The organism is Paenibacillus violae, assembly GCF_032461945.1.
GTDB lineage: Bacteria > Bacillota > Bacilli > Paenibacillales > NBRC-103111 > Paenibacillus_E > Paenibacillus_E violae.
Map to the genome: position 1 here is coordinate 57,672 of NZ_JAWCUD010000007.1, position 107,544 is coordinate 165,215.

98 protein-coding genes and 1 riboswitch (1 of these 99 cut by a window edge) are annotated in these 107,544 nt (G+C 48.1%); of the genes, 22 read left to right on the plus strand and 76 right to left on the minus strand.

The genetic code is table 11. The features are described 5' to 3' along the window. The 17 genes from RQP52_RS19935 to RQP52_RS20015 all read right to left on the minus strand — a co-directional run. Positions 1-966: the 5' portion of a Gfo/Idh/MocA family protein gene (locus RQP52_RS19935; protein WP_315953497.1), read on the minus strand. 51 nt of this gene lie to the left of the window's left edge; only the first 966 of its 1,017 coding nucleotides appear in the window; it begins with the start codon at positions 964-966; its stop codon lies beyond the left edge, outside the window. Between the two features lie 32 nt (positions 967-998). Then, complete coding sequence (locus RQP52_RS19940) at positions 999-1,829, minus strand: carbohydrate ABC transporter permease (RefSeq protein WP_315953498.1); 831 nt, start codon at positions 1,827-1,829, stop codon at positions 999-1,001. Positions 1,830-1,846: 17 nt separating this feature from the next. After that, a complete protein-coding gene (locus RQP52_RS19945) occupies positions 1,847-2,734 on the minus strand; it encodes a carbohydrate ABC transporter permease (protein WP_315953499.1) in 888 nt (295 codons plus the stop codon). 83 nt (positions 2,735-2,817) lie between these two features. Then, complete coding sequence (locus RQP52_RS19950) at positions 2,818-4,257, minus strand: extracellular solute-binding protein (protein ID WP_315953500.1); 1,440 nt, start codon at positions 4,255-4,257, stop codon at positions 2,818-2,820. A gap of 57 nt (positions 4,258-4,314) precedes the next feature. Next, entirely contained in the window at positions 4,315-5,157 is an 843-nt protein-coding gene (locus tag RQP52_RS19955; RefSeq protein ID WP_315953501.1) for a PIG-L deacetylase family protein, read from the minus strand. A gap of 222 nt (positions 5,158-5,379) precedes the next feature. Beyond that, on the minus strand, positions 5,380-7,623 hold the full coding sequence (locus RQP52_RS19960) for a helix-turn-helix domain-containing protein (RefSeq protein WP_315953502.1): 2,244 nt from the start codon (positions 7,621-7,623) through the stop codon (positions 5,380-5,382). 102 nt (positions 7,624-7,725) lie between these two features. Then, positions 7,726-8,514 (minus strand): SDR family NAD(P)-dependent oxidoreductase, encoded by a 789-nt coding sequence (locus RQP52_RS19965; protein ID WP_315953503.1) that lies wholly within the window; start codon positions 8,512-8,514, stop codon positions 7,726-7,728. Positions 8,515-8,577: 63 nt separating this feature from the next. Continuing rightward, complete coding sequence (locus RQP52_RS19970) at positions 8,578-9,369, minus strand: SDR family oxidoreductase (RefSeq protein ID WP_315953504.1); 792 nt, start codon at positions 9,367-9,369, stop codon at positions 8,578-8,580. A gap of 12 nt (positions 9,370-9,381) precedes the next feature. Next, positions 9,382-10,212 (minus strand): HpcH/HpaI aldolase family protein, encoded by an 831-nt coding sequence (locus tag RQP52_RS19975; RefSeq protein ID WP_315953505.1) that lies wholly within the window; start codon positions 10,210-10,212, stop codon positions 9,382-9,384. Between the two features lie 37 nt (positions 10,213-10,249). After that, complete coding sequence (locus RQP52_RS19980; protein WP_315953506.1) at positions 10,250-11,191, minus strand: Gfo/Idh/MocA family oxidoreductase; 942 nt, start codon at positions 11,189-11,191, stop codon at positions 10,250-10,252. 14 nt (positions 11,192-11,205) lie between these two features. After that, complete coding sequence (locus RQP52_RS19985; RefSeq protein ID WP_315953507.1) at positions 11,206-12,015, minus strand: IclR family transcriptional regulator; 810 nt, start codon at positions 12,013-12,015, stop codon at positions 11,206-11,208. A 21-nt stretch (positions 12,016-12,036) separates the two neighbouring features. Further along, positions 12,037-12,795, minus strand: a complete 759-nt coding sequence (locus RQP52_RS19990) for an SDR family NAD(P)-dependent oxidoreductase (protein ID WP_315953508.1) — start codon at positions 12,793-12,795, stop codon at positions 12,037-12,039. A gap of 13 nt (positions 12,796-12,808) precedes the next feature. Beyond that, positions 12,809-14,125 (minus strand): aspartate aminotransferase family protein, encoded by a 1,317-nt coding sequence (locus RQP52_RS19995; protein ID WP_315953509.1) that lies wholly within the window; start codon positions 14,123-14,125, stop codon positions 12,809-12,811. 23 nt (positions 14,126-14,148) lie between these two features. After that, on the minus strand, positions 14,149-15,645 hold the full coding sequence (locus RQP52_RS20000) for a M81 family metallopeptidase (RefSeq protein ID WP_315953510.1): 1,497 nt from the start codon (positions 15,643-15,645) through the stop codon (positions 14,149-14,151). Further along, positions 15,638-16,042: a RidA family protein gene (locus tag RQP52_RS20005; protein ID WP_315953511.1), complete on the minus strand. Its 405-nt coding sequence runs from the start codon at positions 16,040-16,042 to the stop codon at positions 15,638-15,640. Before RQP52_RS20005 ends, RQP52_RS20000 begins: the two co-directional genes overlap by 8 nt. A gap of 44 nt (positions 16,043-16,086) precedes the next feature. Further along, on the minus strand, positions 16,087-17,187 hold the full coding sequence (locus tag RQP52_RS20010) for an alanine racemase (protein WP_315953512.1): 1,101 nt from the start codon (positions 17,185-17,187) through the stop codon (positions 16,087-16,089). A 19-nt stretch (positions 17,188-17,206) separates the two neighbouring features. Continuing rightward, on the minus strand, positions 17,207-18,361 hold the full coding sequence (locus RQP52_RS20015) for an N-acetylglucosamine-6-phosphate deacetylase (RefSeq protein ID WP_315953513.1): 1,155 nt from the start codon (positions 18,359-18,361) through the stop codon (positions 17,207-17,209). A 663-nt stretch (positions 18,362-19,024) separates the two neighbouring features. Here RQP52_RS20015 and RQP52_RS20020 point away from each other — a divergent pair. Together RQP52_RS20020 and RQP52_RS20025 are read left to right on the plus strand one after the other, a co-directional pair. After that, positions 19,025-19,624 carry a GMC family oxidoreductase N-terminal domain-containing protein gene (locus RQP52_RS20020; RefSeq protein WP_315953514.1) on the plus strand — a complete coding sequence of 200 codons (600 nt, stop codon included), beginning with the start codon at positions 19,025-19,027 and terminating at the stop codon, positions 19,622-19,624. A 243-nt stretch (positions 19,625-19,867) separates the two neighbouring features. Beyond that, on the plus strand, positions 19,868-20,047 hold the full coding sequence (locus RQP52_RS20025) for a GMC oxidoreductase (RefSeq protein ID WP_315953515.1): 180 nt from the start codon (positions 19,868-19,870) through the stop codon (positions 20,045-20,047). 32 nt (positions 20,048-20,079) lie between these two features. Here RQP52_RS20025 and RQP52_RS20030 read toward each other — a convergent pair whose 3' ends face one another. The 9 genes from RQP52_RS20030 to RQP52_RS20070 all read right to left on the minus strand — a co-directional run bounded on the left by RQP52_RS20030 (position 20,080) and on the right by RQP52_RS20070 (position 30,104). After that, a complete protein-coding gene (locus RQP52_RS20030) occupies positions 20,080-21,069 on the minus strand; it encodes a LacI family DNA-binding transcriptional regulator (RefSeq protein WP_315953516.1) in 990 nt (329 codons plus the stop codon). 24 nt (positions 21,070-21,093) lie between these two features. Beyond that, complete coding sequence (locus RQP52_RS20035) at positions 21,094-21,852, minus strand: SDR family oxidoreductase (RefSeq protein WP_315953517.1); 759 nt, start codon at positions 21,850-21,852, stop codon at positions 21,094-21,096. Between the two features lie 24 nt (positions 21,853-21,876). Continuing rightward, positions 21,877-22,704 (minus strand): phytanoyl-CoA dioxygenase family protein, encoded by an 828-nt coding sequence (locus RQP52_RS20040; protein ID WP_315953518.1) that lies wholly within the window; start codon positions 22,702-22,704, stop codon positions 21,877-21,879. Positions 22,705-22,830: 126 nt separating this feature from the next. Further along, positions 22,831-24,369, minus strand: a complete 1,539-nt coding sequence (locus RQP52_RS20045; protein WP_315953519.1) for an extracellular solute-binding protein — start codon at positions 24,367-24,369, stop codon at positions 22,831-22,833. Positions 24,370-24,460: 91 nt separating this feature from the next. Further along, on the minus strand, positions 24,461-25,321 hold the full coding sequence (locus RQP52_RS20050; RefSeq protein ID WP_315953520.1) for a carbohydrate ABC transporter permease: 861 nt from the start codon (positions 25,319-25,321) through the stop codon (positions 24,461-24,463). Further along, positions 25,315-26,175 (minus strand): ABC transporter permease, encoded by an 861-nt coding sequence (locus RQP52_RS20055; protein ID WP_379170942.1) that lies wholly within the window; start codon positions 26,173-26,175, stop codon positions 25,315-25,317. Before RQP52_RS20055 ends, RQP52_RS20050 begins: the two co-directional genes overlap by 7 nt. Positions 26,176-26,406: 231 nt before the next feature. Beyond that, positions 26,407-28,200, minus strand: a complete 1,794-nt coding sequence (locus RQP52_RS20060) for a cache domain-containing sensor histidine kinase (RefSeq protein WP_315953522.1) — start codon at positions 28,198-28,200, stop codon at positions 26,407-26,409. 7 nt (positions 28,201-28,207) lie between these two features. Next, positions 28,208-28,996, minus strand: a complete 789-nt coding sequence (locus RQP52_RS20065; protein ID WP_315953523.1) for a response regulator — start codon at positions 28,994-28,996, stop codon at positions 28,208-28,210. 370 nt (positions 28,997-29,366) lie between these two features. After that, positions 29,367-30,104, minus strand: a complete 738-nt coding sequence (locus RQP52_RS20070; protein WP_315953524.1) for an MBL fold metallo-hydrolase — start codon at positions 30,102-30,104, stop codon at positions 29,367-29,369. Positions 30,105-30,333: 229 nt separating this feature from the next. After that, positions 30,334-30,432: riboswitch (purine riboswitch) on the plus strand. Between the two features lie 58 nt (positions 30,433-30,490). On the opposite strand from RQP52_RS20070, the gene RQP52_RS20075 reads away from it, so the two are divergent. Next, the gene (locus RQP52_RS20075) at positions 30,491-31,924 is read left to right on the plus strand and encodes an NAD(P)/FAD-dependent oxidoreductase (protein ID WP_315953525.1); all 1,434 of its coding nucleotides are present in this window, start codon (positions 30,491-30,493) and stop codon (positions 31,922-31,924) included. 169 nt (positions 31,925-32,093) lie between these two features. Then, complete coding sequence (locus tag RQP52_RS20080) at positions 32,094-32,444, plus strand: LytTR family transcriptional regulator DNA-binding domain-containing protein (RefSeq protein ID WP_315953526.1); 351 nt, start codon at positions 32,094-32,096, stop codon at positions 32,442-32,444. Positions 32,445-32,888: 444 nt separating this feature from the next. Here the strand turns inward: RQP52_RS20080 and RQP52_RS20085 are convergent, their stop codons facing one another. The 7 genes from RQP52_RS20085 to RQP52_RS20115 form a co-directional block, all read right to left on the minus strand. After that, entirely contained in the window at positions 32,889-33,257 is a 369-nt protein-coding gene (locus RQP52_RS20085; RefSeq protein WP_157319138.1) for a hypothetical protein, read from the minus strand. Between the two features lie 130 nt (positions 33,258-33,387). Further along, positions 33,388-34,644, minus strand: a complete 1,257-nt coding sequence (locus RQP52_RS20090; RefSeq protein WP_315953527.1) for an MFS transporter — start codon at positions 34,642-34,644, stop codon at positions 33,388-33,390. Between the two features lie 6 nt (positions 34,645-34,650). Continuing rightward, the gene (locus tag RQP52_RS20095; RefSeq protein ID WP_315953528.1) at positions 34,651-35,091 is read right to left on the minus strand and encodes a MarR family winged helix-turn-helix transcriptional regulator; all 441 of its coding nucleotides are present in this window, start codon (positions 35,089-35,091) and stop codon (positions 34,651-34,653) included. Positions 35,092-35,249: 158 nt separating this feature from the next. Next, complete coding sequence (locus RQP52_RS20100; RefSeq protein WP_315953529.1) at positions 35,250-36,608, minus strand: MATE family efflux transporter; 1,359 nt, start codon at positions 36,606-36,608, stop codon at positions 35,250-35,252. A 379-nt stretch (positions 36,609-36,987) separates the two neighbouring features. Continuing rightward, a complete protein-coding gene (locus RQP52_RS20105) occupies positions 36,988-38,073 on the minus strand; it encodes a lactonase family protein (protein ID WP_315953530.1) in 1,086 nt (361 codons plus the stop codon). Between the two features lie 93 nt (positions 38,074-38,166). Then, the gene (locus RQP52_RS20110) at positions 38,167-38,823 is read right to left on the minus strand and encodes a DUF2238 domain-containing protein (protein WP_315953531.1); all 657 of its coding nucleotides are present in this window, start codon (positions 38,821-38,823) and stop codon (positions 38,167-38,169) included. A 97-nt stretch (positions 38,824-38,920) separates the two neighbouring features. Further along, positions 38,921-41,362 (minus strand): HAD family hydrolase, encoded by a 2,442-nt coding sequence (locus RQP52_RS20115; protein WP_315953532.1) that lies wholly within the window; start codon positions 41,360-41,362, stop codon positions 38,921-38,923. A gap of 85 nt (positions 41,363-41,447) precedes the next feature. Here RQP52_RS20115 and RQP52_RS20120 point away from each other — a divergent pair, with 85 nt between their 5' ends. Beyond that, entirely contained in the window at positions 41,448-42,287 is an 840-nt protein-coding gene (locus tag RQP52_RS20120) for a glycosyltransferase family 2 protein (protein WP_315953533.1), read from the plus strand. Here RQP52_RS20120 and RQP52_RS20125 read toward each other — a convergent pair. Beyond that, the gene (locus RQP52_RS20125; protein WP_127452429.1) at positions 42,276-43,121 is read right to left on the minus strand and encodes a helix-turn-helix transcriptional regulator; all 846 of its coding nucleotides are present in this window, start codon (positions 43,119-43,121) and stop codon (positions 42,276-42,278) included. The two genes, RQP52_RS20120 and RQP52_RS20125, sit on opposite strands and share 12 nt — an antisense overlap. 135 nt (positions 43,122-43,256) lie before the next feature. Between RQP52_RS20125 and RQP52_RS20130 the strand changes: the two genes are divergently transcribed. From RQP52_RS20130 to RQP52_RS20140, 3 genes are all read left to right on the plus strand, one after another. Next, positions 43,257-44,252, plus strand: coding sequence for a Gfo/Idh/MocA family protein (locus RQP52_RS20130; protein WP_315953534.1), 996 nt, complete (start codon positions 43,257-43,259; stop codon positions 44,250-44,252). 44 nt (positions 44,253-44,296) lie between these two features. Beyond that, the gene (locus tag RQP52_RS20135) at positions 44,297-45,235 is read left to right on the plus strand and encodes an aldo/keto reductase (RefSeq protein WP_315953535.1); all 939 of its coding nucleotides are present in this window, start codon (positions 44,297-44,299) and stop codon (positions 45,233-45,235) included. Positions 45,236-45,411: 176 nt separating this feature from the next. After that, the gene (locus RQP52_RS20140; protein WP_315953536.1) at positions 45,412-46,167 is read left to right on the plus strand and encodes a DeoR/GlpR family DNA-binding transcription regulator; all 756 of its coding nucleotides are present in this window, start codon (positions 45,412-45,414) and stop codon (positions 46,165-46,167) included. Positions 46,168-46,219: 52 nt separating this feature from the next. On the opposite strand, the gene RQP52_RS20145 is transcribed toward RQP52_RS20140, so the two are convergent. The 15 genes from RQP52_RS20145 to RQP52_RS20215 form a co-directional block, all read right to left on the minus strand. After that, the gene (locus RQP52_RS20145; protein ID WP_315953537.1) at positions 46,220-46,414 is read right to left on the minus strand and encodes a YbdD/YjiX family protein; all 195 of its coding nucleotides are present in this window, start codon (positions 46,412-46,414) and stop codon (positions 46,220-46,222) included. 4 nt (positions 46,415-46,418) lie between these two features. After that, a complete protein-coding gene (locus RQP52_RS20150; RefSeq protein WP_315953538.1) occupies positions 46,419-48,488 on the minus strand; it encodes a carbon starvation CstA family protein in 2,070 nt (689 codons plus the stop codon). Between the two features lie 114 nt (positions 48,489-48,602). Further along, positions 48,603-49,358 (minus strand): LytR/AlgR family response regulator transcription factor, encoded by a 756-nt coding sequence (locus RQP52_RS20155; RefSeq protein WP_315953539.1) that lies wholly within the window; start codon positions 49,356-49,358, stop codon positions 48,603-48,605. 6 nt (positions 49,359-49,364) lie between these two features. Continuing rightward, positions 49,365-50,978, minus strand: a complete 1,614-nt coding sequence (locus tag RQP52_RS20160) for a LytS/YhcK type 5TM receptor domain-containing protein (protein ID WP_315953540.1) — start codon at positions 50,976-50,978, stop codon at positions 49,365-49,367. A 389-nt stretch (positions 50,979-51,367) separates the two neighbouring features. Further along, entirely contained in the window at positions 51,368-52,606 is a 1,239-nt protein-coding gene (locus RQP52_RS20165; RefSeq protein ID WP_315953734.1) for an MFS transporter, read from the minus strand. 195 nt (positions 52,607-52,801) lie between these two features. After that, positions 52,802-53,908, minus strand: a complete 1,107-nt coding sequence (locus RQP52_RS20170; RefSeq protein WP_315953541.1) for an ROK family protein — start codon at positions 53,906-53,908, stop codon at positions 52,802-52,804. Between the two features lie 17 nt (positions 53,909-53,925). Beyond that, the gene (nagZ, locus tag RQP52_RS20175; protein ID WP_315953542.1) at positions 53,926-55,563 is read right to left on the minus strand and encodes a beta-N-acetylhexosaminidase; all 1,638 of its coding nucleotides are present in this window, start codon (positions 55,561-55,563) and stop codon (positions 53,926-53,928) included. A gap of 23 nt (positions 55,564-55,586) precedes the next feature. Further along, positions 55,587-56,414 carry a carbohydrate ABC transporter permease gene (locus RQP52_RS20180; protein ID WP_315953543.1) on the minus strand — a complete coding sequence of 276 codons (828 nt, stop codon included), beginning with the start codon at positions 56,412-56,414 and terminating at the stop codon, positions 55,587-55,589. Continuing rightward, positions 56,411-57,295 (minus strand): carbohydrate ABC transporter permease, encoded by an 885-nt coding sequence (locus RQP52_RS20185; protein ID WP_315953544.1) that lies wholly within the window; start codon positions 57,293-57,295, stop codon positions 56,411-56,413. The genes RQP52_RS20180 and RQP52_RS20185 overlap by 4 nt, the downstream gene beginning before the upstream one ends. An 11-nt stretch (positions 57,296-57,306) precedes the next feature. After that, on the minus strand, positions 57,307-58,647 hold the full coding sequence (locus RQP52_RS20190; protein WP_315953545.1) for an extracellular solute-binding protein: 1,341 nt from the start codon (positions 58,645-58,647) through the stop codon (positions 57,307-57,309). Positions 58,648-58,741: 94 nt separating this feature from the next. After that, positions 58,742-60,367 (minus strand): response regulator transcription factor, encoded by a 1,626-nt coding sequence (locus tag RQP52_RS20195; protein WP_315953546.1) that lies wholly within the window; start codon positions 60,365-60,367, stop codon positions 58,742-58,744. Further along, positions 60,364-62,184: a sensor histidine kinase gene (locus tag RQP52_RS20200; protein WP_315953547.1), complete on the minus strand. Its 1,821-nt coding sequence runs from the start codon at positions 62,182-62,184 to the stop codon at positions 60,364-60,366. The genes RQP52_RS20195 and RQP52_RS20200 overlap by 4 nt, the downstream gene beginning before the upstream one ends. A 140-nt stretch (positions 62,185-62,324) precedes the next feature. Next, positions 62,325-62,768, minus strand: coding sequence for an OsmC family protein (locus tag RQP52_RS20205; protein WP_315953548.1), 444 nt, complete (start codon positions 62,766-62,768; stop codon positions 62,325-62,327). Positions 62,769-62,773: 5 nt separating this feature from the next. Then, positions 62,774-63,178, minus strand: coding sequence for a DMT family transporter (locus tag RQP52_RS20210; protein ID WP_315953549.1), 405 nt, complete (start codon positions 63,176-63,178; stop codon positions 62,774-62,776). A gap of 171 nt (positions 63,179-63,349) precedes the next feature. Next, on the minus strand, positions 63,350-64,144 hold the full coding sequence (locus RQP52_RS20215; protein WP_315953550.1) for a sugar phosphate isomerase/epimerase family protein: 795 nt from the start codon (positions 64,142-64,144) through the stop codon (positions 63,350-63,352). A gap of 708 nt (positions 64,145-64,852) precedes the next feature. On the opposite strand from RQP52_RS20215, the gene RQP52_RS20220 reads away from it, so the two are divergent. Continuing rightward, positions 64,853-65,542, plus strand: coding sequence for an endonuclease domain-containing protein (locus tag RQP52_RS20220; protein WP_315953551.1), 690 nt, complete (start codon positions 64,853-64,855; stop codon positions 65,540-65,542). Here the strand turns inward: RQP52_RS20220 and RQP52_RS20225 are convergent. After that, a complete protein-coding gene (locus RQP52_RS20225) occupies positions 65,539-65,814 on the minus strand; it encodes a hypothetical protein (protein ID WP_315953552.1) in 276 nt (91 codons plus the stop codon). The two genes, RQP52_RS20220 and RQP52_RS20225, sit on opposite strands and share 4 nt — an antisense overlap. Beyond that, positions 65,815-67,587, minus strand: a complete 1,773-nt coding sequence (locus RQP52_RS20230; protein ID WP_315953553.1) for a methyl-accepting chemotaxis protein — start codon at positions 67,585-67,587, stop codon at positions 65,815-65,817. It lies immediately after the preceding gene. Between the two features lie 217 nt (positions 67,588-67,804). On the opposite strand from RQP52_RS20230, the gene RQP52_RS36510 reads away from it, so the two are divergent. Continuing rightward, a complete protein-coding gene (locus tag RQP52_RS36510) occupies positions 67,805-68,092 on the plus strand; it encodes a diacylglycerol kinase family protein (protein ID WP_379170956.1) in 288 nt (95 codons plus the stop codon). Here the strand turns inward: RQP52_RS36510 and lplT are convergent. The 4 genes from lplT to RQP52_RS20250 form a co-directional block, all read right to left on the minus strand. Then, a complete protein-coding gene (gene lplT, locus RQP52_RS20235) occupies positions 68,013-69,182 on the minus strand; it encodes a lysophospholipid transporter LplT (protein WP_315953554.1) in 1,170 nt (389 codons plus the stop codon). The genes RQP52_RS36510 and lplT overlap by 80 nt on opposite strands. Positions 69,183-69,196: 14 nt before the next feature. Further along, positions 69,197-71,356: an AMP-binding protein gene (locus RQP52_RS20240; RefSeq protein WP_315953555.1), complete on the minus strand. Its 2,160-nt coding sequence runs from the start codon at positions 71,354-71,356 to the stop codon at positions 69,197-69,199. A gap of 266 nt (positions 71,357-71,622) precedes the next feature. After that, positions 71,623-72,000 (minus strand): VOC family protein, encoded by a 378-nt coding sequence (locus RQP52_RS20245; protein ID WP_315953556.1) that lies wholly within the window; start codon positions 71,998-72,000, stop codon positions 71,623-71,625. A gap of 110 nt (positions 72,001-72,110) precedes the next feature. Continuing rightward, on the minus strand, positions 72,111-72,842 hold the full coding sequence (locus tag RQP52_RS20250; RefSeq protein WP_315953557.1) for a glycerophosphodiester phosphodiesterase: 732 nt from the start codon (positions 72,840-72,842) through the stop codon (positions 72,111-72,113). A 291-nt stretch (positions 72,843-73,133) separates the two neighbouring features. On the opposite strand from RQP52_RS20250, the gene RQP52_RS20255 reads away from it, so the two are divergent. The 4 genes from RQP52_RS20255 (at position 73,134) to serC (ending at position 77,680) form a co-directional block, all read left to right on the plus strand. Then, positions 73,134-74,015 (plus strand): carbohydrate ABC transporter permease, encoded by an 882-nt coding sequence (locus RQP52_RS20255; protein WP_379170959.1) that lies wholly within the window; start codon positions 73,134-73,136, stop codon positions 74,013-74,015. Further along, positions 74,012-74,833: a carbohydrate ABC transporter permease gene (locus RQP52_RS20260; protein WP_315953559.1), complete on the plus strand. Its 822-nt coding sequence runs from the start codon at positions 74,012-74,014 to the stop codon at positions 74,831-74,833. Before RQP52_RS20255 ends, RQP52_RS20260 begins: the two co-directional genes overlap by 4 nt. Positions 74,834-74,918: 85 nt before the next feature. Then, on the plus strand, positions 74,919-76,304 hold the full coding sequence (locus tag RQP52_RS20265; protein ID WP_315953560.1) for an ABC transporter substrate-binding protein: 1,386 nt from the start codon (positions 74,919-74,921) through the stop codon (positions 76,302-76,304). Between the two features lie 281 nt (positions 76,305-76,585). Next, positions 76,586-77,680 (plus strand): 3-phosphoserine/phosphohydroxythreonine transaminase, encoded by a 1,095-nt coding sequence (serC, locus tag RQP52_RS20270; protein ID WP_315953561.1) that lies wholly within the window; start codon positions 76,586-76,588, stop codon positions 77,678-77,680. Between the two features lie 89 nt (positions 77,681-77,769). Here the strand turns inward: serC and lpdA are convergent, their stop codons facing one another. From lpdA to pdhA, 4 genes are read right to left on the minus strand one after another with little or no spacing between them, the layout of a single operon-like run. Then, the gene (gene lpdA, locus RQP52_RS20275) at positions 77,770-79,185 is read right to left on the minus strand and encodes a dihydrolipoyl dehydrogenase (protein WP_127455367.1); all 1,416 of its coding nucleotides are present in this window, start codon (positions 79,183-79,185) and stop codon (positions 77,770-77,772) included. A 4-nt stretch (positions 79,186-79,189) separates the two neighbouring features. Further along, positions 79,190-80,521, minus strand: a complete 1,332-nt coding sequence (locus RQP52_RS20280) for a dihydrolipoamide acetyltransferase family protein (RefSeq protein WP_315953562.1) — start codon at positions 80,519-80,521, stop codon at positions 79,190-79,192. 32 nt (positions 80,522-80,553) lie between these two features. Further along, complete coding sequence (locus RQP52_RS20285; RefSeq protein WP_167067864.1) at positions 80,554-81,534, minus strand: alpha-ketoacid dehydrogenase subunit beta; 981 nt, start codon at positions 81,532-81,534, stop codon at positions 80,554-80,556. Positions 81,535-81,570: 36 nt separating this feature from the next. Next, positions 81,571-82,653 (minus strand): pyruvate dehydrogenase (acetyl-transferring) E1 component subunit alpha, encoded by a 1,083-nt coding sequence (pdhA, locus tag RQP52_RS20290; RefSeq protein WP_127455364.1) that lies wholly within the window; start codon positions 82,651-82,653, stop codon positions 81,571-81,573. A gap of 263 nt (positions 82,654-82,916) precedes the next feature. Here pdhA and RQP52_RS20295 point away from each other — a divergent pair, with 263 nt between their 5' ends. Further along, positions 82,917-83,648: an alpha/beta hydrolase gene (locus RQP52_RS20295; protein ID WP_315953563.1), complete on the plus strand. Its 732-nt coding sequence runs from the start codon at positions 82,917-82,919 to the stop codon at positions 83,646-83,648. A 61-nt stretch (positions 83,649-83,709) separates the two neighbouring features. Here RQP52_RS20295 and RQP52_RS20300 read toward each other — a convergent pair whose 3' ends face one another. After that, positions 83,710-84,534, minus strand: a complete 825-nt coding sequence (locus RQP52_RS20300; RefSeq protein WP_315953564.1) for a lipoate--protein ligase family protein — start codon at positions 84,532-84,534, stop codon at positions 83,710-83,712. Positions 84,535-84,725: 191 nt separating this feature from the next. On the opposite strand from RQP52_RS20300, the gene RQP52_RS20305 reads away from it, so the two are divergent. Then, positions 84,726-85,997, plus strand: a complete 1,272-nt coding sequence (locus RQP52_RS20305; protein ID WP_315953565.1) for an ATP-binding protein — start codon at positions 84,726-84,728, stop codon at positions 85,995-85,997. Here the strand turns inward: RQP52_RS20305 and RQP52_RS20310 are convergent. From RQP52_RS20310 to alaS, 10 genes are all read right to left on the minus strand, one after another. Beyond that, the gene (locus RQP52_RS20310) at positions 85,980-87,797 is read right to left on the minus strand and encodes a peptidoglycan D,D-transpeptidase FtsI family protein (protein ID WP_315953566.1); all 1,818 of its coding nucleotides are present in this window, start codon (positions 87,795-87,797) and stop codon (positions 85,980-85,982) included. The genes RQP52_RS20305 and RQP52_RS20310 overlap by 18 nt on opposite strands. A 150-nt stretch (positions 87,798-87,947) precedes the next feature. Continuing rightward, positions 87,948-90,125 (minus strand): methyl-accepting chemotaxis protein, encoded by a 2,178-nt coding sequence (locus tag RQP52_RS20315; protein WP_315953567.1) that lies wholly within the window; start codon positions 90,123-90,125, stop codon positions 87,948-87,950. Between the two features lie 187 nt (positions 90,126-90,312). Beyond that, positions 90,313-91,596: a peptidase U32 family protein gene (locus RQP52_RS20320; RefSeq protein ID WP_315953568.1), complete on the minus strand. Its 1,284-nt coding sequence runs from the start codon at positions 91,594-91,596 to the stop codon at positions 90,313-90,315. 26 nt (positions 91,597-91,622) lie between these two features. After that, positions 91,623-92,552: a peptidase U32 family protein gene (locus RQP52_RS20325; protein WP_315953569.1), complete on the minus strand. Its 930-nt coding sequence runs from the start codon at positions 92,550-92,552 to the stop codon at positions 91,623-91,625. A 38-nt stretch (positions 92,553-92,590) separates the two neighbouring features. Continuing rightward, complete coding sequence (gene mltG / locus RQP52_RS20330; protein ID WP_315953735.1) at positions 92,591-93,691, minus strand: endolytic transglycosylase MltG; 1,101 nt, start codon at positions 93,689-93,691, stop codon at positions 92,591-92,593. Positions 93,692-93,806: 115 nt separating this feature from the next. Then, positions 93,807-94,103 (minus strand): DUF1292 domain-containing protein, encoded by a 297-nt coding sequence (locus RQP52_RS20335; protein ID WP_127455358.1) that lies wholly within the window; start codon positions 94,101-94,103, stop codon positions 93,807-93,809. Then, positions 94,100-94,408, minus strand: a complete 309-nt coding sequence (locus RQP52_RS20340; RefSeq protein WP_056610485.1) for a DUF1292 domain-containing protein — start codon at positions 94,406-94,408, stop codon at positions 94,100-94,102. Before RQP52_RS20340 ends, RQP52_RS20335 begins: the two co-directional genes overlap by 4 nt. 6 nt (positions 94,409-94,414) lie before the next feature. Next, on the minus strand, positions 94,415-94,831 hold the full coding sequence (ruvX, locus tag RQP52_RS20345) for a Holliday junction resolvase RuvX (RefSeq protein WP_127455357.1): 417 nt from the start codon (positions 94,829-94,831) through the stop codon (positions 94,415-94,417). Between the two features lie 17 nt (positions 94,832-94,848). After that, positions 94,849-95,109, minus strand: a complete 261-nt coding sequence (locus RQP52_RS20350) for an IreB family regulatory phosphoprotein (RefSeq protein WP_028555746.1) — start codon at positions 95,107-95,109, stop codon at positions 94,849-94,851. Positions 95,110-95,221: 112 nt separating this feature from the next. Next, a complete protein-coding gene (gene alaS, locus RQP52_RS20355) occupies positions 95,222-97,849 on the minus strand; it encodes an alanine--tRNA ligase (RefSeq protein ID WP_315953570.1) in 2,628 nt (875 codons plus the stop codon). A gap of 461 nt (positions 97,850-98,310) precedes the next feature. Here alaS and RQP52_RS20360 point away from each other — a divergent pair, with 461 nt between their 5' ends. Next, positions 98,311-98,535, plus strand: coding sequence for a DUF3951 domain-containing protein (locus RQP52_RS20360; RefSeq protein ID WP_157319322.1), 225 nt, complete (start codon positions 98,311-98,313; stop codon positions 98,533-98,535). Positions 98,536-98,787: 252 nt separating this feature from the next. On the opposite strand, the gene RQP52_RS20365 is transcribed toward RQP52_RS20360, so the two are convergent. The 5 genes from RQP52_RS20365 to cymR form a co-directional block, all read right to left on the minus strand. After that, positions 98,788-99,858 carry an AI-2E family transporter gene (locus RQP52_RS20365; RefSeq protein ID WP_315953571.1) on the minus strand — a complete coding sequence of 357 codons (1,071 nt, stop codon included), beginning with the start codon at positions 99,856-99,858 and terminating at the stop codon, positions 98,788-98,790. Positions 99,859-100,006: 148 nt separating this feature from the next. Further along, the gene (locus RQP52_RS20370) at positions 100,007-100,207 is read right to left on the minus strand and encodes a hypothetical protein (RefSeq protein ID WP_079419326.1); all 201 of its coding nucleotides are present in this window, start codon (positions 100,205-100,207) and stop codon (positions 100,007-100,009) included. A gap of 10 nt (positions 100,208-100,217) precedes the next feature. Further along, positions 100,218-100,739: a PRC-barrel domain-containing protein gene (locus RQP52_RS20375; protein WP_157319179.1), complete on the minus strand. Its 522-nt coding sequence runs from the start codon at positions 100,737-100,739 to the stop codon at positions 100,218-100,220. Positions 100,740-100,767: 28 nt separating this feature from the next. Then, positions 100,768-101,916 carry a cysteine desulfurase family protein gene (locus tag RQP52_RS20380; protein WP_315953572.1) on the minus strand — a complete coding sequence of 383 codons (1,149 nt, stop codon included), beginning with the start codon at positions 101,914-101,916 and terminating at the stop codon, positions 100,768-100,770. Positions 101,917-101,925: 9 nt separating this feature from the next. Beyond that, positions 101,926-102,345, minus strand: a complete 420-nt coding sequence (cymR, locus tag RQP52_RS20385; RefSeq protein ID WP_127455352.1) for a cysteine metabolism transcriptional regulator CymR — start codon at positions 102,343-102,345, stop codon at positions 101,926-101,928. A gap of 321 nt (positions 102,346-102,666) precedes the next feature. Here cymR and mnmA point away from each other — a divergent pair, with 321 nt between their 5' ends. The 3 genes from mnmA to RQP52_RS20400 all read left to right on the plus strand — a co-directional run bounded on the left by mnmA (position 102,667) and on the right by RQP52_RS20400 (position 105,008). Beyond that, entirely contained in the window at positions 102,667-103,755 is a 1,089-nt protein-coding gene (gene mnmA, locus RQP52_RS20390) for a tRNA 2-thiouridine(34) synthase MnmA (protein WP_315953573.1), read from the plus strand. A gap of 51 nt (positions 103,756-103,806) precedes the next feature. Further along, positions 103,807-104,490, plus strand: coding sequence for an AlkZ-related protein (locus RQP52_RS20395; RefSeq protein ID WP_315953736.1), 684 nt, complete (start codon positions 103,807-103,809; stop codon positions 104,488-104,490). Positions 104,491-104,633: 143 nt separating this feature from the next. Next, positions 104,634-105,008 carry a DUF3889 domain-containing protein gene (locus tag RQP52_RS20400; RefSeq protein WP_315953574.1) on the plus strand — a complete coding sequence of 125 codons (375 nt, stop codon included), beginning with the start codon at positions 104,634-104,636 and terminating at the stop codon, positions 105,006-105,008. Here RQP52_RS20400 and RQP52_RS20405 read toward each other — a convergent pair. Further along, positions 105,003-106,322, minus strand: a complete 1,320-nt coding sequence (locus RQP52_RS20405; protein WP_315953575.1) for a replication-associated recombination protein A — start codon at positions 106,320-106,322, stop codon at positions 105,003-105,005. The genes RQP52_RS20400 and RQP52_RS20405 overlap by 6 nt on opposite strands. Before the next feature lie 68 nt (positions 106,323-106,390). Between RQP52_RS20405 and RQP52_RS20410 the strand changes: the two genes are divergently transcribed. Both RQP52_RS20410 and RQP52_RS20415 read left to right on the plus strand, forming a co-directional pair. Next, positions 106,391-106,660, plus strand: coding sequence for a hypothetical protein (locus RQP52_RS20410; RefSeq protein WP_315953576.1), 270 nt, complete (start codon positions 106,391-106,393; stop codon positions 106,658-106,660). 670 nt (positions 106,661-107,330) lie between these two features. Then, positions 107,331-107,544, plus strand: a 214-nt coding sequence (locus RQP52_RS20415) for a hypothetical protein (RefSeq protein ID WP_315953577.1), incomplete at its 3' end; no start/stop codon positions are given.

Genomic DNA, 107,544 nt, shown 5'->3' on the forward strand with positions numbered 1-107,544 from the left:
CGCCTCTGCTACATAAAGCGGATCCATGCCATCTGCCAGTGAGCATATCGGCTCTACTCCTGTTTGTAATATATGAACAAGGTGGTCAACCGCATTTTGCATATTGCTAGATTTGCTGAGCATGCCCGTCTCCGTACGTTCATACACCAACTGCTTGATTCCCGGTTGCACGGGATGCGGTTCAGTCGCAGAGTAGCGGATTTCATCTCCGCCTTTGACCATCTCGATCACCCCTTTTTCCAAATACAGCACAATGTCAAAAAGGTTATAAAGCCGGTCATCGAACGCCTCTGCATACCCTGTAATCGAGCCTCCATCTGCCGTAAAAAAGAAGGAATAGGTCCAATCCTCCACAGCATCCAAATTGGTCGCAACCCGCTCAACCACTTGCACATGCTCAATCGCCCCGGCCAAATACCGAACCATATCGAACAAATGCGAACCTGTATTAGTAATGCCACGGCTGTATCGCAAATGGATCTTTTTCACCTTCCCGTATGTCCCTTTGCCGACTGCTTCTCGGACCTGCTTCGCTCCTTCGCTCCATCTTCTGGATAAGTTGACAACGACCGTCCGATCGCTATGCCGCTTGCACAAGGATATAATCCGCTCCGCTTCCTCCCTAGTATTCGCAACGGGCTTTTCAAGAAAGATGAGCCTGCTGCTGGATTGTTCCAGAACGGTTTGCAGCAGTTCATATCGAACGGAAGGCGGTGTGCAAATGCTGATGAGATCCAAATGTTGCTGACTCAGCATGGCAGACAATTCCGAATCCAAATAAAACTTCGTCTCCGGAGCAACCTTAGCCAGTTGTTCTGCCTGTGACTGCCTTCTACCGACAGCAGCTGCCAGCTCAATCTCCGGATGCAAAAGATACGCCATAGAATGGCTGTGCGCTCTTCCTTGAAAAGGGATGTCAAAGGTTAATCCAATCTTGCCAAGTCCGATTACTGCTGCCTGAAACACCGGGAATCCCCTCTTTCTGTCTCATCCCACCATCAACCCTTTAAAGCGCCTAAGGTAATGCCTTCCGTAAAGTACTTTTGGAAATAGAGAAAAATGATCAGCACAGGAAGCGTAGCGAACATCGCCCCGGCCATTGCAATGCCATAATTCGTCTCGAGCTCCGATATTTTCTGGGCAACTTTAATCCCTACCGGCAAGGTAAACATTTTCTCCCCGTTCAGCACGATGACTTGCCACACATAGTCGTTCCACGTATTCACGAACGTAAAGATAGCAAGCACGCCAATGCCAGGTTTGGCAAGCGGCAGGATGATATGCCAGAACGTCTGCCATTCGCCGGAGCCGTCGATTTTTGCTGCTTCTGTCAATTCCGTCGGCAGTGAAGCCATGAACTGCTTCAACAGGAACACGCCGTACGGCCAGCCAACAACCGGCAATAAAACTCCCCACCGGGTATTAATGAGACTAAAATCATTTAACAGCTGAAATAGCGGGATGAATAACACCGTGTGCGGAATCGTCATGGCAGCGATCATCACCGTGAACAACCATTTCGAGCCTGTAAATGGAATTTTGGCTAACGCGAAAGCAGATAAGGAGCTAACCGCAATCACAAGCAAAGTGGCGATTAGCGAGATGAACATGCTGTTATAGAACCAGGTGAACACCGGGCTGTTCTTGAATAACGACGCATAATTTTGAAAAGTAGGATGAACCGGTAGCCATTCCGGCGGGATTTGCAGGGCAACCTTCAGATTCTTGAAGGAGCCGCTGACCATCCAATAAAAGGGCCAGAGGAAGAACAAAGTGAGTGCCCAGAGGAAAATATGGCCTCCCCATAGCGGTGATTTTTTATTCGGCATCTTCGTCTCCCTCTTCCTTAGTATTCAATATCCGATTTAAGAAATTTGAACTGTACATAGGCAATCAGGCTGATAAGGACGCACAGAACAATCCCCATCGCATTTGCAATACCAAAGTTCATGTTCACGAACGCCTGTTGATAAATTAGCATCATAATCGTCGTTGTCCGGTACGCCGGCCCTCCGCCTGTCATGATCAAAATAATCGCAAATACCTGGAAAGCACCGATTGTTCCCGTTACCACGACATATAGCAAGGTCGGCTTTAGCATTGGAAGTGTAATCTGAAGAAACATTTTCCCCGGCTTTGCACCATCCAGTGCAGCAGATTCATAATAATCCTTGGGAATTCCGCCGAGCGCAGCAGAAAAGACAACCACCGCTGACCCCACAGAGATCGTAAGCACAATTAAAGATAACGCCAGCGTCGCCGAATGGACTCCCAGCCAATTCACCGGCTGCAGGCCGACTTGGCCGAGGATATAATTGCCAAGGCCAAACTGTCCATTGTAGATGTACTGCCAGACCAAAGTCAGGGAGACAATCGAGGTAACACCTGGAATATAGAAGGCGGCCTTAAAAAACGATTGCATTTTCTTCGGATAGGCATGCAAAGTAACCGCTATCATTAGGGCAATCACGGTGATAGATGGAACCAGATACAAGACAAATTCCAACGTATTAAGAATGGACTTCCAGAAGAGAGGATCTGTGAAAATCGTGCGGTAATTATCAAGCCCCGTCCAATAGTACTTGGTATAATCAAAGCCGTAAAAGCTGCTTTTGATAGCTTTGAGAATGGGATACACAACAAACAGCAGAAAAAACAACAACATAGGCAGGACGAATAGCCAACCGCTGATTTCTCTGCGCAAACGGATGCTGCTGAATGTACTCGGTTTCATTGGCTGCTCCTTCCTTTTACCGCTAAGAGGATAAGGAAATGACGGCAGGTGACTACATGATTACAGCCAACCTGCCGCATCTTTTACTTATTGTATTTGGCGATGGTATCGTTAAATTTCTTCGAAATGGTATCAATCGTTTGCTTAGGCGTAGACATGCCGATAAACAGCTTTTGAATTTCAGGGAACATCGCGGCTCTCATCTCCGGATAACCTTTGATTCCCCAACCTGGATCAATCACCGGCCATTCCTTTGTTTTCGTTGCCAGCTTGGCAAGAAATTGAAGCTCAGGGTCGCTTTCGGTCCATGCAGGCGCTTTGCCGAGCGGGTTGAAGGATTTCATGGCCGTTTGGAAGATGGTATTATCCTTCATCGTCCAATAGAGGAATTTTTTTGCCCATTCTTCTTTGACGGCATCCGCATTTTTGAACACGACTCCGAATCCTACTTCCGACTTTAACGCCGCTTGCCCTGGGGTTGTCGAAGGGAAATTCACGTACATGTACTCATGCGGTCCGCTGACGCTTCCGTCTTTCAAACCGTTTTTGATAATATCCGAGTGGGCTGCCGATGCAACGACCATCCCGTTTTTCCGCTGCTTCCAATAGTCCAATGCGTTCGTAGAGGTCAACGTTTCCGGATGCGGTGTGACAAGGCCTTCATCAACCAACGATTTGAAGAACGTTAATGCTTTTTCCGATTCCGGGCTTTCCCCTGCCGTATATTTCGTGTAATCCGCATTAAACAATTTGACCCCGTAGCCGGAGATAATGTTGTTATAAATCTGATCACCTTGTTCGTTCAGAGCGAACAGCGTCAGTCCGTATACGCCCTTCTCTTTGTTCGCCACGGCTTTCAATGCCGCTTTGAATTGGTCCGGCGTCCACGTCCTGAACTCGTCTTGCGGAAGCAGATTCTCAGCGCCTGCCTCTTTCCACAAGGATTTATCAAGGATCAATCCGAGCTGAGTCGAGTAGTAGGGCATCGTCACGACGGTGCCGCCTACCGAAACCATTTTCATCATATCCGCACTCTTCTTCACTTGAGCCAGATCATCTGCAGGAATAATATTCTCCAGGGAAGCTAACGCCCCCATCTGCCCATAGGCCAAAGTACGTCCCGGATAGTCCAGGAAGACGTTGGGCGCCGACTTGGAAGCAATCGCTGTCGTGACCTTCTCATTAATGCCGTCGAAAGGGATCAGCTCGATGTTGACCTTGACGTTCGGGTGGACTTTGTTCCATTCCGGGAGCAAATCCTCCTTGAACCAGTCGCCGGCCTTCTGCCCCGGCTTGTAGGTACCGTTCGGCGCTGCCCAGACCGTCAGTTCAATCTTCGGATCTTCCTTCGGGGCTTGCGACGCTGCTGCTGCAGGACTCGCGCTGCCTGCGGGAGCCGTTGTCGGCGACGGTTTGCTGGAACCCCCATCTGTACTGCACCCTACGGTTGTCGCCATGAGAAGCGATACACCTGCTGCTACAAACCATGATTTAAATGAATAACTATTCATTTTACGGATCATTCCGTCGGCCCCCTTCTCCTATGTAAAGCGAATTGAATTGATATGCGGATAACGAAGTCAAGTCAGGGGAAACATCTCACGAATACTCATGGTTGAATAAGAGAGATGCCTCATTAACAAATCACTTTTTTGCGCAGCTTCCGTTAATGGCAAATGCGAATGCGTTTCGTTATAGACGCGGTAAAAGCCTTCTGCGAAATTGACGCCGGCCGCCCGTCCATACTCGCCGTTGTAAGATTCGAGCAGCTTGCGGGCGAATAAACCGCTGTAGCCTTGGCTTTTGAATTCATCCATCGCTTTGATCTTCTCGCCTACAACAGAACTGATATCGATAAACACATCATTGCGAATTCCGTACAAACTAAGACCATCAATAGGGCTAACTGGCAGCGAGGTTAAGAAGATTTGTTTCACTTGATATTCCGCCTGACCGTCCAGGTTTTTCAAGAAAAGCGAAACCTTGCTTAGGCCGGCAAACGCCATCTGGGTCGCAATCGTATGCGGATTATGGAAGGCCGTATTCATCGGAAAATCGCAAATGACGATATCCGGCCTTTCCTTGGACACCTCTTCGGCAATCCGATCCACGATTTCTTCATTCACAACCGAGTAGTTGTCATCGTAATCAAGTAAAATGAGCTTGGAGATTCCGATTGTTTGGGCAGCCCGCTCAAATTCACGCCTTTTATTCAGCGCAATTTCTTCCAGGCCCGCATGCAGAAGGCTCTCGTCGGGATTATCTTTACGCCATTCCTCGGCATATTTGTTAGGATGCAGCCGTCCTCCATGTGTCAAAATCAGAGCAACGACTTCATCCCCACGCTTCGCATGAAGCGCCAGCGTACCTCCGCAATTCGTGATCGTATCGGCGGGGTGCGCATAAATGGTCATCACTTTCATAGAGCCCTCCTTGTGTGATCAGATTGTTGAACCCCTCTGTGAATCCATCTGCACAGCGCTGTCAACATCGATAGTGTGATCTACCAACAAGGTAGCATAGGCCCCCTAACATTGCGTAGGTGAAATTCATTAGATAACCTTAGATTTCGTTAGTCTCACAAGCGAATATAAGGAATTCGACCTGTTTCTTAAAATAACAAAGGTGTGTAGCCGGTCGTATGATCACCCGATTTGCCCTAAAAGCTGCTTGCGATACTGCGAAGGCGACAACCCGGTGTTGTCTTTGAACCAAATGCTGAAATAGTGCGGATTCATAAATCCGACCTGCAGCGCGATATCCTTGATTTTATTAGCCGGTTCTTCCAAAAGACGTTTGGCGTGTTCCATGCGCACTTGACCAACATAGTCCGTAAACCCGACACCAACTTCCTTTTTAAATAATTGGCTGAAGTAGTTGGCGTTTAGGCCGACCTGCTCGACGACCGAATCAATGCCCAGTCCCACATCGCTGTATTGCTCATTAATGATTTGCAAAGATTTGAGAATACTTCTGCTAGGCTTTTTCTCTTCCTGAACACTCGGGCTTAAATGTTCTCTGACCAGCGCGATGAACTGCCTGCCGTTTTTCTCCAGCGGCTGTGACAACAGCTTTTCCTGCACGTCGCCGAACCAGCTTTTACTCAGCACTGCCGATTGGCCTGACTTAATAAGCAGTTTATACAAGTGGTTGTAGAGCGAGGCCATTAACGCATACAGTACGTGCGGCACGAGATGGCTGGCTCTGGCATAGACGATCAGCTCTTCCATCACAGCGGCACAGTTATCGATATCACGCTGCTCCATGTAATAAAGGAGCTTGTTTTCGTACGCTTCAGGGTACTGCAGCTTCCAGGAATCTCCGACGAAGAAAACATTGGTCTGTTCATCCATTCTTTCGCCAACCAGATAATTCAGCAGTGTTTTGGCTTCCTCGAACGAGGTTTTGATCAAATTAACATGCTCATATTGGTTGCCGACAAATGCATACATGTGCAGGCCAAGCCTTTCTTTCAACACGGCAATCAGCACATTGATTTTATTAAACACTTCTTCATTGGTGCCGTTAAAAATCAAGCAGTACTGCTCGCTCGACAAATAAATGCTGATCATCTCATGCCAATTCTCGAATTCATGGATGATCGATTCCGCCCGGTCCAGCATTTCTTTCTCATTGCCGCCATGTACGTGCAAGAGAACAACGCGAAACGAAGTGCTGCTAAGGCGGAAACCGAGCCGTTCTTCGAACATCTGCGCCTCTGTCTCCGTCATGCTTCCTTCTATGAGCGAACGGACCAGCTTCTCCCGCATGAGCGGCTCGCCCTCGCGAACTTTATCAATCATATGATTGAACGCTCGGCCAAGGTCGCCAAGTTCATCTTTATATAAAGGTTGGAATTTCAAATTCAAATTGCCCTGCTCAACATGCCGGAGCATGCGAATCATTTTGCGCATCGGCATGGAAATCGTCCTGGAAATGAACACGGAAACAATCACCATAAGCGCAAGGGACAGACCTAGGAAGGCGATCCATAAATTGTTTATTTGCTTCAAATCCTTAAGCAGCAAGCTTTCTGGAATCGTATGAACAAACGTCCAGTTTGTCAACGGATGTTTGGAATAAGCAACAACATAGTGATTGCTCTCTTCGGTATAGTGCCCTTTCGCACCCGTCATTCGGGCGATATCAATGGGAGGATTCTCTGCACCACTTCCGGCGGAGAAGATAAAACCGTTAGAGTCGACGATACTGTTCGTACCTTCGTCCAGATTCGATGAGGCCAAATAATTGTTAAGAATCGTTGGAGAAATCGAAATGATGAGGTAACCGAGGATTTGTAAATTATTTTTATCGTAAATTGTTTTGAACATAACAATAGATGTTTGCTTATTGCGCCATTTAATGAACGACCATAACGAATTGCTGCTGTTATTGTTGGCCATTTTGTCGTACCAGCCTTGTTTGACGAACTCATCGCTAACCAAATAACTCGGCGTGAAGTTCATCCCGACACCGCTGTCGTAAACATTCTGGTATTTATCCACCAAATAAATCGCTTCAATCCCATAAAACCTGTCAGATAACTGCCTTAATTGATCATAGATGTAATTGTAAGCCTGTATGCGATTCATCCCATTCAAGTTCGCCGCATTGGCGCTTAACGGCTCTTGAATATTTTCATTGTAGACGAGGAGCTGGGAAGACTTTTCAATACTTTGTATGTAGCTATCCATGCTGCCGGTGAAATACTCTATTTTTTGCAGCATCGCATTGCCTTCCCTGTCCGTCATGAATCGTTTGATAAATGTCGAAGACAACACAGCAAAGATGATGAGCGCGATGAGCGTAACTAGAGAGAACGATAACCACAGCTTTTTTACCAATTTCAGATCGTGAAAAACCCGGAACCCATGAACAGAGCTTCTCATAACCTTCACCCCCAATAATATCTATTTTTCTAGGCTAAAATTGACATAACCGCGGGTACGCGAAAACGGCACCATGCGTCGATGCCGTTTGTGTATGGATGTTTACTTCGCTGTGTAACCCCCGTCTACCGGGAGGTTCGTGCCGGTTACGTACTGGGAAGCATCGGAGGCTAAGAAAACGATCGGGCCCCAGATGTCATCCGACTTCGCCATGCGACCTAACATGGTTCTGTCGTTGTAGCGATGAACGAATTCAGGGAGATTCTTCTCGGTCTGGAAACCTCCAGGCGAGATGCAGTTGCACCTGATCTGACGCGCGCCATAATAGCTGGCGATGAATCGGGTAAAGTTGACCATGCCGCCTTTGTGAAAGAAATAGTCCGGGACCAAACCATTCAAAGGAAGCCCCTCATAAAGGGTGGGATCCGGTCCAACCATCCCTTGAATCGAGCCGATGTTAATGATTGAACCGGCCCCCTTCTCGGCCATCCAATCTCCGATCACCCGTGTGATCTCAAACAACCCGGTCGCGTTAACCGCCATGCTGCGGGCGAAGCTTTCGAGCGAATCGTTGTAGTGCGACATCGTGCGGGCAACCGCATTGTTGATGAGGACATCGCACTTTCCTTCCCGCTCTTCCAGCTTATCACGGATCGCAGCAATCGAGGACAGATTTTCTTGGTCGAATTGGATGGCATGCACCGTACAACCCTCTTGTCTGAACTTCTCCTCAATCGCTTCCAGACGTGATTCATCCCGTGACGTTACGTACACGCTGCCTCCGGCCTGCGCACAAGCGATTGCAATTTGTGTGCCGTACAGCCCGGCTCCTCCTGTCAGTAACACCGTCTTGCCGGTTAGCGAGAAACTTTGCATCACATGCGAATTCAAATCGAATTCCTCCTGTCCCTTGTGGCACTTGCGGCCCCTTGTGAAAGCATCGCCTTCCTATCGTTACCAAGCCGTCCATCCGCCGTCCACCATCAGGTTCGAGCCCGTCATATAACTGGAGGCATCGGAAGCCAGCATGATGACGACACCCGTCATTTCTTCAGGCTTCCCTACCCTGCCTAGCATGGTTTTAGCTTGCAGCTTCTCAATGAAATCTTCATTCTGACCGATGACGGTGTTTGGAAAAGGTCCCGGAGATACGCTGTTGCAGCGTATCCCGTATTTCGCCAAATGAGCAGCGCAATAACGGGTCAGTTGGACGACGCCCGCTTTGCCAACGCCATAATTCGGCGGGTTGTTCGCACCGCTGTCGCCATATATGGAAGGATCAGGCGAAACAACGCCATACATCGAGGCAAAGTTGATGATTGAACCGCCGCCGCTTTCTCTGAAGTGCGGAATGGCTTCCCGAATACAGCGGAACGCTGTTCCTGCCGCTCCGTCCACGCCTTTTTGCCACACTTCATCTGTCATAAATTCCAGCTCTGCTCCTTTGCCATAACCGGCTCCATAGGTCGCACAGTTGACCAGAACGTTCAACCTGCCGCTGGCTGCGAAATGCATCTGCATCATATTGCGGATTGAAGCCGTATCCGAAACATCGCAGACGATATTGCGCAGACGGCCTTCCTGAATCGCAGCTTCCAGCGCAGCATTTGTACGGAACGTCAGATCCGCCACCGTAACATCAGCGCCAAAGGCTAACATCGCTTCCGTGAGCGCCGATCCAAGATAACCGGACCCTCCCGTGATCACAATGCTTTTTTGCTGTAAAGAGAATAGCTCTGTATACATAACCCGGCCTCCTTAACTGCTCTTCGTCGAGCCGTAGACAGAATCCGTGCCAGTTCCGGACACGCGGTTAATACTGGAGGCAATCCCGCTCAAATATTGACCGAACCCAACGACATCCGCTCCCACACTGACAAATCGGTAGCCCATTGCCGTCAACTCCGACAGATTGCTCGGACTGCCTACCGTTCCTGCAAACTTGCCGTGTTTCTGAGCGAGGCGCGCCACCGATTGGCGTGTTTCCAGCAGCAGCGGGTGGTCCCACTTGCCAGGGGCGCCAATGCCTTGGCTGAAATCCCCGGGACCGAAGAAGATCATGTCCAGTCCAGGCAGTGCAATCATCTCTTCGAGCTCGGCTAGCGGCTCCGGATCTTCAATCTGCAGCACATTGAAGCGCTGCTCATTCGCCTGAGAAATGTAATCGCCCAAGTCTAAATTACAGAAAGCGCCGTCGGCATTTCCGCCATCGAGAGGACGGCGGCCGAGCGGATGAAACTTCGTTTGATGGATAATTTGCTTGGCATCCGCCAGACTCATCACGTGAGGTATCATGATCCCCGCTGCATCCATTTCCAATGGGCGAATCAGATCGCTGTAGCTGCCCCTCGCCACGCGCACAAGGACATCCACGTCATAAGCTTTCGCCGCCCATATTTGCCGCTCGATCACAGCCCAATCATTGGGGACATGCTCCATGTCCGTCCAGAGGCAATCCACACCGGAAATCCTCGCAGCCATCTCCGTAATTCGCGGGTCAGCGAGATTTAACTTCAGCGCAATCGCCGTTTCCCCCGATCTAAGCTTGCGTAAAACGCGACTCGGACGCATATGAAATTGTGTTGTCATCCTTTCGACCTCCTTCAGGTGTATGCGAAAAGCGGACTTAATCCGCAGCGATTTCTTCCAGAGGGACTATTCTTCCGCCCTCTTCCCGGCTTCGAATACCGGCAATAACCATACGCATTAATTCTTCTGTTTCACTGAATGGAAAAGGACGTTCTCCTGTATGTAAATAACCGATAAAGGCTTCAAGCTGAGTTTTAAAGGAATAAAACGTATCTTGGGAACTGACGGTAGCGCTCGCACTCGTGCCGCACAACTGCAAAAGGCCATGCGAACCATATAGATCTTCAATCGCAATCACAGCAACATCGCCATGTGTACGATGCTTGAATAACACGATATTTCGTTCCTTGGTTCCTACGTTTTGTGCAGAAAGAAAACCGGGGCCTAGAATGGGGTAAATGGACTCCAAAGCGTGGATGCCGTAGCGTTCCCAGCTTTTGCAAGTCGTGATGCTTGTATAACGAAGCTGTCCTAAAGAATGTATCGAAGTGCGATAAGGCATGAATTCTTTGCAGTAGCGCATGCAGCTGGATGACATGATTCTGGCGCCATCCCGTACCCAGCGCTGGAATTGCCTAAGATCAGGCTCATTATCCACCAGCGGTTTGTCGACAAAAATGGGAAGGCCCGCTTCGACGAACGGCCGGCAGCGTTCCACATGCTCGTAGCCCTTGTCCGTCGTGATCATCACAGCATCCACATGCCCGATCACATCCTCCGGCCTGCTAACGATATGAGGAATGAGGGAGGCTTTTGCCACGTGTTCCGCGTCTTTGGGATCATCGGTCCAGATGTGCGTCACCGACGCGCCTGGAATTTGCAGCTTTTCTTTCGGTTCTTTTGCAAGATAAGCCGGAATAGCGGGATAAGGACAATCTGCCATCACGACTTGATCATAGTTATTGAACATGGCACTCCAGGAGTAAGGATGACCATTCCCATCCACCATCCCGAGGACCGCAATGCGTAAGGGTTGCATGAGGAGCTCTCCTCTCATTTATCGTCCATAACGGTTGGTGCATAGGGGTAACCCAGCTTTCGGGAGATCTGATGCGCAGCCGTCTTGATGCTTTCCGCCATTTCGGGCACAACGTCCGGAGCAAATCGGTGCATCGCCCCGGATAGGCTAACTGCACCCTCGATGGTCCCATACATATTAAAAATGGGAGCAGCCAAACAACGCGCACCCTCTACAATTTCTTGATCATCCAATGAAAATCCTTGCTGCCTGACCTGATTTAATTCAGCAAATATCGATTCAGGTGAAACAAGGGTATGTTTGGTCTTCGCCGGCAATCCATGACGTGCAATCATCTCCCTGACTTGGTCCTCCGGCAAGTAAGCGCTCATCGCTTTTCCCATTGCTGTGGCATGAAAGGGGGATTTGGAACCAACGGTATCCGTCATGCGGAGTGGCTGTGTGCTCTCAATGATGTCCACATACAGCACCTCACCGTCCACTAGAACGCCTAAGTTAATCGTGTCTCCATAGCGCTCTGAGAGCTTCTTCATTTCTTGCATCGCTGAAGCTCTTAGTGTGTTGCGTTCCAACAATCCTCGCGTCAGCATCAATTGCTTGTAGCCGAGGCAATACTTGCCGTTGTCATCGCTTCTACTGATGAAAGCCCGCTGCTCCAGCGTCAAGACGATTCGGTACGTGGATGATTTGGGTTGATCGAGCAGATCCGTCAGCTCCAGCAAATTCAGGGAACCGTGTTCAGCCAGCAGCTCCAACAAATCCAACGCTTTATCAATCGTTTGGATGGTGTAGCGTTCCTGTTTCTGACTTACATCCATGCTCATAGGTAGGTTCGCTCTCCTTCGTTAAGATAGCTTAATGAGCTGCCCGCCATCCACCACGAGGCAATGGCCTGTCATATAACGCGAATCGTTCGTCGCCATAAACAACGCAGCGTCTGCAATCTCTTCTGGTACCCCGGCGCGTCCCATCGGAATCGTCTGCAAGTACGGCCCGAAAGCGGCCGGATTGTCAATCAGCGGCTTCGTGAGCCTTGTCTCGATAAAGCCCGGGCACAGCGCGTTGACGCGAATACCAAGCGGTGCAAGCTCAATGGCCATGGACATGGTGAGCAAGTTGATGCCGCCCTTGGTTGCATTATAGTGCGCTTGATCCTTCTCTGCTGCGAGACCGTTCACGCTGGACATATTAATAATTGAGCCGCCTTTGGCCTGCTTGGCGAGCACTGTCGCAACGGCTTGCCCGGCGAGAAACGTGCCTTTCAAATTGATCGCCATGTGCCGGTCCCACTCCGCTTCCTCGATCTCCAGGAAGGAGGCCGGGCTGCAAATCCCGGCATTGTTGACCAATACGTCAATCGTGCCCCAATGCCCTAGCACCGTATCTACCATCCGGTCAACATCCGCTTTAAATTGTACATCGCCATCAATCCAAATAACCTGCCCGCCTTGTTCCGCAATTTCCGCAGCGGCTGCTTGAAGCGCCCCCTTCTCTCTGCCGGTGATAGCCACCTTGGCTCCTTCAGCGGCGAAACGGACAGCCGTCGCCTTCCCGATGCCGGTTGAGCCGCCGGTGATAAGCGCGATCTGATCTGTCATTCTCATCTGGTTATCCCCCTTATAAGCGAGCCAGCGCTCGATCGACAGCCGCTAAAGTCTCTTCCACTTCCTGTACCCCATGTGCAGCAGAAAGGTACCACAGTCCGTTCGATCGAACCAGCACACCCTCCTCCAGCATATAACCCGAAAACTCGGTATACTTCGTCGCATCCCGCTTCGTGAAAGAAGCGAAATCGTCTACTTTCGGCTCCTGCGTAAACATCATATGGAAGACTGGCCCAATGTGGTTGATGACGCCTGGCATCGCACGTTTCGCGAGTAAGCTGCGAATTCCTTCGACCAGCTTGCTTGCGTTTGCTTCCATTTTCGCAAAAACCGCTCCCTCCTCCTGCGACAGTTCCGCAATGGTCGCCAAAGCGGCAGCTGTTGCAACACCATTCCCGTTCAACGTCCCCAGATGGCTGACCGTCCCGTTCTCAATGAGCGCCATGATTTCCTTCCTGCCGGCCACGGCACTAATGGCAATCCCTCCGCCCAACGCTTTGCCGATCGTGACCAAATCCGGTTTCAGCCCGAACCGCCCATGCGCCCCGCTAAGGCCAAGCCGGAAACCGGTAATCACTTCGTCCAGGATCATCACGATGCCGAGCTCTTTGGTCAGCTCCTGCATGCGCTCCAGATAACCCGGCTTCGGCAGCACGCAGCCCGAATTGCACATCACGGGCTCGGAAATGACCGCCGCAATGTCATCCTTATGCTCGCGGAGCGCAGCTTCCAGCAGAGCAGCATCGTTCCATGGCAGCAGAATAATTTCCTCCAGCGCCAACTCGCTCTGCCCGCCGGTGCCTGCGACAATCGGCTTATCCTCCGCCAGGCCGGCTGCTGTATCGGACTTGCGCATATCCGAGCTTGGGAACGAGGTGAAAATCGTATCTGACCACCCGTGATAATGGCCGTGAAAGCGGACGATTTTGCGTTTGCCTGTGTGCGCCCTAGCTAAACGGAGCGCCAGCATGACCGCTTCTGTGCCTGACCCGCTTAACGCCACCTTGTCCGCGCAAGGTAAAATCTCCGTCAATCGGCGGGCTAACGCGATCTCTCCCTCATGCTGAAGTCCGAAGGTAATCCCGCGCTGCATGGCTTCATAGACACGTAAAGCAGTTGCTTCGTGTGCATGGCCTAGAATCAAGGGTCCATAGCCGAGCAAGTAATCAATAAACTCGTTGCCGTCCACATCTTGAATTCTCGGACCTGATCCTGCAACTGCGAACAAAGGTGTAGGTTTCATCGCGCTTCTTAAGGAGCTTGCCACTCCGCCAGCCAAGTAAGCCTGTGATTCCGTATATTTTTGCCTCGAATTCTCAACCTGCTTCATCGTGAATCCTCCCTATTCATGGCTTACTCATACGTTCCGAACCTAGGGGTCGGCGTCTCATCAAACGGATAAACAGGGCGCAGGACCCGATGATAGTCAAAATGCGCCAGATTCGCGTTGCAGCACCCCGGTGAATCCACGTTAATGACATGCTTGGCGAACGATCCGAAAGCCGTCTGCCAAGCGAGCGCCGACTTGGCTACAATAATGTGATAATCAGCCGGCCATAAACCGACGGAGCGTACATGACCAACGTCCCACGGGGCTACCCGCTTTTCCGTCAATATAACCGTCAGCTGTCCGCATTCGACGACAGCCGTTAAGCCCATTTCTGCGCGCTGCCCTGTCATATAAGGCCCGACATGCCGATAATGCCCGTCAAACAGCAGCCGGACTTTCCCCTTAATCCGGACCGGCTTGCCGTGCAGCGTATCGCTTTTCCCGCCGACCCAGCCTTCGAACGTGCCTCCGATGCCGGCCTGCTCAGCAGCTTCCACCGCTTCTTGGTCGCGGATCACAATCAAAGCTTTTTGCGGCGAGTCTACCAGCTCCGCTAATACATGGGTCGCATCAGCTGGAGCGCCTCCCCCAACATTATCGGAACCTTCCGCGATAATGACGGGTCCTTCCGGCTGGGCGAGAGCTTCAGCTACTGCTTCACGCGGTGTCAGACAGGAAACATTAAACGACGCTTTATGGTCGATAGCCATTTGCGCAAGTTCCGAAGCGCATCGATTCGCCAGGTCTGGATCACCGTCTGTCGTCACAACAAACGACATGCCTGCATCCGGCACATCGCTGTAGGGGAAGCCTCCCGCCACCGTTACGTTTAGCACGCCAGGGATGCGCTCCATGCTGAACGCAAGCTCCATGAGCTGCTTCATGCTGCCCTTATCGGTCAACATGCCCTGCGGCACAACCAGCATTCCCGTATGCGCCAACGCCCTTACTGGACGAATATCCCCTCGGATTTTACGAATCAGCAAATCAACTGCCTCGACAGCTCGTTCGTACATATCCACATGCGGGTAGGTATCGTACCCGACGATCAGATCAGCATGGCGTACCATGTCCTGACTTATATTGCCGTGCAAATCAAGCGTCATGGCGATCGGAAACTCCGGCCCCAGTTTCGCTCGAAGACGCTTAAGGCATTCGCCTTCATAATCCGGATATGGCTCAGCTACCATGGCACCGTGCAGGATGACAACAAGTCCTGCCGCTCTGCTGTCGATACTGTCCACAAGTTCATTGATGAGCGCATCTCCTGCGGCTGCCTCCACCATTCCGCTTGGCGTTGCCGCTGCATACAGGCCTGGAATTAATTCGACGCCATGGCTCGCTGCCGCTGCGATGACCCCGCCCATGGAGGTCCTTGTTCCCGCATACCGTGCGGTAAATGCCTCCAAGCCAACTGTCCACTGATCGCGAAAATGGGACAGATCCGTTATGCCCGGCGCGAACGTATTCGTCTCATGCAAAATACCGGCTACCGCAATCCGCAGTTGACGATTACTCATTTTCACGGCTTTCTCCGCGACGAGAAGCTGCGTAAGCGATGGCGTCAATCTCCACTAAATAGCTGCCGATGGAGCATCCGATCGAGGTTCTGGTAGGGAAAGGCTTCTTCATGACGTTCTCATAAGCCCTGTTGTAACCTGGAAAATCTTCCTGTCTGGAAAGGAAGGCATTGATTTTCACAATATGATCAAGCGAAAGACCAGCCGCCTCCAGAATGGTCTCAATATTGCGCAGGCATTGAACGGTTTGTTCCTCAATTGTTTCGCCTACGACTTCACAGGTAGCGGGATCCACGCCGACTTGACCCGACACATAGACAAAATCGCCGGCTCGGAGCGCTTGGGAAAATGGAAGTGGAAATTCAGGCGCAAGGTTCGTATGAATAGGCTGTGACATACGTATCATTCTCCTTCATATGGCTATTTCAATGTGCGTTCATGCTATTTCACTTTGCCTCTTGCATCTACCGTGATGATTCGCTCCAGCTGACCATTCCGCACGCCCAACAGCTGATTATGCAAATTGGTAACAGCGCAGCAATGATTCGGGATGATGGCTACCACGTCACCAATTTGTAAATGAGCCCCCTCCGGAACGGACAAAATACCATGCTCCTCGCTGAGCCTCTCCACGAAAATATCAGGGAATTCCGTGATCATCCCGAAGCCTTTGCGATGTGCGCTGCTGTCATTCGACAGCGTCTTTGAGCCGGCATCGATGATCACGGTGCCGGGTCTCGGTGTGCTGACAACCATCGCATAGATGCGCATGGCGCATTCCTCTTCGCCGATCAGCCCCGTGTACAGCTGGGAGCCGTCGCCGAATACGTAAGCGCCGGGACGAATCTCGGTGACACCGCTGCCTGCGAGTGCGCCAATGAACTTTGACGTCGGGGTTGAACCGACACTAATGTCGGGCACATCAACGCCAAGCCTCCTCAGTGCACGCTGCGATTCCAGCAGCGCTTCCGCCTCGGCCAAGGCGACTTCCAGACAATCGTCGGCACGGCTCTTACTGTACGCTTGACCAGCATGCGTCATTAAGGCGGCGAGCCGGATGCCAGGCAGCTTCGCTATTTCTGCCGCCAGCTCGGCCGTCTCTTGCCCAGGCTCTTTCCCACAGCGGTTCAAGCCGCTGTTGACATCCAAATAAAGCGGAACCCGCAGCTTCAGCTGTTCCCCTAGCTCCGACAAACCTCTGGCTACTTCATAGCTGTCTACACTGACTGATACCTTGACTTGCTGCAGCAGTCGCCCGAGTCGTTCGAGCTTGAGGCGCCCAACAATGGGATAGGCGATCAGGATATCGTCTACCCCACCGCTCGCCATAACCTCGGCTTCGCCTAGCTTGGCTACGGTTATGCCTGAAGCCCCGTGCCGCAGCTGCTCCTGCGCGATCCAAATGCTCTTATGCGTCTTTGTATGCGGCCTCAAGCGTACGGCTGCATGGGAAGCTAATGCCGCAGTACGTCTCAGATTGGCATCCAGCCGATCCAAATCAATCACAATTGCCGGTGTATCCATGTTCTCCTCGAATTGCATTCCTTCACCGCCTTTTTCCCTAGAGATTTACGGTTTGGCCATGGAAAATAACCTGTTGAATACGGATTTCCTCATCTACTAGAAGAAGATTAGCCCGCTTGCCTGCTGCGATGCTCCCCATCTGATCCTCCATGTGAATGACCTTTGCCGGATTGAGGGAAGCCATCCGAAAAGCATCCACCATGCCGATTCCCGCATGCACCATCATATTGCGCACGGCTTTGTCCATCGTCAGCCGGCTTCCGGCCAAATGACCGAGATGATTCCAATTCACATCGGACGAATCTCCCGTGTCAACGCCGGCATCCGGCATCGCATCCGTAATAATGATGACACGATCCGTTCCTTTTGTTTTGTGAATCAGCTTCAGCATCAAAGGGCGAACGTGAATACCCTCGCTGTCAGGAATCACTTCGGCGTAAATATCGTCATGAACAAGAACAGCCTCATCGACACCAACTTCACGCGTCCCCCCATAACGGGATGGTGAAGGGGTTACGCCCGAAGCATTTGTGCAGTGACAACCGATTCTCAGACCCTGAGGGACAAAACGGAATATTTGCTCCGCAGTCGCCTCGGAGTGACCGACAGACAAGGAAATATTGTATTTGGCCGCTTCGGTTACAAAAGCATCCTGACCATCGAGTTCAGGCGCCAGCGTCCAAATCTTGATCCGATCACCGGCTACCCTCAGTATCTCACCATATTCCTGCGGATCAACCGGACGGATCGGGGATGTGATGGCTCCGTATTTTTTATTAATATACGGCCCCTCCATATGTATGCCCACGATTGCTTCCACAAAAGGCTGACTCGACTCCATCGTCGCCAGAATAGTTTGCAGTCCATCCCGCACTTGCTCCCGACTCTCGTTGTATGTAAAAGTAGGAAGAATCGCTGTCGTCCCATGCTTCAGGTGGCTAAGAGCAAATTCATAGGGCTGTTCCCACGACCACACCCCGCCTCCGCCATGGCAATGGATATCGACAAAGCCGGGAGCGATATACGCTCCTTTCGCATCCAGCACCTCACTCCCCAACGGCACTTCCATGCTGCCCTCTTCTCCTACACCGACGATCCACCCGTTCTCAATAAGAACAAGTCCATTCGGGATCAACCTGTCTGCTGTCACAATGGTGCCGTTTTGAATCACGCTACTGCCTTTTGCCGACATCCAGCCACCCCTCATCTTAAATTGAAACCACAGTTTCACTGATGAGTATAGCAACTCACCAATGGGCCTAAAAGATTAAAAAACTCAGATTGCACCCACCTAAGAAAAGTAACCATTACATCGTTGGAAGCGCATACAAATATAGCGGAACCAATAAAATTCTACTATGATCAGAGGAATTTAACCTTTTCTGCGCAGCCCCACACATGCTATAAATAACGCCGATTACTACATCTAATTCCCTTAACTTTCCCCCTTTTCGTCCAACCAGCTGGATTTTCTACCGTTAATATTCACAAAACTAGGGGATTTCGCCCGGCTTCTAATAATTTAGCTGGAGCTTCTCCTGCTATCCCGCTCCCAGCCACTGAGCCGCATAGATTAGCAGTATATTTTCCATTTACCCCATCCTCATAAATAGAACTCCTACTCATAAGCTATATACATCTCTGCAGATTGGATGTGACCTGTTATGGATTCCTATACGGCACAAACAAAAAGAATGATCCACCTTCCCATCGCTGCCCCTCAGCCTCCCGAAACCGATCTCAAACAGTGGATTCCATTAACTTCATTAGAACAAATGTCAGAAACCGTATACGACGTGCTTATTGTTGGTGCCGGGGCGGCAGGTCCTGCCGTTCTTTGGAGGTTATGCCAGCAATGGGTGGCAAATCCCAACCCGAATACCCGGGGGCCTCTCAAGTTTTCGCACTAGGAGGCAAAACCTTATTCTGGTCAACGGCTTCGCCCCGTATGGATCCCAGCGACATGCAGGAATGGCCGATTTCCTACGAAGAATTGACCCCTTACTATAATATTGCTGAGCGGATCATGAATGTCTCCAAAGGATATACGCAAGATTCCACGCTTACAACGATCATGCTCGACATCCTTAGAGGAAGCGGTTTTCCTGAAGTTACAGAGCTCCCCACAGCCGTTGATCTTTCGGCAACGAAGTTTGGTCAGGTCCACTCCAACGCTTTATTCAGTTCCATTGCCTTTCTGGGTTCAGCTTTAAATCTAAGACCTTTTGATTTAGCTGTTAATGCTAGAGCTGTTCAAATCTTATCAGAAAATGGAAGCGCAACAGGTCTGCGGGTAATGACTCCCGATAAGAAATCTTATCACATCCGGGCAAAAACCATTGTCGTGTCCGCAAGTACTTGGGAAACCCCGCGCCTTCTCTTGCATTCCGGCATTCAAGGAAAGGCGATCGGTCATTATTTAAATGAACCACTCCAAAAACGTTGCCACCGTTAAAATTGATCGCAGCTACTTCCCCGAAGTATTGGGAACGCTTCTTATTTGGAAGCCTCGAACTGCTGTTCAGCCCTATCAAATGATCATTTATGGTCCGGATCTAGAGAGATATCTGTGGTACCCGGTTTTTGAAAATAAAGAAATCCTGCCGGAATTTGATATCGGAATTGAAACTTTGGGGGTTGTAGAGCCGCAGTTTGAAAATTATATCTCTCTAAACCACTCGAAATGGGGAGCTGCCGCATGGGCAATGATCCCTCTACTTCGGCTACCAATTTCTATGGCCGTGTACATGGCATGTCGAACCTCTATGTGGCCGACAATAGTGTTATCCCCTACAGCGGTGCCGCCAATCCTACATTGACGACGGTTGCCTTAGCGATTCGCACGGCAGATCATATCATCCATCAATTAGCAAAATAAGCTCTACCGGATAATCCCGGTAGAGCGTCAGTTTATGATACTTCCGTAGAACGCCGAACCATCAGTTCCCCTGAAAAGAAAGGCGTTTCCGCTGTATTTCCTTCTATCGTATCCAGCAGCAAACGCATAGCAGCTTCGCCGATTTGCGGACGGGGATAATGGATGGCCGTAAGCGGCGGGTCCGTTTGCGAGGACATCAAGATATCCTCGCAACCAGCCACAGCCAGCTGCTCCGGCACTCGGACACCGGCCTTTCGGCAAGCGGCGAGACAGCCGGCGGCCATCAAATCATTGGCGCAGACCAGCGCAGTAAAGAGGGCGGACTGATGAGTCAACGCAGCATACAGCACCCGTTCGGCCGTTTCGAACCTGCCTTCCCCATCCAATAGATCCTCCGAATGCCACGTGCAGCCTGTATCCCGCAGTGCATGAATGAACGCCTGCAACCTGACTCGATAATGTTGCGACGTATCACCACCACCCATAAATCCAATCCGGGTATGGCCCTGCTGCTGCAAATGCCGGACTAACTTCACCATCTCAGTTAACCAGTCAACATCTACATAAGGGATTCTCAACTCCGTCCCCTCCGGCTTCAAAACAGAGACAATCGGTATATCAAGTCTCTGAAAATGCGCCACCACCTGCGGTTTCAGCGACTGCCCGAGCAGTAAAATCCCATCCACTCTGCCCATGAACAAGCCCTTGAGCTCATCTTCTTCCTCTTGTTTATAGGTTTGGAAAAATACAAAGTACCCTCTGTCTTTCGCATGCTGCTCGATATTAATCAACAGACCCGCCTCGAAAGGGTTTCCGAGGTAGTTGATCAGCACGGCAATCTGCCGCGATTTTTTCGTTTTCAGGCTTTGCGCTAATAAATTCGGTCGATAGCCAAGCTCGCGAATAGCTTCCAGCACTTTCTGCTTCGTCTCTTCCTTCACAATCTCCCGATTATTCAACACATAAGAAACGACCGCAGAGGATACTCCTGCGCGGTCGGCTACATCCTTCCTAGTTACCATTCGCTTTCACCCTAACAACCGTTATTAAATCCCAAACGTATTGCCCCCGTTAACCGAGAGACATTGCCCGGTAACAAAGCCTGCCTCCGGCGATGCCAAGAAAACCACAGCATTTGCAATATCTGCAGGCTCGCCGACTCGCCCTAGCGGTACACCGGCTTGATAACCTTCCGTGCTGACTCCCTCATGCCGCTCCACAGGTATCCAACCTGGTGCGATCAAATTGACCCGGATACCGTGAGGTCCCAGCTCGCTAGCCCATGATCGCGTCATCCCCACCATGGATGACTTGGCTGTTACATAGCTGGAGAAGTTGGCATTGCCAATTTGCACGACTTCGCTGCCGATATGAATAATGCTTCCTTCTCTCTTCAATTTCATCCCCGGAAGCACCGCTTTCGCAAGCAGCAAGGGGGCTTTCACGAAAAACTCCAGCTGGTCCAAGTAAGTCTGCCAGGTACTCTCTTCAATCGAAAGCATCGGTTGAGGGCCTGTCGCGTTGTTGACCAGAATATCAATATTCCTGCCAAAATGCTGCTCCACTCGCGCAACAAGCTCGTTAACTTCCTCTTCGCTTGTGATATCAGCGCGAAAAGCCGTGGCACTGCCTCCAGTGGCAGTAATCAGCCGAACCGTCTCCTCCGCATCCTGAGTGCTATACGCATAGTTGACTGCGACATTCGCTCCCGCTGCCGCAAGCGCAGCTGCGATATGACGCCCTAGTCCGCGTGATGCTCCGGTAACAAGCGCGATTTTTCCCTCTAACCTTGTTGATGAACCCAAGATATCCACCTCTTCCAAGTGAGCTTATTTGTAGACGCTTTTGCCAGCATCCTGATTGTACAGCTCCTTTAATGGTACCATAGATTCGGAAGGAACATAATATTTAAACGGATTCTCATCAATGACTCCCAGAAGCTGTTTCCGGTAAGGCGACGCATTCTCCAGCAACCGATCGGATGCCGTACGGTAGTCAATCGGTCTCATCCAAATTGGGCTGTAACCAAGAAACAACTGCCGGCGTGTAAATTCCGAGCGATTAGGTGCACCGGCATGCCACAGGTTCTGCGGGAAAATGAATACGTCGCCCGGTTTACCGCAGACTTGCACTTCTCCGTCCACTAGACCATCCACATCCTGGCTCTCCGGATGAAACGGTTTGTTATGCGAACCAGGGACGATTTTGGTATTCCCGCGGTCCGGTTGGGACATATCGCTCAAGATATAACATGTTTTAATGTAATAAGTAGAGGTAATGCCAGTTTGCTTCGGAAACTGTGGATGCGGACCGTCTTGATGCCAGTTAATGAAGCTGTGCGACTCGGTTTTCACATCGTTGGGATTCGGTTTACGTACAGTTAAATGTGAAATGTGCAGCTGAATGTTAAAACCAAGCAGATTAACCATGAGAGGAAGCAGTGTCGGTTCATCGATTAATGAGGCTATTTCATCGTCTCTCTCGATGCTGTTATAAACGTTATAAGCTAATGATTCCGGTTCTTCGGCAATAATTCGATCGATCGCGGCGTTCAAACGGTTCACTTTCTCTTCTGACAAAATCCCCGGCAGGATTAAGTAACCTTTTTCGTTAAATTGCTCAATAAGTGCAGGAATATCAAGTTTTGTTTGTGTCATGCGAATACACTCCTCATTTTTAAATTAATTTTATGGTAAGTATAACCATTAGATTTACACGTGTAAATAGTACTTTTAAAAGAAAAGGAAGCCCATTTCTCCTTCCTTTTCCACACACTTCTACGGTTACTTCACGTAGCCAAGCTCTTTGATCCTTTTATCCGCAGCATCCAGATACGCTTTATAATTCATGGAGCTTTCCAATGTCTTAAGGAAGCTGTCATATTCACTCAGCGGACGCTTGCCATATATAAATTTGGAAAACTCTTCTTCAATGTAGCGAGTCGCATCTGCAGCGTTATAGCCATTCGGCATATCCACGAATCCAGCCAAACCGTCAATGTGCGGCTGTTTGCTCGCATATTCCATATACTTAGCCTGCGGACCGAATTTCACCGTCAAATATTCCATTTCCGGGCGACCTGCGAATTGGTACAGCCAGAAATAACCGCCCTCTTTGCCCATCAGATCGGTTGGGACCACTTTGCTGCCATCGAGGTTGAAGTGTTTGCCTTTCACCCCGTACTGCACCAACAAAGACCCATCCTTCGAAGAAACATAATTCAGCAAGTCGATGACTTTTTGCAGTTTCTCCGGATTTTTCTCAAGCGACTTCGGAACGGCATACATGGCTGCTGCCTTCCCAATGTCGTAGGCGCTTGCAAATTTGCCGCCAGGTCCTTTTAAAGCATCCACTTGTACCCAATTGGCATTCGGATTCACAGCCTTTATTTGCTCAACAAATTGTTCCTTCGTCACATTCGGCCAATCCAGATAGACGATACCCGCTTGCCCTTTTATCGCTTTTTGCTGATGTTGAAGGCCGGAGTTCGCCAAAAGCTCGGGATCTACGGAACCGGAAGCAATCATTTTCTGGATAAAAGCAAGAGCATCCTTCATCCCAGGATCATACAGCGAGTTCACCACTTTATTATCCTTCACGTAAACGGTCGGTGTGCCGCCATCCATACCAACGCCATAAGCTCCAAAAATGGTATCAAAAGCTCCCAATTTACCGCCGGTGAGGCCATACGTATCCTTTTTCCCATTACCGTCCGGGTCTTTCTCGGTAAACGCTTTAGCTACCTCAAGCATTTCCTCCGGTGTAGTCGGGACTTTCAGATTCAGTTTGTCGAGCCAATCCTGACGAATCCAGTATGTGTTGTAGGGAACTTGCGGTGACTTCGCGATGGCATACGTCTTGCCGTTCAGCATCCCTTTCTTCAAACTGTCAGCTCCAATGAAGTCTTGTACGGGCTTAAGCTTATCCAAATAAGGCGTGAGATCAAGCAGAAGTCCTTGGTCTGTAAATTGCTTTAACTGCTGGCGGTCGACAGCGAATAAATCCGGGAAGTTCGCCGATGACATGCGCACGTTTAACTGATTTTTGTAATCGTCGCCGGAGGCATACACGGTCAGATTGAGATCCGTGCCCAGCGCTTTATCCAGCTCCTGCTTAATTGTGTCCTGATCAGGAGAAGGAAGGCCGCTGCCCGTTTCGATAATATCAAGCTTCACTGGCTTGGCACTGGCAGCCGGTTTGCCGCTTTCCGCAGCTTTATCAGCAGGTTTATTCGCAGCAGGCGCTCCACCGCAACCGGCAATCAGCGTTCCACCGGCGAAAGCCATGGCGAGAAGAATTGGTACAAGCAATTTCTTTTTCATAGATACCCCTTCTTTCTTTTAAAATAAAAGTTGCTTCTATTGTCGCCGTTACAGAACGAATCAGGCTGCAGTCCTGATGCATTCAACGGGGTCAACCTTTGACAGAGCCCATCAACATTCCTTTGGTGAAATGCTTTTGAATGAACGGATACACGATAATGATCGGTAAGCTTGCAGCAACAACAGATGCCATTTGCATCGTTTCGGTAGGAAGCATATTTTCGGCATTTTCCAGCGGTTGCTGGGTCAGCATGAGAATTTCGCGAATAACGACCTGCAAGGGAAACAGGTTCCGATCCGTTACATACATAATCGCCTGGAAAAATTCATTCCAATGGCCGACCATGTAGAACAACCCAATCGTGAGCATAGACGGTATGGAAAGCGGCAATACGATTTGCCAGAGAATCCGGAATTCCTTCGCACCATCCATTCGAGCCGATTCGAACAACTCTTCCGGAAGGCTTTCGAAAAAGCTTTTCATAATCAAAATGTTAAAACTCCAAATCGCATTCGGCAAAATCATCGACCAGACGGAATCCAAGAGCCCTAGAGATTTCACAACCAAATAAGTCGGAATGAGTCCTCCGCTGAACAACATCGTAAACACAACCATGAGAAGGAAGAAGCTTCTTCCCGGGAGATTGCGACGGCTAAGCGGATAGGCCATAAGCGAAGTCAAAATCAGGTTCACAATCGTGCCGACGACCGTAATGAAGATCGTCACCCAGAAAGCTTTGGGAATATTCGTTTCAGTGAACAACTTGTGATAAGCGCTAAATGTAACGGACTTCGGAATGAGGATGAAACCTCCATTCTTCAGTACCTCGGAGAATGGTGTGATGGACACGGCAATCACATACATCAGCGGTACGATCGCCGCCAAAGCAGCAAGCCCGAGGATGACAACGACAATCGTATTTACGATCCGGTCTTCCCAGCCTCTTACCATATGCCATCACCCCATTTCTTGGATAACTGATTCGAACCTAGTACCAAGATAAGCCCTATGACGGATTTGAATAGTCCTACGGCGGCCCCCAGTGAGAAGTTCATCTGCTGCAGCCCTGTCCGGAATACCCAAGTATCCAGGATATCGGCAACTTGATACACTTGAATGTTATACAAAATATAAATTTGATCGAATCCGGCATCCATAATATGGCCCAGCTTTAAGATGAGCAGAAGGATAATGACATTTCGAATGCCTGGCAGCGTAATGTGCCAGATCATCCGCAATCGGCTTGCTCCGTCCACACGCGCTGCTTCGTATAACGTCGGATCAATCGCCGTCATCGCAGCCAAGTAAATAATTGCGCCCCAGCCGAGATCCTTCCAAACTTCCGAGCTTACCAGAATCGTTCGGAAGTAATCAATTGAGGTCATGAAGCCAATCGACTGTCCGCCCGCATCTTCGATAAAACGGTTGACGATCCCGGAATTCTGAGAAAGCAGGGCGATCAGAATCCCGTAAATGATGACCCAAGATAAGAAATGCGGCATATACGTGAGCGTTTGCACAACCGTTTTGAACCACCGCAGTCTGCACTCGTTGAGCAGTAAGGCCATAATAATAGGCGGTGCCATCCCAAATACGAGCTTGTAGATGCTAATGACGAACGTGTTGACCATCAGCTGCCCGAAATAAGGGGAATTAAAAAACGTCTGAAAGTGCTTGTACCAAGGATCCGCCCAACCACTGCCGAGAATGCCATCCAGTATTTGAAAATCCTTAAACGCAATAATCACACCATACATGGGAATATAGCGGAAAATTACGAAATAGATAACACCAGGCAAAAGCATGAGATAAAAAGCCCGAAAGGCCCAAACCTGCTTCGCAGATAATTTAAGCCTCGCATCTTTTGTTTGTCTACCCGCCTTTACTTCCTGCTTGGCTACGATTTGCTGTTCCATGAGGCCACCTCTTTTCCATCTGATCACTCGCTTCCTAACGGGTTGAGTTAAGTATAGCAAGCGCTTTCTTTGGAAAATATACAGTGATCCTGCGAAAATGTCCGAATTCTTGCAAACGCTTTATTTGTTTTTTTCTGCATGTTCATGTTCCATCGCTGGAAGTTCGATTCGGATCAACGTTCCAATTTCGGGCAAAGAGAAAATGGACAGACCGTACGCCGTTCCAAAATGGAGCCCGATTCGCTCATGGACATTCATGATCCCGATTCCCGTGAATCTATGTTTGCTCGGCGCTTTATGCCGCTCTTCGAACACACTATTCAGAACCTCCGAGTTCATCCCGAGCCCGTTGTCCCTGATGGTAATAATCAATTTATCCTTGGCATACTTGGCCCGTATACGAATTATTCCCTCACGTTTGAGCGGAACAATCCCATGAAAAATGGCATTTTCCACAAGCGGTTGCAGGGTAAGCTTGAGAATGGTTTTGGAAAGCGTGGCAGGCGCTGCGTCGATCTCCATCGTGAATTTATCGCCATAGCGCACCTTCTGGATGTAAGCATACATGCGCAGTCCTTCCAGCTCGTCCGCTAACGTAACGAATTCCGTGCTTTTATCAAAGCTGAAAGATAACAGACCCACCAGGGTCTTGATCGTTTCCCGAACCTCGTAGATTTTGTGCTGCTTAGCCAGAGAACTAATGCAAGCAAGGGTATTGTACAGAAAATGCGGAGCGATTTGACTCTGCAGCATTTTCAGCTCAAAATGCTTCTTGCGGCGTTCCGCTTCCTTCGTTTCCTGCATCAGATGATGAATCCGCTCCATCATAGCATTGTAGCTTCGCGCCAATCGGCCGATTTCATCATTGCCTGTTGCGTGTATGGTGTGAAGCACTTCCATATCTCGCACCCGATCCATTTTGGCAACCAATGTGCGTACCGGCAGCGTAATATACCGGCTAATCATGTAGGTGCTGGCCAGAACAAGAAATATCCAGAAAACGCCTGCCGTGCTGAAATTCCGGTATAAGCTGGCAATATTTTGATAGAAGAAACTATTTTCATAGAAGGCGATAAAATACCAGCCCAGATTGTTCATGCCGGACTTGACCGCAACCAAATCGCCCTCCGGGCCATCAATTTCCGATGCGCCGACAGGAAGATCCGACACCCGCTCGACAAACCCGCCATCCAGCTCCGGCGGATAGACAGACGTATGATAAGGCAGCAGCCTGTAGGAGCTAAGCGGAAGCCCCACATCAAACGAATGGACGACATTCTTTTTGTTCGTGATGATAGCAAATGTCTGATTCTTCGTATTCATGAACTGCGCGATCATATTCGTTAATTGAACGAGATCGATTTCCACGACGGCGATCCCTTTCAGCGTCTTTGTCGAAGACGATTGAATCGGCAGCACGAAGGCGACTGTTTTACCCGACATTGGGGATTGATAGGGCTCGGTGATAAAAATGCCGTAGGTTTGCTTGGCTTGCTCAAGCAGCTTCGGGATTTCCGGATTTCCAATAATATCGAAAGTGGTTTGCGAGTTGGATATAACATGTCCATCTACGCCCACCAAATAAAGCGACTTATATAGCGATCTGTTCATATTCGCATACGAGCGAAGAACGTCCGAAGCCTCCTTTTCCATACCCACATTTAACAAATCTTCCCGGGTTGAAATCAGCAAAAGGATATTTTGTACATTGTCCAAATAAGCATTCATATAGAGATTGGTTCGGTCAATAATGACTTGGGCGTCCGACACGACCTGCCTGCGAAACAGTCCCTCCGCTTCGCGCAAGTTGATGTAGCCCAGCCCCCCTAACAGCACAAGTGTTCCCAGGGACAAAAACAAAAAATGCTTGGCTAACATGCTCCAGCTGCCAAACCACGAGATAAGCGCTTTCATTTTAGCATCATCCCTTTTTATAGTCTGTAGGCGCTACGCCGGTCCAATTACGGAATAGCTGCGAGAAGTAACGGTAACTTGGAATCCCTACCTGCTCAGCAACCTCATACACTTTGAGCTGCGTGTTCTGAAGCAGGTTCACGGCTTTCTCCATGCGCAGCCGGGTCACATAATCGTTAAAGGATTCCCCTGTTTCTTCCCGAAACAGGCGGCTAAGGTAGTACGAGCTCAACCCAACTTCTTCCGAAACGGAAGTTAACGTAATGGGCTCGCCGAGCTTGACCTCAATGATTCGCTGGGCAAGCTGGACTTCTTTGCGAATCTTCCGTTCGTCGCTCACCGCTGGCTTCGGTGCATTGGCCGACTCTCGACGCATCCGTTCTTGTTCGTATTGTTTGAGATCAACTTCACGCCTAATCGCTGTTCTCGCTTTTTCAATCGCAGTCTTCATATCCTCTTCATCAAAAGACAGCTTCGTAAAATAGTCCAAGGCTCCTAATTTCAGCGCTTCTTGGGCATAATGAAAATCGCTATGACAAGTTAACAGGACGAATTGGATGTGCGGAAATCTTTTTTTGACGTTGCGAAACAATGTTAAGCCATCCATGATGGGCATCGTAATATCGGAGATCACAAGGTCGGGTTCCAGAGCTATACAGAGCTCCAAAGCCTCTTCCCCATTCTCGGCCTCTCCGACAAGTTCTGCACCAAATGTAGGCCAAGGCATGGATCGAAGTTCTTGTCTTAACGGCAATTCATCATCAATGATCAACACGCGTACGGGTGCGACAGACACATTGCCCACCACCTTTCTTTTGAACCTTGAAATCGCTATCATTCTTTAACACAATGATATCAATTATATCAGTTTTTGTTTATACAGAAATAATGTAAAAATGTATGAAAAACCAAACTCAACAGCTTGGAAACAGCGCGCGTTGAGGGAACTACGATCCGCTATTTTCCAAAGATCAGGCACTTGCGCTGGGTGAGCGGAACTGTGGTCCTTTATTATTCCATTTTCATTCGGGAAAAGGGTATTTGTGGTAAAAGGAAACGAATAAAAACCCAGCGGAAAATTATCCACTAGGTCTTTTCTGACAAAGCATCTATTTTTGCTGAAATAGAAGTCTTCGGGGCTCTTTTTCAAGTACTCGTCCCGCGTCCTACCACTCATATACAAGCAATGGCTCAGCCAAACGAAGTTTATGCTTACCATGAACCTGCTCACGCGCATCCGCTAGCACATAATCATCTACATAATGCATGAGCAGCATCTTTTCTTGAATGGACATTGGGAGCGTTAAAAGCTCCTCAAGTGACGTATGCGAAGGCAATTGATCCTCCTGCATGTGGCATTCGTGAAAGATCGTTTGCACCTCGCCGGCAACCTCTCCGAGAAACGTTTCGTCTAACTTCGTGTCCCCGCTAAAATAGAAATACGGCTTACAAAGCAAGCCATAGCTAAGCATGTCCGGCACATGCTGCGTCCGAATAAGCTCGAATCGCTCACCCGCGATCTCAAAAACATTTTCCACGCATTCCACGTCAAAATAGTCTTCTAAAACCCGTTTCCCTCTCGTGGTTAGCTCCAACCCATGGCGCAAAACTTGCCATAGATCAGCTAGCAACCCTGCAGGCACATAAAGTTTTGGCTTGATTCTTCCGGGATACACCCGATGAAACAATGCCAGCTTCGACAAGCCATTAATATGATCCTCATGCAAATGCGTTACGAAGACATGCTCCACCTCATTGAGCTTTTTCCCCATCTGATGCAAAGCAGTATGATTCGACTCGGGAAAGTCGATGCACAGGTTGGTATCTCCGAACGTGAGTAAAGCGCTGTTATGGCCTTGCTCGACACTAAATCCGTCTCCACAGCCCAAAAATGTTAATTTCATCCTATATGCCTCGCTCTTTATCCTCATGATTTCGTTACTCATTGTACTACTAACCGACAGTGTATTCTATACAAACTCGAAACAAAAATATGGCGAAACCATTCGGGTAAGCTCAACAAAAAACGATATAACCTTCCGAATCCTAGTCGAGGTTTAACAAAATTCGCGAACATTATATGATTGACAACCTAAATTGTTCGTATTATGATGATTAAGGCAATAAGAAACTGCCACATACGTCATAATCGTTCGTATATCCTTGAGAATTGGCTTAAGGGTCTCTAGAGGAAGCCATAACTTCCTAGCTACGACGGGTTCTTGCTTTTGCATACCCGTGTGGCTAGGTTTTTTTGCGTCCAAAAATGAATGTTCCAGAGGAGATCGCAATGAACGCTTATGATTTGATCGTAGTCGGTGCAGGACCTGCCGGTATTTTCGCCTGTTATGAAATGACACTGCTTCGCCCTGACGCTAAAGTATTGCTCGTCGACAAAGGCCATGATATTTACCATCGCAGTTGTCCGATTCTGGAAAGCAAAATCAAGCTGTGCCCTCCACCTGCCGGTAAAAAGGAGTTCTCAGGCTGTCTGCCTGCATGTTCCATTACGGCCGGCTTCGGAGGTGCTGGCGCTTATAGTGACGGCAAGTTCAACATCACCACGGAATTCGGCGGTTGGATGACCGATATATTGGCTCCTAGCCAAGTCATTGATTTGATTCGATATGTAGATCGGATTAATCTAGAGCATGGTGCAACCGAGAACATCACAGACCCGACGACCGAAGCTGTGAAAAACATTGAGCAGCGCTCATACGCGGCTGGACTTAAGCTGCTTCGCGCACAGGTCAGGCATCTAGGCACCGAACAGAACTTAATGATTCTAAAATCCATTTACGAATATTTGAAAACACGAATCGACATGCAGTTCAAAGCTGAAGTCGACGACATCATCACGATGAAACGCGAGGACAAACATATCATTCAGGGCATACGGCTGAAAGATGGCACCGAGATCCACAGCGATCATGTGATGCTAGCTCCCGGACGCGACGGTTCCGCATGGTTAACGCAAGTTTTAAAGAAGCGCCGTTTGAAAATGTACAACAACCAAGTCGATGTTGGCGTCCGCGTGGAAACATCGGATGTCGTGATGCGCGAAATTAACGAGCATTTGTATGAAGGGAAATTCATCTACAATACCTCTGTGGGCACGCGGGTTCGCACCTTCTGCAGCAATCCTTCCGGCCATGTTGTTGTCGAGAATCATAGCGGCGTTATGGCCGCGAACGGGCACTCCTACAAGGATCCGGCCCTCGGCTCCAATAATACGAACTTCGCCCTGCTCGTTTCCCACAAATTTACCGAGCCGTTCGATAAGCCGAACGAATATGCGCGGGAAATTTGCAAACATGCGAACGATCTTTCCAGCGGCGGCGTTATCGTTCAGAAATTCGGAGACATCATGCGAGGACGACGCTCTACAGCAGATCGTATTCGCGAGGGCTTTCTTGAACCAACGTTGGCTGAAGCTGTTCCTGGTGATCTAGGTCTCGTGCTGCCTTACAATACTATGAAAAGCTTAATTGAAATGATCCACGCTCTTGAAAAAGTAACCCCGGGGATTGCGGCTGAACATACGCTCTTCTACGGTGTTGAAGCGAAATTTTATTCCGCTCGTCCTAAGCTCAGCGAAAGCTTCGAAACCGAGATCAAAGGCCTGTTCTGCGGCGGTGACGGTGCAGGAATTACAAGAGGTTTAGCCCAGGCTGGAGCTGCTGGCGTATGGGTGGCTCGCAACGTGCTTGAGCGAATGAAATAAGTATTAATGTTGTTAAATATTTCCTAGGAAATACATGGTCACGGATCTCCTTTTTTTTAATAAAGGAGGTCCGTTTTTACATGAAAAACACTTTTAAAATCTAAATAAATGCGGTATAATGAGAACGTTCTCAATTGTAAGCGTTATCATTTTAAAGGGGGAATCTAAAATGACTGTAGCGCTCGAAACAAGAAACAGCTATGAAAATTTCGTACTGGAGAAAGATATTATGTATTTCCGGGTCGGAGAGCATGGGCTGGTCTCTTTTCATGGGAAAAATTTTCACATTAAAAAACGGATGTCCACAGAGCAGATCATAGAGATTACAACGGGCAGCGCTTTTTTCAAGGTGAATACAGATTGTTATGTGAACACGCATAAAATTGTTCAAATTCAAGATGGCAAAGTATTTTTTGAGGTCAAAGGTGCTGACTCCAAATTCACCTCGGTCACCAAACTTCGCCAATACCGCTTGAAAGAGATCGTGCAGCAGCACAAAACGGAAGCAGCGAAGAAGTAATCACCGCTTGTCACCGCAAAAAGGCTTAGTTAGATCCATGTTGGGGATCTGGCTAAGCTTTTTTTGTTTATCGGGATGTCCAGGCGTTGCCGACACCAACACACATCACCAAACTGCGATTGCAACAGCGTTCTATGTTGTAATTTGTGCAACCATTTCGCTGTAATTGCACCTTAGCACGCCTCTATATTGTACTTTATGCAATCATTTAAGCACGAAACAGCCTACATCTCACCTTTTCGCAACAAATGGTTGTACTTTGTGCAACGTAGGACCGTTTTCGGGGTCAGACCCTGCCATTATGTTGTATAAAATGCAACGTAGGCCTTCGATTTCGACTTGGTCGCTCAGTTGCACCTTCGTCGTCCACTTAAGTCGAGCACGCTTGTCCAGGTAGTGCAAAAAAGCCAGCGATGAAATCGCTGACTTCTTTATGTGGTCCTGCTATGAGGTTTGGGCGAGTGTCTCTTGTTGATGTTCACGAATCAAAAATCGTATGTATTCTACGGTCGTATCTTTTACCTTCTTGGCTTCTTCCAAAGTAGCAAAGCTGTACTCCGCGTAATCTGTACTTCCGTATTTCTTCAGCTCTTCATAATTCATCCCTAGTGTGGAAAAGTTATGAACCAGTTCATATGGTGTCTTAGCATCCACATTTTGCACGAAAATGTCCTTGGAGAAAAAAGAGCCTTGTTTCTCTACTTTGAAGATGACACGAAAAGGCCTGTCCTTATCCGACACGAAGCACTTGATAACCACGTCAATCTCCATCGTTTTATAATCCACAGCGTTTGCAGGATCTTGCTTTGGCATATGTTTAGGTGAATACATCCATTTTTTCAAAAACCCTAGCACAAGATTACCTCCCCAATAACGACATGAATATAACTCATATTGTAATGGAAACGCTTCTAATTGACAATCCAAAATTTGGATAAAACGATTAAATGGCCTCAAGTGATTTTTTTTCGCCTGTTTTTCGAAATTTCCAGATAATAATTAAGCATAAAATACCCGTTAGTAACCCGCATACGACAAAAGCCCCATTCGCCCCAAAACGATCTGCGACATATCCGGCAAATAAGCTGCCAAACGGTGTAGAACCGGCAAATACGAGCGCATAAACACTCATAACCCGCGCGCGATACTCCTCTTTGGCATTCATTTGAAGATTGGAATTGCTATTCGTAGCGAACATAATATTGAAAAATCCCGTTAAAGCCAGCACTCCCCCACACAACCAAACAGACGTACTAAGCCCATTTAGAATCAGGCAGCTGGCAACCACTAGGCTTGCGATCATGCTTATTTTAAGTCTTGGACCCTTTTTACTGCGAAATGACATCGTCAGCGCCCCTGCAAAAGAACCGATTCCAAGGCAAGACATCAAGGTACCGTATGTGGTCTCTCCTAATTGCAATACATTTCTCGTAAAAACTGGAATGAGGATATTAAAGTTAAAAGCTAAAGTCCCAATCACCGTCACGAGCAGGACCGTCTGAGCTAACACTGGATCTCTTGCAATATAGACGATACCGTCCTTAATCTCCTTAAAAACACCCTCTCGCGAGGTTTTCTTTCGAACATAAGGCGCTGTTTGAATCTGGAGTATGCCATACAAGACAGCTATAAAGCTGACTCCGTTAAGCAAGAAGCACCAGCCTGCCCCAAGCCAAGCCATCATTACTGCACCAATGGAAGGTCCAACAATCCTGGCCATATTGAACGTAGTGGAATTGAGCGCAATGGCATTCATCAGATCTTCTTTTCCAACAATTTCAATATTAAAAGCCTGCCTGGTCGGCATATCGAGCGTGTTATTAAGCCCCAGCAAAAGCGCGAGTACAATAATAAACTCGTACCTCACTGTATGCGTCAACACAAGCGTTGCCAACGTAAAAGCAAGAATCATGGAAACCGTCTGCGTGACCAAAAGGATGTTCTTCTTTGGAAATTTATCTACGATAATGCCCGCAAATAGCGAAAATAAAAGGATCGGTAAAAATTGACAAGCCGTGACCATGCCAAGCTTTAGCGGCGAACCTGTCAGTGTAAGAACGAGCCATGATTGCCCGATATTTTGCATCCATGTCCCGATGAGCGATACACATTGCCCTGTCCAAAGATAGCGATAATTCCGATGAGTTAAAGCATGGAAATGTCGATCAATAAAAACCGAACCTGCTGCCCTCACATTCATGCTAATCTACCCCTCCTCTGCAAATCTAGCTGCATTATTGCCCATTTTCTCCAAAATGGTTAAAGCCAATTGCTTCTCTTCTTCCGACAGACCATCGGTCAAACGCTCCCGCCAATTCGTTAACACTTTACGCACATCTTCCTTGATCAGAAGCGCCTTTTCAGTCAGATGAACCTCGTTGCATCTCTTATCCTTTTCGCTGACCGTGCGCGTTATGTAGCCTTGCTCTTCGAGTTTTTTCAGTGCTTTTGCCGTCGTACCTTTATCGATCTTCAAGTAATCCGCCAGTTCTTCTTGCGTGAGGCCATCTTCCTTATAGAGCGCGTTGAGAAAAATATGCTGCCCCTTGCCGATATCGTACGCTTTCAGATGCTCACCAATATACATTTGTCCATACCGGTATAACAGTGAGATCCACCTTGGGATGGTGTTTCGGGCATCAATCATAATTCTTTCTCCTTCCTTCCTGCAAAATGGTGGGACTGACCGAATCGTTGCACTTGCCACTAGTTTATCATACGCGCGATTAGTTGCATGCGCAACCAATTTTCCGGATAAAACAGCCCCTTTTTAGGGGGGCTTGTCTTGTCAGGTCAGGTTTTTGCTCAAAAATGAGAAGTCATTGCGCTTGTAGAAACAGCTGCTTTCGGCAGCTTTTTGCGAGCCATCCAGCGCCGCTGGACAAGAAATCCGCGAATCGCTTCATCACAAATCATAGCCACATAAACGCCGTGGAGCAGCCAACCGAATTTTAGACCAAATACGTACGTGCCTCCAACCGCAAAAATCCACATGACACCAATACTCACATACATGACAAATTTGGTGTCACCGACGGCGTTAAGCGCATTATTGAGCGGCATATTCCACATTTTGAGCGGCTGCAGAATCAAATTCATGGCCATGACGCCAACGACAATGGAGATAATTTGGTTATTTTCAGTAAATGCCCCTACGATATGTTTGCCTAATAAAAATAACAAGAGCGTATTGGCAACCACGACCACTTCGCCCCAGAATAACGCTTTATAGAGGCTGCGATACGCTTTCTCCATCTGTCCCGCACCGAATAAATGCGCCACCTGAATTTGGACCGCCATCGCAAAGGACCAGCCTGCCAGGAAAGAGAACGACTCCATCGTATTTAGATAGGTTCTAGCCGTAAGCTGCTCTGCACCCATCGTAGCAACCATCGAAAAAAGGACGACCTGGGACAAGGTCCATGAAGCCGAGCTAATGGCCATTGGCAGGCCAACTTTCGCCACCTCTTTCAGTAGTCCCTTGTGGAATACTCGCAGGTCACTCCAAGTGATAAGTGTGGTGAAGGTTTTGCGGAAAATATAAAAAAGCACGACCAACGCGATGACACGACTACCCACCGTTGAAAGGGAAACACCAAAAAGCCCCCATTTCGGCAAGCCCAACGCGCCAAAAATAAACACATAATTGCCGATAATATGGATGATGTTCATACCAATAGCAACTAGCATGGTGCCTTTCGTATTGCCTGTGCTGCGAATAATTGTGCTTAAAGTTAAAACAGCTGCCATGACGATCGTTCCGCTGCCTACAATTTGAATATACTGCCGCGTCATCTCATAAAGGGAGGCCGGGACATGCAGGAAATAAACGAACAAATCCACACCAAAATAAAGCAGCAGAGAAACAACAACGCCCAAACCCAGCGTTAATGTAAAAGCCATTGAAGCTACTTTCCGCGCTTCTTCCTCTTTGCTTGCTCCGAGTTTCTGGGAGATGACAATGCCCGCTCCGCTGGATATAAGGACGAATAACATAATGACCGCTTGGAAAAATTGATTGCTGATCCCAACGACAGCTACTGCATCGTCCGAAATCCGGCTCACCATCAGCGTGTCCGCCGTGCCGATCATAAATTGCAGAAATAATTCAATCATTATCGGCCATACAAGCCCGAATAACGTCATTTTCTTTGCGGTTTCCATGTTGGTTTCCTGTTCTTAATCTTATTGTGTACACGCGTTCACCATGTACATACAATGATCTATTTTAACAACACTTCTTCAGAAGTCAATGCTTTTTCCTGCACAACTGCCGCGATGTCTAGGGCCGAGCTGAGGAAGCAGCCTGCATACGCGCTAACGGACTCACGTGCCTCTATTCGGTAAAATAGAGCCCTTTTAAAAATCTAACGGACACAGCAGCCGCTATTCACCTTTGTGGCAGGGTTTTCCGCTGCTTTAAGGTGCAATAACGCTTCTGGTGTCCGTTAGCTCAACAATCAGACTATTTTATTGGAAATAGCGCCTGTGGGGTCCGTTACAACTTGGGGGTGGCTCGTTTCTTTGCCTAGAAGCTCAACCCTTAAAGGAACTTCACGCAAACCGGCCGCGATACCACCGCGGTGTGCCCGGTTTCCTGCAGCATCCCCGACTCCGCGTCCACGCGGAAAACCGTGATGCTGTCCGAGCCCTGATTCGCCGCAAGCAGGAAGTCTCCCTGCGGCGTCAGGGCAAAGTTCCGCGGCGTCCGCCCCAGCGTCGCCTGCCAACCCACGACGGACAGCGTGCCGCTTGGTCCGTCCACCGCATAAACCGCGATACTGTCGTGTCCGCGGTTTGAGGCATACACATGCCGGCCATCTCTGGAGAGATGGATGTCCGCGCATGTGTTTTCGCCGCTGAAGCCTTCCGGCAGCGTCGAAATGCTTTGCAGCGCGGTCAGCGTTGCCGCGCTCGCATCATAAGCCAGCACAGTGACTGTGCTGTCCAGCTCATTAATCGCGTACACGAACCGGCTGTCCGCGCTGTACACCAAATGCCGCGGGCCTGCGCCCGGCTTCACCGCTGTTTCACCATGCGGGTGAAGGAGGCCGCCCTCAGCGTCAACGCGGCTCACGATCAGCCGATCAAGGCCCAGATCAGCGGAAATCGCATACCGATTGTCTGGCGCCAGCACAATCGAGTGCGCATGCGGACGCTCCTGGCGATCCGTTCGCGGCCCTAAAGTACCTTCATGCTTGACCAACTGCGTAGGCTCGCTCAGCCTTCCCCCCTTCTCAATCTGATAAGAAGTCACACTTCCGCTTGAATAATTGGCCACAAACACGGCGCTGTTCGTCTGATCCACGCTAATATAACAAGGAGCAGTGCCGCCTGTAGGCTGCTGGTTCAATTTCGTCAGCTTCCATGTTCCAGCTTCGATCGCATATGCCGCGGCTGATCCTCCAAATCCGCCCAGATAAGTATCTGTCTCACTGACCGCGTATAAGACAGACCGATCCTCATTCAGCGCAAGGAACGACGCGTTAGGCAGATCGTCATACTCATCTAAAAGTGTGATTTCTCCGTTTTGCAGGTCCAGCCTAAATAACGTAATCCCCGTCTTATATTCTTCGTTCGTATAGGAACCTACATAACCAAACAATTCTTTCCGTCCTTCACCTGACATCAGCAATCAGCCTCCACAATTGCAAAATAAAAAACGCGGTATCCAACAACTACCGTCCTGCTCTTTCATCTTTCATCTTTCATCTTTCATCTTTCATCTTTCATCATTCATCTTCACTACTCTACGCCTCAGCGCAGCCGTCACCACCATCGCAATGACAGCCCCATAGAGCGCTAACTCCATGTCGTGATGCGTATCCCACGGATCACCTTGCGTTCCAAGAAATAACGTACCAATTTCCGGGGCAACAAGCAAAGCTACCCACATTTCTATAAGCTCATAAAAGGCTCCTAGCGCCAATATCGTAACGCAGGTCATCACATAAAGCCATTTACGGCTTAGCTGCGTCCATGTACTCAAAGCTTCCCTTAACGGGTAAGCCAGCAGCAGCCCAAAACTGAAGTGCACCAAGCGATCATAATTATCGCGTTCCGAATGCAAGATCAGCTTCAACCACACATCCACGATATTTTCGTTATATGAATAATGAGCCCCTACGGTATGCAGCGCCAAGAACAAACCAATTAACGCATAAGACAAATTGGAAAATGTAATTAGCTTATAAATGCTGATGAGGACAATAAGCGCTGCCCAAATCAAAAGATTTTCCAATACCCAATCAAATCTGCTGTAAGGAGCAATCGCCATCCAGATCCACAATCCTGCATAAATGACAATCATCGCGTGTAATGGCCAATTCGAAATAAAGTTTCTTGTAGATTTCCGCGCAATATTTCCCTTCTCTTTCATGGCAGAGCCCCCTAATTTAGCTTTTACTAAGTTTAGGTTATCTCGCCACAGTCTTTTCAAAAAGTACTAAGTTTATGTAGTACTGCGCAGATCCTAGCTATGGACGAAGCTGGTAAAGTTTGGGTGTTAGATCGGAGCCTTCAAAGGCTTCTAAAATCCGACTCGGATACGTTTCAAGTTCGGAAAGCGTCGCGATGAGGAAAGCAGGGGCAGTCCTTCCGGACGCTTCTGACAATGCCCTTGCCTGCTCTAATGTCTTAAAGGCAAATCGCCCCCAAGGTGCGGTATTCGCCTCTACTGCCGGATCGATCCAATAAGGAATATGTAGGCCATGAAACCAAGCGGCTTTAAGTACCTGCTCTGCAAATGCACCCGTTCCATACAGCATTAAAGAGGCAATGCCGTCTTTTTTAACCCTCTGAAGGGTATCGAAAATCATCGACTGACTGCCGAACCCATCTGCCAGCTGCAAATAATAATGATACAAATAATACGGAAACCTTCTCGTCGCCATACCCTGCGGCCAATTCACATTCATAACGGAAGGCGCGTAATTACAGCTGTTCAAAAACGCTTCCGGTCCCGCCAGATACCACTCCTCCGCCACAGCTTCACAAATCAAGGCAATATACTCCGTGCAGAAATTGTCCTGGTGCGTCAAGTCCCCCAAAACTCTCGCCTCTTCTGGCTTCGGCATTGCTAGAACGCGGTGCAGCGGCTTGCTCCACTCTTCCGGATGCTTAGACGCTCTTGATAACCGTCCGTCTTTTTGCTCCAGCAGATACGCATAGTATCTTTGGAAGGCAAGCGCTCCTTTCTGACACGTTAGTTTTCCTGCGTATTCTTCCTCTGATCTGTGAAGCTGCGCTTGTATTGGATTTATGCGGCCGGAATGGTCTTCGCTATAACGCAGCGTTGAGCCGAAACCGCCCATCATGAGCTCCTCCAAAAAAGCCGGCGTCCTCGCGATCCGCTTCCCCGACTCGCTTCCGCCGCTGCCTGAGCGAAGCATGCTCCGAATATCCATGCCTTGAAGCCTGCGCTCATCCAGCCGATTCGTACCTACAGCGAGTAAATGCATCATTTCCGGCTGCAGTCCTGCGAGTCGTACGATTTTTTCCAAAGCTCCTTGAATAGTTCCTTGAAACCCGATATCTATCGTCACTAAACGTTCCGGGGACCCAAATTCTTGTGCCAAGTAGCCTACCAAAAGCTGCCTATGACGTTCAATCGACGCGGAGAGCTTATTCTGCCCGGATTCACTTTGTAGATAATTGTATAAGAGATGATAGATGGTTTCTCCATTATCTCCAGTTATGTACTTGCATGCTTCAATCGGTTCTTCCAAATAAGCTGCGAAATCTCTCTCATCCCTACCAACACCCAACACGTCGAAAAGCTCTCTCACTTTCAAACCTTGAATGTCTAACAAATAAGCAAGCTCATCTTCTCCAAAATGCTCCAGTCCCGCCATAAAAGTAGCTTGTCTGGACACGTAAATCGGCTTCACTTGAAGCTCCACACCTCTCAATTGTGCAGCTTGCTCAAGCATCGGAGCTAATAAATACGCTTCCCTCATCAACGGGTTCACACATGTGATGCCCTCTTCGACACAAATATCCAGCACCCACTCACACAAGGTGTGCAGGAAGGGCCCGATCACATCCGTACCAAATTGGTACAAGACGCGCTCCTTTTCCCCGCTTCCGGCCGATAAGTCCGAAGCTGCAGCCAGCTTTCGCAGCGACTTCCATTCCGGCAACACATCCCCGTGCCTGACAAATTCCCAATGATGGATGCTCTCAAAATGCTCCGGAATAACAGGATAGTGTAATCCCCTGATTCCGGCTTTGGACGCTCCCTCCACATCAGCGGCTATATTGTCACCAATGTGTACGATAGATTGACTGTCGATTTGCGGATAAATGTCTTTGAGTCTGGCAAACAGATGCCCTGACGACTTGCCCTCACGTTCCTCCGACGAGACCAGCAGCGTATCCACCTGGGACAGGTCAAGCCCGGCTGACACAAGAATTCGCCGAAGCTGCTCGGAAGACAGATACATATCCGATAACAGCGCCACCGGAATCCGCTCTTTTTTACAGGCGTATAGCAAAGAGGTTATGTGAGGATTTACATAGCAAAATTCCGCTTCAACTTCCACTTCCAACCGGGCAAGCTCATCTCTGTGGCAAATCGCTTCCGGTATTTCCTCATAAATCAGCTCCAGCGTCACTTCACCGAAACCGGTTTGAGCGACTTGCTTGGCACGTGCTTTGTGTTCGGCACGAATGCGCATTTCTTGGAATGCTTCCGAGGATATATAAGTTTTCAAAAAGCCGTTACGATGTGCCTGCTCGGCGATTTTCGCAAATACGTCAGACGGATTCGCACATGTACGAAAGAGCAGCGTGTCGAAAATATCCAGACTTAACAGCCGAATGCCCTGTATTTTTCCAGCCAAGACACTCAAATAACGATCCTTTTCCCACAAAAGCAGATCAGTCGGGCTTATCGGAGCATGCAGTTCCTTTGGCATCAAAAGCCTCCTTCATGTTTGTCGCAAGCAGCAACTTGCACAAATGTATTTGAGAAATATGGCGAATTTGAGGTAAGCTTAATCTATGATAAATCGGAGGTGTTCCCAGTTGTCTGACCAACCCTTGGTGTCTATAATTATCCCAACGTATAATCGCCGAATTGAGCTTGCTGAGCTCGCAGAATCATTATACCGCCAAACGTACAAAAGCCTGCAAATCATTATTGTCAATGATGCCGGTCCTTCGGTAGATTTCATTCAGGAGCTTTATCCAGAGCTCGCCATTCAAATCGTGAATATGCCGCAAAACCTCAAGCACGTTCACGCTCGAAACCGCGGCCTGCAAGAAGCGAAAGGCGATTACATCATGCTCTGCGATGATGACGATTTGCTGCTTCCCATCCATATTGAACGCATGCTGCAAGAAATTCAAGGGTATGATCTTGTTTATCCTGATGTCGAAATTTTCGATTATGTTTATGAAAACAATGCCCGCTCCATCACGAACCGATTCGTTTTCGCGTATGAATTTGATGTGCCGGCGATGCGCAGATTTTCGACCTTTTTCTCATCCGGCTGCATTTTCCGTCCTGAATTGATTGAAGCTTTGGGACCATTTGACACGGAAGTGTTCCACTACTGGGACTGGGATTTCTTCTTAAGAGCGGCTGAGAAATTCCGCGTGAAACGCGCGCCCATTGCCAGCGTCCTCTATGCTTTTGCGCAGCAGGGCACCAGCAACATGTCAGGCCAGCTTGACAATATGCGCCCCTTCTTGGACATGCTCTCGGCCAAACATGGGCTAGGCGATTTGCCTACCAAAAATTTCTTCCTCCTGCTTGAGGAACCGGAAGTCAAGGAACGTCAAGCCGAAACCGAACTCATTTGGGACGGCGAACCGATTCGCTCACGTTTATTCGAATAAACCTTTGCCATACAAGCTCCGAAATTCGCTTGGTGTCATCCCTTCTTGCTCCTGAAAACGCTGGTTAAAATAACTGGCGCTGGCATAACCGGCTTGAATCGCGATTTCCTTGATCGCCAGGCTTTCCTTCTCAATCAAACGCTGCTTCGCAAATTGAATGCGGCATAGCGTAATGAAGGAGAGCGGCGTCATCGAGGTCGCTTTGCGAAACAATTTGCAGAAATAGTATGTGCTTACGCCTGTGAGCTCCGCCCATTCTTCCAGAATGAACGGTTCGCAGGCTTTTTGCTGCATAGTAGGAAGTATAGCCAGGATTCGATCCACGGACTCTATCCCTCGATTGCTCGTTAATGGGGCAGCATAACTCATGAATTCACTTAAGATCTTATAGGATAAAGTCGAAAGATTCGTCGGCTTCAGAATGCTATTCGACTCCGCTTCTAGCAGCAGCTCGTGAAAAGCTTCCTCCAGCTCACTCCATCTTTTAAGTGTCCATAACGTGCGCAAAAAGCCTTTTTCCAACATAAACTCCTTCAGATGACTACCGTAGAAATGAACCCATCGAACATCCCAAGGATCCTCTTTGGAGGAATAATAACGCTGTTCTTGAAACGGATAATATAGAAAAGCATCCCCTTTTTGCAGCACATGCTGCTCCCCTTCAATCTCCACATACCCTTTGCCTGAAAGGATAAAATGAATGCTGTATGAATCATAATAACCTTCTTGCCTATAAATGGAGTGTTCAGGGGAATCCTGATACCAGCCAACCGATTCCGGAAAAATAAAATAAGGGCATTGCTGCAGCTTCGGCAGCATGACTTGTCTTTTCATCCCTCGCGCCCTCCTTCCTCAATGACAATATTCCGATATCTGATGCAATATATTATCATATTCATTTTAAATAACTGGATTTATAATAACAATATAACGCTATTAAATATTTTTTTCAAAGGAGATCATAACGTCATGACAAAGCTTCGTTGGGGAATTTTAGGCTGTGCGGGTATTGCAATTAGGGCTTGCATCCCCGGAATTGTGCAGTCCCAAACTGGTATTGTAAGCGCTATAGCCAGTCGCGATTTGCAGAAGTCACAAGAAGTTGCGGAGAGGCTTAACATTCCAAAAGCTTACGGCAGTTATGAGGAATTAATTGCCGATCCGGATATTGATGCTTTGTACATACCTCTGCCGAACCATCTGCACAAAGAATGGACAATTCGCGCTGCCGAAGCTGGCAAGCATGTGCTTTGCGAAAAACCTGCTTCACTAACGGCTGCTGATGCGGAAGAAATGGTTGCGGCCTGTGAAAAAGCCGGCGTACAGTTCGCCGAAGCATTCATGTATCGCCATCATCCCCGCTATACACGCATTAAAGAAATAATTGATTCCGGAGAAATCGGAGAAATTCGCGGTATTCATGGCGCTTTCACCTTCAGCAACCCGGGTGACAGCAAAAACGTCCGCTTCAAACGTGAGTGGGGCGGCGGTTCGCTATATGACGTTGGCTGCTATCCGATCAGCGCGGCGAGAATGATTTTGGGCCGAGAGCCTGAAGCGGTTACGACGCACGCCTTTTTCTCCCCAGAACATGATGATGTCGATATGATGATGTCCGGACTTGTGGAATTCAGCGGCAATGTCGCTCTTACCTTTGATTGCGGCATGTGGGCCGGTTTCCGTAATACGCTAGAAATCGTCGGAGCGACGGGGCGGATTGAAGTTCCTTCTGCTTATGTCACACCTACGGAGGAATCCGGTCAATTCATCGTCCATTTCCGCAATGAGAGCAGGGTAGAAACCGTTCCATTCCTGAACCAGTATGCGTTAGAAGTTGACGATTTGGCTTATGCCGCTTGGGGCGAGAAACACCCGAACTTCGCGGCTAGTGATGCTACCCTGAACATGAAAGTGCTTGACGCTTGTTTGGAATCAGCAAGAAAGCGTTCACGCGTTGTATTGTAAACTAACAAAAATTCCTTATCATACGAAAGGTTGGGATGACTGCGATGAAACACATTCAAATTAAAGGCTTAGAGAAACCTGTATCCAAACTGATTATGGGCTCCGACTTTTTCCGTTTGGACAACCGTCAGGAAGTCAGCGACGTTCTTGGCCATTATTTAGCGATTGGCGGCAATACCATTGACTCTGCTTTCATTTACTGCGGCGGGCAAAGCGAGCAAGCGCTCGGCATTTGGATGGATGAACTGGGCAACCGCGATGATATCAACATCTTCACCAAGGGAGCGCACCATGATCAGAATGGCCCCCGTGTGAACGCAGAGGCGATCCGCAGCGACCTGTTCACATCGCTTGAGCGACTGCGCACAGACTACATTGACCTCTACGCGCTGCATCGCGACGATCCGTCCATTCCGGTCGGCGTGATTCTGGAAGCGCTGAACGAGCATGTAGAAGCCGGACGCATTCGCGCATTCGGCGGCTCCAACTGGACGCACGCGCGTCTGCAGGAAGCGAATGACTACGCTGCGAAAAACGGCCTTGTCGGCTTCAGCTTCAGCTCCCCGAACCTCAGCCTCGCGAAAGCGAAAGAACCGTTCTGGAGCGGCTGCGTCTCCGTCGATGAAGAAGCTCTGCGCTGGCACGAATCCACGCAGCTGCCGCTGCTGTCCTGGTCCTCGCAGGCGCGCGGATTTTTCACGGGCCGGTATACGCCGGACGTGCTCGACAACGCCGACCTCGTTCGCGTATTCTACAGCGACGAGAACTGGACGCGGCTGCACCGCGCGGAACAACTGGCTAAGCAAAAAGGCGTAACCGCGATTCAGATCGCGCTCGCCTACGTGCTGAGCCAGCCGTTCCCGGCTTGCGCGCTCATCGGACCGCGCAACGAGGCCGAAATGCTCTCATGCCGCGACGGCGCGGAGCTTGTGCTCACTCCGCAGGAGTTGGCATGGCTTGATTTGACAGCAGCTACGGTGTAGCTGCATGATGGAAGCCCCGGCGGGTAGTGCCGGGGCTTTTTAATTTCCAGCGCATAAGCTTTGTCCCCCATCCTCAGCCCCAATGGACGGCTTATCCATCCACATGATAAGATAGAAGCTAGCACTACTTACATCGTTAGCTAGCTTTCCTTGAGGAAAGCTTTTTAGGAGGTTCCATGGGAAAGACAGATATTCGCCGAGATGCCATTATGCAAGCCATCAAAGATAAAGGCTCCATCGCCTTGATCGATATCGTTCAGCAATTTGGCGTATCGGAAGCAACAGCCAGGCGGGATCTTGAGATACTGGAGCAAGAGAAACGCTGCATCCGCACCTTCGGAGGCGCCGTGCTGGAAAGCTTAAAGGTGGAAGTCCCCTTTTTCAACAAAATGGACCTTTATACAGAAGAGAAAAAAGAAATCGCCGACAAAGCGCTTAACTTCATCGAAGACGGCGATATTATCGGCTTGACCGGCGGCACGACCACGACGTTCATCGCCAAGAAGCTGAACCAATTCAAGAACCTCACCGTCATCACCAATGCGGTGAATATCGCCTACGAGCTGATTGGCACGCAAGGGTTGCAGCTCATTCTGACAGGCGGCGTGATTCGCACGCAAACGTTCGAACTTTCGGGTCCGCTCGCCAATGCGACACTCGATAATCTCAGCATCCGCAAAACCTTCATGGGTGTAGACGGCATTTCCTTAACACGCGGCATGATGATCTACAATGAGCTGGAAGCCGAAACGAACCGCCGAATGATGAAACAATCCATGGAAACGTACCTCGTGGCGGACCATTCCAAATTCAGTCGCAGCTCCCTATTCGTCATTGGGGAAGTGCAGGAAACGACCGGTATTATTAGCGATTCCAAAATAACGCCGGAAATGAAGGAAGCCTTCAAAGACGCCGGCGCACCCTTCATCTAAAAAGAAAAACTCGACCTCTCGGTTTACCACCGGGAATCGAGTTTTTTTCATCTTAACAGCACCTATTGATTTTACCGCTTTCATAACGCTCGTGAAGTGACTGCATATAGAACTCTTTTTCCGTCAAAATGGGATTGCCCGGATGATGTTCCTGCTGATGCCTCACATATTTGTCATAGTCCGGGATATTGAAAATGATCTTGACCGTCGTATTCAACTTGTTCGAAAATCTCGTGATCGCTTTCACGCTATCACCCTCCAAATGTGGATTGGACGAACGGCGATTCTTGTAATTGGGGCTTTTGTTTTTGAATGATAATGTTGAACCACAAACGTATAGAAATGATGATCATCAGAAGGACAACGATACCAAAGAAAATGGTTAACCCTGCATCAATATAGTTATTCGTTACGATTTGGTGCATAACGTCCATATTTTTAGCTGGCGCTATCACTTGTCCTTTATCGATTCCCTCTTGATACTTTTTGGCAGCCGATAGAAAACCGATCGTTGGATTCGGGGAAAATGCTTTTTGGTAACCCGCAGTCAACGTCGTCACGGCCAGGAACACGAAGGGAATCATGCCTACCCAAGCATAACGGGCTTTGCCCATTTTAATCATAATCGTAACCGCTACGGCTAAAGCAATGGCCGCCAGCATTTGATTGGCAATCCCGAAGAGCGCCCATAGGGAGTTAATGCCGCCGAATGGATCGACTGCTCCTTGATAAAGGAAGTATCCCCATGCCAAGCAAACGATCAGGGAAGCAATGAAATTGTATCTTAAATCTTTGGTTTGGCCAAAAGGTTTGTAGAAATTGCCGACTAAATCCTGCAGCATAAATCGGCCGACACGTGTCCCCGCATCTACGGCAGTCAGAATAAAGACCGCTTCGAACAAAATCGCGAAATGATACCAGAACGCTTTGGCTCCATTTAAAAAGGAAGAGAAGATCTCAGCCATACCTACGGCAAGCGTTGGTGCTCCACCTGTTCGGGAGAGGATGGTTTTCTCGCCGATTGCTTTGGCTGTGTCCGTAATTTGATCAGGCGTCAAAGTGAAGCCCCAGGATGAAATTTTGGCTGCTACAGCAACAGGATCAGTTCCAATAACAGCCGGTGAGGAATTCATCGCGAAATACAGGCCAGGCTCCAAGGAGCATGCCGCAATCAAGGCCATCACCGCAACGAAAGATTCAGCGGCCATTCCGGCAAAGCCGATAAATGGCGCATGGCTTTCTCTATCTATCATTTTCGGCGTTGTACCGGAGGAAATCAATGCGTGAAACCCGGAAACCGCGCCACACGCAATCGTAATGAACAAGAACGGGAATAAATTGCCGGAGAACACTGGGCCTGTACCGTCAATAAACTTGGTTACAGCAGGCATTTTTAGTTCAGGCAAAATTACCATAATACCGCCGGCAAGGAGCAGGATAACTCCTATTTTCAAAAATGAGCTTAAATAATCCCGCGGAGCAAGCAGTACCCAAACAGGTAAAATGGAAGCTATAAGCCCATAGATCACCATCAAAACGGCAATTTGCGGGGCGGTGAACGTAAACATGTTAGCTAAAACAGGGCTTTCCGCGACAAACTGACCTGACCACAAAACGATCATTAACAAAACGAAACCAATGATAGAGCCCTCAATGACTTTGCCTGGACGAATAAAGCGCATATAAAAGCCCATAAATATCGCAATCGGCATCGTCATCGCAATAGTAAACATCCCCCACGGCGACTCTGCTAGCGCTTTCACAACAACAAGTCCAAGAACAGCGACAATAATAATTAGAATGGCCAGCGTTGCAATAGAGGCTAACGTACCGCTGAATGGGCCAACCTCATCCTTAGCCATTTGTCCGAGAGATTTACCGCCACGGCGCATGGAACCTACCAGGGTTACAAAGTCCTGCACACAGCCCGCAAGAACGGCCCCGATAATGATCCAGAGAATACTTGGCAAATACCCCATCTGAGCGGCCAAAATCGGACCAACGAGTGGCCCCGCCCCTGCAATCGCAGCAAAATGGTGACCAAAGAGGACGTACTTATTCGTAGGTACATAGTCTTTGCCATCATTTTGAACATGAGCCGGCGTTGCCCGCTTGTCGTTAAGCTCATAAATCTTGCGAGCAATAAAGCGACTGTAGAATCGGTAACCGAAAGAGTACGTACAAATGGCAGCAATAATTAACCATATTGCGGAGATGCTTTCGCCTCTCGAAAGTGCGAGCATCGCGAAGCCCGACGCGCCAAGCAGGGCAATGACCGCCCAGATCACATAGGAAGCAAATCTGTTTTTTAATAGTGACATATCTATGAACACCCTCCTGATAACATAATTGTTAGCGCTTACAGGAAGTATAACTTGTTTGAGGAACAAGCGAAATACCTGAAACGCAACATGCCATATTCGAGCTTCATGATGTTAAATTTCGAGTTTCAAACGCAGTTGCTTCACATAATTACGGCTGACGGGTATGGTGCTTCGCCCTGCATCTTCCATTAGCAAATTGTAGGCGCCATTCACCCAGGTCTTCATTTCTGAGATGGCGGCGAGATTAACCAGATAGCTTTTGTGGCAGCGAAAAAAACCGTACGGCTCCAACTTTTGCTCCAGCTCGGATAGGGTATAGGAAACAATATAAGCCTTATCGTGAAGGTGAACCTGCACGTTCTTAACTTCCTTGCTAATGTACATGATATCCTTCGGTGAGACATATCGAATTCCTTCTTCCAATTCCAAAGCGAGTTTTACGCTCGTCTTCACCGATGCCGTCTGGCCTAAGCTCGCCGCCGCTGCGTTGTTCTGAGGCTGCATTTTGCTTTTGCGCAGCTCCCTGAACACAATGGCAATATCCTCCTCATCGTACGGCTTCAGCATGTAATGAAAAGCACGCAGCTTAAAAGCATGGACGGCGTATTGATCGTAAGCTGTGGAAAATACAATTTTCACCTGCGGATTGATTTCTCCTACAATTTCGGCAACCTGCAGACCGCTAAGATCCGGCATGTCCATATCGAGAAATAACACATCCGGCGCTAATTCTTTGACCTTCTTAATCGCATCCATTCCGCCGGTTGCCGCGGTAACCTTGTCCACCTCTTCACAGCTTTCCAACAGATAAATCAATTCTTCTCTAGCCGGCTCTTCATCATCCGCAATGACAATATTCCAACCCACCCGCCGTCACCTCACCCAAAATTTAATGATCGTGCCTTCCCCTGGCTTGCTTGCAATTTCCAAAGGATGTTCTTTGCCGTAGTGATAATTCAGACGCTGCTCGATATTCCGCAAAGCCAGCCCTGCATGCTCCGACTGACTATCGAGTTCGGCTGGTTCAAGACCTACTCCGTTGTCCTGTACAGTAATACGCGCATGGAGCTTACCCTCGTCGAGCTCCTCCTTCACCGAAAGTCGAATGACGCCGATGCCCGGCTTGTTTTTGATACCATGCATAATGGCATTTTCGATCAGCGGCTGAATCGTAAAAGGAGGAATCGCATGATCCAGCAGCCTTTCGTCGATATCGGCGTAAAATTCCATCTGATCGCCAAGACGGGATTTGATCAAGCTCAGATAAGACATAACCAGCTCATATTCATCACGTATGGTGATAAGGCGCTGGTTGCCGTGACTCATATTTTTGCGCAAAAACTTGGATAGATGCATCACCATTTGGCGGGCTTCTTCCGGTTTCGTACGGATAAAGGATTTGACTGTATTCAGCACATTAAACAGGAAATGAGGATTCATCTGCGCCTGCAGCGAGCGAATCTCCGCATCAGCCAAAAGCTGTGTTTGCCGATCTGATTCGACGAAGGCATATTGCTGAGAAAGCAGCTCTGCGAGAGAGGACAGCATGCGTCTGCGCGACGGATTGTCATCCTGCTCACGCTCGAAATACAGGCGGAACTGACCGACCTGCGGCCGATTGGGAACACGGATGATGAGATCGTTGGCGTGCTGCGTTTTTCTCCCCTCTGCAATCCAGGTCACGCCATCCTTACTGAAGAATGCGCCCACTGACTTCATTTCCTCATTCAACACCTTGGAAATTTCCGCTACCGCTTTATCGAAATCCAGCCGCCAAAGCGGCATCGTCATATCGGCAATTTGCAGGGCTTGATGTGCATGCTCTGCACCAATTCTAGCCTCTTCACGCTCCATTGTGTTATATAACACAAAATAGAGAGCGACACCAACACTATTCGCAAGCGTTTGGGGCAACCCAATGAGCGACACCAGGTTGAACGCATCCTCCCAAGGCTTGGCCAAGGCAAGAATAAGAATCATCTGTAGGGCTTCAGCCATGAATCCAACAAGAAATGCGAGCTGTACGGACGCTATTTTCCGAAAGCGTTTCTTGAAGGCATTGCGGCACAGCCCTGCCAATATGCCCTGCAGAATAGGAGCAATCATACAGGCAACCGCTACAAATCCACCTAAGCTGTAACGATGCACGCCGGCTATGATGCCGACGATAAATCCGCTTTTGACGCCACCAAGCAGCCCCGCAATGACAACCCCAACGGTACGTGCATTCGCAATTGCCGCTGTTGGTGAAACCTCACCAATCCAAGGTGCCGGCCTGTATGTGTAATCGGAAACTGTTACACCCGAATAAGTCGCAAGTATTGCATACGCGGAGAAAAAGAACAGAAAACGCCATTGATACGTCCTGTCCCCTTGATAGCTCATATAGCTGCGCATCCAGCGACTTCGGGAAAACGCAAAAGCCAGCGCGATCAGAAAACCAACCCGTTCCATCATATCCACGAACAATTGAATCAGTTGAAGCATGCTTCACTCACCTTTTGCAATCTCATATCGTTATCCTAACAGAAATCGTGTGGGCTTGCTTGCCGTATAGTCACCAATCGCAACCTTTCTTATGGCCTGCCACTAACAAATGTCAAAAACCTAGCAATAGTTCCGCTATGGCTTGCTTATGGGAACTGGCGTCCTCTATTTGTAGGAAAACGAGCGTTTTCCTTTCAGAACGGAACTACAAGGTCTTATTGCGCCGCCCTGGCGCGTTTTCCGCAAGAAATTGGTGAAATAGTGGCCCGTAGTTCCTCACCATTTCATCACATACTCATCCATCGCCAACTTCTACCTCACAACAAAAAAGGAGACTGCCCTAAGAAGTCAATCATGACCTTCTCAGAGAATCCCCTTTTTCAAAAAACTTACCCGGCTTTAACTTCATCGCTATTCGGTTGTGGTGCAGCATTTGCTTTGTACTTCAAGGTAGGCAGCATAATAAATACGCCAATCAAGAAGAGTACTGCGGATGTGACATAAATGGACTCCAACGAGAAGGACGCTTTAATGCTGCCGGCCAAACTCATTGTGAGAACCATAGCCCCCATGAACAACGGGTTCAAAATCCCATTCACACGGCCAACGAAAGATTCCTCTGTGTTTCCGAGAATCATTGTTGAGATCCCGATTTGGATCGCAGGCAATACTAGACCGGAGAAAAATTGCATCAAAAGCGCCAACCACACCAGATGAGTTAATCCCATAACAGCAAAAGTCACGACGCTTACCGCCATCCCGATAATGAGCAGTGCTTGCGGGGACACTTTTTTGGAGAAGCCCATCGTCGCCCCGCCCCCAAGTATCATCGCAACGCCATTGGCTGCCATAAACCATTGCAAATCTTCCTTCGGCAATCCAAGATTTTCAGTTACTAGAAAGATGCCCAGCGGTGATATCAAACCAATCGCCAGACCTGCAACTGCAAAGCAACCACCTAAGGTGACAAGCATTTTATTATTCAAAACATACTTAAACCCTTGACCCATTTCAGCAAAAATATGCGTGGATGGCTTCTCGGACCCTTCCTCATTTTTACGATCCGCAGGAAGAAACGTGAGCACAAGCGCTGAAAGCAGAAAGCATACGCCCATGATCGCAATAGCTACTTCAATGCCAAAATGATAGTAAACAAATGTCCCCATAATAGGACCTAAGATCATAAAGATCGCCATCATCGATTGAAACAATGACATCCCCATTTGCATTTGGGATTCAGGCACGTGAACCTTGAACAACTTCATCCCGGACGGTTGCGAGAATTGAGACAAGATGGACGAAACCAACGTGGCGAAAAAAATCGCCTTCCAAGAGCCGTAATACAGTGTCACCATAATGGCAAACACAGACACTGCGCTGAGAATATCACACCACACCATCGTCAATTTCGGTCTCCACCGGTCCGCAAAAGCACCACCGATAAAAGAGAAAATAAAAATTGGCGCAAACTCGGCCACCGAAATTAAAGAAACCGAGTAAGGATCATTATTCGTCATGTCTGTGACATAGAGAAGAATCGCAAAGTTACGAACCCAGATTCCGATTTGTAAAAAAAGACCGGACAGCATAATGGCTTGCACGAAACGACTGGCAAAAAACGAACGCATCGTTGGAGTATCCGAAGCTATTGCTTGAGACAAAAGAAAAACACCCCTTCATTAATCAGATAGTCTTATAAAACAAGACCTCCTTCTTACGTAAGAAGAAGAAAAAATGTTTCATAAACCTTTTCTACTTTAACGAAAAAAGGCTCCTATCGTCTAGTGACATACGTCATATGACCAGTCACAAACCTAGATGTCTCAGCGTGACTGAGACATGAGCAGCGCGGCTCCAACGGCGCCTGCGGAGGACCCGAGCGCAGATGCTGCGAACCGGACCGGTCCGCGAATCGATGGCAAACAGCGCTCCTCGACGATCTCGCGCATCGGCCCTAACAAAGGCTCGCCGATATGCGAAGCGCCGCCGCCAAGAATGACCACCTGCGGATTCAGCAGGTGGAGAATGCTCACGAGCCCGATGCCGAGGGCTCGGCCCGCTTCGCGCAGGATGCCGCTGGCAGCGGCATCCCCTTCCGCGGCAGCGGCCGCGACCAACCGCGCATCCACGCGGTTCGGATCGCCTCCCGCGAGCCGCACGAGGGCGCCCGCTGCGCCCTCGCCAGCCCGGCGCACGTAGTCGGCGCCGCGGCGGCCAATCGCAGTGCCTGACGCGTACAGCTCCAGGCACCCCACATTTCCGCAGGGGCAGAGCGGCCCATTTCCATCAATGGAAATGTGGCCGAGCTCTCCTGCGTTATGATTCGTTCCGGCGATCAAGCGCCCGCCGGAAATGATTCCCCCGCCGATCCCCGTGGAGATCGTCACAAATACACAGTCCGGCGCGCCCTCACCCGCGCCGGCCAGCCATTCGCCGACCGCCGCTGCAGAGGCGTCGTTCTCCAGCCTGACCGCGCAGCCGAAGCGGTCAGTGAGCACGGCGGCGACGGCCACGTCACGCCAGCCAAGGTTGGTGGCGAACGTGACGACACCGTTCGCCGTATCCAGCGTGCCCGCGGTGGCGACGCCAATGCCGCGGAGAACGCCGCGACCGCCGGGCGCGGTCGCGAGCAGACCCTCGATCAGGCTCCCGAGCCGATCGAGCACAGCCGCCTCCCCCTGCTGCGCCAGGGTGGGGATCTCTTCCTTGGCGATGATGCTGCCATCGCCGCTAATGAGCGCGGCCAACATCTTCGTGCCGCCCAAGTCAACCCCAACGTAGTAATCCCGCAGGAACACGTCTTGTGTTTTCTCATCTTGCGTTTTTACGTCTTGTGTTTTTACGTCTTGTGTTTGTGCGTCTTGCGTTTGTACGTCTTGTGTTTTTACCTCTTCCGTCCATTCCTTCGCGCTCATATCCTGTTCCCCCATCCGGTTCTCCCCCCCGCTCATACCTCCTGCCTCCATCCAATCGCATATTGTTCCGACAACGTAACAGGCAGCCGCCCAACCGGCTTCTCGTGCCCCAGCAGGACATTTGCCAGAGACACCATCGCCAGGGGACGATTCTCATAACAGGCCAAATACGTCTTCACCTCAGGAAACTCAAGCAAATCATAAGGGTTTCTTCCTGCAGCCACGATGAGATGCAGATCTTCAATCGCCGCAAGAGCCTTTACCAACTGAGTCTGTCCTGGCGAAAAAGTGGCATTATAAGTGACCATAACCACCTGCTTTTTGCCTTCGGCAGCTTGCACGGTCGCAGCAATTTCCGACTCGGAAGGGGATAATCCCAAGTACACCTCTTGGACATCTTTCCCTGTGAGTTCAGCCAGTGTAGCTCCCAGCGTTCCCTGCCGCTCCACGACCTCATCAATCTCCGTTCCCGTCTGCACTTCCGTCCAAATCACAAGCGGTGACTCGGTCATATCCAGCAGCTTACCGACTTCGTCTTTCACTAGCGTAATGCTTTTGCGGCTTAGCTCCTTAGCCAAAAGCTGATGCTCCGGCGTTGAAATAGGACCTTCGGGGATCGGCGCCAGCTTTTCAAATTGGATATCTCGTTTAAATTTGTGGGTCATTACTCGCAGGACTGACGCATCGATCCTAGACTCCGGGATACGCCCGCTTTCAACGGCTGTAATGACGGCTTCTATGGCGGAAACTTGGCGTTCCAACGTGTGACTGACCAGAATGAGATCCGATCCGGCCTCAATGGCCCGAACCGCGCCTTCAGCTACGCCGATTCCCTCGGAAATCGCCTTCATTTCCAAACAGTCCGTAACGATAAGCCCTTTGAAACCAAGTTCCTCCCGCAGCAGCTCGGTTAAAATCCGATACGATAACGTTGAGGGCACACCGTTTTGTTCCAATGCCGCGAACACGACATGCGCGGTCATAATGGCGTCTACGCCGCCTTCAATGGCTTTGATAAAAGGGGCGAGCTCAAGCTCCATAAGCCTCTCCATGCTGTGCGGAACAACCGGCAGATCATGATGTGAGTCCTCTGAAGTATCACCATGGCCCGGAAAATGTTTGACCGTAGCAATAACCCCCATGTCCTGCAACCCTTTCACAGCATGCGTTCCCATATCGCCGACGATGGCTGCGGTTTCCCCGTAGGAGCGCACCCCGATAACCGGATTCAAACGATTATTGTTAATATCCAGGCATGGCGCAAAGTTCATGTTCACGCCCATCTGACGCAGTTCCTTGCCCATGATTTTGGAGCTTGCGTACACGCCTGCCGGCGCAAAAGCAGCTCCAAGCGCCATATTCCCCGGCAGCAAAGTCGCTCCTTTTTCGATTCGGGACACCATACCGCCCTCTTGATCCACCGCGATAAACAGGGGTTGTCCCCCGCTGCGAAGGTTTAATTCTTGCAATTCTGCGGACAAATGAGCCAATTGATGGGCATCCTTCACATTCCTCCGGAAATAGATAACGCCGCCAAGCCCATATTTTTCAATTAGCTGCGTAATCGCTGGATTTGGCTCCAGAGCATCAAAACCGCAAATAAATAATTGACCAACTTTTTGACGCAAAGTTAATGGTTTATGCACGTTGCTGGTTGTCGACGACATCATGAACACGCTCCTTTGATAAGTGGTTAAGCTTTAATGCATGCAATAATTCGTTTCTGCAAAAGGAAATACATCAGCACGACAGGAATCAAACTGAACATGATAGCCGCACAAAGCGAACCATAATTCATATTCAACTGGTCATAGAAAGCCACCATACTCACAGGAAGCGTTCGAAACTTTTCTTTTGTGAGAAACAGATTCGCCATCATAAACTCGTTCCAATTGCTAAGGAAATTGAGCATAAACACTGGAATAAGCGGTGGTATGGCAATCGGAACAATGACACGCCAAAGCAGTCCATAGATGGATAGTCCATCCATTGTACCCGCTTCCTCAAGCTCATTTGGAAAGGATTTGAAAAACGCACTAATCATAAAAACCGTGGGCGGCAAACCAAACGTTATATAAGGCATAATCAAGGCAAGAGGCGTATTGTAAAGATGGAAACTTCTCAACAACATATACAGAGGGACTAGCAAGGAGCCAGCGGGCACCAGTAAAGCTACCATCAGAACTCGTTTGATGACCTTTCTTAGTCTCGGAAATTTCATTCGTGTCAAGGCAAAGGAGGTGCTTGTACCGAGGATTAACGTCATCACGGCCGCTATACTGGAAATCACGAGACTGTTCATAAAATAGTGCGAGACATGCGCGCCAGTCCACGCGTTCCCATAATTGGACAGCAGCCAATCATCCGGAAATGACCAAGGAAATGCGATGATTTCTTTATTCGTTTTAAAAGAAGAATTAAACACCCAGCCCAGAGGGAACAGGATGATGGCTATGTAGACCAAAAGTATGGCGTGCTGGACGGTACCGCGTAGGGAATTTGCTTTTCGCTGGGTTTTCAAAACCGTACCTCCTCTTGCTTTGCCGTCAACCAGCCAAACACGGAAGTCAGCACACCCGTAAACAGTAAAATGAGCAGCGCGATGGCATTCGCATAGCCGTACTCGCCGATTCGGTACGCCTTTTTATACATATAAGTCGCCATCACTTCCGTTATCCCGTAGGGGTTCCCCCCTGTCATCACAAAGACGATATCCAGCGCTTTCATCGCACCGGTAATGGACAGCAGGATCATCACGATGATTACAGGACGCAGGAGAGGCAGCGTAATCGACCAAGCTTGACGAGAGCTCGATGCTCCATCGATTTCGGCTGCCTCGAGGATGGTTTTGGGGATGGCATAAATGGCCGATAAAACTAGAATTACATAGAAGCCAACCCACTGCCAGGCGTTAGTGACGAGCACGGAAATCATCGCTGTTGATTCATCAGCCAACCAGGTATGCTTCCAAGCCCCTAAGCCTGCAGCTTCCAGCAATTGATTCAAGAGTCCCGCTTCAGGATGATAAATGAATCCCCACAATACGCCTACTACAGCTGTTGATAGAATTGTAGGGAGGAAAATCATGGTTTTGTAAAAGCCCATCCAACGCCGAATTTTACTCAACACGAGAGCTAAACAAACAATGAACGGGATCTGTACGCCAATCGAAAAAGCAATAAAATACAAGTTATTTCGCACTGCAATCCAGAAATATTTATCTTGAAACGCTTGGGTGAAATTGTCCAAACCATTCCACTTGGCTGGTGAGATCCCGTTCCATGCCGTAAATCCGTAGCGCATCGACATCAGCATGGGATAGAAGAAAAAAATTACCAGCAAAAGCAGTGTAGGTACCGTAAAAATGGCATAAGCAACCGAGTTTCTTCCTACTTTGTTCATGGATCATCCTACTAATTCGTATGAGTTTCTTCCTTATTGGAAGCATCCTGCTGCTTCTGTATGTCCGTCATCAGCGTGACCGGATCCGTTCTGCCGCCGACTAATTCCTGCATACCGCGTTCCAGTTTCTCACGAACCTTGGTTTGAATGCGCGAATCAAAAGCAGGAAATGCCCCTTTGCTGGTTGCAAACACATCCAATATTTGTGTAATCAGCGGATTCACATTGCTCGTATCCTGCAGCTTCATGGCAGGCGGCATGCCTTCCTCGACCAGCTGTCTTTTTTGCATCGGCTCATTGTACATCTGCCTGATGAATTCCTTAATGGCATCAAGCTGCGCCGGGGTCACTTTCTTCGAGAAGCCATAGGCGTTTGACCATCCGCCGTTAATGAAGCCGTCTCCAGGGCCGCCCATATCCGGAAAACTCATGAACCCTACATCCTTCACAATGGCGGACTTCTCTGGATCAAGCAGCGGCGTATTGGCCCAACTGCCGTCAAACATGAACGCCGCTTCCCCGCTGCTGAATTTGTTTTGCTGCTCGGCATACGAAAGCGCTAAGCTGCCCTCTTGGAAGTACCCTTTTTTCACGAGGAGATCATATTTCTCAAAAGCATCCACGACATCGGGGTCTGTCCAGTGCTTGCTCCCATCCAGAAAACCTTCGACGGAATTGAGCCCGGCTGTGCGCACCCACATGGTGTTGCACATCATGTTGATGACCCAGGAGTCTTTGGCTGCCAGCGCGAATGGCGTTATCTTCTGAGCTTTCAGCTTGGCAGCAGCGTCAAGCAGCTCATTCCAGGTTTGAGGCGGTTTGATTTGATGCTCTGATAAAATCTTTTTATTATAATACAAGCCCTCGACATAACCGGCCATCGGGATGCCGTATATTTTACCGTCGACTGTAAACTCTTCAAAGCTGTAGAACTTGTCCGTTAACCCCAGTTCACTCAAGATGGGCGTCAGATCAAGCAGCCTATTCGCTTTCACATAATCTTTCGTATCCGTCCCGCCGAATAAGTCGAAGATCTCCGGTGGATTCCCGGCAGCCATCTCAGCCCTCAGCTTTTCAAAGCGATTCACTTTGTCCTCTACGCCATCCAGTGTAATCGACAGGCCAGGCACCTTCGCCTCCGTGGACTTCACGACCTCTTGAAGCATCGCCAAACGCTTCTTCTGCGTATCTTTCACTTGCGTGTGACGAATGGTCAGCAGGACCGGTTCTCCTTTTGCCCCTGGGGAGGGCGCCTCGTTGTTTGGGCTGTTCAGGTTTAAGCTGCTGCAAGCGGACAGGATGAACGATACGACCACAACCCCTGTTACCGGTAACAACGTTCTCATTTTCATTTTCCTTGATCTCCCTTAGGCTTGCATGTTAAGTATAAAATAATGGCTGCTCCTCCTAAAGACCGATAAATTCCTTATATAGGGGCAAAATTCTCTACTTCGGCTCCATGCGTTTCTCCCGATACTCCGAAGGAATTTCACCGGTAAACTTCTGAAATACTTTCGTAAAATAACGACGCTCCATATAACCAACGGACCGCCCGATATCCGTAATACTTTTGTCGCTGTGCAGCAGCATTGATTTCGCCAGCTCCATCCGGTGCTTTGTTACATATTCAACAAATGTTTCTCCGAAATGCTGCTTGAACAATAAGCTGAAATAACTCGAAGAGATGCCGAGAGAGCTTGCAATATCTTCAACTCCGAAATCATTCGAGTAATGGGTTCGAATGTACTCTTTCGCAGCCGTCATCAGAAGCTCGCTGTTTTTCTTCTTATTCGTCCCTTCCAGTCCGATGGAAGCGAGCTGCACCATCACTTGAAGCAGGTGCTGTATGCTCTCGCTTTTATCCAACTGGCGCCAAACCTGCTCTTCTTCCTGCGCATCAAGCGAGTTCATCTCGCGCAATTCGCGAAGCACATGGAGGATCAGGAAATGCAGCATTTGATACGCTCTGGCAAAAGAACTGTTCGGCAGCCCCTCCAGCAAGAGTTTCAGCCGATTTAGAGCATCCTCCGTTTTAATTCGGTTCAACTGTTTGAGACCTGTTACGATCTCTTCAACCAAATACCATAAGGAGCTGTTTGCGTCCGCTTGCTCTTTGGACTCCTTATAAAGCAGCACAGATTCCTGTTTATTCAGGTTTAACTGCATGAACCGCTGCAGCTTCCGGTACGTATCAGAGAGCAGTCGCAGACCTACAGCACTAGTATAAAAGCCTACGCTAATGCCTAGTTTGACGGATTCGCGGACATCTTTTTGCAGTTTCATCGCCACTTCGTACAAATTAGACTGCATCCGGGTTTCGTCATCTTGGGCTTCGTTGTCCTCGACCCTGCAAGTGTCCCATTGAATAAGCAGGCACCATTCGCCTTCACGCATCTGCAGAACAGAAAATTCCGCTTTGAAATTGCCTAGTGAATCTTGCATAACATTGCGGACAGCGAAATTCCACAGCTTTCGCTCTTGCTCTGACCAAGGGAGCGACTTTTGCGAATAATCGTCCACATCGATCATCATGAACGAATATGTCATCGTTTCCAAATCCATATTATCGATCGGAAGCAGCGTGTGCGCTGAAACTTCTGTATAGTTCATGAGGACATCCTGGAGAATTTTCTCATAGGCCAAATTTTTCATTTTGCCCCACTTTTGCTGCTCCTGCTGCTTGATGGCCTTGTTTTCCCTGATTTCATTAGCTAGCTTACGAATACAGTTTTCCAACTCTTCATAGTTAATCGGCTTTAATATGTAATCACTAACGCCAACCCGCATGAGGGAGCGCGCATACTCGAAATCCTGATAGCCTGTTACCATCAACACTTTGCAAGCTTCGTTGATTTCACGGAGCTTTTGGACAAAAGTAATCCCATCCATCAACGGCATCCGAATATCACTCATCACCAAATCCGGTCCATGCAGGCTGGATAGTTCTAAGGCCTCTACCCCGTTCTTGGCCGTTCCTACAATATCAATTTCCAGCTCTGCCCACGGAATGACCGCCTGCAAATTACGTAAAATGTTAGGCTCATCATCCGCCAAAATCGCTTTTAGTCTCACAGGCTCGCCCCCTTTGTTTTGGGAATGACAATCTTCATCGTCGTCCCGTGCCCTTCCATGCTGCAAATAAATATGCCGTAATGCTGGCCGTACTGGATGCGTATGCGGTCAGCTACATTGCTGACGCCAAGACCTCTTCGCTCTTCATTAACATTCGCATCTAAAATTTCGTGAAAAGGCGTTTCCAGTTCTGTTTTATAATGAAATTTCGCTAACTTCTCATGGGAGATGCCGATCCCGTTATCCGAGACATACAGCCCGATCCGCTCCCCCTCATCGAGGACTTTGATCGAGATTACCCCCATATAATCAATAGGTTCAAAACCATGCTGCAGCGCGTTTTCTACCAGCGGTTGGAGCGTAAGCTTCAGAATGCTGTAATCCAATATCTCCGGGTCCGATTCAATTTCATAGTGGAATTGGTCTTCAAAGCGGAATTCCTGAATTTCGAGGTAACTTTTGAGATGATCAAGCTCTTGTTTAAGCGAAATCTCTTCCCTGTTCTCCATACCGATCCGCAGCAAATTGCCAAGTCGGTACACCATTTGACTGACTTTCTTCCCTTGGTTTTGGATCGCAAGCACATTGATGGATTCCAGCGTATTAAAAAGAAAATGCGGCTTGATTTGCGCCTGCAGCAGCATGAGTTCAGCTTTGTTTTTGCGATCCTGCTGACGTTTGACTTCTTCCAGAAGGTCCTCGACCCTCTCTACGAGACTATTAAACCCCCTGGCCAGCGCTGTAGTTTCATCCTTGCCGCTTTCCTCCATACGCGTCGTCAGGTCTCCGCGCTCTACTTTTTTCATGGAGTAGAGCATGCGCAGAATTAACTGAACAATACGGCGAACGAACACTAAATTATAGACCAGGGCAAAAAATAAACATACAAATGTAATCCCGGCGACCAGCTTCATAATCGTTTCGATTTCTCCCGCCACGTACTTCCAAGACGTTATCGACACGACGCTCCAATCCTGCACGCCCATTTGATTAAGATTTAAATGATAGAGAGAAACGAGACTTCTTTCATTTTGAAAATTAGCTTGAAAACTCCGGTTGCTTTGCTGCAGATCCAGCTTGCCTTGCAGCAGCTGAAGCACATTGGCGCCTTCCAAATGCTGCTTATTGTCATAGAAAATAAGTCCGCTTTTATTCACGAGCAAATAACGCTTGGAGCTGTCTTCGTTCGTATTAAAAGATTTAAAAATTTGATCCAGCTCATTAAATTTAAATTTCAACAGCATGTAGCCGAGATTGTCCATTGTCCAGAAATCTTTAACCATCCTCGCTTGATAAAACTCCCCGCGGCTGGCGCCCAACTCCTTATACTCAGAGGGGCCAATCCACATGGGACTTCCATTCAGTTCCTTTATTTGTTCAAAAGCCGTGCTGCTCGACAACGTTTTCCATGGTAGCGCACTCCCGCTCGTTCTCCCCGCGCTGAAGGACTTGCCGGCATTGTTGTAAATGACGACTGACTGAATCGGCGAATACGTTAATATCGAGCCGCGCAGCAGCGTATCAAACGTATTCAAATCATACGAAGACGGAGCTTCTTCATTCGGCCTGACCTCATCTATAGTCCGATAAATGCCCTGAATGCTGTCTTTGACCATCCAGAAGTCTGAGAAATAATTCGCTTCCTTGAACATGTAATAAATGTTCCGGGAAATCGCTTGCAGCGTAACCTCGGTCAAGTCACCGTATTTCTTCTCAATTAATTGTTGGGATACGGTATAGACGGCCGTACCCAGTACGAACAAAGGGATAATAATAAAAAATAAAAAACCGATAAACACCTTTTTGTTCAAATTCATCGACGTTTGGCAGACCCCTTCTAACCCGAATCAGGCACCATCCTTTGTACTGGTGCCTTTTACCTGCTTTTTTTATATTATAATTGACCTGTCTTTGCGTCACCTAGGGATAGGTTCGGATGAAGGAGGGATAAAATCCTCTAGTCCATGTCGGATCGAATTTCGGGTTCCACCGTAACTTCCACATTGCCTTTTAGCGCTTTACTAATCATACATGCCTGCTCAGCCCTGTAGGCTGCTCTGTTTATTTTATCCAACTGATCCGGAAGAGTATGAGCGGGTACTGAAATGTACGGGCGGTGGATGATCCGATTCACCTTCATGGCCGGCGTATTCTCAACATAAATCTCCGATTTCAGCTCAAGGGAGGTAATGCCCTGCCGCTTTACCAGCATGCCGAGCGTTATGAGATAACAGGTTGCGGCTGCTCCCAGCAGGAGCTCTTCCGGATTCGTGCCGATCCCGGGTCCATCTAACTGGCTTGGCACTGAAATCGATGCGTCCAGATTCCCCGCTTGAATGCGGCCTGTGCCATCCAAACCGCCGGTCCACTCTGCTTTCAAATCAAATTGATGCTCACTCATCCGTATCACTCCTTATTTAATGTAGCTGCGGATTGCTCTTGTTGCTTGCTGGACTGCGCTTTCCCTTTTGCTTGCGATTGCGTCTGGGCTTCGTCTCCACCGCTTATATGCAGCCCGATGACGCCCAAAATGATGAGAACAATGGATATCACCTTCAACGTGGAAACGGACTCGCTGAACCACCAGATGCCGATGATCGTAATTAACGCCGTCCCGACCCCGGACCAAATGGCATAGGCCAAAGAAACCTCAAGCTGCTTCAAAGCCAGTGTAAACAACGTGAAACATATGATGTAGCAAATCCCCATCACAACTGCCGGACCCACCCTCGTGAAACCTGATGACATCTTCATTGCCGTCGTGCCAATCGTTTCAAATAGGATAGCCAGCAGCAGAAATGTCCAATTCATATTCCAAACCATTTCATCCATCCTCTACTGATCTTATTGCTCTCATTGTAAAGGAATGGAAGGCGTTTCACCAGTTCGATCGGCGTGAAGTTGTTAGGGAATAACCGAAGGAACCCGTAAAAAAATAGCTGCACGCGGCAGCCATAGCAATTTTACAAATTCAATTAAATGTTAAGCAAACTTGTTACGAAGCCTATCGGCCATCCTAAGGCATACCTCCCATAAGTCAGACACAGGCTCGTTCGAAAATGGCATGGTATGCATGTAACCCGGAGGCCCGAATTCCGGTGTAATCGTTGTTGATGCGAAACCTTTGCTTATTCGAGCGTTCCATATATGTTCCCACCACAGCTCATGTGCCTCTAGTTCCCGTTTATATTCAGGTGCATCCGGATGGGGAACTTGCGGCCCTTGTGCGTAGCCTACCCTTGCATGGATATGAATGGTCCGCTCAAAGGCGATCTGCAAATTCTCCTGTTGATCCTCTAACAGTGATTCACAAACGCAGCACCAGTGGCTGAAATCCGCTGTGATCTTCAAATCAGGAATGGCTTGTAGCAGCCTGGCCGTTGTCCACGGGGTAAACATGGCGCGATGCCGGTGTGTTTCATGGCCGACTGGAATGCCATAATGCTTCTCTGCTTCGACGGCATACTCAAAAAATTGCAATTGTCGCTCCTCACTCATGCAATCCCGGGCACTATGAGAGATAACCAATGTCGGGTCTAGTGACACCGCAGTTTCGAGATTTGCCTTGAACGTTTCCTCATGATTCCCCGATGTACTAATAAGTGCAATATAGTCCAGGTTATACTCCTGCAATAGTTGTCCAAATTCTGTGCGATGTTCCTTCATCGGAACTCCTGCTTCCACACCTGAATATCCCGCAGCCGCTATTTTGCCAAACGCTTCTCTATAGGTATAAGCTTCCATTCCCCACAACGATTTAAACAACTTCATTTGCATGGCCATTCCTCCATCATTCATTTACTCAAAGTTTAACTGAATAGGAAGAGTTGAATCCATGGATGCCTGTATGCTTTCATGTATAATCGTTCGTTCGTCGTGCGTTAAAAAACGAATTGCGCTGCTCATGAAAAAACCGCCCCCGCCCTGTGATCAGGGCAAGAACGGTCTTATTAGCGCAATGAATGAAGGCTGCTCACTACGTGTGATAGGCTCTTCTATAGAATTGCGAATATTGATCTCTATGAAAATGCAAATTTCATGTGTTGGAATCAAAACAATGAAAGCCCTACCTCTCTTCCATCCTTGCGGCTCCAATGACCGCGCCAGTGCGAATTGCTTTACAAACACCTGCTGCCGAAACACGATGACACTGCCTCGGGTTTACCATAAATGAGCTGAATTTACTGCGTCATTGGGAGAAAAACAAACAAGGAGAGGGGGTTACTTTCTACTCGCTAATCGTCCGTATGGGGGTAAATGAGGTTTGGTCTAAAGTGTTTATATGGTTCACTTCAATCAATCTATCTAATATACACGAAAGTTATGAAAGTGTCAACAGTCTTACTCGCAGTAAACTAGTTATGCTATGATGGAAAGTAATTTCACTCGGCTGTGAAGCACACGCCGCTTTTCTAGATCCAGCATGGACTGCTGAATCCAGGGAGGTGGCTTATTTTATTCATATATGGATTGGAGGGTATCAACGTGGATAAGCAATTTCGCATTGCATTAGAGAATTTCCTTACAAAGCATCTTGCTAGTAGGAAAGGAGAACGATATCGCAGACTCAAGGAGGGCCATGGCCATGCTGAACAGTTATTTTTGCGGCAGGTTTGGTGGCCTGCCTTCTGCGGCTTCACGGATCTGCACCCTGAGTATGAGGTGAAAGACTTTCGGGACGGGACTCGTTTTCTCGACTTTGCTTTTATGCGGCACTCCCTGAAGCTAGCCATCGAAATTGATGGCTACGGACCTCACGCCTCGCAGATCAGCCGCAGCCAATTCGCCGACCAGTGGATCCGCCAAAACCATCTCATCATCGACGGCTGGAAAATCCTCCGCTTTTCCTATGATGATGTCAAAGACCGCCCCCGCATGTGTGAACAAATCCTGCAGCAATTCATGGGACGCTTTCTGGGCCGCGAAGCTTCCACGGATGTGAAGTTGAGTTACGTGGAGAAGGAGGTCATTCGTTTTGCACTCAACATTGGCAGAGCTATAAAGCCAAACGATGTATCGGCTTTACTGGACGTTGGTTCACGTAAGTCCTACCAAGTTCTAAAAGCAATGACCGATAAATTATTGCTCAAGCCTGCTGGCGGCGGTAGAAAGTGTATTCGCGCTTACAATTTGCATGAACAAGCGTACGCAATATGGGAGAAAAACAATCACTAAACCATAGTAAATGCGACCTCTGCTGAAACGGCCTTTTCGGACGGCTCGCGCTCCAACTCTTCCGCTCCACCTTCGGAGACGGCCTTTTCGGCTCTCTCAGGCGCTGTGAGCTCACGGCCGACTGACTTGCACTGCTGAAACGGCCTTTTACGACGGCTCGCGCTCCAACTCTTCCACTCCGCCTTCGGAGACGGCCTTTTCGGCTCTCTCGGGCACAGTTGGCTGCCTCCCCAAACAACAAAAAACCGCGAGCCTAAGCCCGCGGTCCACAACTACACCGTAAATTTCTGCAGCGAAATTTGCAGCTCCTCAGCTAGTCCTGCCAGTGACTTAGCTGAATTCTCGATCTCCTCGGTCGTGGACATCTGCTGCTGGCTAGCCGCGGATGTCTCCTGGCTGACGGAGATGCCCGTTTCCGAAACGCTGCTGACAATGCCCATCACCTGCTCGATGCGCACATTAGCATCCACCAGCTGGTGAATGTTCTGATTCACACTCTCCACCTTCGCGTTGACTTCGTCAACGGAAGTCTCAATGTGAATGAACGATTCTTGCGCCTCGCCGGAAATCGTTAATCCGGCCTGCACTTTGCCAGCTCCATCTTGCATGGAGCTTACCGCGTGGTTGATCTGTCTCTGAATCGTCGAGACCAGATGCGTAATGTTGCGCGCTGATGAAGCAGATTGCTCCGCAAGCTTGCGCACTTCGCCAGCAACAACCGCGAAACCGCGGCCTGCTTCACCCGCACGTGCAGCTTCAATCGCTGCGTTCAGAGAGAGCAAATTGGTTTGCGTGGAAATTTCATTGATGACATTGACAATCTCGCCAATTTTGTGAGCATTTTTCCCTAAGGCTTCAATGACGCCATTTACTTCTTGCACGGCTTCCGAAATCTCGCCCATCTGACCTGCGATCGATACGATAGAACGTTTACCGTTTTGCGCCGCAGCCGTGGCTTGTCCAACTAATTTCGCTACTTCTTGCGCAGATTCATCAATCAGCTTCGTACTCCTAAGCATTTGCTGCACAGCTTCATTCGCTTGATTCACACCCGTAAACTGCTTCTCAAAATCCTCCGAAAGCTGCTGGCTTGACGACGCGACCTGTTTGGCAGCTTGCGAACTTTGCTCCGAGCTGGCAAGAAGCTCTTCAGAGCTTGCCGAAAGGGTTAGCGCATTATCTGCGATTTGGGACACCAAGCTGCGTAGGCTTCCGGTCATTACATTAAAGGAACCGGTCAGTTTACCGACTTCATCCTCGTAAGGATAGTCTCCTTTTACAGAGAGATCTCCGCCAGCGGCTTTCTCCATATGCTCTTGCAATCTACGAATCGGAGTAGTAATAATCATATTTAATGCCATTGCGTTCACCGTCATAATAACAATTGCGATAACAATCGTAAGAATGATGAACCAGTGGGAGGTTTTAGAGTCGTTGCTGCTCGTTTTCTGGAAATTTTCAGCCGCCGTCTCTTTAAGCTGCACCAATTTATCGAGTGCCACGATCGTTTTATCACCTTGCGGAGACACTTCATTATTATAAACTTGGTAAGCCACTTGATTATTTTTGGTAGCATGATCGATCGTCATTGCAACGATTTCACGATACTTCTTATTCAGCTCTTCAAAATCCTTGAAAGCAGCCGCCTCTTCTTCCGTCAACCGGATACCTGCCAGCTTCGTGACAAGCTCCTGATTCATAGCGCTGTTTTCGTCAAGTTTAGCCTTCAGCTTACCTTTATATTTAACATCTACAGATAACATCATTTCGAGCAAATTGGATTCGGTTTCATTGAAGTTCGTTTTTAGCTGATTAATCCATTTGACAGATAACAGACTTTCCTCGTACATTCTAGTAGAATTGCTAGACATCTTATCCATGAAGTAATAACCCGTAATACCTACAATCAGCAGGAATAAAATAGCAATAGCATTCATGAAAAGCAGTTTGTAACGCAGTTTAAGGTTGCGAAGGACGGACAGATTGGCTTTCACATTTCTTGCCTTTTTTTGTTGATTCACATTCAAACTCATGTTGAATTTCAAAGTCCAGTTCTCCTCCCGACATGCAGATCCTCTAACGTATGTTAGATTACCTTACATAGAAAATAATTAATTTACCTATGGTTTATTTTACAAACAAGTGAACATTATGTAAAGACAAAATTCGCCATAAAACGTATATTCATAGAACTATTTTCCTAGTAATTTGCTACCATTCCACCTATAGATCGGGGATGTTTGGTATGCAATTAATGGCTTTATTGCGAATCCGCTTTCAGGTCATGGTAGAGGAACTAACATCTGGAAGGAGCTTGAAACCTCTCTAGAGCAGAACCAAATTCCCTATGTGGCTAAAATAACGCAAAAAGCTGGCGAAACCAAAGATTTCGCCAGCTCTCTTATCCAGGTACATTCGGTTACCAAACTCCTCTTAATCGGAGGGGATGGCACGATATATGATTCGCCACCTAAACGGAAAGTTTCAAACGTTCACGCTGTACAATCAAATACACGACAAAACCGGCAAGGATACACGCAATCCCTGTAATCGACAGGTCCGGTGACAGCCCATCCTTGGAAATTTGCGTATAAAGTCCGACTCCGGCAAGCATCATCGCATTTTCCAGGAAATTTTGAACCGCTATCGTTTTCCCTGCGCCTACCATCCCTTGACCCCTGTCTTGCAGCACAGCATTCATTGGTACAATAAACACTCCGCCGCTGAAACCTACAAGTAGAAGCAACCCTATTGTTATATACAAATTGGTGATTAGCGGGAACAGCAAGATGCAGATGATCATAAGAATGCCAAATATAAATGAATTATAATAACGCCTTGCCGGGACCAGCTTCGGTGTCATCAACGCCCCAATCATGATCCCTACGCCGGTTACAGCGACAAGCATAGAGATTTGATCGACCGACTGGATACCAAGGTGAGCAGGCACCCAAGCGATGATCGCCAACCGGACAACCGAGGACGTCATCCAGAACGAGCCCGTGCCGACAAGGGAGAAACGGGTAGCTCGGTCTTTTAACAAGAAGCTCATGTCGGAAACGAAAGTTCTCGCTGCCTTGCCATAGCGGATCGTCCTATCGCCTTGCATCTTCGGCATTTGCAGCGTCAGTTGCAAAGATAACAAGTACAAGCCAAGGCAGGCGATCATCGAACCGAATAGCGACATTTTCGCCAAAATACCACCGCAAACAGATCCAAGCAAAATGGCCATGATCGTATAACCTTCCATACGTGCATTAGCTCGAAGCAGCTCATGATCGGAATGGGTAAGCGCGGGCAAAATACCGTATTTAGCCGGTGAATACACCGCGGCGCCGATGCCGACGATCCCATAACTGACAGCCGGGTCCACATGAAGGAACATCGCGATGATGCCGATGCTTTTGATGGCATTTCCAACGAGAAGGATGCGGGATTTGGAGTGCTTATCAGCTATCGCACCGACAAAAGGCGCCAACACAACGAAGGCAACAAGAAATGCTGCTTGAACAACACCAATGTAATAGTCCGGAAAAGCATTCTGCTTAATAATCGCCAATGTAATGAAGAGAATCATATTATCGGCAAAAGCGGAAAGAAATTGGGTCAAATTGAGCGTCTGAAGCGGTTTCATTTTCATATCATTTCTCTCCCCTAGGATGCATGATGCTCCTCAAGCGCAATTCGCTTAATGGTTACATAGTCTACTTTTCCACTGCCCAAAAGCGGCAATTTCTCTACATATCGCAGCTCCGAAGGCATATAAATCCCCGGATGCCCTTTCTGTTTCATCCATTCTTTAAGAGACTGCAGCTGCATGTCCGGGCTATTGTGGTATACGACAATCCGCTCTCCTTTTCGTGCATCCGGAACAGCAACGGCTGCGCACACGGCTTGATGCGGCAAGCTTGGCAACACGAGTTCTTCGACCATTGGCAGCGACACTTTTTCCCCACCAATCTTGGCAAAAGACTGCATCCTACCCTGAATCGACATGTAGCCTTCGTCATCGATTTGCACAATATCGCCGCAGCTGTACCATTCCGGGCAGGGGACAAAACCCTGACCATGAATCAAATACCCTTTCATCACATTAGGACCTTTGACAAGCAAATTGCCGCCAAGCTCGATGCCATCCACTTTTTCGATTCGAACCTGAATACCTGGCAGCACACGGCCTACGGTTCCTTTTTTAGCATGCATAGGCGTATTGAGCGAAATGACAGGCGCTGTCTCCGTCGTACCGTAACCTTCCAGAATCCGTATGCCGAATTTTTCGGCCCAGGTTTGACGGACTTCCTCTTTCAGCTTCTCGGCGCCAGCCACGACATATTTCAACGCATAGGCAAAATCATAAGCATGAGCCGTTCTCGCGTAAGCCGATAGAAACGTTGACGTACCGAACAAAATAGTAATATTGCGATCGTATACAATCTCTGGAATGACTTTATAATGCAGTGGATTTGGATACATGACCACCTTCATGCCCGAAAGTACCGGCAGTATCGTCCCCGCTGTTAAGCCGAAAGAATGAAACATGGGCATCGCCCCGAGAAGGATATCAGCCGCATTGAAAGCAATCACAGCTTTGGCCTGCTGAAGATTAGAAAAAATATTGCGGTGCGTCAGCACAACCCCCTTCGGTTTGCTTTCACTCCCTGATGTGAAGAGAACAACCTCATTCTCCCCATCCCCGACTGGTCCTCGCACTTTCATCAAGAGATTACGAATTCCTACCCATTTATGTTGAAAAGTTATACTCTCTCTAACCTCTTCAAGATAGATAACCGAGTAAACTTCACTGGCACTGTTGATAAAATCGGATAACCCCGCTTTCTCGATAAAAGCCCGAGACGTAATAATTGTCTTTGCCGAAACGGTTTCACAGGCATCCAGCATGGCGTGTTTTCCTGCAGTATAATTCAGAATCGCCGGTGTAATGCCTAAGCGGAATAAGGAAAATAAAGTCACGACATGCGCCGCCGCATTCGGCAATAGGACAGCTGTTCGCTTCTGGTTACCCAGCAGCTCCTTCAAACGCTCCGCTATCGTATAGCTGCTTAAAAGCAGTTTGCGGTAACTTATCGACGTATCTGATAGGATGTCTTCGCAAATAATTTTGGAAAATCCATGCTGCTTGGCAGCTATGAGCATCTCATTGAATAAATTAAGCTCCGGTTTCATCCGGCTTTCCACCAAATGACTCTGCATTCGGCTGCCGATGAACTCTGTTGCCCGCTCCTTCTGAACTCTTCTCGTCAGCTTTTCATTCACAGGCACTTGAAAAGACTCCCCAATCGTGAAAGTAACGGCCGGAAACCAAATCTGTTTCATTTTGCCACGAAGATACGATAATTTGGAATGCTCCAGTCCGTTAATCGCAATCGGCACCATGTGAGCCTGGGATCTTGACGCAATATATCCAATGCCGCCGTACACCTTCATCATGCTGCCCGTGGTCGATATGCGCCCCTCCGGAAAAATGACAAGCGGCGTACCGCTCTGCACCGTTTTGAGCATTTTCCGTACCGAGTAAGGGTTGAGTGGATCTACTGGAATATGCGAACGGAAATGGAGCGGCCAAGCAAAACGTTTGGCCATTCGTGTATTCACGACAAAGGCCACTTCCTCGGGTAGAATCAACGCTAGCAGAACAGCATCCAACAATGAGACATGGTTAGGAATGAGCACTGTTTTATCTGTAAAATCAAGCCGCTGCATCCCCTTCACTTTTACGCGAAAACTAGCTAGTATGACAGGGCGCAGCAGTGGAAGCAGAAGCTTTAACAGTACAATAAACAACCATTTGATCATGGTGACTCCTCCTAAGCGTTCGCATGGCAAATCTGAGAAAACCTTGGTACAACGTATTAAGCATCCATTTATTTATTGGGCTTCTCTTAATACCAGGTCATAATCCCATTGTATGCATTTGCTGCGATTCTGATAGTACTAACTTTACCTAGTACTACTGTCAACCACCCGCTGGATTCGTACTGCAGCTACCTTTGTTGCCCTCCTCTCCCACTATTAAAAAAGGACCACAGCATCCGTATGCAGCGGTCCCTTTTGCACGTTATTTAATTCGAAACTTCACTTGTTAGTGCTAGTGTATTCCCCTCGGAGTCCCGGAAGAACGCCATCCAGATATTCATATGATCCATTTTTGCAACGACATGTGGTTGGCTAATAAAGGTAACACCACGTTCGATGAAAGCTTCATACGCCTGCTTAATGTCTTCCACCTTATAATAGATGACCGATCCTGGATAATTAAATTCAGGTTTCTCAGGAAGGCTGAGCATCAAACGAATGCCATTGATATCAAAAAAAGCCATTTGCCCAGCATGAAACATAAATTTCATGCCCAAAGTATCGCGATAAAAAGCAACAGCTCTTTCAATATCAACGACATTGACAGAAATTTGCGCTATTTGAGTTAAGATGTTTCCGTTCATACAACTCCCCTTCCAATCCGGTATACCCATATTCTACCATACCAGTATAAGGGACGATAGAACATCCATCTGTACGTCTGTGATAGAGGAACTAGAGTCTGCTATTTCGATTACTCACCTTTTAATAACGCATTAAGCTTGCCTGGAAAATCCGTAATAATGCCCGAAACGCCAGCATCGATCATCTTCTGAAAATCCCTTACAACGTTCACTGTCCATGGATACGTGGCTAATCCTGCTTCTGCCGCCGATACCCCGTCTTCTTTTTCAAAATGATGATGTTGAGGGTGCAGAGAGTGCACCTCAACCCCGAGTTGCTGGGCATAAGCCGCATGGTCAAATAGGTTGGCGGCATACAGCAGCCCCACTTTTACTTCAGGCTCGGCCAACTTGATCCGCTTAATCACTTTGTGGTCGAAAGAGGAAATAACGACGTCTTCCATCCTGCCGCTTTCACGCAAAAAGGCAAGCAAGGCCTTCTCCATTCGTCCTTCATACGCATGCTTCACTTCCACATTGATGAGGAAGCCACGTGGCACAAGCTCAAAAACCTCACGCAGCAAAGGTACTCTTTCCCCGATGAAATCCTCGGAAAACCATGAACCGGCATCGAGTTCTTTGATTTCATCCCAGTTTTTTTCGCAAATTAGCCCAGAACCATTCGTCGTGCGATCCAGTGTACCGTCATGACAAACGACAATTTCGCCGTCTTTCGTCAGGTGAACATCCAATTCAATGCCTTCCGCTCCTTGCTCGAAAGCTAAAGCAAAAGATTTTAATGTATTCTCCGGTGCATCCCCGGCTGCTCCTCTATGACCTATTACAAGTGGTTGTTTGCTCATTATACGTAACACTCTCCTAACTTCATTAACTACTTATATTCAAATTATAGTAGAGCAGCTCCGCTTTTGCCCAGTAAATCTTCGTAAATATTATGTAAACATCGAGATGAAATTAACAAATCATTTAAATCTATTTAACACTGGTCAAATAACAGGACGTTAACCTAATAGAGATCGAACAAGCCTAATATTCTTTATGGAGGACATTGCATGAGTACGCTGGACCAAGATTTAACCTTAACAAATGCACCAAAAAAAATAACAACACGTGCTGAACTCCCCCGTCGTTCTATGTTCTTCTCGAATTGGGCGGAGACGCTGCTTGGTTATATTTTCTTATTTCCGTCATTGCTGCTTTTCGGTGTGTTTCTGTTCTACCCTTTGATTCAAACCTTTTATCTCAGCATGCATGAGACCGATCCCAGAGGCAGGGTGGCTTCCTTTGTCGGCTTCGATAACTTTACGGCTATCTTCACGTCGGAGAAGTTCTATAAAAGCTTGGAGGTCACAGGTTTATTCACCATTCTGACGGTACCGACCAGCATCGCCCTTGCGCTTCTGCTCGCAGCTCTCACACACAATCAGCTGAAAGGGATGCGTTTTTTCCAATTTATTTTCTCGCTTCCTGTCGTTCTGTCTGTAGGAACATCCTCTGTCATCTGGATGATGCTTTTTCATCCTAGCGTCGGCATGCTTAACTACCTGCTGCAGCTTGTAGGTTTAGAGCCTGTGGCTTGGCTAACAGATCCTCGGTGGGCACTGCTTTCCGTCTCCTTGATGACTGTATGGATGAATCTTGGCTTCAATTACATCGTCCTGTTCAGCGGACTTCAAGGCATTCCCGATGAAATCTACGATAGCGCAAAAATCGATGGATCCGGGCCGGTTCGGACGTTTGTGCAAATCATTTTACCCCTGCTTTCACCGACGGTGTTTTTCGTCACGATTGTATCGATTATCGGCGCTTTCCAATCCTTCGGACAGATTCACATTCTGACCAAAGGCGGTCCAATTAACTCGACCGATGTGCTCGTTTATAACTTGTATCAAGATGCTTTCATTAACTTCCGGTTCGGAACTGGAAGCGCGCAGGCCCTTGTTCTGTTCACAATCATCCTGATTTTCACCTTCGTGCAATTCAAAGTGTTCGAAAGGAATGTGCATTATCAATGAACCGTCCCTTACAGAAAACATTTATTTATATCCTATTAGCTATTGCAGCGGCCCTTGTATTGTATCCAATCTTTTACACATTTTCCGCTACGTTCATGACACCAGATGAAGCTTCGGCTTATCCGCCGCGCTTCTTGCCAAGCAGTTTCTATGTGGGCAGTATAGTGGCCGTTTTTCAACTCGTTCCGATAGCCAAATTCATTACAAACAGCTTTATCGTTTCACTAATCATCATGATTGGGCAGCTGATGACCTCTTCGATGGCCGCTTATGCCTTTGCCAATATCCGGTTTAAAGGAAAAGCTTTCATCTTCTCTTTGTTCATGGCGACGATGATGATTCCTTGGGAAGTCACGATCATACCGAATTATCTGACGGTCAAAAAATGGGATTGGCTCGATAGCCTGCAGGGCCTAACGGTTCCTTTCCTGGCAACAGCATTCGGTACCTTCCTGCTGCGCCAATTTTTCCTGCAGCTGCCCAAAGAATTGTTCGAAGCGGCGCGTATCGACGGATGTGGTCACATCCGCATCTTTTTCCGGATTGTACTGCCTTTGGGAAGACCTGCGCTTGCTACACTAGCTGTCTATGCTTTCCTTAATGCATGGAACATGTATCTATGGCCGCTGCTCATTACGAACAGTGAAGCAATGCGAACTGCACAAATCGGCATCGCTATGCTGCAATTTGAAGAGTTAACCGTATGGAACCTCGTCTTGGCAGGCGTAACCATCGTCCTCTTACCATCACTTATTTTGCTCATCCTTGGTTTAAAGCAGCTCGTCCGTGGACTCACCGCTGGAGCTGTGAAAGGTTAATCTTGTTGGCTGTTCTGACAGGCTATATTAGCTGAATCAGATTTCCATAAATAAAAAAAGTTAAAAAAGGGAGAGAAACAAATCAATGAAATCCGTAAACATAAGAACTTCCGTTCTCGCAATGACAGCACTCACCATGGTGTTGGCTAGCGCATGCGGCAAAGCAGAAGTAACGCCAGCTAGCAGTACTGCACCTGCAAGTTCAACTGCCGCTTCAGCAGCTCCGACCAAAGCCGCAGAGCCGGTTAAAGTCATCTGGTGGCACTCCATGAGCGGTGAACTTGGCAAAGCTGTCGACAAGCTAGTTGCAGATTTCAATGCTTCCCAGAAAAATGTGCAAGTTGAAGCTGTCTTCCAAGGTACTTACGATGAAAGCTTGAACAAAATGAAAGCTTCCATGGATACAAAAAGCGGCCCATCCCTCATTCAAGTTTACGAGATCGGTTCGCGTTTCATGATCGATTCCAAGGCGATTACACCGGTTCAAAAATTCGTTGATGCCGACAAATTCGACCTTTCCCAACTAGAAGAAAACATTTTGAATTACTACAAAGTTGACGATAAATTGAATTCCATGCCTTTTAACACATCCAACCCAATCCTTTACTACAACAAAGATATGTTCAAAGCCGCTGGTCTAGATCCGGAGAAGCCGCCAACAACGTATGAAGAAGTAGCAAAAGCCGCACAAGCGCTGAGCAAAGACGGTAAAGCCGGTGGATCCTTTGCAATTTACGGTTGGTTCATGGAGCAGTTTTTCGCTGGACAAGGCGCAGAATTCTTGAACAACGGAAACGGTCGTACCGCTGCGGCGACAGAAACACTTTTGAACAATGAAGCAGGCGTTAAAACATTGACTTGGTGGAAGGGAATGGTTGATAACAAATCCCTCATGAACCTTGGTCGTAAAACCGATGATACGAAAAAAGCTTTCCTAGCCGGTCAAATTGCAATGACACTTGATTCTACAGCTTCTTTACGCGGTATAGTTACTGGTGCAGAAGGCAAATTCCAAGTTGGAACAAGCGTTATGCCTAAACCTGCTGATGCCAAAGACGGCGGTGTTGTTGTTGGGGGCGCAAGTCTCTATATCTTGAACAACAAATCCGAAGCTGAGCAAAAAGGCGCATGGGAATTCATCAAATTCTTGACGAATCCGCAAACGCAAGCATGGTGGAACGTGAACACAGGATATTTCCCAATTACGAAAAAAGCTTATGATGAGCAAATTCTTAAAGATAATTTAGCTAAATTCCCGCAATTCCAAACGGCAATCGACCAACTGCACAATACGAAAGCGAACAAAGCAACGCAAGGCGCGGTCATGGGTGTATTCCCAGAAGCTCGTCAACTCGTTGAAACAGCTATCGAAGAAGCACTCACGGGTAAAAAATCACCGAAAGATGCCTTGGATGCAGCTTCAAAAACCATCGCTGAGAAACTAGCCGCTTATAACAAAACAGTAAAATAAAGCATTGACCTTTTCAAACAAGAAGCATATACTTTATTCAACTTCTATATTCGATCGTGCCTATGATGAGAATCCAACTCGGAGGCGTTATCGCCAAGCATGCTTGTTGGATTTAAAGTCATGCTAAGTTAACCGGCACCGCCCGTTACCGCGGAACCAAGTGGAGAAACATGCACATCATGTTTCTTAAATTGGGTGGCACCGCGAGCAAACGCTCCTCGTCCCAATCGGATGAGGAGCGTTTTTTGTTGTCCAAAAATCGGTTACGGGAGGCCATACACATGAACCAAACAAAACGCAGGTACAATTTCAATCCAGGTCCGGCCGCATTACCTTTAGGCGTTCTGGAAGAAGCTCAGCAGCAATTTGTCGATTATGAGGGTAAAGGAATTTCTTTGCTCGAAATGTCGCATAGAAGCAAAACGGTCGAGGAACTGAACCACGAAACGCAGCTCCTCCTACTTTCCCTACTGAATTTGCCCAAAGGATATGAAGTGCTTTTCATGGGTGGTGGGGCAAGCACGCAATTCGCCCTTCTTCCGATGAATTTCCTAAGACCACAGCTAACAGCTAACTATGCTCTAACTGGCAGCTTTGCAGAGAAAGCCTATAAGGAAGCGGCTTATCTTGGTCGCACCCATGTCGTAGCAAGCTCCAAAGAACAAGGTTATCGCGGTATTCCTGCCTGGGACGCACCGGATCTCAGCCCAAATGCTGCCTATGTGCATATCACGATGAACAATACCATCGAAGGATCGCGTTATGCGGAGATACCCGAAGTCGGCGACATCCCTCTCGTTGGCGATATGACCAGCGAAATCCTGAGCCGTAAACTGGATCTCGCGAAGTTCTCCATGATCTATGCCGGCGCACAAAAAAATCTTGGACCCGCTGGTGTCACTGTAGTCGTGATCCGTGAAAGCTGGCTGGAGCAAGCTTCAAGCGAGATTCCGGAAATCATGCGCTACAGCACATTTGCCAAAAACAATTCCCTGTTCAACACGCCTCCCGTCCATGCCATTTATATGACCAATTTGGTGCTCAAATGGACGCAAAAGCAAGGCGGCGTGGAACAATTAGAACGCCATAATCTTGCAAAATCCGACCTCCTTTATGAGGTCATTGATGCCAGCGGCGGTTTTTACCAGGGCATGATTGATGCAAAAGACCGCTCTCCCATGAATATCACTTGGCGTATGGCTAATGAAGAGCTTGAACGCCGTTTCATCGCGGAATCCGAGACCCATGGCTTTGAGGGCTTGGCCGGACACCGCAGCGTTGGCGGTCTGCGCGCTTCCGCCTACAATGCGGTCCCTCTTGAAGCCTGCCGAGCTTTAGCGGAGTTCATGCTCGATTTTGCCCGCAGAAACGGATAAAAAAAAAAATAAAAGAGTCCCGTAGAGCGGCTTGCGCCATGCTCTCGGGACTTTTTATCTAAAGGTATTGGAAACCGCTCTGATGATGCTTATTTCCCAAGTTGGTGAATAGGGTGTCCAAGCGCGCCTTCCGCTGCATCCATGATCATTTCTGTCAATGTTGGATGTGCGTGGATCGTAAGGGCGATATCTTCTAGGTTAGCACCCATCTCAACTGCAAGAGCAAGCTCCCCAATCAAGTTCGATGCTTCTGGACCAACAATTTGACCACCAAGCAGTTGGCCTGTTTCTTTGTCGCCGACAAGTTTCACGAAACCTTGACCTGCGTTCAAAGAGTTAGCGCGGCCGTTAGCTGCATAAGGGAATTTCCCGATCGTTACGTTAATCCCCTGAGCTTTTGCTTCCGTTTCGCTCAAGCCTACACCGGCAATTTCCGGATCAGAGAACACAACAGCCGGCATCGCTTTGTAGTCTACGATGCTGGAGTGACCTGCAATCGCTTCTGCCGCCACTTTTGCTTCATAGGAAGCTTTGTGGGCCAGGGAAAGACCAGGCACAACATCGCCAATCGCAAAGATATGCGGAATGCTGGTTCTACCTTGGTTATCAACTTCGATCAAACCACGGTCCGTCATTTTCAAGTTAATCAGATCAAGACCAAGCTCGCCGTCTGTGTTCGGACGACGACCGACAGTTACAAGCACGTAATCAGCGGTTACTTGTTTCTCTTCGCCTTTCACTGTGAACGTTACGGTTACGTCGTTCTCTGTTTTCGTGCAGGATTGTGCCAGCGCTTCTGTATGAACTTCAACGCCAACTTTCTCCAGGTTGCGTGCTACAAGCTTCGTCAAATCTTTCTCGAAGCCTGGCAATACGTGATCTGAACCTTCCAGCACAGTTACTTTCGTACCGAACTTCGCATACGTTTGGCCAAGCTCGATTCCGATGTAGCCGCCGCCGATCACGATCATGCTTTTCGGAACTTCAGGCAAGTTCAAAGCTTCCGTGGAAGAAATGATTCTTCCGCCGAAAGGGAATGCTTTCAGCTCAATCGGACGGGAACCCGTCGCGATAATACAGTGCTTGAAGCGATAACGCGGAGCTTCTGCATCATTGAACACACGTGCTTCGTGCTCGTTGATGAACATCACTTCGCCTTGGAACGTTTGGATCTTGTTGCCTTTGAGCAGCGCGCCAACGCCGCCCGTTTGTTTAGCAACAATGCTGTTTTTCCAAGCTTGTACCTTTGCAAAGTCCACTTTCACGTTCTCTACAGAGATACCCATGCTGTCAGCGTGCTGCGCATGCTCATACGTATGAGCTGCGGAGATCAACGCTTTGGAAGGGATACAGCCGCGGTTCAAGCAGACGCCGCCCCACTCCGATTTATCTACAATAAGGACACTTTGACCAAGTTGAGCTGCGCGAATGGCAGCTACGTAACCCCCTGGTCCTGCACCAATAACTAGCAAGTCAATATCAAGAGAAGCATCTCCTACTACCATGTTGTTACACCTCCAAGACGAGAAGCTCTGGATCAGCCAGGAGCTGTTTGATGTAGTTCAAGAAGCTTTGTGCTGTCGCTCCGTCAACGATACGATGATCGAAACTTAAGGAAAGAGCCATCACCGATGCTGCAACGATTTGACCGTTTTTCACGACAGGTTTTTCAGTAATGCGGCCAGCACCCAGGATCGCAACTTCAGGGAAGTTGATAACCGGCGTGAAGAACATACCGCCTACGGAACCAATGTTCGTAATGGAGATTGTGCCACCCTTCATCTCGTTCGGAGTCAACTTGCCATCGCGTCCGCGAGTAGCCAAGTCTTTGATGGAAGAGGCAATCGACCATACATTTTTACGGTCAGCATCATGGATAACAGGTACGAGTAAGCCGTTGTCTGTATCTGTTGCGATACCGATGTTGTAGTACTTTTTGTAGACGATTTCTTGCTTTTCTTCGTCGATCATTGCGTTCAACGCCGGGAATTGACGGCAAGCCGCTACCAATGCTTTCACGATGAAAGGAAGGTAAGTCAACTTCACGCCTTTCTTCTCAGCAAGAGGCTTCGTGCGCTCACGCAGAGCGACTAACGCGCTCACGTCGATTTCGTCCATCAGTGTCACATGCGGTGCCGTGTACACGGATTTCACCATCGCGTTCGCGATGACTTTCCGGATTCCTTTGAACGGAACCCGCTCTTCTACGCGATCGCCCACAGCAACCTGCGTGCTAGCCGCAGGTGCTGCGTTGCCAGCTGCTTCCGTTGCAGCTGGTTCTGCTGCTGCCGGAGCCGCGGCGCTGCCCGCTCCGTTAAAGCCGAGCACGTCCTCGCGTGTTACGCGGCCGTGCTTGCCTGTAGGCGTCACCTCTGCGAGTGTGATGCCTTTTTCTCTTGCAAGCTTGCGCACGCTAGGCGTCGCAAGCACTTCGCGGCCACCAGCGCTTGGCGCTGCTGACGCAGGTGCTGCTGCAGCTACTGCTGGTGCTGCTGCAGGAGCCTCTGCTACGGCTACCGCTGTAGCAGCAGGTGCCGCTGCGGCCGCAGGCGCAGCGTTGTTGGAGCTGCTGTGATGCATGGACTCAGCCGGCATCTCGCCTGTTACTTCGATTGTCATCACGAGCTCGCCAATCGTACAGATTTGACCGTCTTTGACAGCGACGCTAACGACTTTGCCTTCTACAGGACATGGAACTTCAACAACCGCTTTATCGTTCTGTACTTCCATAAGAATGGTTTCGTCGGTTACGGTGTCACCCGCTTTAACGAGCATCTTAACGATTTCGCCTTCATGTATGCCTTCTCCAAGCTCTGGGAACTTGTATTCAAACAATGCCACGTGTACTACCTCCTGTTACCTTCGACTATGAATTAGAATTCGAGTACTTGTTTAATACCGGCAATAACACTTGCTGGGCTAGGCAACCAAGCATCTTCGATTTGTGCGAACGGATAAACGGTATCCGGAGGCGCAATACGCAGAACTGGAGCTTCCAAGTGCAGGATTGCTTTTTCATTAATTTGAGCAATAACCTCTGCGGCTACTCCAGAAGTTTTTTGTGCTTCTTGTACGATAATCGCACGGTTCGTTTTCTTGATCGAAGCGACAATCGTGTCGATATCAAGCGGAAGCAGGGTACGAAGGTCGATAACCTCAACTTTCACACCTTGTGTTTTTTCGATCTCTTCAGCTGCTTTCACAGATGTATGAACCATTGCTCCGTAAGTAATGATGGTTACGTCAGAACCTTCACGAACAACGTTTGCTTTACCAAGTTCAATGGTGTATTCGCCTTCTGGTACTTCAGCGCGGAATGCGCGGTATAAGTTCAGATGCTCCATGAAGAAGACAGGGTCATTATCGCGAATCGCGGAAATGAGCAAGCCCTTCGCATCGTAAGGGTTGGAAGGAACGACAACTTTAATCCCCGGAGTTTGCACCAATAGACCTTCAAGTGCATCCGTGTGAAGCTCAGCCGCTTTAACGCCGCCGCCGTAAGGCGTACGGAATACGATTGGTGAGTTGTAACGGCCGCCGGAGCGGTAACGCATACGAGCTGCTTGCACGCAAATTTGGTCAAGCGCTTCGTAAATAAAACCTACGAATTGAATCTCAGCGATTGGACGGAAGCCTTGAACGCCAAGACCTACTGCAAGTCCGCCGATAGCAGACTCAGCAAGTGGTGTGTCGAATACGCGGTCTTCGCCGAATTCTTTTTGTAAACCTTCTGTAGCACGGAATACGCCACCAACATGGCCAACGTCTTCGCCGAACAAAATTACATTTGGATCTCTTTCCAGTTCAACGCGCATTGCGTCTTTAATCGCTTGAATCATCGTCATTTGTGCCATGACTTCTCCGTGCCTCCTAAGAGTTTTTGCCAGATTTTATTTATACGCTTGTTTCTGTTCTTCGAGATGGGAAGGTGTAACTTCGAACATGGAATCGATTAAGCCCGGAACTGTCATTTTCTCAGTTTCCTCAGCTTTTTTAATGTGCTCAGCAACAGTTGCTTTTGCTTCTTCTTTCACTTTCGCCTCTTCTTCTTCGCTCCACAGACCTTTTTTGGTCAGGAAAATACGCATGCGCGTAAGCGGATCTTTCGGCTCCCAATCGGATTCCTCGTCTTTGGTACGGTATTTCGTCGTATCGTCGGCCAAGGAGTGAGGACGGTAACGGTACGTCAATGCCTCAATCAATGTAGCGCCTTCGCCTTTGCGGCCTCTTTCAGCAGCTTCAGACACAGCTTGAACAACAGCCAGAACGTCCATACCATCTACTTGCACGCCTTTGATACCTGCAGCAAGTGCTTTATGAGCAACAGAAAGTGCTCCTGTTTGTTTGGAGTAAGGCGTTGTGATCGCATAACCATTGTTTTGTACAAAATAAATGGCAGGCAGCTTAAATGCTCCTGCAAAGTTCAAACCTTCGTAGAAATCTCCTTCAGAGCTTCCTCCGTCCCCAGTGTACGTAATCGCTACACGAGGTTGGTTACGCTTTTTGAATGCCATAGCTACACCAGTTGCGTGCAGAATTTGTGCACCAATGATGATTTGCGGCATAAGAACGTGAACATCCTGCGGAATTTGACCGCCATGTTGGTGTCCGCGGGAATATAGGAATGCCTGGTAAAGCGGAAGTCCGTGCCATACGAGCTGCGGCATATCGCGGTAACCCGGGCAAATAAAGTCATCTTTATTTAAAGCAAATTCACTACCGATCATGGAAGCTTCTTGTCCGGATACCGGCGCATAGAAACCAAGACGTCCTTGACGACCGAGATTAACGGCTCTTTCGTCCCAAACACGTGTGAATACCATTCTTCTCATTAACTCTCTTAATTGGTCATCGCTAAGTTTAGGCATTTTGTCGGGATTTACAACTGTGCCGTCTGGAGCCAGTACTTGTAAAGGCTCAACCTTTTCTGTGGTCACTTCGTAATTTGCTTGGCTGACAAGTGGCTTACTCATACCATTTCACCTCTTATATGATTTTGATGCCTGCTAGCTACACTTCTGTTATAGTATTATTATAAACCTGTTTTTGTGAATTGTACACCGCTATCCTTATGATATATGACCTTTTTTCGTGGAAGCGAATAGTACAGTTTAGGAAAATATATAATACAGTTAACATGAAATTTACAACTGCTATAATACACCTTACCCAAACCATTTCCAACTTACGCTTCACATACCATTTTTCCCCACTAGGATATAAAGGAGATTACTCGATGTCTGATGACGCTCGCTACTACCAAAGAACGATTGTGAAAGATGAACTCACCTCTGTCCTGCTCCAAGAAACACGCCAACTTCGCGTTTATTTGCCTCCCGGTTACAACGAGCTGCTCTCCTATCCGGTTATTTATTGCCAAGATGGCGAGCAATTCTTCAATTTCGGACGCATCGCCACAACCATTACCCGTTGCATATTAGATGAAGACCTGGAGCCAGCTATTGTGGTAGGTGTGGATGTGAACGCGGCTAACCGCACGTCCGAATATGCGCCGGAAGGCGAGCGTCATGACGCTTACTGCCGCTTTTTCGCAGAGGAGCTGCTCCCTTATGTGGAAAGCCGCTATCCTGTAAGGACGGAGCGCAGTGAACGCATAGTCGCAGGTGATTCTCTCGGTGGGACCGTTTCCTTGCATCTCGCCTTAGATTATCCTAGCCTTTTTTGCCGCGTTATATCCTTATCTGGCGCATTTTTCGACATTACCCGCGAACGCCTTAAAGCGGTCGACGATTTATCTTGGCTTGAAATGTACATGTTGATTGGCTTGGATGAAACGGATGTCAAAACGGAGCGAGGAACCTTTGATTTCGTCAGAGAAAATCGTTTGGCCAAGGAAGATCTCGAAAGAAAAAATGCTGTGCTTCATTATATCGAGAAACCTGGCAAACATTTGTGGGGATTCTGGCAAGGGGAACTGAGCGCGGCGCTGCATTATTTTCTTGGGTAAAACTATCACATATAAAAAAAACGGTCCCGCTTCCGTCAATTGACGAAGTCAGACCGTTTTTTTATTTCTTGATCGCGTATCGCTCCTTCATCAGCTCCACCATGTCGCCGATTTGCCGGTCCGTCGGATATCCCGGGATTGTTTCAGGACTTTTCACTTGCAGCCCTCTAGCCATCATAATTTCAACTAAGTTCGAAATAAATTGCTCAGCTGTTAAAGGAATGTTCAAGCATTCCGCCAAACTCGCCATGCTCCCCGGTGCCACAGCAGGATACTCGCTTGGGTCTGCCGATTGCGCCGCGCGCTCGTAGAAGCCTCTAGCCAGCGCTGCTTTCGCCTCGCCTTCACCTTCGACAATAATAAAAGCTTGGACCGATAAAGCCAGCTGCTGCCTGCGCTGTGCGATCCCGCAGAACTTACGGCCGCCTACACTTAGGTCGAACTCTCCCGGGCAGAAAGACCCCATTACCTCACCTTGATCGATATGATAAGTAAGTTTGCTCATCACCTCACGGATCAGGGCCACCATGGCTTCAAAATCTTTGCGATGCTCCATATCCCCGGCTTCTTTCGGCAGCAGTAAAGAGACATTCACAACGCTCAGATCCAGCGGAACCGCTGCGCCTCCTGAATTTCTAACAGCCGTATCGTACCCTTGGTCGAGCAACCATTGGTTAGCAAGTGCCGCTTCCGGGAGTCGGCTATCTCTAAGTCCCATGACAAAAGCTCGCGGGTGCCGCCAAATATGGAGGATCGGAGGCGCCATTTTCCCAATGGACCGGCAAAGAAGTTCTTCCAGCGCAAAAGCATATAAAATCGATCTTGAGGCCGTTTCCTGTGTTCGGTCAAGGATCACCATTGAAGAAGAAAGGGGTGTATTCGTCATTTACATAATCTCCTGAGCCTGCTATTTATGTTCATCCTCCGAATTGTAAGCGAATCTAGCGTTAGCCGCAACGTAAAAATCGCTTCTTTTCGCCAAAAAACATCAAAATTTAGGATACATTTCGAAGGAATTCCAAGTTTTGTGTCGAATAAAAAGTGGAACATCAAATTTTTGTTAAGTAGGCGAGATCTTTGAACATTTTTGACGATTTACTCCTGAATATCCTTGTTTTAACCGTCCCCATTGTTTTAACTCACATCTTTTGGCTCGAAAAACCCGGCTCTCTAGACAGTTATGATAAATATCGTCAGGTATTTCTTCTATTTATCTGCACACTAGCCGCCATTTTTTGCGTGACCCATCCTTTCTTTAAACCCATAGGCAATCATTTCGATCTCCATATTATTCCCGTACTCATCGCTTTCTTATATGGCGGCATACGCTCAGGACTAGCGGTTTCCGGATTCATACTCGCCTATGTGTACATCATGAACGGCCCGAATTTCGTGTGGATCGTCACCTTACTAGCTCTTCTCATCCCCTTCATCGTGGCTTTCATTGCGCTGAGCAATTGGAAGCACCTAACCCCCAAAGTGATGTTTCCCACCCTGCTTGCTTTCATCAGTGCTCTAGCAACTTTCTGTATCACCCTGCTGTATAGAGTCAGTTCTTTTGCCACAGTAGATCGTACTTTTTTGCTATATGGTATCGTGTATTGTCTCGTTCACTTATTTACGATGTGGCTCCTAACGTACTTAATTGCCCGAATCCGCGAAAATATCACATTGCGCCAAGAAATTCAGCGCTCTGAGAAACTCAATGTCCTCAGTGAATTGGCCGCTTCAGTCGCCCATGAAATTCGCAACCCCATGACGGTAGCCAGAGGATTCATGCAAATCCTCAGTCAATCGCAGGTCACGGAAGAGAAGAAACATATATACACTTCTATGGTCATCGAAGAAATTGACCGCGCCCAAAGCATTATTACCGACTATTTGTCTTTTGCCAAACCTGAGGCTGAGAAGCTTGAACCACTTAACTTATCTGACTTGTCATTCAAGCTAAACAATCTGATACTTCCATATGCCGCACTGCGCGGGGTTGATGTTCAAATCGACATGAAATCCCCGTTGGTCATTCAAGCAAATGAAGAAAAAATCATGCAATGCCTGCTCAACCTCACCAAAAACGGCATTGAGGCTATGACGGACGGGGGCGCACTGCAAATCATAGGCTTCAAACGAGGCCCCCACATTATTCTACAAATTAAAGATACAGGCATCGGTATGACCGCTGAACAGATCAACCGCCTTGGAACCCCTTTTTATTCCACCAAAAACAAAAGCACTGGACTCAGCATGATGGTCTCCTATCGCATCATCCGCACCTTAGGAGGACTCATTGAAGTTACGAGCGAGCCCAACCAAGGTACCTGTTTTACGATATCACTGCCGGCCGTTTGATTGGCTCGCAAGAATATCCATGATCCCTTTGAACAAAGGTATGGCCTTGTTGCTTTCCGTTGGATCCGTATTTTTGATAACAACGGATACCGCATACTTGGGAGTAGCCACCGGGCCATATCCGATAAACCACTGATTCACCTTTTCCTGCTTGCCGACCATCGTTTGAGCGGTACCGGATTTCCCTGCGAGCTGCCACTTTGCATCCTTCAGCCCTTGGCCAGTCCCATCGGTCACGACTTCTCTCATCCAGCTCAACAGCGTACGGCTTGTCGAAGCGGATACATATCCCTCTGCATCCTTTCGCGTTTGCGGTTCAAACTTCTCCATCACGCGATCGGTCTGGTAGCGGATTTCTTGGACCACTCTCGGCGAGTAGCCTTTTCCATTATGAAGTAAAGTAACAATCATATTAGACGCCTGCAAAGGGGTCATCATGACGTCTCTTTGTCCGATGGCTGTCTGCATAAGAACACCTTCATCATCGTGCGGCGTATGGGCGCCAAAGAGCTGTCCAGTCTCTTCGCTATCTAATTGATGGAGGAGGATCTTCGTGTCCGTCTTCCCTGACCAACCCACTTCATCCAGCACGCCAAGCTTATGCGCGAAGCTTTCCAGTTGGCCAGCCGTTAAGCGCTGCATGACTTTGGCAAACACGATGTTGCAAGACTGTGCGAACCCTTTTTCCAAGGTTAAGGGGCCATGTCCCTCTTTCCTCCAGCAGGTAAAACCGTACTTGCCAAGAGCTCCTTCACAAGTGAATGTCTCTTTGGGATTAACCACACCTAAATCCAGCGCAGCGGCCGCCACAACGGTTTTAAAAATAGATCCGGGAGCTGTTGCTTTAAGCGCATAGTTGCTCCAGCTTTTACTTGCAAGATCCACGGATGTGGGATCATAGTTGGGCCTGCTCGCCATGGCGACGATATCGCCTTGTGCGACTTCCTGAACGACGGCAGCACCATCCCGTATTTTCAATTTATCCATTAGCGCTTCAATTTGCCTCTGTACGCTTACATCAAGTGTCGTAACTAACTTAACGGGATAAAAGGCATTATTCGGCGCAATCATACGCGCATCCAGTCCGGTTAACGGCCTTTTGCCGGCATCCATAAAATAAGAGATCGATGTCTCTCCAATGCCCCGAAGCCAGAGATCGAAGGTCTTCTCAAGGCCCGCCCCGCCAATCTTCGTTGTTAGCGCGACCTTGCCTTTTTCCAGATCCGCGCCGTACAGGTTCATCACGCGATCCGGATTTTGTCCAATGAAGCCGATCAACTGCCGCGCAGTCATCCCGCTCGGATAACGGTCTTCCATCTGCACTACCTTTACATTCGGCAAGTTCAGTGCTTCTATCTGCTCTTCCTGTCCATCCGTTAACGCGACAGGTTTGCCACCACTGGCTTGACTCCACACTTGCGGCTCTTTCAGATCTTTGGTGAATACACGCCAAGACTCCGCATTCGTCCGCAAAATCCGGACAAGCTGATTCACCTGCTGCGGACTTGCTTGAAGATCGTTATTGATGGGAAACACAACGAGGGATTTCACAATCTTTCCTGTCATCGGCTGCAAGTTCCGATCCAATATTTCGCCTCGGCCGCTCTCCAGCACTAGCGCACGTTGTCTTTGAACGACTGAGTTTTTAAGCAAATTAACTCCGTGTGAACTGTAATTTTCTGTTGCTGCAATTTGTATCCAGAACAGCTTACCTACTATGCCAATAAATAGGAGTACGATGGTAAGAAGAACAAGAAAAATACGGCGTTTTTCAAGTGAAGATAACTGTTTGACCCTCATACACCTAACTCCTAACGATGTCATTCATCCTAATCTTAGATGTTATCAGTATCGTCACTCCTGCACGTAGACAAACCGTCGATACGCTTATTCGGAAACAAAAAAAAGCCCACCCTCTTAAACAGAGAGTGGACTTCGAATTGTATACAACTAGACTTCGAATTTGGATAAGGTGTCGGTAAGCGATTTGGAAAGCAGATCCAACTTGTCCGACAGCTTCACTAAGCCATCGCTGATGCTAAGCTGCTCGGAGCTCAAGGAAGCAACTTCCTCCGAAGTAGCAAGTGATTCCTCCGCTACAGCACTTACATTCGTCATGGCGTCCGAAAGAACGACTTGCGATTGTTCCAAGGTTGAGATCGAATCGCTGACGGTGCTGAGCTGCTCAATGAAGCCGCCCATGTGGTTCGTTACTTGTTTGAAAATAATATCGGCTTCTTTCACCGCTAGAATCTGTTCTTTGAAGATCGGCGTTGCTGTTGAAAGCACCTTCACCGTTTCATCGATTTCTTTCTGAATCGTTTCGGTAATTTGACCTACGACATCAATGGATTGACGGGATTGATCTGCCAGCTTCCGAATCTCATCCGCAACAACCATGAAGCCTTTGCCCGCAGCTCCGGCACGTGCAGCTTCAATTGTCGCATTCAAGGACAAGATATTCGTTTGCTTCGTCATATTATTCAAAACGTCCAGGATTTTACGAATCGAACGTGTGCTATCTTTCAAGTTGTCGACTTTATCGACCATGGAACGGATCATTTCTTCCGTCAAGTTCGTCTTCGAAATGAGCTCGGACATGTATTTCGTTCCTTGCTCACTGGAGCTCTGCACATCCGCTGCAGCTGTCCCCATCTCCAGGTTTGCTTCGATAACCTGTTTCATCTGGATACCGATATGATGCGTCAGCTCATTGCCTCTTTCGGACTCTGTCGCCAAACCTCCGGCACCGTTAGAGATTTCATCCGTAGCTACAGCAATTTCTCTAGCCGCAGTAGCCGTTACCTTGGAGGAATTCGTTAACTCTTGCGCCGTTTCAAAAACCGCTTGTGCAGAGGTGCTGGTTTGCTGAACCAATGTTGTAATCTGCTGCATCATCACATCGAAGCTTGCGCCCAACTGCCCAATCTCATCTTGCGTTGTATAGTTGGCACGCACGGTTAACTTCCCTTTAGCGCCTTGCTGCATCAAGTTGCGAAGATTGATCAGCGGTCGTCCAATCATTCTGGCAACGAATAATCCGATTAACACTGCCGCAATAGCCGCAAATAAAGCGATTAAAAGCGTGTAGTTGAAAATCTTTTTAGCGTCCTTCACAAGCGAGCTAACTGGGATATCCCCTACTAGATTCCAGCCGGATATAGATGATTTGTAATAAGCTACCAAATGATCATCTTTTGTTACAAAAGAGCCATGTTCTTCATCTCTTTGCTCTTTCGTTAATTGAATTGCAGCATCTTTTTCGAGCTCGGTAACATCTGCAGTTGCAACGTTCTTATTGTCTGCATTCGTTATGACAACCTTGCTGTCATCTCCGAGAGACATGCCCGTAATTTCTTTATTCAAGAGATCCGTGCTAAGTTCTAACATTAACACGGCAGTCGTGCTGTTCGTTAGCGTATTTCTCATAAGACGGCCAATGGCAAATGTGTTCGTGGAAGAGCTGGAGTATCCTTTAACTTTACTATCCAACCACGCTACTTTTCCCCCATTGTCCACAATTTTCTTAAACCAATCCGTTGATCCTGAATTTTCGCTTAGCGTGCTTCCGCCAGAACCCGTAATGACAATAAGCTTGCCGTCTGGTCGATAAAGATGAAGCGTTTTAATAGACTTGTTAGCGAAGGTCACCACATTTAATTTATCCGTTAATTGGCGAACAACCTCCAGTGATTCGTACGAAGTAGGATCTAACGTAGGAACTTTCTCAAGAAGGTCCTGCAGCTCTTTGTTCAGCATAATTTGTAATGATGTGTCTTCGAACGTCTGATAAAGGAAATCCAGCTTCTGACCTGCTTGTGTGACAGTTTGCAAGGAGGATTCTGCCACTTTGTTCTTAATGACATTTTTGGACACGCTGTAAGAAATCATACCCACAATGAGAACGAAGAACAAAATGCTGATAAAAAACATTAAAAACAGCTTCATGCCTACGGACTTCACCGGATTTTCCAGCTTAACCTGCCTCATTTCTTTGAAAGCGACTGTGCCCATTTGCTTAGATGTCTTACCTGCCGCTCCCGCCACACGACCCCATGGCACATTTTGGAATGTTTGCACGAAAGCTTTGTTTACAAATGCGAGAATACTTTGGAGTCTCTTCTTCATCTTTTCACCGCCATTAGTTTCTGTTCATTGTCCCCGTACTTTCGTCCTAAAATGAAAAGGGTTACAATTAATGTTTTTTATTCAATTCGACAACATTTAACAATTTCCTTTAATATTCGCTCTAAAAGAAAATAAAAAAAAGAAACTTTCTCCAATATAACCCAGTCTGGAGAAAGCTTCCATGGTACTATTTTCCTGTTTTCTTACGCATCATATCCCATTTTCTTACAGGAAATTCTGTTTTTAGTTTAATAACTTGAAGCGGATGCCTTGCTGCATCCAGCTCCTGCCCCTCTTCATTCCAGATGACGCCAACCTTTTGTTTAAAATGCGTTCCCTCTGGTCCGAAGAATTCAATTTCCTGCCCCGGCTTGAAATGATTTCTTTGTTGAATCAGCGCGGTACCCGTTGCCTCATCATAAGACAGCACCAGACCGACAAAATCAAACCCGACCACTTTATCCTCCGGTTCGAAAATATGATCTTCAGGGCCCGGCGTATCGTAGAAGAAGCCCTCGTTCAAAGGCCGGTTCGCCGCTTTATAGATCTCATCCTGCCAAACAGGATTGAGTTTAAAGTGTTCCGGATCCTCAAAATAAGCATCAATGGCTTGTCGATATGCATTAACAACCGTCGCTACGTAATGGATGCTCTTCATTCTTCCTTCAATTTTGAAGCTGTCTACACCGGATTCAATCATATCGGCAATATGTTCGATCATGCTGAGATCCTTCGATCCCATCGTAAAAGCAACATCTTCCTCGCCAAACAACGGCAAATCCGTCGCCAGCGGCGCTGATTCCGGCTGATCTTTGGCAAACAGGTCATATTTCCAGCGGCATGATTGCGAGCAGCCTCCGCGGTTGGAGTCACGATCCGTAAAGTGATTGGAAAGCACGCATCTGCCGGAGTAGGAACTGCACATTGCCCCATGAATGAAAGCTTCAATCTCTACATCGACATGCGCTTTAATTTGGTCAATTTCTTCCATGCTGACTTCGCGGGCCAAAACGACGCGCTCAATGCCTTGATCTTTCCAGAACTTCACGGTTTGCCAGTTCATCACCGACTGCTGTGTGCTCACATGAACTTCCAGTTTAGGCGCGACTCTTCGGCATGTTTCCATAATCAACGGGTCCGCTGCGATGATGGCAGAGATACCAACCTCTTGAAGTCCTCGTAGGTACTCATCCAGCCCTTCAATATCCTCGTTATGTGCATAAATGTTCGTTGCTACGAACACTTTTGCTCCGTAGCCGTTCGCAAACTCAACCGCTTCACGCATTTCTTCAAGCGAAAAGTTGTCTGCGCTGGAACGAAGACCATACTTCTGGCCGCCGATATATACCGCGTCAGCTCCGTAATGGATAGCAAATTTCAATTTTTCCAAATTGCCCGCAGGGGCAAGTAATTCCGGTTTATGCAGTCTAACACGCTTCCCTCTCGCTCTTGCTTCTAATGCTGTCGTCATCTTGAAAACGCACCTTCTTCCATCTATCAATATACCTGTTCTTTATAGAAAAACCCGTACGACAATTCGCGTTCAGGGTCCTGCAATTCTGTTATCGCATCCAGCCATTCTTGCTGGAACTCAAATTCTTCCGGGTTTGCGGCATAAGCGTCAATGACAGCACGATAGCTGCGAACAACTGTTTCGTTATACGCGGTCGATTTCAGGAGACCTTCGATTTTGAAGCTATCGATCCCGCCGTCCATAAGCTCAGGCAAGTTCTCCAGCATGCAAAAATCCTCAGAACTCATGATGTGCGTACCGTTACTATCCTCATACACCGGGTAACGCTGATCACGGCGCTCATGTTCGATAAGGAACAGTCCGCGTTCAATGGAACGATCCTCCGTTGATGCATCTTTCCCTTGGTGTTCGATATAATTTTTCACTAGCTCTCGCTTTGAGTGATAAATATTCGTGATGCCATGCACTTGAACTTCAACCGCTAACTCCGTATTCTCTTTAAAAGCCAATACCTGTTCCATGTTCAGTTCTCTGGCCAGAACAACCCGGGTTGCCCCCTGTCTGCCCCAATAATTCGCAGTCGCGAAATTGGTAGAAGTCATCTCTGCATTCCAGTGCAGCGCTAGCGGCTTTGGTAACGTGCGCGCAGCCATAAGGACTGCGGGATCACCGAAAATAACGCCATCCACATTATACGCCTGAAGCTTGCTTAAATAGTCTGACAGGCCCTCCAAGGAGTTGTTGTCAAAAATTTTGTTCACCGACACATACACCTTTGCCTGTTTCTCATGCGCCCAAGCTACCGATTCTCCAATCTCCTCTAGCTTCACGTTTCCAGGCAGACGCATAGCGTAACGCTCTTCTCCAATTATGACACTGTCCGCGCCGGCTTCAATCATTGTTTTCAATTCAGCGCTACTACCGCAGCTTATTACTAACTCTGGTTTTTTCACTTGCTTACCCTACCTTCTGTCAGCTTCCTAACGTGGTATTAATTCGCGGCCTTTTTACTTTCCGCAATATTTTTCTTGTGTTCTTCATAGGTCTCTGCGAACAAATGCCCCTTCGTGCCATCCTTCTTCGTTACATAAAACAAGTACTTCGTTTCTTGCGGATAAATCGCTGCTTTCATCGAGGCAAGGCTCGGACTGGCTATTGGCCCCGGAGGCAGCCCTGTGTTCAAATACGTATTATAAGGGCTTTGTATTTGCAAATCCTTTTCCAACAACCGTTCCTTGGACTTATCAAATAAATATTGCACCGTTGCATCAATTTGCAGGGGCATATTCTGTTTCAACCTGTTTTGAATAACGCCGGAAACAAGTGCCCTTTCGTCGTCCTGGACAACCTCTCGTTCAATTAAAGAGGCGATCGTTAGCATCTGATGCACGCTAAGTCCACGCTCTTTGAGCTTATCTTTCCAGTCTGGCGGCAGCGTTGCAAGCTTCTTGTCCAATTGCTGCAGCGTACGCTCAATGAACTCCTGCTCCGTTGAACCCTTCTTAAATTCATACGTTTCCGGGAACAAGTACCCTTCAAGCCGGTGTTTCAAGTTCTTGTTATCCGGAATGCCGCTCGCAGCGGTCTCTTCCGTCAAGCCTGCAGGCGCATCTGCCAGCTTCAGAAACACATCTTTGTTCCACGGCGTCTGTTCACTTAATTTAGAAGCAATTTGATCAACGGTGTACCCTTCAGGAATCGTTATACGAATAACCTCTTCCTTTACCGTTTCCCCTTTATTAAGTTTTTCAATCATCTCATCGAAGGTTAAGCCGGGCTTCATGTCATATTCGCCGGCTTGAAACCTGGAGCCCTGCTTCTTAACTTTTAGATAATACGTAAAAATGGATGAATTCTTAATAAGTCCCTTCGTTTCAAGCTCTTTCGCGATTTGTACAGATCCGGCGCCTGGGGGAATGGACACCCTCACTTCTTGCTCAGAGGCTTCAACCGGCTGCAGGCCATTCGCAATATATAATCCTATACCGCTTGCTGTCCCGATAATAATGAGTAGAAACGTACCCACTATAAGAAGAGTTAGCTTCAACTTCTTTGTTTTCGTCGTCTTCCCTGCGCTCTCTTGATCAAGCATGTTGTTCACGATGATCCTCCTAAACGTTTTGCAGCAGCAAAAACAAAACTCTGCTATCGCAAGCTCTCCAAGCAAACAAAAACGAGCGGATGCGCTCCGCTCGGTTGTTTACTTCTTACAAGTCATCCTGATCTGGAAATACCATCTCGTCGTAGAGCTCCGAAACAGTTTCGTATTCGTCGTCATCTTCGATGGTTTCCAGCTCGTATTCGCCGTCCGCATTCTGCGTCACCCGGAAAACCGCAACCTCGTCTTCTTTCTTGAGTTCATCGGATTGCAAAACCGCATACGTTCTATTGTCATAAACGAATTCTTTAAGAAGATGATAAACCGTTGATTCATTTTGCTCATCAAACAAAATAATATCATCCCCGTAAGCTTTGCGCAATACGTCAGAAAGCGTCGTACTCATGCTTCTTCTTCCTCATCGAATTCTGCCATTAATGTGTTGAACGTTTCTTCCACGATATTCCACTCTTCTTCATCGTCGATGGTGAACAGTTTCAAATCTTCGCCGTCATCATCTTCTTCATAACGAAAGGCATACACTTCGTCGGATTCTTCGTCTCCTCCGTCCGTAGGCACCACCATCATGTATTTCTTGTCAGAACCGTCCACTTCGAATTTCATGATAACCTCGAACTCTTCTTCGTTGCCTTCATCGTCCGGGATGTAAATGATTTCTGGTTCCTCTTCACGCAATTCTTCTTTGGACATGTTCATTCACCTCTTCATATTGGCATCCATATACCCTTGCAGGATGATCTGCGCGGCCATTTTATCAATGACCTGCTTCCGCTTCTTCCGGCTCACATCTGCTTCAAGCAGTGTGCGAGTCGCTGCAACGGTCGTTAGACGCTCATCCCACAAGTGTACGGGTACACTTAGTTTTTGTTCTAGCTCTTTCGAAAACTCGATGGCCAATTCGCCACGAGGACCAATCGTGTTGTTCATATTTTTGGGTAAGCCAACGACAATTTGTGTGACACCGTACTGCTCAACAATCGCAACCAGCCGGTCAATGTCTTCTCCTGGCTTACGACGATGTATGACTTCCAGCGCTTGTGCCGTCCATCCCAGCTCATCGCTCATCGCTACACCGATCGTTTTATCCCCGTAATCCAAGCCTATCCATCTCATGCGGTTCTCATTTCCTTCTATTTGTGTTGACCCAGATAAGCGCGAACCAACTCTTCAATCAGTTCATCGCGTTCCCGTTTACGAATGAGGCTGCGCGCATTATTATGCCGTGGAATATAAGCAGGATCTCCGGAAAGCAAGTACCCGACAATCTGGTTGATCGGATTATACCCTTTTTCCTGAAGAGCATCGTACACCGCTAATAACACATCTTTGGGCGATGTCTCTATTTCTTCTGCTTTCACGTTGAACTTCATCGTTTTATCCATGGAACTCATCAGGAGCACCTCACTTTCCTTGTGAAACCATTTGTAAAAATTTGAAAACTGTTCGTGTATACTGGTTTATATTCTCTATGGGTTTAAAAATTCCTGTCCCCCAAAAAAATAATTATGCAAATTGCGACAGAAGTCCCTCAACACCGGAAAGCGCAGCCTGTAATTTGGAAGCGTCTTTACCGCCTGCTTGGGCCATATCCGGTCGACCTCCACCGCTTCCGCCAACTGCTGCAGCTACTTCTTTAATAATTTTACCGGCATGGAAACCTTTTGCAACAAGATCCGGTGTAACAGCTGCAACCAAATTGACTTTATCGTCAGCCACAGCGCCTAGAACGATAACAGCAGATCCCAATTTTGCCTTCATTTCATCGACAATGTTGCGAAGAGAGTCCATATCCGCTGCGTTCACTTGGGCAGCTAGCACCGAAACACCGGCAGCTTGCTTCACTTGATCCGTTAAAGATCCCGCTTCAATGCGGCCAAGTTTGCCGCGCAGCGACTCGTTCTCACGTGCCAGTTCTTTCACTTGCTGCAGCGCTGCTTCTACACGTTTCGGAACGTCCTGAACGTTCGATTTGAGCATGCCTGCTGCTTCTTTGAGCAATTGCAGCTGCCCGTCAAGGTATTCATACGCGCTGCGGCCAGAAACAGCCTCGATTCGACGTACACCGGATCCGATACCGGATTCGCTCACGATTTTGAATAGACCGATTTGACCCGTGTTCTGAACGTGACAGCCGCCGCACAGCTCTAAGCTGTAATCGCCGACTTGCACGACGCGCACGATATCGCCATACTTCTCGCCGAATAGTGCCATAGCTCCCATCGCTTTCGCATCAGCAATTGGTTTCAATGAAATTTCGACATTAATGTTATTCCAAATTTGACGGTTTACGCGCTGCTCAACATCTTGCAATTCTTCGCTGCTAATGCTGCCGAAATGCGAGAAGTCAAAACGCAAACGATCCGGTTCTACCAAAGAGCCTGCTTGGTTAACATGCGAGCCCAGAACTTCTTTCAACGCTTTATGCAGTAAATGCGTAGCCGTATGATTCTTGATGATATCCCCGCGCTCAGCAGATGCTACGATAGCCTCTACCGTGTCGCCTTTACGCAGTACGCCAGACTCCACTACGACTTTATGAACATGCTGCCCATGAGGTGCTTTAATCACATCTTCAACCTTCAAGGTAACTTGGCTGTTGCGAATTGTTCCGAAGTCGCTCACCTGGCCGCCGCTTTCCGCATAGAACGGTGTGCGGTCCAGAATAACCTGGCAAGTCTCGCCTACGCCAACGATGTCGACAAGCTCATTTTCATGAACAATAGCTTCAATATTAGCAGTAACTACCAATTCATTATAACCAACAAATTCGCTTTTAACCGTCAATTCCGACAGCGGGCCGCCTTGTACCTTCATTCCGCCTTCTTTTTGACTAGCAGCTCTTGCACGGTCACGCTGTTCTTGCATCGAAGCGTCGAACCCTTCACGGTCAACCGTCAAACCTTTTTCCGAAGCAAAATCCTCCGTCAGATCGAACGGGAAACCATACGTATCATATAATTTAAAAGCATCCGGTCCGCTGATTTGATTCGTACCGGCTTGACGCGTCTTTTCGACCATCTCCGCTAGGATAACCAAACCATCGCTTAACGTTTCGTGGAAACGTTCTTCTTCGGTACGAATAACCTTCTCGATAAATTCACGTTTGTCTACAACCTCTGTGTAGTAAACGCCCATGATCTCACCCACGGTAGCAACCAATTTGTACAGGAACGGTTTATCTTGCCCAAGCACTTTCCCGTAACGCACAGCACGACGCAGCAAACGGCGGATAACATAACCGCGTCCTTCATTCGAAGGAAGTACGCCATCGCCTACGGAGAAGGCAACCGTACGAATGTGATCGGCGATTACTTTCAGCGCCACATCGTGATCATCGTTCACATGATACATCACACCTGTAAGCTCACAGGTTTTATCGATAATCGGCTTGAACAGATCCGTGTCAAAGTTGGAATCTACGTCTTGCAGAATCGAAGCGAAGCGCTCCAGTCCTGCACCTGTATCAATATTTTTGTTAGGAAGCGGTGTGTAGCTGCCGTCCTTATTATGGTTGAACTGTGTAAATACAAGGTTCCATACTTCCAAGAAACGTTCGTTTTCTCCCCCAGGCCAGCACTCCGGATCGGATAAATCGCCGTATTTGTCGCCACGGTCATAGAAAATTTCCGTACAAGGACCACATGGACCTTCGCCGATGTCCCAGAAATTATCTTCTTTTAGCTTGTAGATACGCTCTTCCGGGATACCGATTTGTTTGTGCCAAATCTCAAAAGCTTCTTCATCATCTTCGTGCACCGTGACGGAAATACGGTTCGGATCAAAACCGATCCATTGCGGATCCGTCAAAAACTCCCAAGCCCATGGAATGACTTCTTTCTTAAAGTAGTCACCGATAGAGAAGTTCCCTAACATTTCGAAAAATGTATGGTGACGGCGCGTTTTCCCGACATTCTCAATATCGTTCGTACGAATACATTTCTGAGCATTCGTAATACGCGGATTTTCCGGAATTTCCCGTCCATCCAAATATGGCTTTAACGGCGCAATACCGGCGTTAATCCAGAGCAGCGACGGATCATTATGCGGAACAAGCGAAGAGCTGGGCTCTACTTTATGCCCTTTACTTGCGAAGAACTGCAACCATTTGGAACGAATTTCACTTGCCTTCATCTCACTCAAGCCTCCATATTTACCTATAATGTTTGAAAACAAACAAAAAACGCCCCTGTAACATACAGGGACGAATCATCGCGGTACCACCCTGGTTATTGCGTTCCCTTCCACCCAAGCCTGCGGCAGAGGAAACCTAGCAATCTCCTTGTGCGGATCTGTAACGGGTCCATCCGGTGGAGTTCATCCACACTCCGAAATTAGCGTTCAGCCATCCTAGCACCGAGAGGTTCTTCCAGCCGGATTCGCGCATAAGCTGCTCACCGGAACCTCATCTCTGACAGTGGACTATGACTTACTTCAATTTCATCAACGCTTTTGCAGTAGATCTAGATAAGGCAAATTATAACTTTATGCCTGAACCGTGTCAATATTCATCCCTGTTCATGGAACCAGTTTGGAGTGGGCATCGTAAGTACATTAAAATATCGTTCCGACAAACTCGAGAGGAAGTGATGCTAATGGATTTCTCGACACTTACGCTGCTAGGGCTAATTACACCTGTTTTTGTACTCGTGATCTATATTATGGCTAAAACGCTCATTAAGAAAGAGATTCCGGATAGCCGATATAATCCTTTCGATTATATAACAGGTCAAACCCGCGTTGAATTTCAAGAGCAAAAAGAGGAAAAGGAAGAAAATACCGATCAAGGAGACGATAAAGATAAAGGATTAAAATCATAGTTGACAATCGTTCTCAATGGCGATATACTAAGATCATTGATAATGATTTTCATTATCGGATAAAGCAACATAGAATCAACGTTTAATTCATTCCGTAGCCCATTCGATGGTTTACGTATGCCACACCCTTTAATATCCTCAACCCTCGTGCAAAACCCCTGTGTACCATGATCCCGCAAGTCATGATGCACGGGGGTTTTGTGCGTCTATTTGTACGTCTTTTTATGCAACCTAACCTATCCTTAGATCCAACTAAGTCGTGGGTTTATGAACATAATGCAAGAAAACGTGCTGAATAATCACCTTCATAACGGCGAAGAAGGGTACTGCTAGTATTAATCCGACTATACCCGCTACTTCCCCGCCGACCAATAAGGCAAAGATAATGACGAGCGGATGCATATGCAGCTTTTTGCCTACCACTTGCGGTGAAATGACATTCCCCTCAAGAATTTGCACGGCTAAATTCACAATCGCGACGAACAGCACCATTTTGAGCGAAATCGTTGAAGCCATAATGATCGCCGGTGCGGCTCCAAAAAACGGCCCAAGGTACGGAATAATATTGAAAACCGCCACAACACTGGCGAGTAAAAGCGCATACGGCATATCAATAAGCCAATACCCCAAATAGGCAAGCCCCCCAATAATGACGCAAACCAACAACTGGCCGCGAATATAATTCCCAAGCGCAGTATCGATATCGATGAGAAGCTTAACTGTTTTCTTCCGGTGCTCCTTCGGTACGATAGCAAGCGCCGTCTTCTCGATGATTTGAAAGTCTTTCATAATATAAAAGGCAACGAACGGCACGATAAAAGCGATAAACAGCATGGAGATCGTGCTTCCAATCTGATTCATGTAGTTCGATATCGCCATGGAGATGCTATTTTCCAACTTCGTTAATGAGTGGTTAAAACCGTCTCGCACACTGTCCGGCAGCAGTCTATTCTGGTTAAAGCCGTCCACGATCGATTGCGCGCGAATTTCCATCTGCGGCATGTGTTCGTTCAGCTCCGCGATTTGGGTCATAAATACGGGGGTCATATTCATGATTATGACAGTGAGTGAGGAAATAAAAACACAATAAATCAACAGCACGGCAATCGTTCTCGGCACTTTGCGCTGGTTCAGCATATTCACTACCGGGTTCAAGATGTAGGAAATAATCACAGCAATGAAAAATGGCGCTAATATCGCTTTTAAAAAAGTGAATAAGCTTAGTAAAATAGGTTTGATCAGCAGCAGCATATAGATACATGCCAGTGCCAAAAGCAAATACACCAGCCCTACAAACCATCGATTTCTCCAAAAACGTTCCATCACGTTCACCTCAGTGATTCTAAATATGTCTACGCTCATACAGTATATGTACATGCTGGTCAAATTAACCTTGTAGACGAAAACAAAGAGACGCTACTTCACAAGCACGGTTGTGCCCATTAGTAACGTCTCCTGTTTGCTATTATGGTTAATTTGCGTGTTCTTGGATCAATGGCATTTCTTCTTCAAAAAACAAATCATCCAGAGAACTTAGCGTTCCGTCTTCCTCTACTTGATACACGGACATTTTCTCTCCGTTGACGCTGAGTTCGATAAAGCAACCCCAGCAATAAAATTGGTGGGAACCGATCTTTCCAATATCTTTGGAATTACAGTTTGGACAACGCATCTTGCTCACCCTATTCTTCTTTGGATACGAAGAGTTCTTCTACTTCCTGAGAGCAATGTACAGGCACTATTATGGCATCTTCACCTTTGGTTGCCGAATCCGGCATGGGAAGCCATTTACGCCCTTCCTTTAAATCAGAAATAAACCCTTCGGACAATTCATAACCTACTATTTGTTTACCCCAATCTTGGGTTAAATAAACATCTTCTACCACGCCTAATTTGTCTCCGCCGACAGTAACGACTGGAAGACCTTTAATCGGGTGGCTTCCTTCCAGAAAAGCATGGCATTCAACTGCCTGCTCAAACTCGACTATGACATTTTCGTTCGGTATGGTAACGGCATCTTCGCCTGCAGCGACAACTCCATCCCACGGTACGTACCGTAAGGAGGAAAACCACATCTTTGCTTCTAGAATAATGCCTCGTATGTTCCATTCAGGGTCAATCATCAAATCTTTCACTTGGCCTAATTGTTTACCGGAGTCTACCGTCAGAACGGGAAGTCCGATCAAATCATGCGCTCTGCGCAAGGTGCTTTCCTCCTAGAACCACCCGGTACTAATTATTACGCAGCCGTTTGATAATGGTTGCAATTTTCTGGGCAGCTGTTTCAATTTGATCTTTAGAATTCCCCATTCCAAAGCTAAATCGAACGGCAGAGGCTGTAACATTTTCTGGGAGTTTCATTGCTTGTAAAACGTGAGACACTTCAAGTGAACCGGAGGTGCACGCAGAACCGCTCGCTGCAGCCACATCTTCCAGGTCAAGATTCATAAGCAGCGTCTCTGTGGATACGCCAGGAAAGCTGATGTTTAAAATATGCGGAACTTGTTGTTCGGCATGTCCATTTATCGTAAATTGATCACGGCCTATTTGCTGCTCCAAGCTAGTAATCATACACTGTCTAAGCTCTGCAGCTTGCTCGTAAAGGGAATCAGTCATAGGGAGAATCATCTCCATTGCCTTGGCAAACCCTGCTATCGCAGCTACATTCTCCGTTCCCGCGCGGCGCTTTCTTTCTTGTGCACCGCCATATACATGAGGAACCAGCTTCGTGTTCTTGGACACATACAATGCACCCACACCATTAGGACCATATATTTTATGGGCAGACAAGCTAAGCAAATCAACCGGCAGTTCATGAAGATTCAGCGGCAATTTACCTAAGGCTTGAACGGCATCAACATGAAAAGGAATATTCCGACTTCGTGCTAACCGGCCAACTTCTGCAATCGGTTGAATCGTGCCTACTTCATTATTCACATACATGATGGAGATGAGAGCCGTATCGGGACGAATAGCCGACTCCACATCTTCGACTTGAATAAGACCAGTCGGACCTACTGGAAGGTAAGTGACCTCATAACCGAGGTTCTCCAGCCGTTCACAGGGATGCAGGACAGCATGGTGCTCAATCTCTGTCGTAATGATATGTTTCTTGCCATTATTGTTCGCATGGATGATCCCAAAGATCGCCATATTATTGCTTTCAGTCCCGCCGCTCGTAAAGATGAGTTCACTAGGCAGACAGCAAAGTGACTTCGCCATCGCGTCGCGAAAGCGGTTAAGTGCAGTTCTCGTCGCTCTGCCGAAGCTATGCGTGCTGGAAGGATTGCCAAAATAAGCTGTATAAAAAGGAAGCATAGCTTCCATAACGTCGGGATGCACCGGCGTGGTCGCCGCGTGATCAAGATAAATTGGATTCATAAATCACCTTTAGATATAAAACATGTAATTGTCGTGCTGGCCTGCATCTTCAAAGGAAATCAGGTTCGCAAGCGTTGTAGAATCAAGCACTTCCGCGATGCTGTCGCGGATACGGATCCATAAATCGCGTTTAGCCGGGTCATCTTCCTCCGTAAAGTCGACAGGACTAATCGGTCCTTCCAACACGCGAATCACTTCACCCGCTGTCACTTGATCAGCAGGCTTGGAGAGAATATATCCACCGTACGCTCCACGAATGCTTTTAACCAATCCCGCGTTACGCAAAGGAGCAACTAGCTGCTCGAGATAATGCTCGGATAGCTGATGCTTTTCGGCAATACTTTTGAGGGAAGTCGGACCTTCACCAACACGATTGGCCAACTCCATCATGATCGTTAAACCATAGCGGCCTTTTGTGGAAATTTTCAAAATCTACACCTCATTCAACATTTATGCCATCAAGGGGGCTAATTGATATTACGAGAAATTGTGAGTTGTTTACCTACTGCTTTGTCCACGTTCAGACAGTATGCTCGTCCCTATCTAGGTAAACAGCGTTTCCATTTTTAACAAAAACATTCCTAAACATCCGTATATCGTATCTATGTTATCATAATTCCTTGTTCTGTGGGGGAAAAACAATGACATTCTCATGAAATATTTTAATTTTTAACTAGAGAGATGTATAATAGGAAGAGTTTCAAAGATTAACGACTAAGTCTCACAGGATGGAAAAGAGGAACACAAGCCATGAATAAAAAAACACGAGTCATTCTGGGTATGTCCGGGGGGGTCGATTCTTCTGTTGCCGCACTGCTCTTGAAAGAGCAAGGATATGAAGTTATCGGCATTTTCATGAAAAATTGGGACGATACTGATGAGTTTGGCCATTGCACAGCCGAAGAAGATGCAGAGGATGTCCGAAGAGTATGCGACCAGCTCGGAATCCCTTTTTATACAGTTAATTTTGAAAAACAGTACTACGATAAGGTGTTCGCTTATTTCTTGGACGAGTACACCAAAGGTCGCACGCCGAATCCGGATGTGATGTGCAACAGAGAAATCAAGTTCGGTGAGTTGCTCCAGAAAGTCATGGATTTAGGCGGCGACTATATCGCAACCGGCCACTACGCTCAAGTGAAAGAGCAAGACGGCGAGTACGTGCTCCTGCGGGGCAATGACCCGGGCAAGGATCAAACCTACTTCCTCAACGTGCTTACGCAGCAGCAGCTGTCCAAAGCCATGTTCCCGATTGGTCACCTGCCGAAGCCGGAAGTTCGTAAAATTGCCGAGGCAGCCGGCCTTGCAACTGCAAAGAAAAAAGACAGCACGGGGATCTGCTTCATCGGAGAGCGCGATTTCAAAGAGTTCCTCAGCCAGTACTTGCCCGCTAAACCCGGCAATATGGTTGATATCCGCAACGGTGAGGTAAAAGGCCGCCATGACGGGCTGATGTACTACACACTAGGTCAAAGACAAGGTCTTGGCATTGGTGGTTCAGGCTCAGGCGAACCTTGGTTCGTCGTGGATAAAAATTTGGAAACCAACGAACTTCTAGTCGTTCAAGGCGAGCAGTATCCTGGACTTTACTCCAAGGGGCTGACAGCGACAGATGTAAACTGGATCTCTCCGAAGAAACCTCAAGGCCCATTTGCCTGCACAGCCAAATTCCGTTACCGTCAGCCTGACCAAGGCGTAGTCCTAACCTTCATGGAGGATGGAACGGTCCAAGTCGTATTTGATGCTCCGCAGAAAGCAGTAACACCAGGTCAATCCGTTGTTTTCTATGACGGTGAGGTTTGCTTAGGCGGCGGTGTGATTGATAAAGTTCATAAATAATACGAGACAAAATAGATGGTTTGAGAAAGAAGGATGATCAGTTTGATTAAAATGAATGAGGCGGACTTGAAGGCTGCTACGTACGAAGATGTGACAAAAATCGTGAAAGAAGTCGGCATTCTACCTCTCTCTTCTTTCATACCGGATCATCCTTCGCTTGAATCCATGACAACGCAAGAACAATGGCATACCGGCTTGGAGACGGATCCATGGCTTTGGCGGGATCGTCTGCCAGGTGACGGACTTGCTGCCTATGGGCGTTTTTTCGCTAAGAAGCCTTTATTAATTTCAGCGGATCTCTTCCCTTTGGTAAAAAATTTATTGGAAGACCCCTACTCCGTGGAAGAACGCTATGAAGACGGACTGCTTCCCAAATCAGCCGTCGAGCTGTTTCAAGCAGTTGAAGCGAACGAAGGCATTGATGTCAAAGCGCTTCGAGCTGTTACCGGAATGAAAGCCAAAGAGTCCAAAAATGAATTCGACCGTGCGCTCATTGAATTGCAGAGCAAAACGGATCTTGTAATTGCAGGCATCAGCGAGCGTTTGAATGCCAATGGGACAAAAAACGGCTGGAATAGCACCTGCTACATGACAGCCCTGCATTGGATGGAGCTTCATGGCCTAGCGGTGAATGCTTCGCCCACTCCTGAAGCGAAAAATCAGTTTAGAGCCTATATTCAGGAGCGTTATAGCTCCAAGGCTGTTCAATACCTTGGGAAGATTTTTAAGTTATAAGAAAAAAAAGACAAGGACCTCTTTCTCTTAGGAGGTTCTTTTTTTATCTCCTCAATCTGCAAAAAGTGCCCTAATTTACCTCAGCGCCTGCAAGTATGCCGCCTCGCGCCTACGCGAACCCTATAGGCGAAAGGTGTGAGCGAATGAGTAAAATCTCAGCCGTGCTTCTCCTGCTTGGACTAAGCTGGTGCGGCACAGCACAAGCGAGCATGGAAGCAGACATCCTGGAAGCTATAGCCCGACAGCCAGCTCAATCTCAAGACCCTGAACGCCTCTATGCCAAATGGAGCCGAGTCGCTTTTCATGAAGCCGGTAAGGTATACACCTTACTAGATTATAAGTATTTGGGCCATTCCCGTGTAGCGCCAGGGGTGGATCAGCAGCAATTTCGCTTCTGGGTTCGACATCAAGGCGTTGAATTCCCGCTAATTGTATCTATTCGGTATGACCCTGTGTCGGAAAAACTTTTTACCATTCAAATGGAACAGGAAAGAAGAGGGAACTTACAGATCTTATAGATCTGCAGGTCTCCCTCTTCTTTTGTGCTGATTCTGCCGCATCTTATCTTCCGTTCCCTGCTCGCTGGCCGCAAAAATGATTTCATGTTTAATATCATCCGGTAAATACTGCTGCTGCACATAATGCCCTGGATAATCATGCGGATACATATATCCTTTGTGGCCGAGCTTCTCCGCTCCTTTGTAGTGCGTATCGCGCAAATGAAGCGGCACGTCCGCAGATTTAACGCGCTCCATCATCTGCTCCGCACGTGAGATAGCTATCGGGATGGAATTCGATTTGGGACTCTCAACCGCGAATAAAATTGCCTGGGAAATGACGTACTTCGATTCCGGCCAGCCTATCTTGTGGTACGCGTCCATGGCCGTCACAGACTGCACCATAGCCTGCGGGTTCGCCAGGCCGATGTCTTCGCTGCTGGCGACGATAAGCCGCCGCAGGAACGTCATAGGGTCCATGCCGAGCTTCTCGACGGCATACAAGAACCAGAACAGCGCGGCGTCACTGGAGCCGCGTACGCTCTTGTGAAAGGCGGACAAGACGTCATACTGCGTCGACTCGTCCGCTTTCACGATGGGGCGGCGGATCGACTCTTCCGCCACCTCCAGCGTGATCCGAACCGTACCATCCGGTTCGGGCGAAGTCGTGAGCGCTGCCAGCTCCAGCGCGTTCAAAGAGCGGCGGATGTCGCCAACGGCCATCTGCGCAATATGCTCCAGCGCCTCCTCGTCCACGTGGAGGCTCATGAAGCCGAGCCCCTTGTCGGGATCGGCGATGGCTCTTCGCATGGCGATGAGCGCATGCTCCGCCGTGAGGGGCTCGAGCTGAAACAGCGTCGAGCGCGACAGCAGAGCCCCGTTCACATGGTGAAACGGGTTCTCTGTGGTCGCCCCGATGAAGATGAGGATGCCCTGCTCTACGGCAGGCAGCAGCGCATCCTGGCGCGAGGTGTTGAAGCGGTGCACCTCGTCCAAGAACAAAATCGTCTTGCGGCCGTACATCGCTTTATTAGTCTTGGCGAGCTCGATGATCTCTCGCACATCTTTGACCGATGCATCGACAGCGTTCAGCTTCATGAACTCTCCCTTGGTCCGGTTCGCGATGATATTGGCGAGAGTGGTCTTCCCTGTGCCCGGCGGACCATAGAGCAGGATGGAGCTCACCTGATCGGCTTCAATGGCTCTGCGCAGCAGCTTGCCTTTGCCGACAATTTGCTCTTGACCGATGTACTCGTCCAGCGTTGTAGGTCGCATACGGTCGGCGAGCAGCTTGCCAGTCGGTTCTTGCGATGAGGCATATGTAAACAAGTCCATGTTGGTTATTCCTTTGCTATGGGTTTAAATAGACTGTTTCCATTATACGCCTCATGGGGTAGACTGTCATGTCTTGTATGGGGATGAATGCTTGGCAAGCTCGCGATGAGAAGCTGTATTATGTACAGGAAGTTTGGTGCGAAACGGGTGTTTCAAAACGAGTTACTGTATTTCCTACAGTTAATAACTGCAAATTGGTTAGAAATTGGGGAACCTGTCGGAATTTGCTGCATCTTTTGCAGGATCTGAGCGGTTTAGGGCTGGATGGCATCTATTTGATGTACAGAATACATCAATTAGGGACTGGCACGGATGAGTTGGGTAAGGCTCATTGTTAGGGCAATCAGGTCGAGTTGCAGTCTGTTTGGTTGAGGTTGCGGTTGCGGTTCGAGCAGGGTTCTGACGCATTTGGGTCTCGAAGCTGCTGTGAGTGGGCGCTAGGGAGGGCTGGCTGATGTGCTGCTCTTGATGGGATTCATGGCACTTTAACTAGTTAGCTTTTAATTGGAGTGTTCATGTTACCACGACAGCCAAGTTACTGCTTGTTTGAGAATTTCTGTAGCCTAACGGACTGAGGTAACTCTATTTGCTGCTTTTGGGACAAATTTTGCATCTAACGGACTCACGAGTCGCTAAACGCCTTGGATTTGCCTGATACAGCAACAAAACCATTAGATAACGCCTCCTCAGTCCGATAGCTCTTCAAATCTAGCTCATTTGGCAGAATAACGGCTCCTGGGTCCGTAAAGGGATACGGGAGGTGGAGGTCGAGGGGGTGCGGTTGCTGTTGAGGTTGCAGTTGGGTGTGGTTCGAGCAGGGTCCTGATGCATTTGGGTTCCGAGGCTGCCGTGAGTTGGCGCTAGGGAGGGCTGACTGATGTGCTGCTCTTGATGGGATTCATGGCACTTTAAGTAGTTGGCTTCTATTGGAGTGTGCATGTTACCACGACTGCTAAGTTACTGCTTGTTTGAGAATTTCTGTAGCCTAACGGACTGAGGTAACTCTATTTGCTGCTTTTGGGACAAATTTTACTTCTAACGGACTCACGAGTCGCTAAACGCCTTGGAGTTGTTGGGGTTGGGGTTGGGGTTGGGGTTGGGGTTGGGGTTGGGGTTGGGGTTGGGGTTGGGGTTGGGGTTGGGGTTGGGGTTGGGGTTGGGGTTGGGGTTGGGGTTGGGGTTGGGGGTGCGGTTGGGCTTGGGCTTGGGCTTGCACTTGGCC

Excerpts from the sequence above, each read along its gene's own strand:
- RQP52_RS20295 (WP_315953563.1), top strand. The coding sequence starts at position 82,917 with ATGTCTGATGACGCTCGCTACTACCAAAGAACGATTGTGAAAGATGAA.
- RQP52_RS20200 (WP_315953547.1), bottom strand. The coding sequence starts at position 62,184 with ATGAATTTGAACAAAAAGGTGTTTATCGGTTTTTTATTTTTTATTATT.
- RQP52_RS20115 (WP_315953532.1), bottom strand. The coding sequence starts at position 41,362 with ATGCCAAAGGAACTGCATGCTCCGATAAGCCCGACTGATCTGCTTTTG.
- RQP52_RS20110 (WP_315953531.1), bottom strand. The coding sequence starts at position 38,823 with ATGAAAGAGAAGGGAAATATTGCGCGGAAATCTACAAGAAACTTTATT.
- RQP52_RS20020 (WP_315953514.1), top strand. The coding sequence starts at position 19,025 with ATGGGTGGCAAATCCCAACCCGAATACCCGGGGGCCTCTCAAGTTTTC.
- RQP52_RS20010 (WP_315953512.1), bottom strand. The coding sequence starts at position 17,187 with ATGCAATTCGAGGAGAACATGGATACACCGGCAATTGTGATTGATTTG.
- RQP52_RS20395 (WP_315953736.1), top strand. The coding sequence starts at position 103,807 with ATGAATGAGGCGGACTTGAAGGCTGCTACGTACGAAGATGTGACAAAA.
- RQP52_RS20070 (WP_315953524.1), bottom strand. The coding sequence starts at position 30,104 with ATGAAATTAACATTTTTGGGCTGTGGAGACGGATTTAGTGTCGAGCAA.
- RQP52_RS20075 (WP_315953525.1), top strand. The coding sequence starts at position 30,491 with ATGAACGCTTATGATTTGATCGTAGTCGGTGCAGGACCTGCCGGTATT.
- RQP52_RS20245 (WP_315953556.1), bottom strand. The coding sequence starts at position 72,000 with ATGAACGGAAACATCTTAACTCAAATAGCGCAAATTTCTGTCAATGTC.
- RQP52_RS20080 (WP_315953526.1), top strand. The coding sequence starts at position 32,094 with ATGACTGTAGCGCTCGAAACAAGAAACAGCTATGAAAATTTCGTACTG.
- RQP52_RS20135 (WP_315953535.1), top strand. The coding sequence starts at position 44,297 with ATGAAACACATTCAAATTAAAGGCTTAGAGAAACCTGTATCCAAACTG.
- RQP52_RS20055 (WP_379170942.1), bottom strand. The coding sequence starts at position 26,175 with ATGCTTTTGCCTGGTGTTATCTATTTCGTAATTTTCCGCTATATTCCC.
- lplT (WP_315953554.1), bottom strand. The coding sequence starts at position 69,182 with ATGAAAATGAAACCGCTTCAGACGCTCAATTTGACCCAATTTCTTTCC.
- RQP52_RS20210 (WP_315953549.1), bottom strand. The coding sequence starts at position 63,178 with ATGAATTGGACATTTCTGCTGCTGGCTATCCTATTTGAAACGATTGGC.
- RQP52_RS20150 (WP_315953538.1), bottom strand. The coding sequence starts at position 48,488 with ATGTCACTATTAAAAAACAGATTTGCTTCCTATGTGATCTGGGCGGTC.
- RQP52_RS20025 (WP_315953515.1), top strand. The coding sequence starts at position 19,868 with ATGGGCAATGATCCCTCTACTTCGGCTACCAATTTCTATGGCCGTGTA.
- RQP52_RS20300 (WP_315953564.1), bottom strand. The coding sequence starts at position 84,534 with ATGACGAATACACCCCTTTCTTCTTCAATGGTGATCCTTGACCGAACA.
- RQP52_RS20365 (WP_315953571.1), bottom strand. The coding sequence starts at position 99,858 with ATGGAACGTTTTTGGAGAAATCGATGGTTTGTAGGGCTGGTGTATTTG.
- mltG (WP_315953735.1), bottom strand. The coding sequence starts at position 93,691 with ATGCTTGATCAAGAGAGCGCAGGGAAGACGACGAAAACAAAGAAGTTG.
- RQP52_RS19975 (WP_315953505.1), bottom strand. The coding sequence starts at position 10,212 with ATGACAACACAATTTCATATGCGTCCGAGTCGCGTTTTACGCAAGCTT.
- RQP52_RS20400 (WP_315953574.1), top strand. The coding sequence starts at position 104,634 with ATGAGTAAAATCTCAGCCGTGCTTCTCCTGCTTGGACTAAGCTGGTGC.
- RQP52_RS20215 (WP_315953550.1), bottom strand. The coding sequence starts at position 64,144 with ATGCAAATGAAGTTGTTTAAATCGTTGTGGGGAATGGAAGCTTATACC.
- nagZ (WP_315953542.1), bottom strand. The coding sequence starts at position 55,563 with ATGATGTCGTCGACAACCAGCAACGTGCATAAACCATTAACTTTGCGT.
- RQP52_RS20205 (WP_315953548.1), bottom strand. The coding sequence starts at position 62,768 with ATGAGTGAGCATCAATTTGATTTGAAAGCAGAGTGGACCGGCGGTTTG.
- RQP52_RS20310 (WP_315953566.1), bottom strand. The coding sequence starts at position 87,797 with ATGAGGGTCAAACAGTTATCTTCACTTGAAAAACGCCGTATTTTTCTT.
- RQP52_RS20000 (WP_315953510.1), bottom strand. The coding sequence starts at position 15,645 with ATGAGTAATCGTCAACTGCGGATTGCGGTAGCCGGTATTTTGCATGAG.
- RQP52_RS20165 (WP_315953734.1), bottom strand. The coding sequence starts at position 52,606 with ATGCGTTCGTTTTTTGCCAGTCGTTTCGTGCAAGCCATTATGCTGTCC.
- RQP52_RS20335 (WP_127455358.1), bottom strand. The coding sequence starts at position 94,103 with ATGAGTACGACGCTTTCTGACGTATTGCGCAAAGCTTACGGGGATGAT.
- RQP52_RS20380 (WP_315953572.1), bottom strand. The coding sequence starts at position 101,916 with ATGAATCCAATTTATCTTGATCACGCGGCGACCACGCCGGTGCATCCC.
- RQP52_RS19995 (WP_315953509.1), bottom strand. The coding sequence starts at position 14,125 with ATGAAGCAGGTTGAGAATTCGAGGCAAAAATATACGGAATCACAGGCT.
- RQP52_RS20090 (WP_315953527.1), bottom strand. The coding sequence starts at position 34,644 with ATGAATGTGAGGGCAGCAGGTTCGGTTTTTATTGATCGACATTTCCAT.
- RQP52_RS20015 (WP_315953513.1), bottom strand. The coding sequence starts at position 18,361 with ATGTCGGCAAAAGGCAGTAGCGTGATTCAAAACGGCACCATTGTGACA.
- RQP52_RS20040 (WP_315953518.1), bottom strand. The coding sequence starts at position 22,704 with ATGACACAAACAAAACTTGATATTCCTGCACTTATTGAGCAATTTAAC.
- RQP52_RS19985 (WP_315953507.1), bottom strand. The coding sequence starts at position 12,015 with ATGAGCATGGATGTAAGTCAGAAACAGGAACGCTACACCATCCAAACG.
- RQP52_RS19945 (WP_315953499.1), bottom strand. The coding sequence starts at position 2,734 with ATGAAACCGAGTACATTCAGCAGCATCCGTTTGCGCAGAGAAATCAGC.
- RQP52_RS20085 (WP_157319138.1), bottom strand. The coding sequence starts at position 33,257 with ATGCCAAAGCAAGATCCTGCAAACGCTGTGGATTATAAAACGATGGAG.
- RQP52_RS20370 (WP_079419326.1), bottom strand. The coding sequence starts at position 100,207 with ATGCGTTGTCCAAACTGTAATTCCAAAGATATTGGAAAGATCGGTTCC.
- pdhA (WP_127455364.1), bottom strand. The coding sequence starts at position 82,653 with ATGAGTAAGCCACTTGTCAGCCAAGCAAATTACGAAGTGACCACAGAA.
- RQP52_RS20340 (WP_056610485.1), bottom strand. The coding sequence starts at position 94,408 with ATGTCCAAAGAAGAATTGCGTGAAGAGGAACCAGAAATCATTTACATC.
- RQP52_RS19950 (WP_315953500.1), bottom strand. The coding sequence starts at position 4,257 with ATGATCCGTAAAATGAATAGTTATTCATTTAAATCATGGTTTGTAGCA.
- alaS (WP_315953570.1), bottom strand. The coding sequence starts at position 97,849 with ATGAAGGCAAGTGAAATTCGTTCCAAATGGTTGCAGTTCTTCGCAAGT.
- RQP52_RS20050 (WP_315953520.1), bottom strand. The coding sequence starts at position 25,321 with ATGGTAAGAGGCTGGGAAGACCGGATCGTAAATACGATTGTCGTTGTC.
- RQP52_RS20095 (WP_315953528.1), bottom strand. The coding sequence starts at position 35,091 with ATGATTGATGCCCGAAACACCATCCCAAGGTGGATCTCACTGTTATAC.
- RQP52_RS20130 (WP_315953534.1), top strand. The coding sequence starts at position 43,257 with ATGACAAAGCTTCGTTGGGGAATTTTAGGCTGTGCGGGTATTGCAATT.
- ruvX (WP_127455357.1), bottom strand. The coding sequence starts at position 94,831 with ATGAGATGGATAGGCTTGGATTACGGGGATAAAACGATCGGTGTAGCG.
- RQP52_RS19960 (WP_315953502.1), bottom strand. The coding sequence starts at position 7,623 with ATGAGAAGCTCTGTTCATGGGTTCCGGGTTTTTCACGATCTGAAATTG.
- RQP52_RS19980 (WP_315953506.1), bottom strand. The coding sequence starts at position 11,191 with ATGCAACCCTTACGCATTGCGGTCCTCGGGATGGTGGATGGGAATGGT.
- RQP52_RS20405 (WP_315953575.1), bottom strand. The coding sequence starts at position 106,322 with ATGGACTTGTTTACATATGCCTCATCGCAAGAACCGACTGGCAAGCTG.
- RQP52_RS19990 (WP_315953508.1), bottom strand. The coding sequence starts at position 12,795 with ATGAGAATGACAGATCAGATCGCGCTTATCACCGGCGGCTCAACCGGC.
- serC (WP_315953561.1), top strand. The coding sequence starts at position 76,586 with ATGAACCAAACAAAACGCAGGTACAATTTCAATCCAGGTCCGGCCGCA.
- RQP52_RS20360 (WP_157319322.1), top strand. The coding sequence starts at position 98,311 with ATGGATTTCTCGACACTTACGCTGCTAGGGCTAATTACACCTGTTTTT.
- RQP52_RS20190 (WP_315953545.1), bottom strand. The coding sequence starts at position 58,647 with ATGAAAATGAGAACGTTGTTACCGGTAACAGGGGTTGTGGTCGTATCG.
- RQP52_RS20170 (WP_315953541.1), bottom strand. The coding sequence starts at position 53,908 with ATGGGGGAACAGGATATGAGCGCGAAGGAATGGACGGAAGAGGTAAAA.
- RQP52_RS19970 (WP_315953504.1), bottom strand. The coding sequence starts at position 9,369 with ATGTATACAGAGCTATTCTCTTTACAGCAAAAAAGCATTGTGATCACG.
- RQP52_RS20265 (WP_315953560.1), top strand. The coding sequence starts at position 74,919 with ATGAAATCCGTAAACATAAGAACTTCCGTTCTCGCAATGACAGCACTC.
- RQP52_RS20045 (WP_315953519.1), bottom strand. The coding sequence starts at position 24,369 with ATGAAAAAGAAATTGCTTGTACCAATTCTTCTCGCCATGGCTTTCGCC.
- RQP52_RS20005 (WP_315953511.1), bottom strand. The coding sequence starts at position 16,042 with ATGTCACAGCCTATTCATACGAACCTTGCGCCTGAATTTCCACTTCCA.
- RQP52_RS20160 (WP_315953540.1), bottom strand. The coding sequence starts at position 50,978 with ATGCTTCAACTGATTCAATTGTTCGTGGATATGATGGAACGGGTTGGT.
- RQP52_RS20410 (WP_315953576.1), top strand. The coding sequence starts at position 106,391 with ATGTCTTGTATGGGGATGAATGCTTGGCAAGCTCGCGATGAGAAGCTG.
- RQP52_RS20350 (WP_028555746.1), bottom strand. The coding sequence starts at position 95,109 with ATGAGTTCCATGGATAAAACGATGAAGTTCAACGTGAAAGCAGAAGAA.
- RQP52_RS19940 (WP_315953498.1), bottom strand. The coding sequence starts at position 1,829 with ATGCCGAATAAAAAATCACCGCTATGGGGAGGCCATATTTTCCTCTGG.
- RQP52_RS20250 (WP_315953557.1), bottom strand. The coding sequence starts at position 72,842 with ATGAGCAAACAACCACTTGTAATAGGTCATAGAGGAGCAGCCGGGGAT.
- RQP52_RS20125 (WP_127452429.1), bottom strand. The coding sequence starts at position 43,121 with ATGAAAAGACAAGTCATGCTGCCGAAGCTGCAGCAATGCCCTTATTTT.
- RQP52_RS20105 (WP_315953530.1), bottom strand. The coding sequence starts at position 38,073 with ATGTCAGGTGAAGGACGGAAAGAATTGTTTGGTTATGTAGGTTCCTAT.
- RQP52_RS20315 (WP_315953567.1), bottom strand. The coding sequence starts at position 90,125 with ATGAAGAAGAGACTCCAAAGTATTCTCGCATTTGTAAACAAAGCTTTC.
- RQP52_RS20100 (WP_315953529.1), bottom strand. The coding sequence starts at position 36,608 with ATGGAAACCGCAAAGAAAATGACGTTATTCGGGCTTGTATGGCCGATA.
- RQP52_RS20060 (WP_315953522.1), bottom strand. The coding sequence starts at position 28,200 with ATGAAAGCGCTTATCTCGTGGTTTGGCAGCTGGAGCATGTTAGCCAAG.
- RQP52_RS20285 (WP_167067864.1), bottom strand. The coding sequence starts at position 81,534 with ATGGCACAAATGACGATGATTCAAGCGATTAAAGACGCAATGCGCGTT.
- RQP52_RS20030 (WP_315953516.1), bottom strand. The coding sequence starts at position 21,069 with ATGGTAACTAGGAAGGATGTAGCCGACCGCGCAGGAGTATCCTCTGCG.
- RQP52_RS19955 (WP_315953501.1), bottom strand. The coding sequence starts at position 5,157 with ATGAAAGTGATGACCATTTATGCGCACCCCGCCGATACGATCACGAAT.
- RQP52_RS20255 (WP_379170959.1), top strand. The coding sequence starts at position 73,134 with ATGTTCTTCTCGAATTGGGCGGAGACGCTGCTTGGTTATATTTTCTTA.
- RQP52_RS20120 (WP_315953533.1), top strand. The coding sequence starts at position 41,448 with ATGATAAATCGGAGGTGTTCCCAGTTGTCTGACCAACCCTTGGTGTCT.
- lpdA (WP_127455367.1), bottom strand. The coding sequence starts at position 79,185 with ATGGTAGTAGGAGATGCTTCTCTTGATATTGACTTGCTAGTTATTGGT.
- RQP52_RS20185 (WP_315953544.1), bottom strand. The coding sequence starts at position 57,295 with ATGAACAAAGTAGGAAGAAACTCGGTTGCTTATGCCATTTTTACGGTA.
- RQP52_RS20260 (WP_315953559.1), top strand. The coding sequence starts at position 74,012 with ATGAACCGTCCCTTACAGAAAACATTTATTTATATCCTATTAGCTATT.
- RQP52_RS20140 (WP_315953536.1), top strand. The coding sequence starts at position 45,412 with ATGGGAAAGACAGATATTCGCCGAGATGCCATTATGCAAGCCATCAAA.
- RQP52_RS20240 (WP_315953555.1), bottom strand. The coding sequence starts at position 71,356 with ATGATCAAATGGTTGTTTATTGTACTGTTAAAGCTTCTGCTTCCACTG.
- RQP52_RS20320 (WP_315953568.1), bottom strand. The coding sequence starts at position 91,596 with ATGACGACAGCATTAGAAGCAAGAGCGAGAGGGAAGCGTGTTAGACTG.
- mnmA (WP_315953573.1), top strand. The coding sequence starts at position 102,667 with ATGAATAAAAAAACACGAGTCATTCTGGGTATGTCCGGGGGGGTCGAT.